Annotated in this window: 117 protein-coding genes and 1 tRNA gene (1 of these 118 only partly in view); 60 read left to right on the forward strand and 58 right to left on the reverse strand. The window is 63.1% G+C overall.

The genetic code is table 11. From position 1 onward, the window contains the following. The 3 genes in view from BLT42_RS02030 to BLT42_RS02040 are tightly spaced (at most 41 nt apart) and all read left to right on the forward strand, a layout consistent with a single transcriptional unit that may run on beyond the window. Positions 1-634, forward strand: the 3' end of a protein-coding gene (locus BLT42_RS02030; protein ID WP_091766050.1) for an L-aspartate oxidase. The gene continues 974 nt to the left of window position 1, outside the view; only the last 634 of its 1,608 coding nucleotides appear in the window; the start codon falls outside the window, past its left edge; the stop codon is at positions 632-634. An 8-nt stretch (positions 635-642) separates the two neighbouring features. Next, complete coding sequence (gene nadC, locus BLT42_RS02035) at positions 643-1,491, forward strand: carboxylating nicotinate-nucleotide diphosphorylase (protein ID WP_091766053.1); 849 nt, start codon at positions 643-645, stop codon at positions 1,489-1,491. 41 nt (positions 1,492-1,532) lie between these two features. Continuing rightward, positions 1,533-1,925 carry a VOC family protein gene (locus tag BLT42_RS02040; RefSeq protein WP_091766056.1) on the forward strand — a complete coding sequence of 131 codons (393 nt, stop codon included), beginning with the start codon at positions 1,533-1,535 and terminating at the stop codon, positions 1,923-1,925. A 10-nt stretch (positions 1,926-1,935) separates the two neighbouring features. Here the strand turns inward: BLT42_RS02040 and BLT42_RS02045 are convergent, their stop codons facing one another. Together BLT42_RS02045 and BLT42_RS02050 are read right to left on the reverse strand one after the other, a co-directional pair. Beyond that, entirely contained in the window at positions 1,936-2,541 is a 606-nt protein-coding gene (locus BLT42_RS02045) for a hypothetical protein (protein WP_091766059.1), read from the reverse strand. 53 nt (positions 2,542-2,594) lie between these two features. Next, positions 2,595-3,149 (reverse strand): phosphoribosyltransferase, encoded by a 555-nt coding sequence (locus BLT42_RS02050; protein WP_091766062.1) that lies wholly within the window; start codon positions 3,147-3,149, stop codon positions 2,595-2,597. 121 nt (positions 3,150-3,270) lie between these two features. On the opposite strand from BLT42_RS02050, the gene BLT42_RS02055 reads away from it, so the two are divergent. Beyond that, positions 3,271-4,281, forward strand: coding sequence for an alpha/beta hydrolase (locus tag BLT42_RS02055; RefSeq protein ID WP_091766065.1), 1,011 nt, complete (start codon positions 3,271-3,273; stop codon positions 4,279-4,281). Here BLT42_RS02055 and BLT42_RS02060 read toward each other — a convergent pair. The 5 genes from BLT42_RS02060 to BLT42_RS02080 all read right to left on the reverse strand — a co-directional run bounded on the left by BLT42_RS02060 (position 4,278) and on the right by BLT42_RS02080 (position 9,427). Continuing rightward, a complete protein-coding gene (locus BLT42_RS02060) occupies positions 4,278-4,922 on the reverse strand; it encodes a hypothetical protein (protein ID WP_143024011.1) in 645 nt (214 codons plus the stop codon). The two genes, BLT42_RS02055 and BLT42_RS02060, sit on opposite strands and share 4 nt — an antisense overlap. A gap of 192 nt (positions 4,923-5,114) precedes the next feature. Further along, the gene (locus BLT42_RS02065; protein WP_091766071.1) at positions 5,115-5,459 is read right to left on the reverse strand and encodes a hypothetical protein; all 345 of its coding nucleotides are present in this window, start codon (positions 5,457-5,459) and stop codon (positions 5,115-5,117) included. Between the two features lie 117 nt (positions 5,460-5,576). Continuing rightward, entirely contained in the window at positions 5,577-6,056 is a 480-nt protein-coding gene (locus tag BLT42_RS02070) for a response regulator (RefSeq protein ID WP_091766852.1), read from the reverse strand. A 467-nt stretch (positions 6,057-6,523) separates the two neighbouring features. Then, complete coding sequence (locus BLT42_RS02075; RefSeq protein WP_091766074.1) at positions 6,524-8,845, reverse strand: ATP-binding protein; 2,322 nt, start codon at positions 8,843-8,845, stop codon at positions 6,524-6,526. 111 nt (positions 8,846-8,956) lie between these two features. Beyond that, positions 8,957-9,427, reverse strand: a complete 471-nt coding sequence (locus tag BLT42_RS02080) for an NUDIX domain-containing protein (RefSeq protein ID WP_091766855.1) — start codon at positions 9,425-9,427, stop codon at positions 8,957-8,959. 187 nt (positions 9,428-9,614) lie between these two features. Between BLT42_RS02080 and BLT42_RS02085 the strand changes: the two genes are divergently transcribed. After that, a complete protein-coding gene (locus tag BLT42_RS02085) occupies positions 9,615-10,601 on the forward strand; it encodes a calcium/sodium antiporter (protein WP_091766076.1) in 987 nt (328 codons plus the stop codon). Between the two features lie 19 nt (positions 10,602-10,620). On the opposite strand, the gene BLT42_RS02090 is transcribed toward BLT42_RS02085, so the two are convergent. Beyond that, positions 10,621-11,670, reverse strand: a complete 1,050-nt coding sequence (locus BLT42_RS02090) for a serine hydrolase domain-containing protein (protein WP_176780210.1) — start codon at positions 11,668-11,670, stop codon at positions 10,621-10,623. 227 nt (positions 11,671-11,897) lie between these two features. On the opposite strand from BLT42_RS02090, the gene BLT42_RS02095 reads away from it, so the two are divergent. Next, complete coding sequence (locus BLT42_RS02095) at positions 11,898-12,242, forward strand: dihydroneopterin aldolase (RefSeq protein WP_091766082.1); 345 nt, start codon at positions 11,898-11,900, stop codon at positions 12,240-12,242. Between the two features lie 2 nt (positions 12,243-12,244). Here the strand turns inward: BLT42_RS02095 and BLT42_RS02100 are convergent, their stop codons facing one another. Next, the gene (locus BLT42_RS02100) at positions 12,245-12,988 is read right to left on the reverse strand and encodes an SDR family oxidoreductase (protein ID WP_091766085.1); all 744 of its coding nucleotides are present in this window, start codon (positions 12,986-12,988) and stop codon (positions 12,245-12,247) included. Between the two features lie 19 nt (positions 12,989-13,007). Between BLT42_RS02100 and uvrC the strand changes: the two genes are divergently transcribed. The 4 genes from uvrC (at position 13,008) to BLT42_RS02120 (ending at position 17,645) form a co-directional block, all read left to right on the forward strand. Beyond that, on the forward strand, positions 13,008-14,933 hold the full coding sequence (uvrC, locus tag BLT42_RS02105; RefSeq protein WP_091766087.1) for an excinuclease ABC subunit UvrC: 1,926 nt from the start codon (positions 13,008-13,010) through the stop codon (positions 14,931-14,933). Between the two features lie 3 nt (positions 14,934-14,936). Beyond that, positions 14,937-15,536, forward strand: coding sequence for a CDP-alcohol phosphatidyltransferase family protein (locus BLT42_RS02110; RefSeq protein ID WP_091766090.1), 600 nt, complete (start codon positions 14,937-14,939; stop codon positions 15,534-15,536). An 80-nt stretch (positions 15,537-15,616) separates the two neighbouring features. Beyond that, the gene (locus tag BLT42_RS02115) at positions 15,617-16,318 is read left to right on the forward strand and encodes a response regulator transcription factor (protein ID WP_091766093.1); all 702 of its coding nucleotides are present in this window, start codon (positions 15,617-15,619) and stop codon (positions 16,316-16,318) included. A gap of 7 nt (positions 16,319-16,325) precedes the next feature. Further along, complete coding sequence (locus tag BLT42_RS02120; RefSeq protein WP_091766096.1) at positions 16,326-17,645, forward strand: ATP-binding protein; 1,320 nt, start codon at positions 16,326-16,328, stop codon at positions 17,643-17,645. A 36-nt stretch (positions 17,646-17,681) separates the two neighbouring features. Here BLT42_RS02120 and BLT42_RS02125 read toward each other — a convergent pair whose 3' ends face one another. From BLT42_RS02125 to BLT42_RS02145, 4 genes are all read right to left on the reverse strand, one after another. Next, positions 17,682-18,215 carry a hypothetical protein gene (locus tag BLT42_RS02125; protein WP_143024013.1) on the reverse strand — a complete coding sequence of 178 codons (534 nt, stop codon included), beginning with the start codon at positions 18,213-18,215 and terminating at the stop codon, positions 17,682-17,684. Between the two features lie 890 nt (positions 18,216-19,105). Beyond that, positions 19,106-19,948 carry a pyrroline-5-carboxylate reductase gene (gene proC, locus BLT42_RS02135; protein ID WP_091766104.1) on the reverse strand — a complete coding sequence of 281 codons (843 nt, stop codon included), beginning with the start codon at positions 19,946-19,948 and terminating at the stop codon, positions 19,106-19,108. Positions 19,949-19,956: 8 nt separating this feature from the next. Further along, positions 19,957-20,460 carry a type III secretion system chaperone family protein gene (locus BLT42_RS02140; protein ID WP_091766106.1) on the reverse strand — a complete coding sequence of 168 codons (504 nt, stop codon included), beginning with the start codon at positions 20,458-20,460 and terminating at the stop codon, positions 19,957-19,959. Positions 20,461-20,554: 94 nt separating this feature from the next. Then, positions 20,555-20,863, reverse strand: a complete 309-nt coding sequence (locus tag BLT42_RS02145) for an accessory factor UbiK family protein (RefSeq protein WP_091766108.1) — start codon at positions 20,861-20,863, stop codon at positions 20,555-20,557. A gap of 105 nt (positions 20,864-20,968) precedes the next feature. On the opposite strand from BLT42_RS02145, the gene lgt reads away from it, so the two are divergent. From lgt to ychF, 6 genes are all read left to right on the forward strand, one after another. Continuing rightward, positions 20,969-21,898 carry a prolipoprotein diacylglyceryl transferase gene (gene lgt, locus BLT42_RS02150; protein WP_091766110.1) on the forward strand — a complete coding sequence of 310 codons (930 nt, stop codon included), beginning with the start codon at positions 20,969-20,971 and terminating at the stop codon, positions 21,896-21,898. Positions 21,899-21,900: 2 nt separating this feature from the next. Beyond that, entirely contained in the window at positions 21,901-22,989 is a 1,089-nt protein-coding gene (locus tag BLT42_RS02155; protein WP_091766114.1) for a class I SAM-dependent methyltransferase, read from the forward strand. Positions 22,990-23,057: 68 nt separating this feature from the next. Next, positions 23,058-23,990 carry a ribose-phosphate pyrophosphokinase gene (locus tag BLT42_RS02160; protein ID WP_091766116.1) on the forward strand — a complete coding sequence of 311 codons (933 nt, stop codon included), beginning with the start codon at positions 23,058-23,060 and terminating at the stop codon, positions 23,988-23,990. A 157-nt stretch (positions 23,991-24,147) separates the two neighbouring features. Next, positions 24,148-24,783 (forward strand): 50S ribosomal protein L25/general stress protein Ctc, encoded by a 636-nt coding sequence (locus BLT42_RS02165; protein WP_091766118.1) that lies wholly within the window; start codon positions 24,148-24,150, stop codon positions 24,781-24,783. A gap of 32 nt (positions 24,784-24,815) precedes the next feature. Further along, a complete protein-coding gene (gene pth / locus BLT42_RS02170; protein WP_091766120.1) occupies positions 24,816-25,400 on the forward strand; it encodes an aminoacyl-tRNA hydrolase in 585 nt (194 codons plus the stop codon). Positions 25,401-25,439: 39 nt separating this feature from the next. Further along, entirely contained in the window at positions 25,440-26,537 is a 1,098-nt protein-coding gene (ychF, locus tag BLT42_RS02175; protein WP_091766123.1) for a redox-regulated ATPase YchF, read from the forward strand. A 201-nt stretch (positions 26,538-26,738) separates the two neighbouring features. Here ychF and BLT42_RS15085 read toward each other — a convergent pair whose 3' ends face one another. After that, positions 26,739-26,921, reverse strand: coding sequence for a hypothetical protein (locus BLT42_RS15085; RefSeq protein WP_176780212.1), 183 nt, complete (start codon positions 26,919-26,921; stop codon positions 26,739-26,741). Positions 26,922-27,087: 166 nt separating this feature from the next. Between BLT42_RS15085 and BLT42_RS02180 the strand changes: the two genes are divergently transcribed. The 8 genes from BLT42_RS02180 to BLT42_RS02215 all read left to right on the forward strand — a co-directional run bounded on the left by BLT42_RS02180 (position 27,088) and on the right by BLT42_RS02215 (position 35,430). Beyond that, a complete protein-coding gene (locus tag BLT42_RS02180; RefSeq protein WP_176780213.1) occupies positions 27,088-28,428 on the forward strand; it encodes an MBOAT family O-acyltransferase in 1,341 nt (446 codons plus the stop codon). Continuing rightward, positions 28,403-29,947, forward strand: a complete 1,545-nt coding sequence (locus BLT42_RS02185) for an SGNH/GDSL hydrolase family protein (RefSeq protein ID WP_143024014.1) — start codon at positions 28,403-28,405, stop codon at positions 29,945-29,947. The genes BLT42_RS02180 and BLT42_RS02185 overlap by 26 nt, the downstream gene beginning before the upstream one ends. Before the next feature lie 90 nt (positions 29,948-30,037). Then, entirely contained in the window at positions 30,038-30,370 is a 333-nt protein-coding gene (locus tag BLT42_RS02190) for a zinc ribbon domain-containing protein YjdM (protein ID WP_091766131.1), read from the forward strand. A gap of 77 nt (positions 30,371-30,447) precedes the next feature. Continuing rightward, positions 30,448-31,158 (forward strand): DUF4197 domain-containing protein, encoded by a 711-nt coding sequence (locus BLT42_RS02195; RefSeq protein ID WP_091766134.1) that lies wholly within the window; start codon positions 30,448-30,450, stop codon positions 31,156-31,158. Positions 31,159-31,160: 2 nt separating this feature from the next. Further along, on the forward strand, positions 31,161-31,571 hold the full coding sequence (locus BLT42_RS02200; protein ID WP_091766137.1) for a group III truncated hemoglobin: 411 nt from the start codon (positions 31,161-31,163) through the stop codon (positions 31,569-31,571). An 85-nt stretch (positions 31,572-31,656) separates the two neighbouring features. Further along, positions 31,657-32,916, forward strand: coding sequence for a multidrug effflux MFS transporter (locus BLT42_RS02205; protein ID WP_233342260.1), 1,260 nt, complete (start codon positions 31,657-31,659; stop codon positions 32,914-32,916). Between the two features lie 73 nt (positions 32,917-32,989). Continuing rightward, entirely contained in the window at positions 32,990-33,868 is an 879-nt protein-coding gene (locus BLT42_RS02210) for an enoyl-CoA hydratase-related protein (RefSeq protein ID WP_091766143.1), read from the forward strand. Between the two features lie 77 nt (positions 33,869-33,945). Beyond that, complete coding sequence (locus tag BLT42_RS02215; protein ID WP_143024015.1) at positions 33,946-35,430, forward strand: esterase/lipase family protein; 1,485 nt, start codon at positions 33,946-33,948, stop codon at positions 35,428-35,430. Here BLT42_RS02215 and BLT42_RS02220 read toward each other — a convergent pair. Continuing rightward, entirely contained in the window at positions 35,427-36,347 is a 921-nt protein-coding gene (locus BLT42_RS02220; RefSeq protein WP_143024016.1) for a PhzF family phenazine biosynthesis protein, read from the reverse strand. The two genes, BLT42_RS02215 and BLT42_RS02220, sit on opposite strands and share 4 nt — an antisense overlap. 94 nt (positions 36,348-36,441) lie before the next feature. On the opposite strand from BLT42_RS02220, the gene BLT42_RS02225 reads away from it, so the two are divergent. Next, positions 36,442-36,969 (forward strand): GNAT family N-acetyltransferase, encoded by a 528-nt coding sequence (locus tag BLT42_RS02225; protein WP_091766153.1) that lies wholly within the window; start codon positions 36,442-36,444, stop codon positions 36,967-36,969. 86 nt (positions 36,970-37,055) lie between these two features. Here the strand turns inward: BLT42_RS02225 and BLT42_RS02230 are convergent, their stop codons facing one another. Next, a complete protein-coding gene (locus BLT42_RS02230) occupies positions 37,056-37,985 on the reverse strand; it encodes a 23S rRNA (adenine(2030)-N(6))-methyltransferase RlmJ (RefSeq protein WP_233342261.1) in 930 nt (309 codons plus the stop codon). 93 nt (positions 37,986-38,078) lie between these two features. On the opposite strand from BLT42_RS02230, the gene BLT42_RS02235 reads away from it, so the two are divergent. The 3 genes from BLT42_RS02235 to BLT42_RS02245 all read left to right on the forward strand — a co-directional run bounded on the left by BLT42_RS02235 (position 38,079) and on the right by BLT42_RS02245 (position 42,144). Continuing rightward, positions 38,079-38,855 (forward strand): hypothetical protein, encoded by a 777-nt coding sequence (locus BLT42_RS02235; RefSeq protein ID WP_091766156.1) that lies wholly within the window; start codon positions 38,079-38,081, stop codon positions 38,853-38,855. Positions 38,856-38,933: 78 nt separating this feature from the next. Continuing rightward, complete coding sequence (locus BLT42_RS02240; RefSeq protein ID WP_091766159.1) at positions 38,934-40,415, forward strand: S10 family peptidase; 1,482 nt, start codon at positions 38,934-38,936, stop codon at positions 40,413-40,415. Between the two features lie 247 nt (positions 40,416-40,662). Further along, on the forward strand, positions 40,663-42,144 hold the full coding sequence (locus tag BLT42_RS02245; protein WP_091766161.1) for a S10 family peptidase: 1,482 nt from the start codon (positions 40,663-40,665) through the stop codon (positions 42,142-42,144). A gap of 55 nt (positions 42,145-42,199) precedes the next feature. Here BLT42_RS02245 and BLT42_RS02250 read toward each other — a convergent pair whose 3' ends face one another. The 9 genes from BLT42_RS02250 to petA form a co-directional block, all read right to left on the reverse strand. Next, positions 42,200-42,859, reverse strand: coding sequence for a hypothetical protein (locus BLT42_RS02250; protein WP_091766164.1), 660 nt, complete (start codon positions 42,857-42,859; stop codon positions 42,200-42,202). Between the two features lie 97 nt (positions 42,860-42,956). Continuing rightward, entirely contained in the window at positions 42,957-43,313 is a 357-nt protein-coding gene (locus BLT42_RS02255; RefSeq protein ID WP_091766167.1) for an antibiotic biosynthesis monooxygenase family protein, read from the reverse strand. Positions 43,314-43,347: 34 nt separating this feature from the next. After that, positions 43,348-43,875, reverse strand: coding sequence for an adenine phosphoribosyltransferase (locus tag BLT42_RS02260; protein WP_091766861.1), 528 nt, complete (start codon positions 43,873-43,875; stop codon positions 43,348-43,350). Positions 43,876-43,896: 21 nt separating this feature from the next. Continuing rightward, on the reverse strand, positions 43,897-44,541 hold the full coding sequence (locus BLT42_RS02265; protein ID WP_091766170.1) for a glutathione S-transferase family protein: 645 nt from the start codon (positions 44,539-44,541) through the stop codon (positions 43,897-43,899). Between the two features lie 2 nt (positions 44,542-44,543). Beyond that, positions 44,544-44,942: a lysozyme inhibitor LprI family protein gene (locus BLT42_RS02270; RefSeq protein ID WP_091766173.1), complete on the reverse strand. Its 399-nt coding sequence runs from the start codon at positions 44,940-44,942 to the stop codon at positions 44,544-44,546. A gap of 124 nt (positions 44,943-45,066) precedes the next feature. After that, the gene (locus BLT42_RS02275) at positions 45,067-45,942 is read right to left on the reverse strand and encodes an S-methyl-5'-thioadenosine phosphorylase (protein WP_091766176.1); all 876 of its coding nucleotides are present in this window, start codon (positions 45,940-45,942) and stop codon (positions 45,067-45,069) included. 81 nt (positions 45,943-46,023) lie between these two features. Beyond that, a complete protein-coding gene (locus tag BLT42_RS02280) occupies positions 46,024-46,827 on the reverse strand; it encodes a cytochrome c1 (protein ID WP_091766179.1) in 804 nt (267 codons plus the stop codon). Positions 46,828-46,840: 13 nt separating this feature from the next. Continuing rightward, positions 46,841-48,139: a cytochrome b gene (locus BLT42_RS02285; RefSeq protein ID WP_091766182.1), complete on the reverse strand. Its 1,299-nt coding sequence runs from the start codon at positions 48,137-48,139 to the stop codon at positions 46,841-46,843. Beyond that, positions 48,136-48,762 carry a ubiquinol-cytochrome c reductase iron-sulfur subunit gene (gene petA / locus BLT42_RS02290; RefSeq protein ID WP_091766185.1) on the reverse strand — a complete coding sequence of 209 codons (627 nt, stop codon included), beginning with the start codon at positions 48,760-48,762 and terminating at the stop codon, positions 48,136-48,138. The genes BLT42_RS02285 and petA overlap by 4 nt, the downstream gene beginning before the upstream one ends. A 181-nt stretch (positions 48,763-48,943) precedes the next feature. Between petA and BLT42_RS02295 the strand changes: the two genes are divergently transcribed. The 5 genes from BLT42_RS02295 (at position 48,944) to BLT42_RS02315 (ending at position 53,644) form a co-directional block, all read left to right on the forward strand. Next, positions 48,944-49,390, forward strand: a complete 447-nt coding sequence (locus BLT42_RS02295; RefSeq protein ID WP_091766188.1) for a tRNA (cytidine(34)-2'-O)-methyltransferase — start codon at positions 48,944-48,946, stop codon at positions 49,388-49,390. 316 nt (positions 49,391-49,706) lie between these two features. Beyond that, on the forward strand, positions 49,707-50,996 hold the full coding sequence (locus BLT42_RS02300) for a DEAD/DEAH box helicase (protein WP_091766864.1): 1,290 nt from the start codon (positions 49,707-49,709) through the stop codon (positions 50,994-50,996). A 78-nt stretch (positions 50,997-51,074) separates the two neighbouring features. Beyond that, positions 51,075-51,971 carry an oxygen-dependent coproporphyrinogen oxidase gene (hemF, locus tag BLT42_RS02305; protein WP_091766867.1) on the forward strand — a complete coding sequence of 299 codons (897 nt, stop codon included), beginning with the start codon at positions 51,075-51,077 and terminating at the stop codon, positions 51,969-51,971. Between the two features lie 73 nt (positions 51,972-52,044). After that, positions 52,045-52,857 carry a helix-turn-helix domain-containing protein gene (locus BLT42_RS02310; protein WP_091766190.1) on the forward strand — a complete coding sequence of 271 codons (813 nt, stop codon included), beginning with the start codon at positions 52,045-52,047 and terminating at the stop codon, positions 52,855-52,857. A 76-nt stretch (positions 52,858-52,933) separates the two neighbouring features. Next, complete coding sequence (locus BLT42_RS02315; RefSeq protein WP_091766193.1) at positions 52,934-53,644, forward strand: CPBP family intramembrane glutamic endopeptidase; 711 nt, start codon at positions 52,934-52,936, stop codon at positions 53,642-53,644. 67 nt (positions 53,645-53,711) lie between these two features. Here the strand turns inward: BLT42_RS02315 and BLT42_RS02320 are convergent, their stop codons facing one another. From BLT42_RS02320 to BLT42_RS02335, 4 genes are read right to left on the reverse strand one after another with little or no spacing between them, the layout of a single operon-like run. Next, positions 53,712-54,965, reverse strand: a complete 1,254-nt coding sequence (locus BLT42_RS02320) for a CCA tRNA nucleotidyltransferase (RefSeq protein ID WP_233342263.1) — start codon at positions 54,963-54,965, stop codon at positions 53,712-53,714. After that, entirely contained in the window at positions 54,962-55,279 is a 318-nt protein-coding gene (locus tag BLT42_RS02325; RefSeq protein WP_091766196.1) for a DUF6111 family protein, read from the reverse strand. The genes BLT42_RS02320 and BLT42_RS02325 overlap by 4 nt, the downstream gene beginning before the upstream one ends. 3 nt (positions 55,280-55,282) lie before the next feature. Then, complete coding sequence (locus BLT42_RS02330) at positions 55,283-55,900, reverse strand: NUDIX hydrolase (RefSeq protein WP_091766199.1); 618 nt, start codon at positions 55,898-55,900, stop codon at positions 55,283-55,285. Then, positions 55,887-56,444 carry a DUF1285 domain-containing protein gene (locus BLT42_RS02335; RefSeq protein WP_233342264.1) on the reverse strand — a complete coding sequence of 186 codons (558 nt, stop codon included), beginning with the start codon at positions 56,442-56,444 and terminating at the stop codon, positions 55,887-55,889. The genes BLT42_RS02330 and BLT42_RS02335 overlap by 14 nt, the downstream gene beginning before the upstream one ends. Positions 56,445-56,544: 100 nt before the next feature. On the opposite strand from BLT42_RS02335, the gene BLT42_RS02340 reads away from it, so the two are divergent. The 8 genes from BLT42_RS02340 to BLT42_RS02375 all read left to right on the forward strand — a co-directional run bounded on the left by BLT42_RS02340 (position 56,545) and on the right by BLT42_RS02375 (position 65,471). Further along, a complete protein-coding gene (locus BLT42_RS02340; protein ID WP_091766204.1) occupies positions 56,545-57,543 on the forward strand; it encodes an AAA family ATPase in 999 nt (332 codons plus the stop codon). A gap of 4 nt (positions 57,544-57,547) precedes the next feature. After that, positions 57,548-58,444 (forward strand): DUF58 domain-containing protein, encoded by an 897-nt coding sequence (locus tag BLT42_RS02345; protein WP_091766207.1) that lies wholly within the window; start codon positions 57,548-57,550, stop codon positions 58,442-58,444. After that, the gene (locus BLT42_RS02350; protein ID WP_091766210.1) at positions 58,445-61,186 is read left to right on the forward strand and encodes a DUF4159 domain-containing protein; all 2,742 of its coding nucleotides are present in this window, start codon (positions 58,445-58,447) and stop codon (positions 61,184-61,186) included. Continuing rightward, entirely contained in the window at positions 61,183-63,237 is a 2,055-nt protein-coding gene (locus tag BLT42_RS02355) for a hypothetical protein (RefSeq protein ID WP_091766213.1), read from the forward strand. The genes BLT42_RS02350 and BLT42_RS02355 overlap by 4 nt, the downstream gene beginning before the upstream one ends. A gap of 122 nt (positions 63,238-63,359) precedes the next feature. Then, positions 63,360-64,061 (forward strand): pirin family protein, encoded by a 702-nt coding sequence (locus BLT42_RS02360; protein ID WP_091766216.1) that lies wholly within the window; start codon positions 63,360-63,362, stop codon positions 64,059-64,061. A gap of 67 nt (positions 64,062-64,128) precedes the next feature. Continuing rightward, positions 64,129-64,332, forward strand: coding sequence for a hypothetical protein (locus tag BLT42_RS02365; RefSeq protein ID WP_091766218.1), 204 nt, complete (start codon positions 64,129-64,131; stop codon positions 64,330-64,332). Between the two features lie 129 nt (positions 64,333-64,461). Next, on the forward strand, positions 64,462-64,971 hold the full coding sequence (locus BLT42_RS02370; protein ID WP_091766221.1) for a DUF3313 domain-containing protein: 510 nt from the start codon (positions 64,462-64,464) through the stop codon (positions 64,969-64,971). A gap of 125 nt (positions 64,972-65,096) precedes the next feature. Next, positions 65,097-65,471, forward strand: coding sequence for a hypothetical protein (locus tag BLT42_RS02375; RefSeq protein WP_091766224.1), 375 nt, complete (start codon positions 65,097-65,099; stop codon positions 65,469-65,471). A 5-nt stretch (positions 65,472-65,476) separates the two neighbouring features. Here the strand turns inward: BLT42_RS02375 and queE are convergent, their stop codons facing one another. Both queE and queC read right to left on the reverse strand, forming a co-directional pair. After that, positions 65,477-66,106: a 7-carboxy-7-deazaguanine synthase gene (gene queE, locus BLT42_RS02380; protein ID WP_091766227.1), complete on the reverse strand. Its 630-nt coding sequence runs from the start codon at positions 66,104-66,106 to the stop codon at positions 65,477-65,479. Continuing rightward, entirely contained in the window at positions 66,103-66,822 is a 720-nt protein-coding gene (gene queC / locus BLT42_RS02385; protein ID WP_091766230.1) for a 7-cyano-7-deazaguanine synthase QueC, read from the reverse strand. Before queC ends, queE begins: the two co-directional genes overlap by 4 nt. A gap of 34 nt (positions 66,823-66,856) precedes the next feature. Between queC and cutA the strand changes: the two genes are divergently transcribed. After that, the gene (cutA, locus tag BLT42_RS02390; RefSeq protein WP_176780214.1) at positions 66,857-67,189 is read left to right on the forward strand and encodes a divalent-cation tolerance protein CutA; all 333 of its coding nucleotides are present in this window, start codon (positions 66,857-66,859) and stop codon (positions 67,187-67,189) included. Positions 67,190-67,197: 8 nt separating this feature from the next. Here cutA and BLT42_RS02395 read toward each other — a convergent pair whose 3' ends face one another. The 4 genes from BLT42_RS02395 to BLT42_RS02410 all read right to left on the reverse strand — a co-directional run bounded on the left by BLT42_RS02395 (position 67,198) and on the right by BLT42_RS02410 (position 70,281). Then, positions 67,198-67,458: an Asp23/Gls24 family envelope stress response protein gene (locus BLT42_RS02395; protein WP_091766235.1), complete on the reverse strand. Its 261-nt coding sequence runs from the start codon at positions 67,456-67,458 to the stop codon at positions 67,198-67,200. Between the two features lie 176 nt (positions 67,459-67,634). Further along, positions 67,635-67,711: transfer RNA gene (locus BLT42_RS02400), tRNA-Met, on the reverse strand. A 91-nt stretch (positions 67,712-67,802) separates the two neighbouring features. Then, positions 67,803-69,860, reverse strand: a complete 2,058-nt coding sequence (locus tag BLT42_RS02405) for a methyl-accepting chemotaxis protein (RefSeq protein ID WP_091766238.1) — start codon at positions 69,858-69,860, stop codon at positions 67,803-67,805. A gap of 133 nt (positions 69,861-69,993) precedes the next feature. Then, positions 69,994-70,281: an energy transducer TonB gene (locus BLT42_RS02410; RefSeq protein ID WP_233342265.1), complete on the reverse strand. Its 288-nt coding sequence runs from the start codon at positions 70,279-70,281 to the stop codon at positions 69,994-69,996. Between the two features lie 400 nt (positions 70,282-70,681). On the opposite strand from BLT42_RS02410, the gene BLT42_RS02415 reads away from it, so the two are divergent. After that, positions 70,682-71,761 carry an Ldh family oxidoreductase gene (locus BLT42_RS02415; protein ID WP_091766244.1) on the forward strand — a complete coding sequence of 360 codons (1,080 nt, stop codon included), beginning with the start codon at positions 70,682-70,684 and terminating at the stop codon, positions 71,759-71,761. Here BLT42_RS02415 and BLT42_RS02420 read toward each other — a convergent pair. From BLT42_RS02420 to BLT42_RS02460, 9 genes are all read right to left on the reverse strand, one after another. Beyond that, positions 71,746-72,228 carry an acyl-CoA thioesterase gene (locus BLT42_RS02420; protein ID WP_176780215.1) on the reverse strand — a complete coding sequence of 161 codons (483 nt, stop codon included), beginning with the start codon at positions 72,226-72,228 and terminating at the stop codon, positions 71,746-71,748. The two genes, BLT42_RS02415 and BLT42_RS02420, sit on opposite strands and share 16 nt — an antisense overlap. A gap of 81 nt (positions 72,229-72,309) precedes the next feature. Next, positions 72,310-73,740 (reverse strand): dihydrolipoyl dehydrogenase, encoded by a 1,431-nt coding sequence (lpdA, locus tag BLT42_RS02425; protein ID WP_091766249.1) that lies wholly within the window; start codon positions 73,738-73,740, stop codon positions 72,310-72,312. Between the two features lie 84 nt (positions 73,741-73,824). Further along, positions 73,825-74,367, reverse strand: a complete 543-nt coding sequence (locus BLT42_RS02430) for a 2'-5' RNA ligase family protein (RefSeq protein WP_091766252.1) — start codon at positions 74,365-74,367, stop codon at positions 73,825-73,827. Positions 74,368-74,466: 99 nt separating this feature from the next. Beyond that, positions 74,467-75,066, reverse strand: a complete 600-nt coding sequence (locus BLT42_RS02435; protein WP_091766255.1) for a hypothetical protein — start codon at positions 75,064-75,066, stop codon at positions 74,467-74,469. A 787-nt stretch (positions 75,067-75,853) separates the two neighbouring features. Next, positions 75,854-76,069, reverse strand: coding sequence for a hypothetical protein (locus BLT42_RS02440; protein ID WP_091766258.1), 216 nt, complete (start codon positions 76,067-76,069; stop codon positions 75,854-75,856). A 94-nt stretch (positions 76,070-76,163) separates the two neighbouring features. Then, positions 76,164-76,415, reverse strand: a complete 252-nt coding sequence (locus tag BLT42_RS02445) for a hypothetical protein (protein WP_091766262.1) — start codon at positions 76,413-76,415, stop codon at positions 76,164-76,166. Positions 76,416-76,502: 87 nt separating this feature from the next. Further along, positions 76,503-77,744 (reverse strand): dihydrolipoamide acetyltransferase family protein, encoded by a 1,242-nt coding sequence (locus BLT42_RS02450; protein WP_091766264.1) that lies wholly within the window; start codon positions 77,742-77,744, stop codon positions 76,503-76,505. A 2-nt stretch (positions 77,745-77,746) separates the two neighbouring features. Continuing rightward, a complete protein-coding gene (locus BLT42_RS02455; protein WP_091766266.1) occupies positions 77,747-78,760 on the reverse strand; it encodes an alpha-ketoacid dehydrogenase subunit beta in 1,014 nt (337 codons plus the stop codon). Positions 78,761-78,763: 3 nt separating this feature from the next. Continuing rightward, entirely contained in the window at positions 78,764-79,993 is a 1,230-nt protein-coding gene (locus BLT42_RS02460; RefSeq protein WP_091766268.1) for a 3-methyl-2-oxobutanoate dehydrogenase (2-methylpropanoyl-transferring) subunit alpha, read from the reverse strand. 182 nt (positions 79,994-80,175) lie between these two features. Here BLT42_RS02460 and BLT42_RS02465 point away from each other — a divergent pair, with 182 nt between their 5' ends. Beyond that, entirely contained in the window at positions 80,176-80,655 is a 480-nt protein-coding gene (locus tag BLT42_RS02465) for an Lrp/AsnC family transcriptional regulator (protein WP_091766271.1), read from the forward strand. 14 nt (positions 80,656-80,669) lie between these two features. Here the strand turns inward: BLT42_RS02465 and BLT42_RS02470 are convergent, their stop codons facing one another. Together BLT42_RS02470 and BLT42_RS02475 are read right to left on the reverse strand one after the other, a co-directional pair. Further along, entirely contained in the window at positions 80,670-81,026 is a 357-nt protein-coding gene (locus BLT42_RS02470) for a GNAT family N-acetyltransferase (RefSeq protein WP_233342266.1), read from the reverse strand. 80 nt (positions 81,027-81,106) lie between these two features. Further along, positions 81,107-82,294 (reverse strand): thiolase family protein, encoded by a 1,188-nt coding sequence (locus BLT42_RS02475; RefSeq protein ID WP_091766276.1) that lies wholly within the window; start codon positions 82,292-82,294, stop codon positions 81,107-81,109. 212 nt (positions 82,295-82,506) lie between these two features. Between BLT42_RS02475 and BLT42_RS02480 the strand changes: the two genes are divergently transcribed. From BLT42_RS02480 to BLT42_RS02495, 3 genes are all read left to right on the forward strand, one after another. Then, entirely contained in the window at positions 82,507-82,842 is a 336-nt protein-coding gene (locus tag BLT42_RS02480) for a CPBP family glutamic-type intramembrane protease (RefSeq protein ID WP_176780216.1), read from the forward strand. A 139-nt stretch (positions 82,843-82,981) separates the two neighbouring features. Next, complete coding sequence (locus tag BLT42_RS14930) at positions 82,982-83,752, forward strand: hypothetical protein (protein WP_143024019.1); 771 nt, start codon at positions 82,982-82,984, stop codon at positions 83,750-83,752. Positions 83,753-83,777: 25 nt separating this feature from the next. Beyond that, positions 83,778-84,470 (forward strand): DUF2589 domain-containing protein, encoded by a 693-nt coding sequence (locus tag BLT42_RS02495; RefSeq protein ID WP_091766288.1) that lies wholly within the window; start codon positions 83,778-83,780, stop codon positions 84,468-84,470. A gap of 217 nt (positions 84,471-84,687) precedes the next feature. On the opposite strand, the gene BLT42_RS02500 is transcribed toward BLT42_RS02495, so the two are convergent. The 11 genes from BLT42_RS02500 to flgK all read right to left on the reverse strand — a co-directional run bounded on the left by BLT42_RS02500 (position 84,688) and on the right by flgK (position 95,153). Continuing rightward, positions 84,688-85,377, reverse strand: coding sequence for a DUF4386 domain-containing protein (locus tag BLT42_RS02500; protein ID WP_091766291.1), 690 nt, complete (start codon positions 85,375-85,377; stop codon positions 84,688-84,690). Positions 85,378-85,421: 44 nt separating this feature from the next. Next, the gene (locus BLT42_RS02505) at positions 85,422-86,309 is read right to left on the reverse strand and encodes an EamA family transporter (RefSeq protein WP_091766294.1); all 888 of its coding nucleotides are present in this window, start codon (positions 86,307-86,309) and stop codon (positions 85,422-85,424) included. 23 nt (positions 86,310-86,332) lie between these two features. Continuing rightward, positions 86,333-86,965, reverse strand: coding sequence for a DsbA family oxidoreductase (locus BLT42_RS02510; protein ID WP_233342267.1), 633 nt, complete (start codon positions 86,963-86,965; stop codon positions 86,333-86,335). Then, positions 86,962-87,585 carry an NAD(P)H:quinone oxidoreductase gene (wrbA, locus tag BLT42_RS02515; RefSeq protein ID WP_091766297.1) on the reverse strand — a complete coding sequence of 208 codons (624 nt, stop codon included), beginning with the start codon at positions 87,583-87,585 and terminating at the stop codon, positions 86,962-86,964. Before wrbA ends, BLT42_RS02510 begins: the two co-directional genes overlap by 4 nt. A gap of 26 nt (positions 87,586-87,611) precedes the next feature. Then, entirely contained in the window at positions 87,612-88,595 is a 984-nt protein-coding gene (locus BLT42_RS02520; RefSeq protein WP_091766300.1) for a cyclase family protein, read from the reverse strand. Positions 88,596-88,699: 104 nt separating this feature from the next. Beyond that, positions 88,700-89,653 carry a LysR family transcriptional regulator gene (locus BLT42_RS02525; RefSeq protein WP_233342268.1) on the reverse strand — a complete coding sequence of 318 codons (954 nt, stop codon included), beginning with the start codon at positions 89,651-89,653 and terminating at the stop codon, positions 88,700-88,702. Positions 89,654-89,738: 85 nt separating this feature from the next. After that, complete coding sequence (locus tag BLT42_RS02530; protein WP_091766306.1) at positions 89,739-90,053, reverse strand: type II toxin-antitoxin system RelE/ParE family toxin; 315 nt, start codon at positions 90,051-90,053, stop codon at positions 89,739-89,741. Position 90,054: 1 nt separating this feature from the next. Beyond that, entirely contained in the window at positions 90,055-90,300 is a 246-nt protein-coding gene (locus BLT42_RS02535; RefSeq protein WP_091766309.1) for a type II toxin-antitoxin system ParD family antitoxin, read from the reverse strand. A 501-nt stretch (positions 90,301-90,801) separates the two neighbouring features. Beyond that, positions 90,802-92,028: a tRNA 2-thiouridine(34) synthase MnmA gene (mnmA, locus tag BLT42_RS02540; protein WP_091766876.1), complete on the reverse strand. Its 1,227-nt coding sequence runs from the start codon at positions 92,026-92,028 to the stop codon at positions 90,802-90,804. A 54-nt stretch (positions 92,029-92,082) separates the two neighbouring features. Beyond that, positions 92,083-92,997, reverse strand: coding sequence for a flagellin (locus BLT42_RS02545; protein WP_091766312.1), 915 nt, complete (start codon positions 92,995-92,997; stop codon positions 92,083-92,085). Positions 92,998-93,011: 14 nt separating this feature from the next. After that, complete coding sequence (gene flgK / locus BLT42_RS02550) at positions 93,012-95,153, reverse strand: flagellar hook-associated protein FlgK (protein WP_091766315.1); 2,142 nt, start codon at positions 95,151-95,153, stop codon at positions 93,012-93,014. Between the two features lie 1,537 nt (positions 95,154-96,690). On the opposite strand from flgK, the gene BLT42_RS14935 reads away from it, so the two are divergent. From BLT42_RS14935 to BLT42_RS02615, 13 genes are all read left to right on the forward strand, one after another. Beyond that, on the forward strand, positions 96,691-97,692 hold the full coding sequence (locus tag BLT42_RS14935; RefSeq protein ID WP_143024020.1) for a flagellar hook-length control protein FliK: 1,002 nt from the start codon (positions 96,691-96,693) through the stop codon (positions 97,690-97,692). Between the two features lie 10 nt (positions 97,693-97,702). Next, entirely contained in the window at positions 97,703-98,362 is a 660-nt protein-coding gene (locus BLT42_RS02560) for a flagellar hook assembly protein FlgD (RefSeq protein WP_176780217.1), read from the forward strand. Between the two features lie 104 nt (positions 98,363-98,466). Then, a complete protein-coding gene (locus tag BLT42_RS02565; protein ID WP_091766323.1) occupies positions 98,467-99,855 on the forward strand; it encodes a flagellar hook protein FlgE in 1,389 nt (462 codons plus the stop codon). A 196-nt stretch (positions 99,856-100,051) separates the two neighbouring features. Then, the gene (gene sciP, locus BLT42_RS02570; protein ID WP_091766327.1) at positions 100,052-100,324 is read left to right on the forward strand and encodes a CtrA inhibitor SciP; all 273 of its coding nucleotides are present in this window, start codon (positions 100,052-100,054) and stop codon (positions 100,322-100,324) included. 219 nt (positions 100,325-100,543) lie between these two features. After that, positions 100,544-102,187: a flagellar basal-body MS-ring/collar protein FliF gene (gene fliF / locus BLT42_RS02575; RefSeq protein WP_091766330.1), complete on the forward strand. Its 1,644-nt coding sequence runs from the start codon at positions 100,544-100,546 to the stop codon at positions 102,185-102,187. Between the two features lie 44 nt (positions 102,188-102,231). Beyond that, on the forward strand, positions 102,232-103,218 hold the full coding sequence (gene fliG, locus BLT42_RS02580; protein ID WP_407657273.1) for a flagellar motor switch protein FliG: 987 nt from the start codon (positions 102,232-102,234) through the stop codon (positions 103,216-103,218). A 14-nt stretch (positions 103,219-103,232) separates the two neighbouring features. Beyond that, positions 103,233-103,883 carry a FliH/SctL family protein gene (locus tag BLT42_RS02585; protein WP_176780218.1) on the forward strand — a complete coding sequence of 217 codons (651 nt, stop codon included), beginning with the start codon at positions 103,233-103,235 and terminating at the stop codon, positions 103,881-103,883. Positions 103,884-103,894: 11 nt separating this feature from the next. After that, positions 103,895-104,254 carry a flagellar motor switch protein FliN gene (gene fliN, locus BLT42_RS02590; RefSeq protein ID WP_091766336.1) on the forward strand — a complete coding sequence of 120 codons (360 nt, stop codon included), beginning with the start codon at positions 103,895-103,897 and terminating at the stop codon, positions 104,252-104,254. 39 nt (positions 104,255-104,293) lie between these two features. Then, positions 104,294-105,664, forward strand: coding sequence for a sigma-54-dependent transcriptional regulator FlbD (gene flbD / locus BLT42_RS02595; protein ID WP_091766339.1), 1,371 nt, complete (start codon positions 104,294-104,296; stop codon positions 105,662-105,664). 11 nt (positions 105,665-105,675) lie between these two features. Beyond that, positions 105,676-107,802: a flagellar biosynthesis protein FlhA gene (flhA, locus tag BLT42_RS02600; RefSeq protein ID WP_091766342.1), complete on the forward strand. Its 2,127-nt coding sequence runs from the start codon at positions 105,676-105,678 to the stop codon at positions 107,800-107,802. A gap of 74 nt (positions 107,803-107,876) precedes the next feature. After that, a complete protein-coding gene (locus BLT42_RS02605) occupies positions 107,877-108,827 on the forward strand; it encodes a flagellar biosynthesis protein FlhF (RefSeq protein ID WP_233342270.1) in 951 nt (316 codons plus the stop codon). Positions 108,828-108,829: 2 nt separating this feature from the next. Then, positions 108,830-109,630, forward strand: coding sequence for an AAA family ATPase (locus BLT42_RS02610; protein ID WP_091766348.1), 801 nt, complete (start codon positions 108,830-108,832; stop codon positions 109,628-109,630). A gap of 38 nt (positions 109,631-109,668) precedes the next feature. Further along, positions 109,669-109,992: a hypothetical protein gene (locus BLT42_RS02615; RefSeq protein ID WP_091766351.1), complete on the forward strand. Its 324-nt coding sequence runs from the start codon at positions 109,669-109,671 to the stop codon at positions 109,990-109,992. A gap of 45 nt (positions 109,993-110,037) precedes the next feature. On the opposite strand, the gene BLT42_RS02620 is transcribed toward BLT42_RS02615, so the two are convergent. Next, complete coding sequence (locus BLT42_RS02620) at positions 110,038-111,021, reverse strand: DUF6607 family protein (protein ID WP_091766354.1); 984 nt, start codon at positions 111,019-111,021, stop codon at positions 110,038-110,040. Between the last annotated feature and the right edge of the window lie 22 nt (positions 111,022-111,043).

Consider the following 111,043-nt stretch of genomic DNA (forward strand, 5'->3'; position numbering starts at 1 on the left):
CCCGGTCGCGCCGACAGCGCATTACCATATGGGCGGGGTTGCGACCGATATTGACGGGCGAACATCCGTCGCCGGCCTGTGGGCCATTGGCGAATGTGCCTCGAGCGGACTGCATGGTGCCAATCGGCTCGCTTCCAATTCACTCGCTGAGGGGTTGGTGAGTGCCGCACGGGTGGCGCAGGTGCTTCTTCTTCCCCCGTTCACGGGGGAAGTGGCGCGGGCAAAGCCCGGGTCGATGGGGGCTGCCCCCGCCGGCAGTGCCCCCTCCGTCCGCTGCGCGGACACCTCCCCCGTGAACGGGGGAGGAAACTTGCCGCCCGCCCTTCCACTGCTCGCCCTGACCCGTCTGCGTCAGGCAATGAGCCGCCATTGCGGCGTCGAGCGTTCGGGTGCGGGATTGACCGAACTCGGCGGTTTGATCGAAGCCATGATCATCCGCCATGGCGAGGCCGATGCGCTGATCGCGGCGCGCTTCATCGTCGAAGGCGCGCTGGCGCGCACGGAAAGCCGCGGCGGCCATTTCCGCACCGACTTCCCGCAGACCGATGCCATCGCCCGCCACACCCGCCTGTCGCTCGCCGATCTGGCGCGCCCATCCCGCCCTGCCCTGGCCCATACCGCGCCTGCCGAATAGGACACGCCATGCCCGTCTCGCCCCTGCCCGATTTCATCGTCAAGGATGCCGTCACCCGCGCTTTGGCCGAAGACCAGGGCGGTCGCGGCGACCTGACCTCGCTGGCCTGTATCCCGGCCGGGCAAGAGGCGAAATTCTATTTCAAGGCCCGCGATGGCGGCGTGCTGTGCGGCCTGCAAGCGGGCATCGAGGCGATCTGGCAAATGGATCCCGACGCCATGATCAAATGCCATATGGCGGACGGCGATGGGCTCAGCCCCGGCGATATCATCGCCACCGTCAATGGCCAGGCCCGCGCCCTGCTGGCGGCGGAACGCATCGCGCTCAATTTCATGGGCCGGATGAGCGGCATCGCGACCTTCACCCGCCGCTATGTCGACGCCGTCTCGGGCACCAAGGCCCGCATCGCCCACACCCGCAAGACCACGCCGGGCCTGCGCGCCTTCGAACTCCAGGCCGTCCAGGCCGGCGGCGGCGCCATGCACCGTTTCGGGCTCGATGACGCCATTCTGATCAAGGATAATCACGTCGCCGTCTGCGGCGGCGTCGGCGCTGCCGTGCGCGCCGCGCGCCAGCATGCCGGCCACATGACCCGCATCGCCGTCGAGGTCGACCGGCTGGATCAACTCGCCGAAGCGATCGAGGCCGGCGCCGAAAGCGTGCTGCTCGACAATTTCTCGCTGGACGATCTCAAGGCTGCCGTCGCCCGGGCGGGCGGCCAGGTGACACTGGAAGCCTCGGGCGGGGTCAATCTCGACACGGTGGGCGCCATAGCGGCGACTGGGGTCGATGTGATCTCGGTCGGCGCGCTGACGCATTCGGCCCCGAATTTCGATATCGGGCTTGACTGGGACTGATCCCGGACCGACACGAGCTCTATCCAGGGAGGACTATCAGCATGTTCAATCACATCATGGTCGGTGCCAGCGACATCGAAAAATCAAAGACATTCTATGACGCTCTGCTCGCCACGCTGGGCGTCGGCGAAGCCATGCGCAATGTCGCCGCGACCGGTCATGTCCGCTATTTCTACCGCCATGACGGCAATACATTCGGCATCACCGAGCCGATCAATGACGAGCCGGCCAGCTTCGCCAATGGCGCCACGATCGGTTTCAAGTGTGACAGTCCCGAACAGGTGAAGACCTTCCACGATGTCGGAATCGCCCATGGCGGCACCTCGATCGAGGACGCACCGGGCCCGCGCACCGGCGCCATGGGCACGATGCACCTGTCCTATGTCCGTGATCCGGACGGCCACAAGCTGTGTGCGCTTTATCGCGAGAAATAGGGCGGAGGCGCTAGCGGGGGGAGATCTGCCCGGCGGGGCGCCCCTCATCCGGCTTCAGTAGATTGAAATTCAGAACATAGCCGGCCAGCACGATCAGATAACCGATGACGTTGAACCATTGCGTGCCGACGACGATGACCAGGGTCCCGAAAATGACGAGGATGGTCCCGGTCCGTGAGGCGCGGAAATAGGACAGGCTGGGCAGCAACAGGCCGAGATTGAAGATCGTGTTGGGGCCGAACACCATGAAGGGCTCCCAGATGACGGTCGTGGCGATCAGATGGCTGGCCAGGGCCTGTTTCAGCCCGGCATCGGTGATGCTCCAGAAGATGAAATCAATCACACACATGCCGATCACGAAGCCGATCCCGGCGAGCAATAGGGGAATGCCCATCAGGTGAATATTCTGCCTCGGCAGACGCCCGGCAAAAGGGATCAGAAACAATACGCCGACAATCAACAGCCAGTGCGCGTAATCGATCGGTGCCTGCTGCTCGGTGAAACCCGGGCCGAGATTGATCAGGACTTGCCCGGTCACGTAGATCACCAGTCCGGCGATAAACAGGATTCTGTCGATACGTTCGGGAAAGCGGGCTTCATCAGACTGCAGGATCATGCCTTCAGGACCTTTCCGGGCATCATTGGCAGGCAGCACACACGGCGCCCCCCCTATTTCGCCAGCGCCACCTTGCCCGCCTCGCCCTTCGCCGCGATCTCTTCCGGCGTCAGGCCGCAAAGCTCGTGCGGGAAGACGAGCCAGTCATCGGTCTCGTGCAGGAAGAAGTCCGGCTTCAGCTCGGTCTTGTTGCGGACGGGCTTGAAATACACGGTCGCGATCTTCGCCTCTGCGGGAAAATTCTTGCGGCATTTGGCGCGCAAGACCTTGAGCAGGGCCTCGATCGAACGGCCTGAATCGAACACATCATCGACGATCAGCAGCCGGTCATCGGCATTGAGCGTGTCGACCAGATAGCTCTCGCCAAACACCCGCACCTCGGCCTGCTGGCCAATGCCGGTATAGGAGGCCGTGCGGATGGCGATATGGTCGGTCGAGAGGCCGCGATATTCGAGATATTCCTGCACCGCAATGCCCACCGGCGCGCCGCCGCGCCAGACGCCGACAATATGGGTGGGCTTGAAACCGCTCTCATGGATCAGCCGCGCGAGGCGAAAACTGTCGGCGAGAAGATGGTTTGCGTTGAGATAGGTTTTGAAAGTGGCCATGCCGGATGCTGGCGTGATTTGGGGGTGAGGCTCAAGCGATGATGCGCCGCTGACAGCTGACACCTCGCCAAAACCGCGCGGGGCGGTAATGATACTCGCCACAGTTTCAGGAGCTTTCGCCATGCACAAATCCGCCGATTGTCCCCGGGGCCGCATCGTCCAGCACTGGATCGACAGCAAGGCCGTCGCCAACAACATGCTCGGCGATCCGACGCTGCGGCGGGTGGATGTCTATATCCCGGCCGGACATGACGGTTCCGGCCTGCCCTTGCTGGTCGATGTCGTCGGCTTTACCGGCGGCGGGCCCTACCACACGGCCTGGAAGAATTTCGGCGAGAATGTCCCTGAGCGCGCCGACCGGCTGATCGCCTCGGGCGAGATGGCGCCCTGCATCATCGCCTTCCCCGATTGCTTTACCCGGCTGGGCGGCAATCAATATGTCAACTCGATCGCGATGGGCAATTGGGATGATTTCCTGACGCAGGAAGTGCTCGGCTTTGTCGAGGGCGAATATGGCTGCGGCGGGGCTGGCAAGCGCGGCCTGTTCGGCAAGAGTTCGGGCGGTTATGGCGCCATGATGCATGCGCTGATGCATCCCGATATCTGGTCCGCGGCGGCGAGCCATTCCGGCGATGTCGGCTTTGACCTGATGTTCGCCACCGATTTTGCTCACACGCTGCGCCGGATCGCCAAGCATGGCGGCACGATCGAGAGCTTCATGGCCGCCTTCGAGTCCAGCCTCAAGCCGGCCGGCGATGATATCCACGCGCTGATGATCCTGGCGATGGCCGCGACCTATGACCCCGACCCGAACGCCTACCTCGGCATCCGCCTGCCCGTGACAATGGACACTTGCGAGCTGGACCCGGTGGCCTGGGAGCGCTGGAAGAAATGGGATCCGCTGGAGCTCGTCGAGACACGTGGGGAGGGCCTCAAATCAATGAAGGCGCTGTATATCGATTGCGGCGATATCGATCAGTATAACCTGGTCTATGGCGCCCGGCGAATGACCAAGCGGCTGACTGAAATGGGGATCAAACACGTCTATCAGGAATTCCCCGATGATCACTCATCGGTCGATTACCGCATGGATGTTTCCCTGCCGATCCTGTCGAAAGCCCTCTGCGACTAGGTGCGGACAAGTTTCTCGCGTCCGCCGCCCGTCATCGACCGCCAGGCCGACCCGAAACTGGTCGCGAAGACCACGATCAGGGCGCGGGCGATGATGGTGAAGAAGAGCAGCAGGATCTTGTCGTCGGAGACGACAAAGCGCACGCCTGACCGCCAGCGGCCGCCAATGGGCAGGTGCGCCAGCTGATCCTCGACCCAGTCGGCGGCGTTGAGCATCTGGTGCAGCCCGGCCTCCCAGAACAGGGCAATGGCGGAGAGCATCAGGATCGCGATCACGAAGGCGAGGAACAGGGTGGCGATGGTCGAGCCGATCTGGGCGATAATCCCGTCTTCTGCGATCTTGATCGTCGGTTGCGGCAGGACAGCGGTAAAGATACGGCCAACCAGCGCCAGCAGAACACGGGCGATAATGGTGAAGATCAGCAGGACAAGCTTGTCATCGCTGGCATAGATGCGGACCAGGTTATTGATCTTCTCCGGCAGCGGAATTGCGGCGACTCCGTCCTCGAGCAGGTCGGCACCATCCTGAACCCAGGAGAACCAGTCGGGCAGGTAGAACCAGAGCGCGGCCAGCATGATCATGGCCAGGATCATCGACACGAAAAGTGTCGCCGAGATTTTCCACAAACGCATTGCCAGCATGGTCATTTCCCCCGGACGCCGCCCGATCGCTCGTCTCAAGCCGTTCAGTCTAGGGTGCAATTGCGACAAGGTCTTGGCAAGACACGCCACAGGGGAAATCCATCCGGACCGGAATCCAGAAAGGGCGGCACCGAAGCGCCGCCCTTCTCGTCTGATCACATCGAATGCGTGTCAGAATTGATCCGGCCGGCTCTATTCGGCGGCCAGGATCTCGACGGTAATCACCGCGCCATCGGTCGCCCAGCCTTCGGTTGTCCAGCTATCGCCCACGGCAAGATCCGGATTCCAAGGGCCGCAGCTTTCCTGCACGCCGGTCTCGGTCGCCGCCGAAATGCACAATTGCTCACCCAGCGACCAGCTGCCGGTCACGCCGCGCGTGTCGGAATAGCTGCCGTCTTCGGAAAATGTCGCATCGAAACTGGCATCGCCGCCGGTCACGCGAACGGTATGGCCATAGGCATTGGACATATCACCGTCCGCGAAAGCGGCACCGGTCAGCGCCAGCAGCGCTGTTGCTGCCATCATCATCGTCTTCATAGAGATTTCCCCGTTTCATGATCCAGAATGGATCGGCGCCCCCGCGCGTGGACGCAGACTAGGGAATTCCCGTCTCAAGGGAAACAAGAATCGGCAAGGACGGGAAACCGGGGCCGGTCAGTCGATGTCGGAAAGCTCCACCGCTGCGCCCCCGTCGGGAACCTCAACGATCTGGACCCAGTATTCACCGATCGAATTGACAACACGCATCAGGCGGTCGAGCGAGACCGGTTTGACGATATAGGAGGAGGCTCCCAGGCCATAGCTCGAGAGAATATCATCCTCATTCTTGGAGGTGGTCAGCACGATGACCGGGATGTGGCGCAGTTCAGCGCTCGCCTTGATTTCCTCAAGCGCTTCACGGCCATCCTTCAGCGGCATATTCAGATCGAGCAGAATAATGCCCGGCAGCGGCTGGTCAGTCAGGGCCGCATAAGGCCCCTTGCGATTGAGGTAATCGACAAGCTGTTCGCCGTTCTCGAGGAACTCGACCGGATTGCGCAACCGGACCTCGTCGCAGGCCTCCTTGAACAACATGCGGTCATCGGGATCGTCATCCACCATAAGGAATGTGAATAGGCGGTCGGCATTGCTCATCTTGAAAAGCCTCATCGCGGCCACCGCGCGATCGCGGCTGTTCCATGCGGGCAGTTTCTCGCGTCACTGACGCAAGATCAAGGCGAATACCATGCGCGAACCTGTATCGGTCGCACACGCATGACCGGTATCACGGCGGCGCTTGCGGCCGGGCAGCCGTCGCCGGGCGGTCACGGCGCGCAGCATGATCAGAGCAGGGCGTGCCGGTCACGGCTCGCCCCGCCCGTCGCCAAACCTGAAAAACCACTCTAACCCATTGACGTAGGAACCTTTTTTCAAACCTCCCGCCGCACACCATCCGGCGCACCGCCCCCAGGATCGCGGCCCGCCGGCGCCGGGCGCCGCGATCAGTTGACGCCTTGACCCGGCAGACGCGCGCCGTAAACAACAACTGTAAATTGTTTGACGCAACGACAGTGCAGCATCGACCAGGCGCTGGATCGCCGGTCTGGGGCCGCCGCCGCTGGCTAGGCGTCGACCGTCTGGCGAATCGGCAGGGTGATGGTGAAAACCGCGCCGGCATCCGGCTCACCCCAGGCACTGAGCGTCCCGGAATGATGCTCGACGATCTTGCGACAGGTCGCCAGGCCAACACCGGTTCCGTCAAATTCCTCGCGCCCGTGCAGGCGTTCAAACATGCCGAATATCCGTTCGGCATGGCGGGCCTCGAAACCAATACCATTATCGGTCACGGCAATGCGTGCGACAGCCCCGGTCTCGCCGACCTCGACACTGCCCTCGATCAGGATTGAAGGCTGCACACCTTCGCGATGGAATTTCATCGAATTGGAGAGAAGGTTGAGGAATAGCTGGTGCATCTGGGTCTGATCGGCCTCGATCGCCGGCAGGGTGCCGATCCGCACATTGGCCCCTTCAGAAACGATTCGCGGCTCCAGATCCGAGATCACATCGGCCAGGACCTGGGACAGGTCGACCGGCTGGAACGTGCTCGTCTTCGAATTGACCCGCGAATAGCCAAGCAGGTCATCGATCAATTGCCGCATACGCGAAGCGGCATCGACCATGCGGTCCAGATAATGCTGACCGGTCTCGTCCAGCGAGGCATGATATTTCTTGTGCAGACGCTCACCAAAGGCCTGGATCTTGCGCAAGGGCTCCTGGAGATCATGGGAGGCGGCATAGGCAAATTCCTGCAATTCCGCATTCGAGCGCTTCAATTCCTGCGCATAGCGCAGCAGGACCAGCTCGTCGCGCTTGCGCCGGGTAATGTCCCGGAAGGTGACCACGCTGCCCGCTGCTGGATCATCCGCATCAATCGCGGATACCGAAAACTCGATCGGGATGCACTCCCCGTCCTTGGTCCAGAAGTATTCCTCGACACTCTCGTCCTGGGTGCCGGTGGCGATGGGACATTCATGTTCGGGATAGGGCGTGCCGTCGCGCCTGGAATGGTGGATGATCGGGTGCAGCGATTTCCCGATCAGCTCATCCTCGGTATAGCCCAGCATGTCGCAGGCACATGGATTGATGAAGGTCACGCGCCCGTCCCGGTCGATACCATACATGCCTTCAGCCACCGTCATCAGAATACGGCGAAATCTCTGTGTCGTTTCCTGCGTCTGCCGCGCACGATGCCGGCTGATCGTGCGATGGGTATTGAACAGAATGGCGATGAGGATGAAGCAGAGCGCCATCGCCACGGCGAAGACGCGCAGCACAGCGCGTGCCCGATTGACGCCGGCCAGGGCCTCGCCCAGCTCGATCTCGGTGATCGCACCAATTTCACGCGCCGGATCCCAGGCCCAGGCCCCCATGACCTGTATCCCCCGCGCATCGCGATACCCGATCAGGTCCGAGCCGCGATTGCCGGCCGTCACAGCCTGCGCCGCCGCTGTCAGGGGCCAGGTCGCATAGGGCGTGGCGGGAGCGTCGCCATTGGTCACATTCGTGCCGGGATCGCGAATTTCCAGATGCAGCATTGACGGATGCCCCTGCGCCAGCAGGCCAGCGGTCCGGAATTCCGGCGCGTAACGGGTTTCCGTCAGCAGGCGCCCACTGCGATCAACCGCATAGGTTTCGCCCGACAGGCCGGTCCGTCCGACCCGGAAGGTCGAGGAATATTCGGCCAGCGGATCAATGCGCAGGGCGAAATAGCCCCGCACGACCGTGCCCGACAGGATGGGCGCAATGGCATACATCGCCATTTCTTCATCCAGCCCCGTCCAGCCTGGATCACCATCCAGCGCCGGGACATCGACAATTTGCGGCCGGGTCAGGATGGAACGGCCCGCCCGCAGCCGATTGGTATCAACGAGGCTGAGTATCGGTGAGGGCTGGCCAAGGTCGGAATTGCGCACCGAGGCCAGGTTCACACCATTGGCACCGAGCACGTAGAAGCCCCGATAGCCATATTCGGTCAGCCATGGTCCCAGCGTCGTGCGCAATCTGGCCTGGGCCGGTGCCGCAGCGATCGATGACAATTCGGGGGTGTTGAGCAAGTCCTCAAGCGATTGCTGGACCAGATCACTGCCCGCCCAGACGGCTGCGTTACGCTCCTGGTGGACGGCCCATTCCTCAAAGCGCTGCATTGTGCTCGCCAGCACTGAATTCAGGGTCGCAGCATTGGTCTCGCGCGCAGAAGCCACGAGTGCACGGTCGCCCGCCATCACCGCCAGGAAAACAATCAGGATGAAGCTCAGCGCCAGGATCCCTGGCAGAATGAGACCGAACCAGCCATCGGCCTCGACCGCGCGCTGCCAAGGGGACACCGGCTCTTGCGGGCCGGTTGCCGGTTCGACTGGCGGGTTCGCCTCGGCATTGTCTTTCATTCGAATCGACCCCGGCCCTGCGAGCTTGGCTGCATCCTGCGAAAACAGTCCCCGGACCGCCACACAATTATCAAGACTAGCTGATTTTCACCATCAGCGCGCAAATTACACTCACCAATGCGGAATGCGCGCAGCGCCCTGATATATCTCCGCTATCCGCCGTTGCGTTCCGGCCGCAGTCCCGGCCGGCAAGTCCGCCGGGGAGAACCAGTCCACACATTCGATCTCGCCCTGGCTTTGCGATTCGCAATCCACCCAGCCGCGAGCCCTGTAGAGCAGGACGTGATCGCCGCGGAACGCCGTGTGATTCGCGAATATCCCGAGCAATTCCGGCGCGTCTGTCAGGCGGACACCGGCCTCCTCGGCCAGTTCGCGGCCCACGGCATCGATCGCGGTTTCGCCGACTTCAACGCCGCCGCCGGGCAGATGCCAGCCATTGATATAGGTATGACGGACCAGGGCGATGCGACCATCCGGCCGCTCCGCGACCGCGCGCACCCCCAGCGTTGCGCCGCGCGTCAGGCGCCAGCAGGCCTGCATGAAAGGGCGCGCAAAGGGCTCGATATGGGCTCGCCACCTCATACCGAAACCGGCGCTGGCCACTCAGGCAGCGGCGCGCTATGTACGGTCATTGCCCATGCTTTTCCGGAGACGTTTTCCATGTATGCCCTGATCGCTGTTGGCCTCGTTGTGGCCGTTTTCGCCCTCCTCAATCTTATCGAATATCGCCGCCTCGACTAAGTCCTGATCCGCAGCGCCCGGTAAATTCATGCACGCTATCCAATACGTCCCGCTGATCCTGGCCGGAATCGTCCTCCTGTTGTTCGGGGGCGACTTCCTCGTCCGCGGTGGCGCCGCGCTGGCACGCCTCTGGCGTCTGCCGAATTTGCTGGTCGGCCTGACCATTGTCGCCTTCGGTACGTCTGCACCGGAGCTGGTTGTCAGCGTGCAATCGGCCCTGACGGGCGCGCCCGGCCTGGCGGTCGGCAATATCGTTGGCTCCAATATCGCCAACTTCCTGCTGGTGCTGGGCCTGCCGGCCCTGTTCGGCACAATTCACACCACCACACCCGGCCTGCGCCGGAACGCGATTTTCGCGCTCCTGGCGGCAGCCGCCCTGATCGTCGTCGCCTGGGACCGTCAGATTACGCTGACGGAAGGCTGGATCCTGCTCGCGGCGATTGTCGGCTATGTCTCCCTGCTCGGACTTCAGGCCCGCAAGGCGACGGATGACCCGACTCTCGCCGAGCTGACCGATATCGAACATATGGACGGGCTGCCCAAAACCCTGCCCTCCATCCTTCTCGCCCTGGCCGGCGGTCTGATCGCCCTGCCGGTTGGCGCCCAGATGATTGTGACGGGCGGTATCGCTGCGGCACAGGATCTCCATGTCGAGCCGGCCCTGATCGGACTGACCGCTGTTGCCCTGGGCACATCATTGCCGGAGCTGGCCACAGTCGTCATGGCCTCGGTTCGCCGTCAGGCCGACCTGGCGATCGGCAATGTCCTCGGCTCGAATATCTTCAACGTATTCGCCGTCGGCGGCGCGACCGGCCTGGCCGCTGGCCTGACTGGCACGCCACTGCGAATTTCCGAGAGCTTCTTTGTGCTCGACTTCTGGGTCATGCTGGGCGCCAGCGTCCTGATCGCCGTCATCGTACTAGTGAAACGCCCGATCACGCGCGTCCTCGGCACCCTGCTCTTCGCCGGCTATATCGGCTATATCGCCGTTCTCGCCCGATCCGCCATGGGCTGATGCCCGGCGGATTGACCCGTCAGGGCGTGACCGCCTGCGGCACCAGCAAATGCTCGATGAAACGCCGGTCTGACCAGGCCCGGCTGCGCGTCGCCGGGTCCTGATCGACACCGCGCGTCATGCGCACGACCACCAGATCCAGCTCCGGAAACAGGTAGAGCCGCTGCCCGCCGGCACCCGCGGCGACATGGAGTTCGGGAAAGTCTTCGCCCGCCTCCAGCGTGTCGAGAAAACGCCCGACCCCGCGCGAGCCGCGATACCCGGCGTGCCGCGGATGCGGCAACCACCAGCCCAGACCATAGGCCGGATTGGCACCTGAAGGCTCGAACAGGGCGGCCAGCGTCGCCGGATCGACCCGCGCGCGGACGCCCGCATCGCTATCATGCAACACGAAATGGCCAAAGCGCGCCCAGTCGCGCGGGGAGATGGATGCCCCCTCGGACAAGACCGGCATGCCATCAAGACTGGCCCAGTTGCGCACATCGATCCCGAGCGGCGCCAGCACGCGGCGCCCGAGATAATGCGCCGGCGTTGCATCGAGCCCCGCGGCGGCCAGCTTGCGCCGCAAGAGCTCCCCGAACGCCTGGAAATGCCGCGGACCATAGGCGAAAGCCTCGCCCGGGCGGGTCCGGGCCCGCGTCCGGATCGCCGCCTGATAACCGGGCAAGCGACTGGATTCGCGTGGCAGCGCCAGCCCGCTGCTCTGGTTCAGCAATTGACGAATGGTAATCGCGGCGCGTGCCGGATCATCCTGCCATTCGGTCAGCGTGTCGGCCGCGCGCTCGTCCAGCGAGAGCAGACCGTCCTGCACCGCCGCTGCGGCCATGACGCCGGCGAAGCTCTTGACGCCGCTGGCGATCTCCCAGACCTCGTCGGGCTCGATCCCGTCGGCATAGCGTTCGCACACGATATCGCCGGCATGCACCACGATGACCGCAATGCCGCGCGCCTGGCGGCTGTAGGCGTCGGCGCCGTCGCAGGCGAGCGCATAGACCGGGGCAATGGCCTGCGCCCCGGCGCTCGCCGGACCGGCCATCGCCAACACCATCGTCATAGCAAGGCCCGACATCCACGCCTTCATCCCTGCCCTCATCACCCTCGCGCCGGGCCCGAGCGCCGCAGCCCGCACAGTGAAGCACTGCCCGGGCCAGGGCGGAAATCGCAAAACACTGCCCTCACACAGATGTGAGCGAAGCCCCGCATCGCGCCGGCCGTCTCGACGCCTGCGCGGGCCTGCTTGATCGCAGGCCTGTCATGACCTATCCAACCGCTCACCTTTTGTGAGCTAGGCACTGCATGTCCATGATCGAAATCGAAGTCGTCGGCCTGCAGATGGATGCTGCCCTGGGCATCCACAGCTTCGAACTCGACAGTCGCCAGACCATACTGATCGACGTCAAAATCCAGCTTTCCGGCATGCCGCAGCAGGATTCGATCCACGAGACCGCCAGCTATGACGACATCGCCGACACGGTCCGCCGGGTGATCGATGCCCGCCACTATAATCTGGCTGAAACGCTTTGCGTGACGATTGCCGAGGCGCTGAAGGCGCTGCAGCATGTGCACGAAGTCACCGTTGCGGTGACCAAATCACCGCGGACCGTGGCCTGCAAATCCGTGGTTGCCCGGGTCACGCTCTAGCCTCACGGCTCGATCGAGACGTCCCGGATGCGGCGCATCAAATGCTCGCCGCCATCAATCGTCAGCGTCTCGCCGGTCATTGACGGCGTCGCGACAATGAAGCGAACCGCGCGCACAATATCATCCGGCGTCGAACCGCCCTGCATCGGATTGGTCTGGTGAGCCCGCTGGAACTCCGCCTCGCTCTGCCCGCCCGACGGCAGGGTCAGCCCCGGTGCGATACCATTGACGCGGACCCGCGGCGCCAGCGCCATCGCCATGGTCGTGGTGGCGCTGAGCAGGGCGTGCTTGGCCAGCGTGTAGGAGAAGAAATCCGGATTGAGATTGAAAAGCTTCTGGTCAAGCAGATTGATGACACAGCCTGACGCGCGGCTTTCATGGGGCTGCGCCATCGCCGAGGCGAGCAGGACCGGCGCCATCAGATTGACCCGCAGGGCGTGTTCAAGCGCTGCGGCCTCGACAGTCTCGGGACGGTCCTGCTCAAATACCGATGCCGAATTGACCAGCAGGTCGAGCCGGCCCAGACCGTCAGCGAAGCGTTTGACACCGGCGCTGTCGGCGAGATCAAACTGCACCGTGCTCGCCGAACCACCGGCTTCACGGATCACCGCTTCAATCGCACGCGCCTGCGTGCCCGAACTGTTATAGTGGATGATGACGTGCCAGCCATCCTCGGCCAGGGCGCACGCTATTTTGGCACCCAGGCGCTTGCCGCCACCAGTAACGAGCGCGATCTTGTCAGACATGCCAGCCTCTAAAAAAACCATGGGCCCTGAAGAAACGTCCGGCCCGGAAACACCTACCGGGCCTCAAACGCCGACGGTGGCGATAGATGGCCCGTCTGCGCCGCCAGCGCAATCACGCAGCGGTCCCCAAATCATTGCCGACTATGTCAAACACCTGCCGTCAAAGCCCGGTGTTTATCGCATGTTCGCCGAGGATGGCACGGTCCTCTATGTCGGCAAGGCGCGCAATCTGAAGAATCGCGTCAGCAATTATGCCAATGGGCGCGGCCATTCCAACCGCATCGCCCTGATGATTTCGCTGACGCGGACGATGGAATTCGTCGTCACCGAGACCGAGACCGAAGCCCTGCTGCTCGAGGCCAATCTGATCAAGCGGCTGAAGCCGCGCTATAATGTGCTGCTGCGCGACGACAAGAGCTTTCCCTATATCCTGATCCGGCGCGATCATGCCGCACCGCAATTGCTCAAGCATCGCGGCGCCCACAAGGCGAAGGGTGATTATTTCGGCCCCTTTGCCTCGGTCGGAGCCGTCAACCAGACGCTCAACACCCTGCAAAAGGCCTTCCTGGTCCGCACCTGTTCCGACAGTGTCTATGAGGGGCGCACCCGGCCGTGCATGCTGCACCAGATCAAGCGCTGCGCCGCACCCTGCGTCGATCTGATCGCGCCGGACGCCTATGCCGAACTCGTGTCCCAGGCGACGGATTTTTTGCGTGGCAAGTCCAATGCCCTGCGCGAAAGCCTGCAGGGGCGCATGGCGGAAGCCTCCGATGCGATGGACTTTGAAAGCGCGGCGCGTCTGCGCGACCGGATCCGGGCGATTGCTGCCGTCACAACCGATCAGGGCATCAATCCTGAAGGCGTCGAGGAAGCCGATGTCATCGCCGTCGCCCAGGATGGTGGCCGCTCCTGCGTCCAGGTCTTCTTCTTCCGGGCCGGCCAGAACTGGGGCAATCAATCCTTCTTCCCGCGCCATGACAGCGAGGTCGAGACACCCGAAGTGCTCGCCGCCTTCATTGCGCAATTCTACGACAACAAGCCGCCGCCAGCCCTGATCCTGATGTCCCATGATGTCGAGGATGCCGACCTGCTCGGCGAGGCGCTGAGCCTGAAGGCCGACCGCAAGGTCACGCTTCACCGTCCCAGCCGCGGCGAGAAGCGCAAGCTGGTCGAGCGCACCGCCGCCAATGCGCGCGAGGCGCTGGCGCGCAAGCTCTCCGAGAGCGCCTCCCAAGCCCATTTGCTCAAAGGCGTGCAACGCGTCTTCAATCTCGAGACCCTGCCGCAGCGGATCGAGGTCTATGACAATTCCCACATCCAGGGCACGAATGCGCTCGGCGCGATGATTGTCGCGGGGCCGGAAGGCTTCGAGAAGAACCATTATCGCCGTTTCAACATGACCGGAGCGGACGCCGCCACCGATGATGATTTCGCGATGATGGCGGCAATGCTGCGGCGGCGTTTCTCGCGCCTGCTGAAAGAGCGCGAGGATGGCGCCCCCGTGCCCGATCTGATCCTGATTGATGGCGGCGCCGGGCAATTATCCAGGGTGATGGGCGTGGTCGAGGAGCTGGGCATTACCGGCATCTGTATCGCCGCGATCGCCAAGGGCCCCGAGCGCGATGCCGGCCGCGAAGCCTTCTACCTGCCCGGCAAACCGCCCTTCAAATTGCCACAGAAGGACCCGGTGCTGTATTACCTGCAAAGATTGCGCGATGAGGCGCACCGGTTTGCGATTGGCGGTCATCGGGCCAAGCGCAAGAAACAGATGGCGGATAATCCGCTCGATGACGTGCCGGGCATTGGTCCGTCGCGCAAGAAAGCCCTGCTGGCGCATTTCGGCTCGGCGAAATCAGTCCGCAATGCCGCTCTGGCCGATCTGGAAGCGGTGGACGGCGTCTCCAAAGCGATGGCCAAGACCATCCATGACTGGTTCCAGAGGTAGATCATGCACCGGCAAATCCCGAATATTCTGACCATCCTGCGCATTCTTCTGGCGCTGGGCGGCGCGGCGGCCCTGTGGACCTCCTATCAATGGTCCCAGACCGGCCTGGTGCCGCTCTGGCTCGGCGAGCCGGTCCTGGCCGCGCGCTCTCTGGCGATGTTCGCCGTGATTGCCTTTGTCGTCGCGGCGGCGACCGACTGGCTCGATGGCTGGCTCGCCCGCCGCTGGGATGCCGGATCGGTCCTCGGCGAAATCCTCGACCCGATCGCCGACAAACTCCTCGTGAATGCCTATCTCATTGTTTACATGCTGATCCTGGGCACACCGATTGATATCGCCGTACCGGTCTTCGCCCTGGTCGCCCGCGATGCTGCGATGACTGCCGCCCGCCTTCTGCCCGGCGCGCCCGGCAGCACAGCGCTGGCCGTCTCGCCCGCCGCCAAGCTGAAAACCGCCCTCGCCATGATCGTTGCCGGCTTCCCGCTGATCGCCCAGCCACTGGGCTGGACCAGCCATGACATCCTTTTGCTGGCCTGGATCGGCGCCCTCTGGGTCACCGCCGCGCTGAGCCTGCTGACGGCGTGGAATTATTTTCGCAAATAAGACGCGTCCCGGATGCGGGCCACACCTTGAGCAAGTGGCGCGCGCGGGTCATGTTGGCGTGATCGGTTTTTGGAGATGGCATGGTCGAGAGCGCGGGTGATGAAGCCCACATCCTGGTGGTCGATGATGACGACCGGATCCGGGCCCTGCTGAAACGTTTCCTGCAGGGGCGCGGCTTTCGCGTCTCGACGGCTCCCAATGCCGCCAAGGCCCTCTCGACGCTCAACTCGCTCAGCTTTGATCTGCTCATCCTTGATGTGATGATGCCGGGCATGAACGGGTTCGAGCTGACGACGGCCATCCGCAAACATGCCGAAACCCCGATCATCCTTTTGACCGCGCGCGGCGATGCGGAGGACCGCATCAAGGGCCTCAGCCTCGGCGCCGATGATTATCTGCCCAAACCCTTTGAGCCGGAAGAACTGGCCCTGCGCATCCATGCCATTCTGCGCCGGGCACGCCCGGCCGCGGCGGCGATCCAGCGCGTCAGTTTCGGCGATTGGGAATTTGATATCGAACGCGAAATGCTGCAGCGGGCCGGCGTGCCCGTGCGCCTGACCGGCGGCGAAGCAGCGCTGCTCGCCGCCCTCGCCTCCATGCCCGGCCAGGTCGTCTCGCGCCTGACCCTGTCGGACCATACCGGGGGCGGCGAACGCGCCGTCGATGTCCAGGTCACCCGCCTGCGCCGCAAGATCGAAACCGACCCCAGGGAACCCATGCATCTCCAGACGGTGCGCGGCGAGGGCTACAAGCTCGCGGCCGACCCGGTCTTCGGACCGTGAGCGGGCCATGAGCGCCTTCCGCCACTTCCTGCCGCGCGGCCTGTTCGCCCGCACCCTGCTGATCTTCGTTCTGCCGGTGGCGCTGATGCAGGTCGCCGTGGTGTGGTCCTTCTTCGAACAGCATTGGGAGACGGTCACGAGCCGGTTGTCGGACGGCGTCGCCGGCGATATCGCCATGATGACGACGCTGTATGAGGATGATCTCGCCGATCCGGAGGCCTTCCGGCGCCAGGCGGATATCGCCATGACGACGATGCGGCTCTCGGTCGATTTCCGCCCCGGCGAAACCCTGCCGACCGCGCGCCGCACCTCCTTTTTCCGCACGCTTGACCGCACGCTGCAACGCGCCCTCTCCGGCCAGCTGGAGCAGAATTTCTGGTTCGATACGACGCGCTATCCCAATTATGTCGATATCCGCGTCGAGGTGGATGGCGGTATTTTGCGCTATATCGCCCTGCGCGAACGGGTGTTTGCGACAACGGGGAATATCTTCCTCTTGTGGATCATCGGCGCGACAACCATCCTGACCGGCGTCTCGGTCATCTTTATCCGCAACCAGATCAAGCCGATCCGGCGGCTCGCCGATGCGGCGGAACAGTTCGGCCGTGGCCAGGATGTGGCGCATTTCCGCCCCGCCGGCGCCACCGAAGTGCGCCAGGCCGCCCATGCCTTCCTGAAAATGCGTGACCGCATACGGCGCCAGCTGGAACAGCGCACCGCCCTGCTCGCCGGCGTCAGCCATGATTTGCGCACACCGCTGACCCGGCTGCGGCTGCAGCTCGCCCTGATGCCCGACACGCCCGAGCGCGAGGATGCCAAGCGCGACATCACCGAAATGCAGGAAATGCTCGACGAATATCTCGATTTCGCCCGCGGCCAGGCCAATGAGGAGACCGCGCGCACCGATCTCAATGCGCTGGTCGAGGACGTGATCGAGGATGCGCGCCGCGCCGGCAGCCATATCGATCTGGTCGCCGGCGAACCGATCGAAGCCGATATCCGCCCCGGCTCGGTCAAGCGCTCACTGTCCAATCTGGTCAATAATGCCCGCGAACACGGCGAAAATGTTGCAGTCTCGATCCGCCGCGCCGATGCCGGCCGCATCGAAATCCTCGTCGATGATGACGGCCCCGGCATCCCGCCCGACCAATACGAAAACGCCCTCAAACCCTTCAACCGCCTGGATGAAAGCCGCAATCCCAACCGCAAGGGCGTCGGGCTCGGCCTGGCCATCGCGCGGGATGTGGCGCGGGGGCATGGCGGGGAGATCCGGCTGAGCGAAAGCCCGATGGGGGGGCTGAGGGCTTGCTTGAGCTTGCCGGGTTAGGGGTGGGGTAAGTGAGACGTAGCTTGTCCGCGCTTTCTAGAAAAATTTGGACAGTGCTGGGAGAAACGGTGCCACAATAGCGATGTGACCGCCTACCAGGCTGATGAATTTCTGATATTCTCCAACAAATTTTTCTGTGCCTTTAGCCCTTTCCATATTTCGAACGGCATCAATAAACTCCGCCTTCTGATCTGCGTCCACTTGAGCGTCAATTGTATGCATCAGATCAGCGAAGACGTTAGAATGGCTTACGAAATTGGTGGAGCTATCATTGGAACCGATATTCACACGTGCGTTGTCGCCCGATACTGCAATGCTCAGATGCCCTCCCTGACGATGGGGAAACGCCCCTTTGCGGCGAATATCAATTTGGAAATTTGCCGGTATCGATGACATCTCCGGGTAAAATTTTGGGTCTACGACTTCGAACACCTCATCAGAGCCGTTGGGAAGTCGGCGCCTGATTTCATCTCCCTGGAAAACAAGCAGTTTCTCGTTAAAAACAACGACCTGATTTCCCGTAAAAAATGCCGTTACCCTTGCCGCGCACTTCACCGTCCGGCGAAACAATCTCAAAATCGCTATGAGGCATGCCGCTAAATGGATTCATCTTCGTTTCCTTGATTTTCTCCACCAACAAGCTTCAACCTGAATCTACTGACCAAGAAATACGACCTTAAAAGGTCGACCGCGCGATTTCACTTGTTCCAAATCCTGACTCTCATTTACGGCATTTCAAGAAAAGTCTTCCCCGGGGCAGGCCCCAGAGCTCCCTGTCCCCCGCCGCGCTCGTCATCCTGACCAGCTCCGCCCCGGACTGCGTCCGGCGCACCTCTTCCATCAAGGAAGAGGTGGGTGTTTGATCTGACCGGCCTCGATTATCGCCCTCCTCTTCCTTGATGGAAGAGGTGGCCGCGAAGCGGTCGGAGCTGGTGAGGATGGCGGGCGGGGGGGCCAACTGGCGACTTATCCCACACGGCCCATAATTATCCCACGTCATCCTGACGCAAGTCAGGACCTAGACGTGACAAGTGCGGAGCCTGTGATATCGAGGTCCTGACTTGCCTCGGGATGACGAATTTTGAGCTATATTGTCCTCACCCCCTCGAGCCTGGCGCATAATCCGGTTGTTCCGGTCGCACGGGAGGCGTGAGCTCAGTCAATCGCGGCGATTGGAAGCGTGCAGCCTGTCCGGGTAGAGGGGTGACGGCCCGAACTCCGGCAGGGCGTCCAGAAGGTCTGACGGCACTAAACGACCGACCTGAGTACCTTATTGGATTGGAAACGGAGAGCCGAGAGGCCACGGGAAAACTGCACGTGTGGGACGGCTTCGACGGCCACACCAAACAAAACAATACTGGCGCCAGTTCGGCACTCGAAGGCGTCCCACACCCTCCCACCCTGGTGGGAAACACCCAAACCTCCAGCGGCAAGCCGCGTGGAGATTTTGGTGCGTGCCGCTACCGTCCCGGAGGTTCCGCGCCCATTTGCCGCGAACGGCGTTCGGCGGCCGAGACGGCCTGGCGGACGAGTTCGGGCAAGCCGCCGCCTCCGCCCATCAACACGTCGATTGCGGCCTGGGTGGTGCCGCCCGGTGAGGTGACGGAGCGGCGCAATTCCTGGGGTGTCTTGTCGGATCCGGCCAGCAGGGCGCCGGCGCCGATAATCGTCTGGCGCGCCAGCTTGTCGGCAAGTTCGCGCGGCAGGCCTTCAGCAAAGCCGGCCCCGGCGAGCGCTTCAGCCAGCAGGAAGACATAGGCCGGTCCGGAACCGGAAACGGCCGTAGCCGCACCGATCAGGCGTTCATCATTGACCCATTCCACCGGTCCGGCGACCTTGAGCAGGCGTGTCGCCAGCGTCTCGATCGCAGAGCCGGCATCATTGGCGACGCAGACACTGATCCCGGCGCCGAGGGCGGCCGCCGTATTCGACATGGCGCGCACAACCGGGCGATCCCCGAACAGGGTCGTCAGACGGGTCATGGTGATGCCGGCCATAAGGGACAGGATGGCGCACTGGGCGGGCAATTGCGGCGCCAGCTCAGCGGCCGTCTTCTCCAGCGCCTGCGGCTTGACCGCGAGCACGGCGAGATCGATCTCGGCCAGAAGTTTCGCCGTCGCGGTGGCGACATGGCGCAGCTGATACTGCTCGATCAGGGCCTGCACGACGTCAGACGGTGCCGGGTCGATAATGATCAAGTCCTGTGGCGTCACGCCACTACGTTTGGTGCGAAGCCAGCCCGCCACCAGCGCGCCGCCCATATTACCGGCGCCGATCAGTGCAATCTTGGTCGATTTGCTCATGGTTTGTGTCAGGCCTCACCGGCAGTTTCGAACATCGCTGCCGCGGTTGCTTCCTCGACATTCTTGCCGCCCCAGATGAGGAAGTGGAACGCCGGGTAAAAACGCTCGCCAGCTTCCTGGGCTGCGGAAATCATCGTCGCCGCCTGGGCCGGAGAGACATTTTCGCCAGCCGGCAGGGAAATCGCGTGACGATAGACCACGCTGCCATCCTCGACCCAGACATCAAAATGACCGAGCCAGAGTTTTTCGTTCAATCGCGCGACGAGTTCGCAGACATCGCGGAAACGATTACTGGTCACTTTCAGATCGAGGCTGGAGCAGATATGCAGCGCGTCCAGTTCCGGCCGCCAGGCAAACCACATCTGATGATCGCGCCAGGCGCCCGGCACGCTGAGGTGCAGTTCGCCATTCTCTTCGCGGTCATAGGGATATTGCTCGGCGATCACGGCCTGCTCGACGGCATCGAGCGGATCGGATGTCGCCGGGGCGTATTCGTCTGACAGCAGGTCCATGGCGTAGTCTCCTTCGTCTGCGCGGCGACTCACACCGTCAGGACGGTATGACCGCGCCGCTGCAGGCGCAATAAAAAGCGCTGATCGCGCGGTATCAGTCTGTGGATTTAGGCGTCGCGCTCTTTGCGGCGGGCTTGCGTTTGCGGGCTGCGGGCTTGGCAGCTCCGGCCGTTTCAAGCGCGGCCAGCCGGGCATTGAGCGTTTCGATCTCTTCGCGCGCGGTCGCCAGCGCAGCCTTCACCACATCGAATTCCTCGCGACTGACCAGATCCATATCCGCGATGAAGCGGTCCGCCTGGGCCCGCATGGCGGTGCGCGCTTCGTCTCCGACCGCTTGGGCGGCGCCGAAGGCATCCGTCATCAGTTCAGCGAAATCATTCAGAAGCGGGTTGCGCGTTTGCATCAAAGAAAGCCATTAGTGTGTCTGACATTCGCCTATATGCGGTGTGATGCGCAAAAGCGCAACGCGTGCCTGCCTCCTGTCTGCATCTATTTTCCGGATCCGCCCATGCAATATTGTCCCGCCAGCTTCGACCTCATCGACCCGATCCTGTTCACGATCGGCCCGTTCGACCTGTTCGGCCTCGACCTGCGGTTCGACCTGCGCTGGTACGCGCTGGCCTATATCGCCGGGCTTTTGCTGGGCTGGCGCTATATGACACTGCTCTCGCGGCGTCCGGCGATCTGGCATGCGCCGGGCACCAAAAAGCCCAAAGCGCCCTTCACCGAACTCCAGGTCGACGACCTTCTGGTGTGGGCGACCCTGGGTGTCATCGCCGGCGGCCGGCTGGGCTATGTCGTATTTTATGCGTGGGATTATATGGCGACCGGCCTGCGCGGCGGCATGATCACGCCGGACAGCGTGGTCGAACGCCTGTTATGGACCGTAACCGGTATTACCGAGGGCGGCATGGCCTTCCATGGCGGACTGATGGGTGTGGCGCTGGCGCTGTTCTTCTATGCCCGCCGGAACCAGCTCGACCTGCTGCGCATCGGTGATGCAGCCGCCGTGGTGACCCCGATCGGCCTGTTCTTCGGACGCGTCGCCAATTTCATCAATGGCGAGCTGTGGGGCCGCCCGACCGATCTGCCCTGGGCGATGACCTTCGCCAGCGACCGGCTGTGCCTGCCGCGCCATCCCAGCCAGCTCTATGAAGCGGCGCTGGAGGGCCTGGCCCTGTTTGCGATCATCAATCTGGCGACCTGGAAATTCCGCGCCCTCGAAAAGCCCGGCCTCAATTCCGGTCTCTTCCTGATGTGTTACGGCCTGTTCCGGGCCGTGCTCGAAACCGTGCGCGAACCGGATCTGCACATGCCCGAAGCCCTGCGCGGCTATGTCACGATGGGCATGCTGCTCTCCATCCCGATGATCATTGCCGGCGCCTGGCTGGTCCACAAGGCGTTGAGCCGGACCGCAATGCCCGCCAGCAAGGCCTGATCATGATTGCAGACCGGCTGCGCGAGCGTATCGCGGAGGGGGGACCGATTTCGATCGCCGCCTTCATGACCCAGGCCCTGTTCGACCCGGTCGAGGGGTTTTACGCCACCAAGGACCCGATCGGCGCCGGTGCCGATTTCATCACCGCGCCGGAGATCAGCCAGATGTTCGGCGAACTGGTCGGCCTGTGGGTCGCCCAGTCCTGGCTCGATATGGGCAAGCCCGATCCGGTACAGCTGGTCGAGCTCGGCCCGGGCCGCGGCACGATGATGGCCGATGCGCTGCGCGCCTGCCGTGCCGTGCCCGGCCTGCTCCCGGCGCTGCAGGTAACTCTGATCGAAGCCAGCGCCGCGCTCAAGGCCGTCCAGGCCGAGACCCTGGGGCCCAGCGGCGCCCAGATCCGCTGGATCGACCGGCTCGAAAATGTGCCGCCCGGCCCGGCGATCATCGTCGGCAATGAATTTCTCGACTGCCTGCCGCTGCGCCAGGCCGTACGCCGCGACGGGCGCTGGCATGAACGCATGGTCGGGCTGGGCAGCCCGGATTCGGACGAGTTCGTCTTCGTGCTGGGCCCACCGCTGGGCATAGATGAAGCCCTGATTCCCGAACGGCTGCGTGATGCGCCGGACAACAGCCTGGTCGAACTGCGGCCGGGCGACCGCCAGGTGGTCGAAAGCCTCGCCAGCCGGTTCGCGGATCATCCCGGACGCGCCCTGCTGATCGATTACGGCCCCGCACAGAGCGAGCCGGGCGACACACTGCAGGCCATTCGCGCCCACACGAAGGTCGCGGCGCTGGAACAGCCCGGCACGGCCGACCTGACAGCGCGGGTCGATTTCGAATCATTGACCCTCTGCGCCCGCGACGCCGGCCTCACAGCCTATGGCCCGGTGGAACAGGGTCCGTTTCTGCTCAATCTCGGCATTGAGGCGCGCGCCGCCGTCCTGTCCCAGGCGACGCCCGGTCAACGCAGCGTCATCGCCCGCCAGGTCTGGCGTCTCACCGACGACGACCAGATGGGGCAATTGTTCAAACTGGTCTGTTTCGACAGTGCCGGCCTCGCCACACCGCCCGGATTCTCCGCACACTGAGTCTTTCGGCTTCAATCCCGGCGCAGCCTCTGTTACTCAGCCTCACAATTCACAAGGGGCCATTCGCCATGAAGTTGCTGTCCGGCACATCCAACCGGCCACTCGCCCGCGCGATCGCCGATTATCTCGACGCGCCGCTGACGGCCAGCGAGATCGAGCGATTCGCAGATGGTGAGATTTTCGTCCGCATTGACGAGAATGTTCGCGGAGAAGATGTCTTCATCATCCAGTCGACCTCCTGCCCCGCCAATGACCATTTGATGGAATTGCTGATCTGCACCGACGCACTGGTCCGGGCCAGCGCGCGCCGGATCACCGCCGTCATCCCCTATTTCGGCTATGCCCGCCAGGACCGCAAAACCGGCGGCCGCACACCGATTTCCGCCAAGCTGGTGGCCAATCTGATCGCCAAGTCCGGTGCCGACCGGGTTTTGACGATTGATCTGCATGCCGGCCAGATCCAGGGCTTCTTCGATATCCCGACCGATAATCTCTTCGCGACCAAGGTCATCGAGGAGGATATCCGCCGTCGCTACAAGGTGGAGGATCTGATGATCGTCTCACCCGATGTCGGCGGCGTGGTCCGCGCCCGGGCACTGGCCAAACTCCTCGACGCCGAGATTGCCATTGTCGACAAGCGCCGCCCCAAGGCCGGCGTGTCGGAAGTGATGAATATCATCGGTGAGGTCGAAGGCCGCCGCTGCATTCTGTTCGACGATATCTGCGATTCGGGCGGAACGCTGTGCAATGCCGCCGATGCCCTCTTGAAATGCGGCGCTATCGAAGTCTCCGCCTATGTCACCCATGGCGTCATGTCGAATGACGCACAGGGCCGGATTGCCAAGTCCGCCCTGAAGGAAGTGGTGATCACCGACTCCATCACCGAACTGCCCGGCTCGACCCAGACGGGCAAGGTGCGGCGGCTTTCCATCGCGCCATTGCTCGGCGAAGCCATCCGCCGGATCGCCAATGACGAATCCGTATCGAAACTGTTCGACTGAAGAATTTGCCCGATTGCTGACTCTTCCCGTCCCGCACTGTTGCGCGGCGCGCGGGTATCCGCTATAGCCCGCCGCTCGAAATAACACCGTGGCGCGATGCCAAGAAAAATCGCCGCCCGCCTGGTCTGGCGGCGTTTGTATTTAAGGAAACAGGTCGATGAGCTCCAACATCGTTCTCACCGTTGACGTTCGTGAAGGCACTGGCAAGGGCGCGGCTCGCGCTGCCCGCCGTGAAGACCTGGTTCCAGGCGTCATTTATGGCGGCGAACTTGGCCCCGTCTCGATCAATCTGCGTGGCAATGAAATCCGCAAGGCTCTGCTGAGCGGCAATTTTCTCTCGCACATCCTCGAGCTGAACCATGACGGCAAGAACCAGAAAGTGATTGCCCGTGACATCCAGTTCCATCCGGTCTCTGACATGGCGATGCATGTCGACATGTACCGTGTTGAAGCCAACACCAAGATCCGGGTGAATGTCGCCGTTCGCTTCGAGAATGAAGAAACCTGCCCGGCGCTGAAGCGCGGCGGCGTCCTCAATATCGTCCGTCACGATCTTGAGCTGCTTTGCCCGGCCTCGGCCATTCCGGAATATATCGCGGTCGACCTGACCGGTCTGGAAATCGGCGATTCGATCCACATGTCGGCAGTGACCCTGCCAGCCGGTGTGAAGCCAACCATCACCCGTGACTTCACCATCGCGACCCTCCAGGGCTCGCGCGCCGTTCTCACCGAGCTCGATGAGACCGAAGGCGAAGACGCAGCTGAAGTCGAAGAAGAAGGCGGCGAGGAGTAATCCTCGCCGGCCGATCCTGAGGGCGGCCGACGATGATGATCCTGGCAGGGCTCGGCAATCCCGAGCCCAAATACCTGCGCAATCGGCACAATGTCGGCTTCATGGCGATGGATATCATCGCCGCGGCCTGGAGCGCCGGCCCGTGGCGCAAGCGCTTCAAGGGGCTGTGCGCCGAGCTGACAGTGTCCACCGCTTCCGGCCCGAAAAAACTGCTCCTGCTCAAGCCGCAGACCTTTTACAATAATTCCGGAAATTGCGTCGCCGAGGCCGCGAACTTCTTCAAGGTCGCGCCGGAGCATGTCGTGGTCTTCCATGACGAGCTTGATCTCGATCCGGGCAAGTTCCGGCTCAAGACCGGCGGCGGCGCGGCCGGCAATAATGGCATCAAATCCGTCACCCAGCAGCTCGGCCCCGATTTTCGCCGCGGCCGTATCGGCATCGGCCATCCGGGCGACCGCAACCGCGTCACCGATTATGTCCTGTCCGATTTCGACAAGCATGACGAGCCCTGGCTGATCGACCTGCTTGACGCCATCGCGGATTCCATCGACCTGCTCGCAAGCGGCGATTTTGACGCCTTCCAGACACGCGTGACACACAAGGCCCCGGCCCCGTAAGAACGGCGCCCGGCCCGGCACTTCAAGAGGACAAGCATCATGGGTTTCAAATGCGGTATCGTCGGTCTGCCCAATGTCGGCAAGTCGACCCTGTTCAACGCCCTGACGCAAACCGCTTCGGCCCAGGCTGCGAATTATCCCTTCTGCACGATCGAGCCCAATGTCGGCGATGTCGCCGTGCCCGAGCCGCGCCTGCTGAAACTGGCGGCGATCGCCGGCTCGAAGGAAATCCTGCCGGCCAAGATGAATTTCGTCGATATTGCCGGCCTGGTCGAAGGCGCCTCGAAGGGTGAAGGCCTGGGGAATAAATTCCTCGCCACGATCCGCGAAACCGATGCGATTGCCTATGTGCTGCGCTGTTTCGATGATGACGACATCACCCATGTGAGCGGCAAGGTCGACCCGCTGGCCGATCTTGAAACCGTCGAGACCGAGCTGATGCTCGCCGATCTGGAGAGCCTGGAAAAACGAAAAGCCGGTCTCGAGAAAAAGGCCAAATCGGGTGACAAGGAAGCCAAGGCCCTGATCCCGCTGATCGACCTGGCCCTTGCCGAACTGACCGAAGGCCGCCCGGCGCGTTTCGCCAAAGTCGCCAAGGATGACGAGAAAGCCTGGCGCGGCCTGCAATTGCTGACCACCAAGCCCGTCCTTTTCATCGCCAATGTCGGCGAAGACGATGCCGCCACCGGCAATGCCTATTCGGAAGTTGTCACCAAGCGCGCTGCCGAAGAAGGCGCCGAGGCGGTCGTGATCTCCGCCCGGATCGAAGCCGAACTCGCCATGCTCGCCAATGAAGAGCGCGAAGAATATCTCGAGGAGCTCGGCCTGCACGAGGCCGGTCTCGATCGCCTGATCCACACTGGTTACAAACTGCTCGACCTGGTGACCTATTTCACCGTCGGCCCGAAAGAGGCCCGCGCCTGGACCATCCATGAAGGCTGGACCGCACCGCAGGCCGCCGGCGTCATCCATGGCGATTTCGAAAAAGGCTTCATCCGCGCCGAAACTATCGCCTTCGACGATTTCGTCGCTCACAATGGCGAAGCCGGTGCCAAGGAAGCGGGCAAGATGCGCGCTGAAGGCAAGGAATACATCGTCCATGACGGCGATGTGATGCATTTCCGCTTCAACGTCTGACCCGCCATCCGCCAGGCCGCCGCAGGAGAATGCCTGCGGCGGGCCGGGCCCGATCATCGTTCATCCGCCCGTCCGGACCGAGCGGAATTTGCGGCAGTGATCGCGCTATGTGATGCAAATGAAACGGCAGACGACGGGGCGATTACCCCTCGCCAATCAATCCCGTTCGCCCTGCAGCAATCCCTGTCCCGGCACGCCGCTTCACCCTGATTGCGGGCAATCGCGGGTGTTGCATTTCCGCGATGAGCCTGTAGCTTCGCCGATGACTGGCACAGCATAAATCGCCGCGCCTTCTTGGCCATTGCGGCCTGTGTATTGAGTTTCACAAAAGACCTGGGCTCGCTCGATGGTATTTTCAGATCCGGTCTTTGTCTTCTTCTTCATACCCCTGTTTCTTGCATGCTTTTATCTGTCTGTTTCGTTCAAGAACGCGGTCACATCAAAGCTTGTCATCATCGCGTTCTCGCTGCTGTTTTACGGCTGGTGGAAAGTTGAATACCTGGCGATCATACTGATCTCCATAGGGTTCAACTATTTTATCCATAGCCGAATGGTGAAGTCCGCCGGCACGCCGCTGCACAAACGGCTATACGTGATTGCGGGAATATCGGTGAACCTGCTCGCGCTGGGCTATTACAAATACTGCAATTTCTTCATTGAATCCCTGGACTTCATGTTCGGATTCGACGTCCAGACATTCAGCATCATTCTACCCCTGGCGATCTCGTTTTTCACTTTTCAGCAGATCGCCTTCCTGTGCGACACCTATAGCGGCAAGATCGGGCAGGTCGCGGCTCTCGACTATGTGATCTTTGTCTGCTTCTTCCCGCAATTGATCGCGGGGCCAATTGTCCATCACCGGCATATGATGCCGCAATTCGCCAGCAATTTTGAAAACCGGGACCGCTATTCGCTCACGAATATCAAGAAATACCTGGTTGTCGGCATCGCCCTGTTTTGCGTCGGGCTGTTCAAGAAAGTCATCATCGCCGACAATATGTCCCAGATCGTCGGACCGGTCTTTGACGCCTATGCCGCGGGCGGCGTTCTGTCGACGACCGAAACCTGGCTGGGCGCGCTCGCCTATACGTCGCAGATCTATTTCGACTTCTCCGGCTATTCGGACATGGCGGCGGCCCTCGCCTTCATGATCGGTATCCGATTGCCGCGAAACTTCTTCAGCCCCTACAGGGCCAGGAGCATTGTTGAATTCTGGCGCCGCTGGCACATCACGCTGACCCATTTCCTGCGCGATTACCTGTACATCCCCCTGGGCGGCAATCGCCATGGCCAGGTGCGCCGTTACCTCAATCTGATGCTGACCATGCTGCTGGGCGGGCTGTGGCATGGTGCGTCAATTGTCTTCATCATCTGGGGCGCCCTGCATGGCGGCGCCCTGATGATCTGCCATATCTGGTCCCGTTACGCGCCGGACCGGGCCCGGACGCTGCTCGATGGCGGGGCTGGCTGGTTCCTGACCATGCTGGTTGTGGTGACAGGCTGGGTCCTGTTCCGCGCCCCGGATACTTTGGCGGCATCGGCCATGCTGCAATCCATGTTCCTTGGCGCCGACGCCTGGGGCCTGGCGACCGCGGGCGAATGGCCGCCGCTCTCCGTCCAGCTTCTGGCCGCCTCCGCCGTGATCGCGCTCTGGCTGCCCAATACCGTCGAGCTCTTCCGCGAGCAGGGCGTCTTCATCGACGACGACGGCACGGCGCCGCCACAGCAGGCCGCCGTGACGCGCCGCGCTGTGTTTGGCCTCTCGATCCACGTCCCGCCCTTCTCGCTGAGCACGCAGTGGGCCGCATTGATCGGGTGCCTGGCTTTCTTCTACCTCGTCGCCATCAGCCGTCACGGAGTGCATGATGAATTCATCTACTTCCAGTTCTGAGCTGAGCTACGGGCGTTTCATCCTGGTCGCACTACTCTGCCTGGCCGTGCTGACCATTGCCGCCCTTGGCGCGACGCGCTTCCTGTCCGGCCGCTTGATTGGCGGCGATGCCGCGTGGACGAGTTGGTCGCTGGCGCAGAAGCAGATGGCCGCCGCGCAGATCGAGGGCCCAAAGCTGATCTTCATTTCCGGGTCGAGCGGAAATTTCGGCTATAGCGCGCAACAGCTCGGTGAAGCGCTGGGCGTCAATGCCGTGAACCTGGCCTCCCATGCCGGCCTGGGCGTTCCCTATTTCGCCTATCTGGCATCACGCAATGCCGGGCCGGGCGATGTCGTCGTCCTGCCGCTGGAATACGAGATGTACGAAAGGAACAGTCTGCAGGATGAGGCCATCGATCCTGACGAACTGGTTTTTTCGCCGCTCGCCTACCAGGAATACGACCGCTTCATCCTGACGAAACACACCGTCAACGCCGACTTTCAGAGCGGGATGGGCTTGTTCGGCTTTCTCTCGCTGGGCGAGAAGGTCCAGTATCTGCGCGTCTTCCCCATTGCGAGCTTCCTGGCGGCGGCCACGCAATTCCTCTCGGGTGAGCAATTCGAGCGGCCGGATACGGGCTATTGGCTCTATGACATTGACCGCTTCGGCGATATCGACGTGCCAGAAACGAGACGGCGCGATGCCAGCCGCGCGCTGGGCAGCGCGCGCAAGGCCGATGACCGCCGCCTGCGCCTGTCGGAACAGAGCGTCCGCTATCTGACCGCCCTGCGCGACGAGCTGCACGCACGCGGCGCCCAACTCATCCTCACCCAGCCGCCGCTCCATGAATTCACCAGCCTGTCGCCTGAAGCCATCCGGGCCCTGGCGTCGCAGCTGGAGGCGCGCGGTCTGGATTATCACTTCCTCGCCGAGGACAACCGCATCCCGGCGGAAATGATGCTCGACACCCGCTATCATCCCGGCCGCTGGGGACGGCGCGTTGCCACGGCGCGGCTCGCCATCCTGCTCTGTGATATCGTCGATTTCTCGCCCCTGGCCGCGCCGGGCGAGGCCTGCACGCCAACCCGCATCGCCGAGCAGCGCGCCTGGTCGGAGGCAGGCCGGACCATGATGACATTTGTCCAGGAGAATTCGTTGAGCACGATCCGCTACAGCGCCGGGAACAGCTATCCATTGCGGCGTTCAGCGGGCCATCGCGGCGCCGCCTTCGACGTGATCGTCCCGACCGGCTGCCGCTCACAGCTGAATTTCCAGCTCCGCGCCGAGATCCCTGAGGCCCGGATCAGCGTCCAGCTCGATGGCGATGAAGTCCTGTCGCACGTCTTTGATCAATTGACCGGCTCGGGCGTGCCAGCGCTCTGGAGCGGTGCGGTGGAGCTGCCGGACCATGCCCGTGAACGTGTGAATGTCCGCTTCATCGCAGACCGCTGGAATTCGCAACCCAACGATACCAGCATGTCCTTCGTCAGCCTGTTCCGGCACAGCGACTGCGATGAGACACCCGCGCTCCAGGATTAGGCCCCGGCGCGGCCCGGCGTCATCGCATCGACAAATCGGACCGAACCGCCTAAAGCCTCGCGGGAATATCTGTGCCCGAGGACGTTGATCATGAGTGAGTTGCCACCCTGCCCGCAGTGCGAATGCCCCTATACCTATGAGGACGGCCCGCTGCTGATCTGCCCGGAGTGTGCGCATGAATGGCCGGCGGCTGCGGCGGCCGATGCGACACCGGTCTGGCGCGATGCCAATGGCACCGAACTGGTCGATGGCGATAGCGTGACGGTGATCAAGGACCTCAAGGTCAAGGGTTCCTCCTTCGTGGTAAAGGTCGGTACCAAGGTGAAGAATATCCGCCTGGTCGAGGGTGATCACGATATAGATTGCCGGATCGAGGGCGTCGGCGCGATGCAGCTCAAATCGGAATTCGTCAAGAAGGCCTGACGCGCCGCGCCGGGACTGCCGGACCGTTCAAGTCCGGTTCAAGCGAGCTCTGCCATGCAAGGCTCAGGAGGACTGTCATGCTGCGACGCCAGTTTATCATCTCGACCCTTGCCCTGAGCCTTGCCCCGGCAGCGTTCGCGCAGGGCTATGGCCGTCTGAGCCAGGGCGATGCCCGTTCCGGCATTCGCGCCGCGCTCGATACCGCTGCGCGCCTGGCGACCAACAGGCTGGGCCAGACGGACGGTTTCTTTGCCGATCCGGCGGTTCATATCCCCCTGCCGCGCAATATCGCCAGCCTGCAAAGCCAGCTACGGCGCGTCGGCATGTCGGGCCCGGTCGATGATCTGGAATTGCGCATCAATCGCTCGGCCGAAGCGGCGATGCCCGAGGCCGGACGGATCTTCAATGACGCGGTCCAGTCCATCACGGTCGGCGATGCCGTCTCGATCGTGCGCGGCGGCGACACGGCCGCAACCGATTATCTGCGCGGCCGCAGCGAGAGCCGCCTGACCGGTCTGCTGCGCCCCTCGATGGAAACCGCGCTGACCGGATCGGGCGCCTATCGCGCCGTCGATGCCGTGGAGCCGCAAATCTCCGGCGGCCAGAATCTGCTCGGCAGCCTGTTCGGCAATCGCAGCGCCACCGGCTCCCTGCGCGACTCGGTGACCGATCATGCCGTCAACCGGGCCATTGATGGTGTCTTCCATTATATCGGCCAGGAAGAGCGCGCCATCCGCCAGGACCCGGTGCGTCGCGGCACCGATATCCTGCGGCGGGTCTTCGGCTAGCCATGCCGGACGCCACCCCGATGATGACCGGGAATCGTCCCGTTGATGCGGCATTGATTTCCGATCTCGTGGACCGTTTCTATGGCCATATCCGCCTGGAGCCCATGCTGGGGCCGATCTTCGAAGCCGAGATCGGTGATGAAGCGCAGTGGGATGCCCACCTGGCGAAGCTGAAGAGCTTCTGGCGTTCGGTCATGTTGCAGGAGGGCAGTTATTCGGGACGCCCGATGCCCGCGCACATGAAGCTGAAAGGCCTCACCCCGGAACACTTCCAGCGCTGGCTCAACCTGTTCCGGCAAACGCTTGGCGAGATCGGTGCCAGCGATGCGGCGACCGAGGCCCTGATGGACCGCGCAATGCGCATCGCCCAGAGTTTCCAGCTCAATATTTTCTACAATCCCGCCCGGGGCTGAGCGGCCCGAGCACAGCTGGTGCCTTGCAACCGCCGCCATCCTTGCGCATGTCTGCCGCTTGGGCACATGCATGAGAGGGGCTCCAATGTCATCGATAGCCAATCCTGTGCCCGAACCTGCCAGCATGAAGCTGGGCGAACTGGTCGCCTTGCTGGTCGCTATGACCGCGGTGGTCGCGCTGGCGATCGACATGATGCTGCCGGCGCTCGGCAATATCGCCGCCGATCTGGGCACCGCCCACAGCAATGACCGCCAATACGTCATCACGGCCTATCTGCTCGGTTTTGGCGGCGCACAACTCGTCTACGGCCCGCTCTCCGATGCCTATGGCCGCAAGCCCGTCATCATGGGCGCGCTGGGCCTCTTCCTGGTCGCGACCCTGGTCTGCATGCTGTCCCAGAGCTTTGAGATGCTGCTGGCCGCGCGCGTGCTTCAGGGCGCTGCGGCGGCAGCCTGCCGTGTCATCGCGACGGCGATCGCCCGCGACCTGACCGCTGGCCGGCGGATGGCCGAAGTGATGTCGATGGTGATGACCGTCTTCATGGCCGTGCCGGTGCTGGCCCCCAGCCTGGGGCAGCTCATCCTCTTTGTCCTGCCATGGCAGGGCATATTCGGCTTCCTGCTGATCTTCGCCTTCGCCCTGATGGTCTGGCTGCATTTCCGCATGCCGGAGACCCTGCATCCGGAATTCCGCCAGAAGCTGGGCTTTGGCAATTCCTATCGCGCCTTTGCCGAGGCGATGACGACGCGCCTGACCCTGGGCTATACCCTGGCCGGCGCCGCCTTCTTCAGCGGGCTCTATGCCTTTCTGGGGTCATCGGAGCAGATCTTCGCCGAACATTTCGAACTGGGCGATAGATTTCCCCTCGCCTTTGCCGCTATCGCCCTGGGCATGGGTGTGACCAGCTATGCCAATTCCAAACTCGTGATGCGGCTGGGCCAGCGCCGCCTGTCGCACTGGGCCCTGATCGCCTTCACCATCATCAGCGCCGCCCATGCCGGCATGTTGATGGCGGGCGTCGACAACCTGCTGGTCTTCATCATCATGCTGGCAGCCGCCATGGCCCTGCTCGGTCTGATCGGCGCCAATTTCAGCGCCCTGGCGATGGAGCCGGTCGGCCATATCGCGGGCACGGCGTCGGCCGCCTACGGCTTCATGACCGGTGTCCTCGCGGCGCTCGCCGGCGCCTATATCGGCCAGCTCTATGACGGCACCCCCGTGCCGTTGGTGATGGGCCAGGCGGCGATGGGCGGGCTGACGATTCTCGTCGTGCTGGTGACCGAGCGCGGGCGCCTGTTCGCCAATAGCGATGAGGACGAAGCAGCGCCGGACACACCGGCCTGACCCCTACCCGGCGGGTGGCATCACGCAGCGGGTCTGCTAGCGTGGGCCCGGTTGTAAACGGGGATTCGTCAGCATGGCATTCAACACCATCACCTATGCGGTCGAGGACCATGTCGCGACCATCACACTGAACCGGCCGCACCGGCTCAACGCCTTTACCTATGAGATGGGTGATGAGCTGATCGCCGCCTTCGATGCCAGCGATGCAGATGATGATGTCCGCGCCGTCATCGTCACCGGCGAACCGCCCGCCTTTTGTGCCGGCGCGGACCTGTCGATGGGCGCCGAGACCTTTGACCTAATCGGGCAGTCGCAGCAGAGCGGCGCGTTCGACGACACCGATCCGAAATGGCGCGATGCCGGCGGCAAACTCAATCTGCGCATCTGGGACAGTCTCAAACCGGTGATCGGCGCCATTAATGGCGCCTCGGTCGGGATCGGGGCGACGATGATCCTGCCGATGGATATCCGGCTGGCCTCGATCGAAGCGAAATTCGCTTATCCTTTCGCCAGGCGCGGCATTGTCTGGGATGGCTGTGCCAGCTGGTTCCTGCCGCGCGTGGTGGGGATTTCAACCGCGATGGACTGGGGCCTGAGCGGCCGCACCTTCAGCGCCGCGGAAGCCTTTGAATCCGGGCTGGTGACGCGGGTCGTCCCGGCGGTCGACCTGATGCCGGAAGCCCGCAAGCGCGCCAGCGAGATCGTTGACCGGTGTGCCCCGGTCTCGGTGGCCCTGATGCGACGCATGGCCTGGCGCATGCTCGGCGCGAGTCACCCCATGGAGGCCCACCGGGTCGAAACACGCGGTATTCTGCAGGCTGGTATCGGCCCGGATGCGAAGGAGGGCGTCATGTCCTTCCTGGAAAAACGCACCCCGGATTTCCCGCTCAGGGTCTCGAGCGATCTGCCCGACTGGCACCCCTGGTGGGACAGCGCCGAAGACGACTACTAATCCACAGCTCGCCGCGACCTCGCACACAAGCTAAAGGTGTGTTATAGCGAAGCCCTCATTGGATGCGAGGTTTCGCCATGCCCGGACACGTCCTGTTGATCCATGGTTGGAGTGCGCCCGACAAATCCATGGCCGAGGTCGGGCATTTCCTGACCGGCCACGGCTATCAGACCGCCGACCTCTTCCTGGGCGGCTACCCCTCAATGTCCGATGATGTGCGGGTCGAGGATTCGGCGCGCCGCATGCAGGCCGTCATCACCGAAATGCAGGGTGACGGGCGCCTGCCGGCCCGCTTTCACCTCGTCGTGCACTCGACCGGGGCGCTGGTGGCCCGGCGATGGCTGGCCGACAACTATGCCTCGGGCGGCAGCCCCGTCGACAATCTCCTGATGCTGGCCCCGGCCAATTTCGGCTCACCCCTGGCGACGCTCGGACGCTCGCTCCTGACGCGTGTGATCAAGGGCTGGAAGCGTGGCTTTCAGACCGGGACGGAATTCCTGCATGCCCTCGAACTGGGTTCCTGCCTGCAGCAGGACATCGCCCTGGTCGACCGGCTCTCGCCCGACGGCGAAACCGCCAGCCCCTTCTCCACAGACGGGACCCGCCCCTTCGTGATCGTCGGCGCCTGCCGGATCCCCGGCACCCAGATCCTCGGCGAAGAGGCCTGGGACGGCACAGTGCGGATCGCCAGTGCCAATATTGACCCACAGGGGATGACCGTCGATTTCACCAATGGTTCTCTCACCGAGCCCCGGCTGACGCCCTGGACCCGGCGCGGCCCCGACGAGACCCCCTTTGCCGTCCTGCCCGACCGGCATCATCTGACCGTCCTGCGCCCGGACGGCAAATGGAGCGAGTCGAAGGACCCACAGATCGCCAGCCAGTTGTCGGAATTGATCCTCGCCGCGCTGGGCGTGGAAACAGGGGCAGACTATGCCCGGGTCGCCGGGGAATGGACGGTCGTGTCCAATGAAACGCGCAAGCTGGCCCAGGATGGTGATGAAGCCGATGCCTTGCGCGAACGCATTCTCGGGCGGGCCAATGCCAATAAAAGCCGGTTCAATGAATTCTACCAGATTGTGGTCGAAGCCGTCGACGAGACCGGCCTGCCCGTCGATGATTACCGGCTCTGGCTCACGGCACCGAAAATCTCCGGCGGCAACAAGGTCAGCGCCGCCAAGCCGATTACCCAGATCGAGATTGATGCCCAGAATAATCTGATCAAGGACGGGCACCGCAATCGCCGCAATAGCGAAAGGCGCGTCCTGCACATTGATCGCCGCGCCCTGATGCAGAGCGAGGGTTTCCTCAAGAAGACGCTCACCCGGGCCTATGAACCGGTTCTGGCCGCGGCCATCACGGCCGCATCGCCGGGCGAGAAGATCGCCTATTTCTCCAAGGATGCGCGCGCGGGCAGCGGGCTGATCCGGCTGCGCACGCATTCCTCGAACGAGCCGGACGGGGGAGATCGCTTCCTGCGCCGCTATGCCACGCATTTCATCCGCATCATCATCCCGCGCGTGCTCGATGACGACGTGTTCACGGTCAGGCCGCTCGACTAAAGCAGCACGCCCTCGGCCACCTTGACCGCATCGCCGCCGAGCATGAGCTCGGTCAGCTTGCCACCTTCAATACGCAGCAACATGCGGATATGGCTCGGCCGCCCCATTTCCAGCCCCTGATACAGGCTGATCGAATGATCGCCCTCGCCGAGCCCGCCCTGCTGGGCGATCAGACCGGCGAAGGCTGCCGCGGCACTGCCCGTTGCCGGATCTTCCACTATGCCGAGATGCGGCGCGAACATGCGCACGCGCCAATCGGTCGTGTGTTCGGTCGAGGAGGCCTTGGCGACGACGAAGGCCGCGATGGGCGTCTCACCGCCAAAGGCGTCCTCGAAGGCGGCCGTATTGATGGTGATATCGGCCAGGGTTTCAGCAAAGCGGACCGGCACGACGGCGTAGGGCACGCCGGCCGACCAGACACCGCCCTGCACCGCCGTTTGCAGGAAATCGCCAGGCTTGAGGCCGAGCGCTTCGACAATCGGGTCGAGCTCAGGCAGCTCGCCGACATATTCCGGCAGTTTGGGCGCAAAGAATCGGGCCGAACCCTGTACCGGGCTGGCATAGCGCGCGTCGGTGGTGACATCGCCGACCGTTTCCTCGAGCACATAACGCCGCCGCTTGCCGGGCTCACCGCCGGCCTTCAGCGCCAGGGCAATAGCCGCACCGACGGTCGGGTGACCGGCGAAGGGCAATTCGCTTTTCGGCGTAAAAATGCGCAGGCCGTAATCGGCCTCCTGGCCTTTCGGCTCGGTTATGAAGACCGTCTCTGACAGATTGAACTCGGCCGCGATCACCTGCATCGCGATATCGTCGAGGTCATCGGCCTCGAGCACAACCGCCAGCGGATTGCCGCAATAGGCCTGGTCGGTGAAGACATCGAGAATGAGATAGGGGTGCGGCATGATTGATTTTTCCAAGCTGGCCAGGTCCGGAACTCATAAATGGAATTGCGCCTTGTAGCGACCCTTGGTCAGTGAATACCCTGTCGCGGCAGTGTCAGGGGGAGAGCCTATGGACGTGCAGTTCGAGCCAGTCGATCTGGGGCGCCATCGAGACGTGCTCACACGCTTCAATGTCGCCTATCTCAACTGGGTTGCTGCGGGGGTGGAGGAACGCTTCGCGCTGTCGCTGGCAGGGCTGCTGGGCGCGACCATCCCGGCCTATGTCGACTCTGCGTTGGACAAGCTGTGCGAGGGTACGCCGCCAGAAGGTGCCTTCTACCTTGCTCTGGACGGCAATACCGCTATCGGCATGGGAGGGCTGCGCCAGGTGAGCGAGGGCGTGGCTGAGATCAAACGCATCTATGTCTCCGAAGCTGCCCGGGGCGGCGGCGTGGGGGCAAAGGTCCTGGATCGGCTGGTGCAGGACGCACGCGCCTTCGGCTATCGGGAGCTGGTGCTGGACACGGGCCCGTTCATGACCTCGGCTCATCGCCTGTATGAAGCGGCGGGCTTCTTCGATATCCCGCCTTATCCCGGGGCCGAGGTGCCGGAAGCGCTGCATCATGATTGGCGATTCATGCGCTGCCTGCTGCGCTAGCCGAATAGTCGCAATCGGCGAAGCTCCGCCGATTGGCGGGGCGTCCGGGCGAGATCCGTTTGAAACCCCGGTCGGGCGCCGGAGGACTAGTCCGCGTCGGCCTCTTCGACATCTTCCTCGGTCAGCCCGCCATCGAGGCGCCAGCCATAGCCATCGCCCTGGGCCAGGGTCTCGGCCAGCCAGGGCAGAAGCGCGAGGAGTTTTTCCTCCAGCTGCCAGGGCGGATTGATGATCATCACACCGGCACCGGCCAATTTGCCTTCGCTGGCCAGGTCACGGATCCACAGATCGGCGCGCAGGATTTTCTCCGGCTCGAAACCCTGTTCGGTGATCAGCCATTCGGTGAGACCATTATCGAACCGGTCAGCGGCCCAGAGATTTTTCAGCGAGCGCCAGAAAATATAGGTCCCGGTGGGCCATTTCTTCAGCGCCGGCATGACCGCCGCCGCCATATGCGCCAGCTCGTCGCGATCCTCGAAGGGCGGGTCGATCAGCACCAGGCCACGCTTCTCCTTGGGCGGCACAAGACCGGTCAGCGCCTTGTAGCCATCGCGATGCTCTACCTTGACGCGGCCGTCGCGGGCATAGCGCCGTTCCAGCGTGCGGGAATCGGCCTCGTGCAATTCACACAGCTGGATCCGGTCCATTGGCCGGGCGATGCGGGCCGAGATTTCCGGCGAGCCGGGATATTCGGTCAGGGCACCGGGATTCATCTCGGCCAGCAGGTCGAGATAGGGCTTGAGCGCTGCGGCGACATCATCGGGCATGTCGGCACCGAGGATGCGGCCAATACCGTCAACCCATTCCGGGCTGCGGGCCGCTTCGTCGGACGTCAGGTCATAGGCCCCGATCCCGGCATGGGTGTCGATCACCCGATAGGGTTTGTCCTTGGACCCGAGATGATCGAGGCAAAGCGCAAGGATGGCGTGCTTGACGACATCGGCGAAATTTCCGGCGTGGAAGGCGTGACGATAATTCATGGCCGGGCTATAGCGCGGACGCGGCGGTAATTCCATCTCGCGACGCGGCCCGGATGAGCTGAATCGGCGGTCGATTCGACGGCAGGCTTGCCCTAGGCTGACGGCCTGTTTCAGAAGGGGTGAAGCTGGATGTTCGTGAAACTCTACCGGCAAATGCAGCAAGATGCCGAGTTCAGCACCCGGCGCCGCTACAAGATCGGCTGGCTGTTCAAGGATGAGAAAGCGAGCCTGATCTGGGACGCGCCGCAGCCGGTCAGCTTCGATGTCCCCAGGCCGACGACCTCGAAATCGGCGACCGTCTGCCCGGCGGCCGTTGAGTTCGACCGCCGTCACTTCGTGATCAATTGTCCGATCGATCTGCATCTGCGCATGCAACAAAACGCCCAGGGCCAGCTTCAGATGACCAATGTCGACGGCCCGATGGCCTCGACCCGGCCTGCCGGTCTGCAATCCATCATGGCCCTGTCACCACAGAATGAATGGCGCCATCCAAGCCGGCCCATGCTGCAGATTGCAACGCCCTTCGTCTTCGTCTCCGACGATCCGGTCTATGTGAACCAGTTCCCGCCCTTCCTGCACTACCTGCCGGCGCAGCGCCCCGGTGTGATGCTGTGCGGCCGTTTCCCGATCGATGTCTGGCCACGCCAGCACATGTGGGCGTTTGAATGGCATGACCTGTCGAAGGACCTGATCCTGAAGCGCGGCGACCCGCTCTTCTACGTCCGCTTCGAGACACCCGATCCGTCGGCACCGGTGCGGCTGGTCGAGGCGGAACGCACGCCCGAACTGCTCAGCTTCATCGCCTCGCTCACGGATGTGACGAATTTCGTCAATCAGAGTTTCCAGCTGTTCAAGACGGCCCGCGAACGCCGGCCCAAGACCCTGCTGGTCGAGAAGCCGCGCTAGCTCACAGCCAACCAAACCGTAACTTTGTCTCCATGCCCGCGCGGCCTAGACTGCGCACAATTCACAAGGGGAAGTGCAATGATCAAAGTCCTGGCCGCCGCATTGAGTCTGGCCTGCCTGTCCGTTCCGGCCTTCGGCCAGGATACGGCAAACATCCCGGAGGCTCGCAGCTATGAAACGCGTGGCCAGGTGACGGTTAACGGTCAACGTGTGCGATATACCGCGACGGCCGGTGAAACCTACCTGCTCGACGATGACGGCAACCCGACCGCCTCGATCTTCTCGACCGCCTATATCGCTGACGGGACGACCGATCCGCGCACCCGGCCGGTGGCTTTCGTCTTCAATGGCGGGCCTGGCTCGGCCAGTCTCTGGCTGCATATGGGCGTGTTCGGACCGCAACGCCTGGTCCTCCCCGACGTCCAGGATGACGGCGCCGCACCCTATGATGTGGTCGAAAATGTCTATTCAATTCTGGATGTTGCCGATCTCGTTTTCGTCGATCCGGTTGGCACCGGCTGGAGCCGCCCGCTTGGCGATCATGAGGGCAGCGAGTTCTGGGGCGTCGACGAAGACGCCGAAAGTCTCGCCGCTTTCATGCGCATGTGGCTGAGCGAACACCAGCGCTGGAACTCACCGAAATTCCTGCTCGGCGAAAGCTATGGCACCCTGCGTATCGGCGCCCTGCTCAACCAGCTCGAAGGCGGCTTCACCGACGTCTCGATCAATGGCGTGGCACTGATTTCCACCGTGCTCGATTTTCGCTTTGACGACACATCTGACGGCAATGATGTCGGTTATGTCGGTCTGATGCCCGGCTTTGCCGCCACCGCCTGGTATCATGGCCGCGTCGACCGTTCGGCCTGGAATAATGATATCAACGACTTCCTGGACGCCGCTCGCACTTTTGCCATCGAAGAATACATGCCGGCCCTGATGCATGGCGTCACCCTGCCGGCCGAGCGCAAGGCCCGCATTGTGAGCGAACTTTCGCAATTCACCGGCCTGTCGGAGAGCTTCCTCGAACGCGCCAATCTGCGTGTCTCGCTGCGCCGCTTCCAACGCGAATTGCTGCGCGACCAGGGCCTCTCGGTCGGACGTCTCGACAGCCGCTATACCGGACAGGAAGTCGACGGCGTCGGCGACAGCCCGGAACAGGATCCGAGCTTTTACGGCATTGATGGCAGCTATACCGCATCCATGCTGGATTATTTCACCCGCACACTCGGCGTTGATATCACAGAGTATTATTCCTCGATCGGCGGTGTTCGCGGCTGGAACTGGGACGTCGGCCAGTCGGGCGGCAACAGCTATATCAATGTCGCGCCCTGGATCGCCCGCGCGATGCGTCAGAACTCCGACCTTCAGGTGCTCGTCGCCCAGGGACATTACGATCTGGCGACGCCATTCTTCGCCGCCGAGCTGATGTTCAACCAGCCCGGATTCGATCAGGACCGGGTCCACTTCAAATACTATGAAGCCGGTCACATGATGTATATCCACCAGCCTTCGCTGGTCGATTTCTCATCGGATATCCGCGAGTTGATCACCAACCGCTAGAGGCATCGCCGCTTGAGAAGAGCCGCTCCGATCCCGGGATCGGGGCGGCCTTTTGCTATTTTGCCGCGCGGGTCAGGTCGAATCCGGCTGCGATGGCGCAGATCACGAAATACATGACCACCGCGAAGCTCAGCGACACCCCCTGCCCCTCACGCGCGCCAAAGCGATTTTCCAGCCAACCAATCTGTAACTTTCCCTCCGGCCCGCGGAGCTTTAGACCGCCGTAGAATTATTGGAGGGAAACACGATGATCCGCACACTAGTCGCCACGCTCAGCCTCGCCATGATTTCCGTCGGCGCAATCGCCGAGGAGGCCGCGCCAATTCCCGGGCCGCGCAGCTATGAAACCCGCGGCCAAGTGACGGTCAACGGGCAGCGCGTGCGTTATACGGCAACGGCCGGTGAAACCTATCTGCGTGATAGTGACGGCAATCCGACGGCCTCGATTTTTGCCACAACCTACATCGCGGACGGCACCAGCGATCCTCGCACCCGCCCGGTGGCCTTCGTCTTCAATGGCGGCCCGGGCTCGGCCAGCCTCTGGCTCCATTTGGGCGTATTCGGGCCTCAGCACCTGGTTCTCCCGGATGCCGGCGACGACGGCGCCGCGCCCTATGACATCGTTGAGAACACCCGCTCCATTCTGGATGTGGCTGATCTAGTATTTATCGACCCGGTCGGCACAGGCTGGAGCCGCCCACTCGGCGAGCATGAAGGCTCTGAATTCTGGGGCGTGAACGAGGACGCCGCAAGCCTGGACCAGTTCATCCGCATCTGGCTGTCGGAGCATCAACGCTGGAACTCCCCGAAATACCTGCTCGGCGAGAGCTATGGCACAACGCGTGTTGGCGCCCTGCTGAACCAGCTGGAAGGCGGCTACACCGACGTCGCCATCAACGGCGTCGTGTTGATCTCGACCGTTCTGGACTTCCGCTATAACGACACGTCGGACGGCAATGATGTCGGTTATGTCGCCTTGATGCCCGGCTACGCGGCGGCCGCCTGGCATCACAACCGTATCGACCGCTCCGCCTGGAATAATGACATCGAAACATTCCTCGCCGATGCGCGCACATTTGCCATTGAAGACTACATGCCCGCGCTGATGTATGGCGTCTCGCTGTCAGCCGAAGCTCAGGCACAGATCGCCAGCGAATTGGCTCAGTTTATCGGCCTGCCCGCGATCTATCTCCAGCGTGCCAATCTGCGCGTCTCGCTCAGCCGGTTCCAGCGCGAACTGCTGCGCGACCAGGGCCTTTCAGTCGGTCGCTTCGATGCCCGCTATACCGGGGTCGAGATTGATGGTGTCGGCGAACGGCCCGATGCGGATCCGAGCTTCTATGGCATTGATGGCGGATATACCGCCGCGATGCAGGACTATTTCGGACGCACCCTTGGGGTCGATCTGACCCAGCCCTATGCCACCCTCGGCGATGTCGGGGACTGGAACTGGGATACCGGTCGGATGGGCAATAACAGCTACATCAATACCGGTCCGTGGATTGCTCGTGCCATGCGGCAAAACTCTGACCTGCAAGTGCTGGTCGCCCAAGGCTATTACGATTTGGCCACTCCGTTCATGGGTGCGGAGCTGATGTTCAACCAGCCCGGCTTTGTGCAGGACCGGGTGCATATGCGCTACTATGACGGTGGCCACATGGTCTATCTCAACGACGCCTCGTTGACGGCGTTGGCTGACGATGTGCGGGAACTGATCACCAGCCGCTAGAGGTATCGCCGCTTGAGAAGGGCCGCTCCGATCCCGGGATCGGGACGGCCCTTTGCTATTTTGCCGCGCGCGTCAGGTCGAAACCGGCTGCGATGGCGCAGATCAGCAGATACATCACCACTGCCGAGGATCCGGCCAGGGTCAGATCCTCTGGCGGCGGGGTGGTCATTCCCAGATAGAAGAGCCCCAGCATCAGGGCGGTAGCCACCAGTGGCCAGATGCGGCCGGCCATGCCCTTCGCGCGCGTGCCGGTCAGATAGACCGCCATCGCACCAAGAAACAGCGCCAGCTCCAGCCCCATCGCGACCGGGAAATTATTCCACAGGCCGAAACCGAATTTGATGTCGGAGCCGGGATAGAGCAGCAGGTCAGGCACGTGCACGATCAGATCGGTCAGCCAGTGTGAAAACACGGCCGCGCCGACGATAAGCCCGCCGAGCGTCTTCTCCCTGCGCGCGACCAGACTCCACAGCCAGCCGGCACCGAGAGACCAGACCAGCGCCATCACCAGGCTATGCGTCCAGGGCATGTCGTAGAGATCGAGACTGTTCGACGCCGTGAACCCCTCAATGATGCGGACATGCTCGATGCCGGTCGCGATGAAGACACCCCAGGCGATATCGACCAGCTGGACCGCAGCGAACAGAACCCAGAGCGGAACAGTTTTGGCGATGCGCTTGCCAAGAAAGGCCGGCGCGTAGTGACCGATGAACATGGTAGTGTTTCCCCGTTTGAATTGCGGGGATGCTAGCAGCGAGCGCAGGCGTGAAGAAAGTGAATTCTGGGCGGCGGTCGCTCAGACGCGCGCGGCTTCAATCAACAGAGCGCCCCTCGGGGCCCGAATAGGCGCGCTCGACTTTGGCCACCCGTAATTCGTAGTGCGTATACCAGCGCTCAATGCCCACTTTCTGGGCGACCAGATGCCGGGCGAGTCCCTTCCAGGCCGCGATGCTCTCCTCGTCGCGCCAGTAGGACACCGTAATCCCCACCCTGTCCGCATCGCGGGCACTTTCTGCGCTCAGACAGCCGGGCTGTTCCAGGGCGAGCGCGTACATCGCGTCGGCCATGGCGCCATAGCCCTCATCATTCTCGGCCAGCAGGCTGGTGAAGATAACCGCATAATAGGGCGGCTCTGGCGTTGTGGCGAAACGGCCGGATGGTGTTGTCATGGAAATAGCCCTGCCAGCGAAAGCTCTTTTGCCCTCAATGCCCTTCGTAGGATACCAGACTGGAAACCGGCACGCCCAGCGCCTCGATCCGCTTGGCACCGCCCAGTTCGGGCAAGTCGATGATGAAAGTGGCACCGACGACTGTCGCACCCGCCCGCTGCAGAAGCTTGATCGAAGCTTCCGCCGTGCCGCCGGTGGCGATCAGGTCATCCACCAGCAAGACACGATCGCCCTCGCGCACAGCATCGCTATGGATCTCGATCGTATCGGTCCCGTATTCCAGCTCATACTCCTCCGACAGCGTCCGCCAGGGCAATTTGCCCTTCTTTCGGACCGGCACGAAGCCGACCGATAGCTGGTGAGCCACGGCGCCGCCCAGGATAAACCCGCGGGCCTCGGTACCCGCGACCTGGTCAATCTTGGCCCCCGCCCAGGGCTGGACCATCTGGTCTATCGCGATGCGAAAAGCGCGCGGATCGCCGATCAAGGTCGTCACGTCGCGAAACATGACACCCGGCTTGGGATAATCCGGAATGGTGCGAATGGCGGCTTTGAGATCGATCAAGTCGGTTCCCCTCAAGGGTCAGGCGTGTGAGTGGCCAGGCGGCAGCAGGTCTTCACGCTGCGCCGCGTCGAACCAGTCGCGATAGTCTTCATCGGCCAGAAGCGTATCGCAATAGGCTTGCGACGCCGGATCCAGCTCGATGGCGAAATGGTGGAAGCGGGCCGCGACCGGGGTGTAGAAGGCGTCGGCAATGCTCCAGCGCCCGAACAGGAAAGGCCCGTCGCCGCTGCGGCGCACCGCGGCCCAGACCGCCTGGATTGCGACGACATCCCTGCGGACCGCATCATCGAGCGTGACCGGTGCTGCTGTCCGGCGCAGATCCATCGGGCAGGCATTGCGCAGGGCAGAGTAGCCACTATGCATCGCTGCGGTGACCGAGCGGGCCTGTCCGCGAATGTCCGGATCGGCCGGCCAGAGTATCGGGTTGCGTTCCGCTGCCCATTCGCAAATCGCCAGCGAATCCCAGATCGCCACGCCGCCGGTCTCGAGCACAGGCACGGTGCCGCCGGGCGAGGCCGCCTCGAGCGCCGCGCGCGATTCCGGCCGATCGAGCGGGATCATGTGCTCATCGAACGCAATCCCGGCCTTGCGCAGAGCCAGCCAGGGCCGGAGCGACCAGCTTGAAAGCTGCTTATTGCCGATATGCAGGACGGGGCGGTCCATCTTCAGTGCTCCAGCAATTCCGCGGCCCGCGCCCGATCAAGACTGATCTGACAATCGAGGATCATTTCCTCACGCGAGGAGTCACTGATGAACATCAGCGATCCGCGCCGGACACATTCGGCATCGCGATACCGGGTCCAGCTGGCCTGGGCCTGGTCGAGGCTGGCTTCCGCGTTGAACAGGTTGCCTGAATCGAGATCGGATTCGCGCGCCTCCTGGCGGGCCGCTTCATGGGCTGCCCGAAGGTCGTCCGCCGCTGCACTTGCCAGCGCGCTCAGGCAGGACCGGCGCGCACGCGCATCGGTGACATGCTCGGCGCATTCGAACGCCGGACGCGCATTGGGCGCACCGAGAACCGGCACATCACCCTGAACCAGCAGGGCCATCACAAAAATCAACATCGCACACTCCCGAACACAACAGCCATCTTTATGGACGAGGGCAGGATCAGGGAAAAGGCTTGTTGGCTTCTGGCCGGCGTTTCCCCGGGCCCAGCCACCCGCCAACGCGGCGCCAGAGGCCCCACTAGGCGAACACCCGCCCGGCGATAACCGCGAGCCGCGCGACCATCGCCGGATCGCGTGCCCCGGGCGGGGTAATGATGGCACTGTCAAGCACGGCTTCGATCCCGTCCGGACCGGGCACCCTCGTCTGCCCGGCGAGCGTCGCGGTCAGGCCGTCGAGCAATCGTTTCGCCTTGACGGTGTTGGCGCGCATCACTTCGAGCACGAGCGCGACGTCGACACTGTGCGTGTCGTCGCGCCAGCAATCATAATCGGTGACCATGGCAATCGAGGCATAGGGCAGCTCGGCTTCACGGGCGAGGCGGGCCTCGGGCATATTCGTCATGCCGATCACATCCATGCCCCATTGCCGGTAGAGTTCGCTCTCGGCGCGGGTGGAGAATTGCGGCCCTTCCATCGCCAGATAGGTGCCACGCGGTGTCAGCGCGATACCGGCTGCCATTCCAGCCTCCGCCGCGAGCCGTGAGAGGCGGCTACAGACCGGTTTGGCCATCGGCACGTGTGCGACACAACCCGGACCGAAAAAGCTCCTCTCGCGCCCCTCAGTGCGGTCGACATACTGATCGACCATCACGAAATGCCCCGGCGGCAAGTCTTCGCGCAGGGAGCCACAGGCAGAGATCGAGAGGATGTCGGTGCAACCCGCCTGTTTCAGCGCCGCGATATTGGCGCGGTAGGGAATGTTCGATGGGGGCAGGCGGTGACCTTGCCCATGGCGGGGCAGAAAGACCAGCGGCACGCCATGCAGCTCACCAAAGGTCAGCAGGTCAGACGGTTCGCCCCAGGGCGTCGTGGTGGCCTCGCGCCGGATATTGGCAAGGCCATCGAGCTCATACAGGCCGGAACCACCAATAATGCCGAGTGTCCATTGGGTCATCGATTGATCTCCCCTGCCAGAAAACGAAAAAGGGCTGCGAACTCACGTCCGCAGCCCCAATTCATACCGCGTATTGCGCGATCAATGCTTCACATTCGCCCAGATCTGGCGGTAGGCGATGTAGACGAGGATCGCGAAGATGAAGAGGTAGAGCAACACCATCACGCCCATCTGCTTGCGCGCTTCCATGTGAGGATCGGCGGCCCAGGTGAGGAAGGTGACGATGTCTTCCGACATCTGTTCCATCGTCGCTTCAGTGCCGTCAGAATAGGTAACAATACCCTCCGAGAGCGGCGACGCCATCGCCAGCAAGCCACCCGGGAAGTAGGGATTGTAATGCTGGCCAGCGGCCACATGCACATCCTCGGGCACTTCCTCGTCATAGCCGAGCAACAGGGAGCGCACATAATCGGCGCCATGGCTGCGGGCCTTGACGATCAGCGACAGGTCCGGCGGCAGGGCGCCACCATTGGAGCCGCGAGCCTGTTGCGGATTGGCGAAGGGTGACGGGAAAGCATCGCTCGGCAGGCCGGGACGCTCGAACATGTCACCGGCATCGTCCGGACCATCTTCAATCATATAGCCAGCCGCGATTTGCATCACGATCGGATTGTCATTCGCATTCGGGAATTCAGCGCTCTCGAACGGACCACCGGTCTCGCCGAGATTGCGGAATTTGATCAGATCGAGCGAGTGACAGCTGGCGCAGACTTCCTGGTAAATCTGCAGGCCGCGCTGGACCGCTTCGCGGTCAAATGTGCCGAACGGGCCGGCATTGTGCCAGTGATGATGCTCGGGCGCACGCTGGCCGGAACTCGCCGCCCAGGCAAGACCGGAAAGGCCAAGAGCTGCCAGGGCAGCGACGAAAATGCGGGTCATCTTCATGGTCATCGCTCCCCTATGCCTTGGCCGTGCCGAGGACAGCCGCTTCGATTGAAGCAGGACGGTCCAGCGGCTTCTCGATAAGTCCCATCACCGGCAGAACGATGAGGAAGTAGGCGAAATAATAGAATGTCAGCAGCTGCGCGAACCAGACAAACTTGAAGCCCGTCGCCACGCCTTCGGCATCATGGCCGATCGCGAAGACGAGATCGTCAGGGTTTTTCGCACCGCACCAGCCCAGGCCGAGACAGGCCAGGACGAAGAGGATGAAGAACACCCGCGTCACCGGACGGAAGCGCATGGACCGAACCTTCGACGTGTCGAGCCAGGGCAGGACAAAGAGGATCAGGATCGCACCGAACATCGCGATCACACCGCCAAGCTTGGCGTCGATCGGACCAATATCGAAGGTGATCGCCCGCAGGATCGCGTAGAAGGGCAGGTAATACCATTCCGGAACGATGTGAGCCGGGGTCGAAAGCGGATCAGCCGGGATGAAGTTGTCGGCATGGCCCAGAACGTTTGGCAGGAAGAAGACGAAAGCCGCGAAGACGATCAGATAGACGATGATCGCGAAGCCATCCTTCACCGTGTAGAACGGGTGGAAGGGCAGCGTGTCTTTCTTGCTCTTCGGCTCGATACCGACCGGATTGCCATTGCCGGGAACGTGCAGCGCCCAGATGTGCAGGGCGACGACGGCCGCGATCACGAAGGGCAGCAGATAGTGCAGCGAGAAGAAGCGGCTCAGCGTGGCCTGGCCGACGGAGAAACCACCCCACAGCCATTCGCGGATCGCATCACCGATGAAGGGCAGCGCGCCGATCAGATTGGTGATCACCATCGCACCCCAATAGGACATCTGGCCCCAAGGCAGCACGTAGCCCATAAAGCCGGTCGCCATCATCAGCAGATAAATGACGACGCCGAGAATCCAGAGGATTTCGCGCGGTGCCTTGTAGGAGCCGTAATACAGGCCCCGGAACATGTGGATATAGACCGCGACGAAGAAGAAGCTGGCGCCATTGGCGTGCATGGACTGGATCAGCCAGCCAAACTTCACGTCACGGCGGATCCGCTCGAGGCTTTCGAAAGCCATGCTCTCATGCGGCACATAATGCATGGCCAGCACGATGCCGGAAATGATCTGGATGACGAGGAAGATCGCGAGGATCCCGCCAAACGTCCACCAATAGTTCAGATTCCGCGGCGTCGGGAAATCGACAAAACTGTCATAGCCGAGGCGAATGATTGGAAGGCGCTGGTCCATCCAGCGCGTGAAACCGGTTTTCGGCTCATAGGTCGAAGGACCGCTCATGATGCAACCCACCCAGATTGTGCAGCTTCGTCAGGCGACAGACCGATCTTCACGGTCGTTTCCGATTCAAAGTAATAGTCGGGAACCGGCAGGTTCTCCGGGGCCGGCCCGCGGCGAATACGTGCCGAGGCGTCATAGTGCGAGCCATGGCACGGGCAGTACCAGCCATCATAATCACCGGTATCAGCGCCAATCCCGAGCGGGACGCAGCCGAGATGGGTGCAATTGCCTTTGACGATCAGATACTCCGGCCGCAGGACGCGATTCTCATCGGCCGCCGAGGCATTTTCCATGCCGGCATTGAGATTGCGCGAAGCTTCATCAGGCAGATCGCCAAGTGGCACAGCGCGGGCTTCGTCAATCATCGCCTGGGTGCGGTGGCGGATAAAGACCGGGCCGCCGCGCCACATCACCGTAATCTCTGTTCCATCGGTCACGGTCGACACATCAACCCGGATCGAACCAAGGGCGAGCGTGTCCGCTGCCGGGTTCATCTGATCGATGAATGGCCAGATTGCCAGGCCGCCGCCAATCGCGGCAGCGCCTGTCGCCGCGATGTAGATGAAGTCGCGGCGAGATGGTTCCTGACCATGTTCACCGAGCGCGCCGTTCTGTTCCGTCACGAGCCGACCTCTTCTCTTTTCTTAAACGGGGGTCACGCGAATGCGGCCCCCTGCCCCAGATAACTTGACGTCTTCGCCCAAGCGGGCTTTGACGCCGTATAACCTAATGCCGGATTGGCTGACCAGTGCGTGGCGCAATGCCACATGCTGAAATCGACCCCCGGCCAATGCGCGGCTTAAAATGCGGATCGTTTTTTTTCAACCTGATATTCCGCAAAATCTTGGGGCGGCCATGCGCGTGGCCGCCTGCTTCGGTGCGGGTATGGACATCGTCGAGCCCTGCGCATTCCCCTTAACAGACAAGAAAATTCGCGCCGCTGCGATGGATTATGGTGCGGCAATTTCACCCACCCGGCACGCCTCCTGGACTGCATATCAAAATAGTGCAGAAGCCGCCCGCGGGCGTCTCGTCCTGTTCACAACCGCCGGCGCGGGAGAAATCTGGGACTTCGATTTTTCTGCAGATGACCGCCTGCTTTTCGGTCGCGAGAGCGCCGGCGTGCCGGAAAACGTGCACGAATCAGCTGACGAGCGATTGCGCATTCCGATTCGCGAAGGAATGAGATCGCTCAATGTGACGGTCACGGCGGCGATCGCGCTGGCGGAAGCCAGCCGGCAATTGCGCTAGAGCGGAACCCGCAGTTCTGCAAGCATTGCCCGCGCTGCCGCATCAATTATGCCTTGCGCTGCAGTGCAACATGTGACCATCTCCCCCTGCCTGCGCTCCACGCGTAGACGCCAAGGTGAGTCAAGGCGCGCAGGGAATACCGGCAGACGGCTGCTTATTCGCTTCCGACCGCCATCAGCGCCCCCGGACATTTGCCAGTTGATGGTTGGTGTCGCAGGAGCATCGCCGAGCGGCTGACCTACGCAAGCTTCTTTTAAAATTTATTCGGTGCAGCGTGCGGACTTTTCCGTGCGCACGCCTCAATATGAGTGTCCATTTGACCCAATTTGCAGATCTCGGCCTGGCCGAACCCGTCCTGCGCGCCATTACGGCCGCTGGTTATGAAACCCCTACCCCCATTCAGGCGAAAGCCATCCCTACCCTGCTCGAAGGGCGCGACCTGATCGGTATCGCCCAGACCGGTACCGGCAAGACCGCCGCCTTTGTGCTGCCATTGCTGACGCGCCTGGCACAAGCCAATGAGCGCCCCAATCCACGTAATTGCCGCGCCCTCATCCTGGCGCCAACGCGTGAGCTGGCCGCCCAGATCGATGACTCGATCCGCGACTATGCCAAATTCATGAAGCTGACCCATTGTGTGGTTGTCGGCGGCGTGAAGCCTCGCCCGCAGATCAAGCGCCTTGAAGGCGGCGTCGACATTCTCGTCGCCACGCCCGGCCGCCTGCTCGACCATGTCTCGACCGGCGCGCTGCGCCTTGACGGCGTCAAGACGGTGATCCTCGACGAAGCCGACCAGATGATGGATCTCGGCTTCATGCCGGCAATCCGCCAGATCATGTCGAAGCTGCGCAAGACCCGCCAGACCATGCTGTTCTCCGCCACCATGCCGGCCCAGATCCGCAAGCTGGCCAGCGATTTCCTCGACAATCCGGCAGAAGTCAGCGTGGCGCCGCAATCCAAGCCGATCGAGCGTATCCAGCAGGAAGTGATGCTGATGGATGCCTCCGCCAAGCGCAATGCGCTGCGCGACATCCTGAAAGCTCCGGAAGTCAAACTCGCCATCGTCTTCACGCGCACCAAGCGCGGCGCCGACCGTGTCGTCCAGAACCTGGAGAAAGACGGCCTGCGCGCTGCCGCCATCCACGGCAACAAGAGCCAGAACCAGCGGGAAAAGACCCTCGCCAACTTCAAGAATGGTTCGGTCAATATCCTGGTCGCGACCGATATTGCCGCCCGCGGCATTGATGTCGACGGCATCACCCATGTCGTGAACTATGAAATGCCGACCGTGGCCGAGGTCTATGTCCACCGCATCGGCCGCACCGCACGCGCCGGCACCGATGGCATTGCCATTGCCCTTGTGGAACCGGACGAGCGCACCATGCTGCGCGAGATCGAAAACCTGATCGGCAAGTATCTCACGGCCGAGGGCGCCGCCCTGCACATTCCAAAGCCGATCAAGAAACCCGGTGGCGGCAATCGTGGCGGCGGCGGTGGCGGACAACGCCGCGGTGGTCGTCCACAAGGCCAGACCGTGACTGCAACCGGCTCACGCAAGCCGGGCGGTCGCCGTCCGGGCCAGAGTGGCCAACGCAAAGCGGGTTAAACCGCTACGAGTTGTCGCGGGCCGCGAATGGCCCGCGACCTTGCCCTTCGCGGCAAGCGCCGTATTGATGGCGTCATGATGACGACAAACACACCTACTCCTGAAGCGCTCGACTCCCGCCGCACCAAGGCGCGTACCTGGTTCGAGCAATTGCGCGATTTGATCTGCGCCGAATTTGAACGCCTCGAAGACGAAGCTACGGGCGAGCTCTATCCCGGCCAGCCTGGACGCTTTGTGCGCGAGGCCTGGTCGCGCGGCGACGGCTCCACCGATCAAGGCGGCGGCGTCACCTCGATCATGAAGGGCCGCCTGTTCGAGAAGGTCGGCGTCCACGTCTCGGCCGTACATGGCGAATTCTCCGAACAGTTTCGCGCCCAGATCCCCGGCGCCAGCGAAGATCCGCGCTTTTGGGCCTCGGGCATTTCCCTGATCGCCCACATGTGGAATCCGCATGTGCCAGCGGTTCACATGAATACGCGCTTCATCACGACGACAAAGGGCTGGTTTGGCGGCGGCATGGACCTGACCCCGGTGCTCGACCGCTACCGCCATCAGGATCATCAGGACGCCGTCGATTTTCACGCCGCCTGCCAGACGGCCTGCGACAAGCATGGGGCCGATTTCCACGCCCGTTTCAAGAAATGGTGTGAAGAATATTTCTTCCTGCCGCACCGCAATGAACCGCGCGGTATTGGCGGTATCTTCTACGACCGTCACGACACCGGTGACTGGGATGCCGATTTCGCCTTTACCAAGGATGTCGGCCTGGCCTTCCTCGAAATCTATCCGCAGCTGGTGCGCCGCCGTATGGCAACGCCCTGGAGTGCCGATGAGCGCGAGGAACAACTGATCCGCCGCGGGCGCTATGCCGAGTTCAACCTGCTCTATGACCGCGGCACAAAGTTCGGCCTCGAGACCGGCGGCAATGTGAAGTCGATCCTGTCCTCCATGCCGCCCGAGGCGAAGTGGCCGTAAACACCGGCATGCCTGCATCCAATCTGCCTGCCCGCGCATCATAGGGGGGTAACGGATTTGAGGCGGACCCGGCATGCCCGGCATACAGAACAAGACTGCGATCACGCGATTCAGGGCCTGCATCGGCCATACGGCCTTCTCGCCACATCGCCATGACGTCTACACGCTCGGTCTGACGACGCGCGGCGTGCAGTGCTTCAATTATCGCGGCGCAGCCCGCCAATCCCTGGCAGGCGAGCTGGTCGTGCTGCATCCGGACGAATTGCACGACGGCCATGCCGGCACGAGCGAAGGCTTCGCCTATCGCGCCCTGACCATCCGCCCCAGCGCGATCGGCGACATCCTGCCCGCACAGGCCCTGCCCTTCATCGAAGGCGGTCAATCGGACAACCCCGCCCTGAAACAGGCGGTCAGTACGGTGCTGGCCGATCTGGATGAACCACTCGATCCCCTGCGCGCAGCCGACGGCCTGTTCGACATCGCCATCGCACTGCATGGCGCCGCCGGACACACACCGTCGGGCAGCGAACTCGATGCCCGCGCCACCGAGCGCGCCCGCAGCTATATCCACGACCATCTCGATGAAGCCGTTTCCATGGATGATCTGGAACAGGTCGCCGGACAGGATCGCTGGCAGCTCTCGCGCGATTTTCGCCGTCTGCATGGCACCAGCCCCTATCGCTATCTGGTGATGCGTCGGCTCGATGCGGCCCGCGAGCGCATCCACCGCGGCGAATGCATCGCCCAGACAGCCCTGGCCTGCGGCTTCAATGATCAGAGCCATATGACGCGCCATTTCAAGGCGGCCCACGGGCTGAGCCCGTTTCGCTGGAAACGCAGCGTCACCCAGGGCGCCGCGATCGGCCGCACAATCGTTCAAGATTGAAATCACGCCTGATGGGACAAGCAAGCCGACCCGCAATTCAGCGGCCCCATCAACCCCTAGGTCCAACGGTCCCCAAATGCCTATCTACGCACCTCACAAACCCCGCTTTCTCGCCCTCGAGCTCGGCGCGGCCATTGCCTGCCTGATCCTGACGAAAATGCTGTTCGACCCGATCGCCTGGCGCTTTGCCGGACCGATGTCGATGGCCTGCACCATCGCCTTCATCGCCCTCATGGCCCGCCTGCGCTCCGAAACCTGGTCCGATTTCGGCCTTCGCGGATTGCCGGGGCTGAAGTCAAAGCTCTGGTTCCTGCCGCAGGTCTTGCTCGGCATGATCGCCATCATGGGTGCCGGCGCTGTCGTCGGGCTTGGTGGTGAGGCAATAGGGCTCTGGGACATGAATGCCACGCCCTCCGGCGTCGAAGACCGGTTTGCCGGCACCACCGGCAATCTGCCGCGCTATCTGATGTGGCTGGGGTTGGGCATCGTCAGCGGCGGCTTTGGCGAGGAAATCTTCTTCCGCGGCTATCTGATGCGCCGCGTCGAGGGCATCCTCCCGGCCTCCGCCTTGCGTCCACTGCTGATGGTCATCCTGCCAGCGCTGATGTTTGGCGCCGTGCACTTCTATTACCAGGGACTGCGGGGCCTGCTGACGATTGCCGCAATCGGCATTGCGATCGGCACCCTCTACCTTCTCTACAAGCGCAATCTCTGGCCGCTGATCATCGCCCACGCCCTGGTCGATTCGATCGGCTTCACCGCGCTTTACCTCGGACTGGAGGTCTAGCCCCAAAGCAAAAAGAGCCCCGGTCGAGGACCGGGGCTCTTTTTTTGTTTTCGCCAGAACGATGATGCTAGTGCTTCAGGCGCGCGATCAATTCTTCCTTGGTCGGCTCGAAGCGTTCAGCGATCCAGTGGGCCTTGAGCGCATCCATCGCATCACCGAGCATCGGGCCGGGTTCATAGCCCAGCAGGATGAGGTCACCGCCGGATACCGGGAAATCGGGCTGTTGCCATTCACGGGCGAACTTGGCCAGCAGGGTCCAGTCGCGCGGTGGCGGAGCCACATCACCGGCCGCAGACAGCCGCACCTGGTCTTCGAAAGCACGCGCGCCGAGCGACATGATCGCGCGTTCCGCTGCGGCCATGTCGGTGAAGGCTGCTTCGACCTCGCCGCACAGGGACGGATCGACTGCGCCCTGCAGGCGCCGGCTCTCGGCATTCGACATTTTGAGTTTGGCTGCCATGATTCTGATCCTTTCGGGCCCACCGCCAATGAGAGCCACAAACCGCAAAAGCGGGTCAGGTTCCAGACCGGCAGAGATATCTTGGTTTATAATACCTACAAGGATTCTTAAGGATCCGTTCACTCCCAGAATTTCTGACAGGATTTCATGTTCGGCCATCAGAGCCACGGCCGGTCCAGGGTCGGGCGCGGAGAGCAGTTTTTTCAGCTCCGACCAGACGCGTTCTGCTGACAGGCTGCGAAGCCCCGCCTTCAACCGCCGCGCGGCTGCAAGGCCCTCTGCATCAGGCGATCCGGAGCCATACCAGGCCTCGAAGCGGAACAGGCGCAAAGTGCGCAGATAGTCCTCCCGGATCCGGTCCTCAGCGGATCCGACAAACACAAAACGGCAGGGGTCTAGATCAGATAGCCCGCCGGTCGGGTCATGAATTATGCCATCGAAATCGGCATATAGCGCATTGAGCCGAAAATCGCGGCGCCTTGCGTCCTCACGCCAGTCCTGTGTGAAGGCGACCACAGCGCGCCGGCCATCGGTCTCGACATCACGGCGCAGCGTCGTCACCTCGAACGGACGGCCGGCAGAGATCACAGAAATCGTGCCGTGGCGGATACCGGTCGGCACGGGCTTGAGACCCGCCGCCCGAGCCGCAGCGATCACCTGCTCCGGCAGGAGACGGGTCGCGATGTCGACATCGGCGACAGCCTTGCCAAGCAAAGCATTGCGCACGCATCCGCCGACGAAGCGGGAGCCCCCTGGCTGTGCAGCCTCAAGCGCTGCCATCACGGCCTGTGTTGCCGGATCGCGCATCCAGGCATGCTCTGCCGGATCAAGCCGGGAGCCGGCCTGCCAGGCCAGCTTCATTGCGGGTCGGAGGCGTCACCCGGGTCGGGCTCTGTCGCCTCCGCTCCTTCGACAGGCACAAAATACCCCGGGACAACGCGGCCATCGACCATGCGTGACGGCACGTAGAGCTCGCCTTCATGCCCACCCTGGCTCGACTCCAGCAAGACCAGCGCAATCATGACAAGGATCGACAGCCCGGCCCCGATCGCAGCAAGCCGCAGTGTCGGCGTCGCCTCGATCGGGTGTTCGGAATTGGACTGCCAGCGCCAGATGAAGAAGATCAGGAAGGGCAGGAGGAATGAGGCAATTTCGATAATTGTGATGCGGATCATGACTTACCCATACAGCTTGTCGTGCAGCGACTTCAACAAGCCCGCCGTGACACCCCATATATAGCGATCTTCCCAGGGCATGGCATAGTAATGCCGTTCCTGCCCCTGCCAGACACCCGAGCGCTGTTGATGATTGAGCGGGTCCATCAGAAAATCGAAGGGGGCCTCGAATACGCTGGCGACTTCGCCCGGGTCGGGTTTGAGGTCATATCCTGGTCTGAGAACCCCGACAAAGGGCGTGATCTGAAATCCGGTGCCGGTCTCGTAGGATTCAAAACGGCCCACCAGCTCGACATGGTCAGCACTGACCCCGATCTCTTCCTCAACCTCGCGCAGGGCCGCCTGCGCCGGCCCCGCATCGCCAGGGTCCAGACTGCCACCGGGAAAGCTGATCTGGCCGGGATGTTTGAGCAAATGGCTGGCGCGCTCGGTGAAGAGCAGGCGCGGTGGGCCGTCATGCAGGATCAGCGGCGCCAATACGGCGGCCGGGCGCAATTTGCGACCGCTCGGCGACGGCAGCCCATTGAGATCCCCATCACCGCGAAACCCCGTACCGCCATCGCCATCGACCGGGTCGAGCCGCTGGCGCATCAGATCGAGCAGGCCCTTAACCGCTGGCATTGGCCTGCTCCAGCGCAAAGAAAGCACCACCGCTCCACACTCCGGTCACGCCGTCATGTTCAACCGCCAGTTCGGCCAGTTCGTAAAAGACCGGCCGCGTCATCAGGGCATCCAGGCCACCGCGGATACGCACCAGCGGTGTCGGCTCGCCAGTAACGGGATCAATGCGCACATTGATCGGGTGCTCCGGTCCGGCCTCCGCCAGATCATCGAAATTCGTCGTGAATATCAGCGACTGCGCCTCGCCCTCCCCCGTCGCATCGACTCGCACGGCCACAAAGGGCGCGACCTCGACCTTGATGGCGATTTTCTCGACCGGGGTCACAAGATAATGAACGCCGTCGTCATCTTTTCGCAAGATTGTGGAAAACAGCCGTGACAGAGGCTGGCGGGTAATGCGTTTTCCCTCATGCCACCACGAGCCATCCCGTTTGATGACCATGTCCATCTCACCGCAATATTCCGGGTGCCAGCGCTCGACCGGCGGCAGGCCGTCGCCGGCACTGCGCGCCGCTTGCAGCAGGGACTGCATTGCATCTGGCATTTCAGGCGTTGAGGCCATGGACAGCTTTCATGCGTGACGCCATGCTCATGATGAGCAAATTGGCATATGAACCATCTGTATCGCGAAGGATTTTAGGACGATGACCGAGATGAATGAAGCCGGTACAGACTTAATTGCCCAGGCAGACGCAGCTACGGCCCGTTTGCAGCAGGTTCGCGACTCGATTGGCCAGGTTATTTTCGGCCTCGAGGACGAGGTCGAACTTTGCCTTGCGGCCATCCTGTCAGGCGGTCACGCCCTGCTGGTCGGCGCTCCCGGCCTCGCCAAGACGCGACTGGTTCAGGCGATTGCGGTTGCGACCGGGCTCGAGACCAAGCGCATCCAGTTCACCCCCGATCTGATGCCCGCCGACATTCTCGGCTCGGAAATCCTCGAAGAATCCGATGATGGCAAACGCCATTTCCGCTTCCTGCCCGGCCCGATCTTCTGTCGCCTGCTGATGGCCGACGAAATCAACCGCGCCAGTCCCCGTACCCAGGCCGCCTTGTTGCAGGCGATGCAGGAAGGCCATGTCACCATTGCCGGCGAACGCCATGACCTGCCCCAGCCCTTCCATGTCCTGGCGACCCAGAACCCGATCGAGCAGGAAGGCACCTATCCGCTGCCCGAAGCCCAGCTCGACCGTTTCCTGCTGCGCGTCGACATTCCCTACCCGACCCGTGAGGCCGAACGTCAGGTCCTGCTCGCCACTACCGGTGCTGCCAGCACCGATGCGGTCAAAGTGCTCGACGCCGCCGAGATTCTCAAACTCCAGGCCCTGGTCCGCGCCTTGCCGGTCGGCGAGAAAGTCCTCGACGCCATTCTCGACCTGCTGCGCCTGGCGCGTCCGGAAGAGACCGATGTCGATGCCGTGCGCACCGGCGTCTCCTGGGGCCCTGGCCCGCGCGCCGGTCAGGCGCTGATGCTGGCCTGCCGCGCCCGCGCCCTGTTGCAGGGCCGTCTGGCGCCCTCGACCGAGGACGTTGCGGCGCTGGCCGAACCGGTTCTGAAACACCGCATGGCGCTGTCTTTTGCGGCGCGTGCCGACGGACACACGCTGGAAGGCCTGATCAAATCCCTCGCCGAGCGGGCGGCCTGATCCCATGAGCGACGGCGTCGATCGCCATTCGGAATCGCGCGTTGTGCAGCTGCGCCATCAGGGCGAAGCGGCCGCCGCAACCCTGCCGGCCCTGATGGCCGAAGCGACGCGCATTGCCGCGACGGTCGCCCAGGGTGTGCACGGACGGCGCCGCGCCGGCGTCGGCGAGAGCTTCTGGCAATATCGGCACCATCGCCCCGAGGACGGTCGCGCTGCGGTCGACTGGCGCCAGTCGGCGCGCAGCGACCAGCTCTTCGTACGCCAGAATGAGTGGGAGGCCGCCAACACTGTTTGGCTGTGGCGCGATGGCTCGCCGTCAATGCGCTTCTCCTCCTCGAAAGACCATGCCAGCAAGATCGACCGCGCCGCCGTGTGCCAGATTGCCATGGCGGCATTGCTCACCCAGGGCGGTGAGCGTGTCGCCGTGCTCGGCGAATCGGCGATTGCCCGTACCGGCGCTCTAGGTCTGGAGCGCACCTCGCGCCGCCTGGCACTTGGCCCTGGCGATATGACCGCGGTCGAAGCGCCCAATATCGGCCGGTTCGGGCGCGTCGTGCTGGCCAGTGATTTCCTCGATCCGCCCGAAACCTGGGCCGCGCGCCTGTCGCGTTTCTCGACCATGGAAGCGGAAGGCGTGCTGATGCGCATCGTCGATCCGGCCGAGGAAGACTTCCCCTATTCCGGCCGCACCCGGTTTGAGAATCCAGGCGGCGGCGAAGGCTTGTTGTTTGGACGCGCCGAAGAAGCGCGCAGCACCTATCGCCAGCGCTGGGCCGAGCATGGCGAGGCCCTGGCTGCGCTCGCGCGCCAGTTCGGCTGGTCGGTTGTCACCCATCGCACCGACCTGCCCGCAACCAGTGCCGTGCTGGCGCTGTACCGGGCTCTGGCGAGGGACGCCTAGATGTTTGCACTCGGCCCCCTCTCCTTTGGCGCACCGCTGGCCCTGATCGGCCTGCTGAGCCTGCCCATATTGTGGCTGTTGCTGCGCGCCACCCCGCCGGCGCCGCGGCGTGCGGTCTTCCCGCCCTTGCGCCTCTTGTTCGGCGCGCCGGACGATGCCGAAACCCCGCAACACGCGCCCTGGTGGCTGATCCTGTTCCGTCTACTGATCGCGGCTCTGGTGATCCTCGGCCTGTCGCGTCCGGTCTGGACACCGCCTGCGGTGATCGACGAGACCCGGCCCGAATTGATCGTCGTCGATAATGGCTGGGCCGGCGCAGCGAACTGGGACGCCACAAGCCGCGAGGCTATCCGCCTGCTCGACGAGGCAGAGCGCGACGGACGGCTCGCCGCCATCATGTTCACGGCCAATAGCGGCGAAGCCCCCGCACCGCTCCGCCTTGATCGGCCCGACGCCGCTCGCCGCCTGCTCGCCACGGCCAGTCCGATGGCCTGGGGCACCGACCGTGACAGCGCCGCCAGCCGCGTCGCCGCAGCCCGCAGCGATGGCGCTCTGGCCGATGCGATGGCCGTGACCTGGCTCAGCGACGGGATGGACAGTGATGGCAGCCGCGCGCTGGCCCGCGTGCTCTCAGGTCTGGGTGATGTGCGCATCATTGAACCCGATAATGGCCGCGCCGCGCTGGCGATGGCACCGCCCGAGCCCACCGCCTCGGGACTGGCGATCGAATTGCGCCGTGTCGCGACCAGTCTGCCGCGCACTGCCGCGATCACAGCACTGGGCAATGATGGACGCGCCATCGCCCGCACCGATCTGAGCTTCGATGCCGATAGCGGCATTGCCCGGTCGGAACTGAGCCTGCCGCTCGATCTGCGCAACCGGATCGCCAGCCTGCGCGTTGAAGGCCCGGGAACAGCCGGCTCGGTCCGTCTGATGGGCGATCAATGGCGCCGCCCCCGCGTCGGCCTGATCGACGCGACACGGGAAGACGGCCAGCCCCTGCTCTCGGACCTGCACTATGTTGAAAGCGCCATAGCGCCCTTCTCGCAGCCAGCTCGCGGCACGTTAGACGAATTGCTTGAAACTGAATCTGCCGCCCTGGTGATGGTCGATGACGCCCGTACTGATGATGCGCGGATCGGCGAATTCGTCGCCAATGGCGGTGTGCTGATCCGCTTCGCCGGGCCGCGTCTGGCCGCACGCAGCGACAATCTTCTCCCGGTCGATTTGCGGATCGGTGGCCGCCTGCTCGGCGGTGCGCTCAACTGGGAAGAACCCCAGCGCATCGCGCGTTTCGGTGATGATTCCCCATTTGCCGGCCTGCCGCCCGATGCCACCGCCACCGTCGACCGCCAGGTTCTCGCCCAGCCGGGCAGCGCCACTCCGGATCGGGTCTGGGCCCGGCTCGAGGACGGCACCCCGCTGGTCACCGCCGTCCGGCGCGGCCGCGGCTGGATCGTGCTCTTCCATGTCACTGCCGGACCCGACTGGTCGGATCTGCCGCTGTCAGGCCTCTATCCCCGCATGCTGCAACGCGTCCTCGGCCTCGCCCAGGGCGGGCCAGCGACCGGTCCGGCGAATGGTGCCTGGCTGCTCGACCGCGCGCTTGATGCCGGCGGTGAGATGACCACTGCGCCCAATAGCGCCCGTCCGATTGTCGCCGCAAACTGGGAGAGTGCCAGCGCCAGTCCGATCTCGCCGCCGGGCCTCTACCGGCTCGGTTCGGCGACCGCGGCGCTGAACGTGATCAAGGCGGACACGGCGATCACGGCCCTGCCGCGCGACTTGCCGGGCGCCCGGTTTGCCGGGTTGGACGGGCCTCGCCCGCTCCGTTTCATCGCCGCCCTGCTCTCGACCGCCCTGATCATGCTGGCGCTGGATGTCGTGCTCGCGCTGGCACTGGCGGGCCGCTTGCCGCTACGCCTGTTCGGGACGGCAGCGACGGCCTGGCTGATCGCCCTCGCCCTGCCGCTCGCACCATCAGCCGAGGCTCAGCCGACGACCACACCGCCACCGCCTGTCAGCGATGACAGTTTCGCGCTTGAAGCGGCGCTGGATCTGCACTTCGCCTATGTCGTCACCGGCAATGCGGCGATCGATGCCCGCAGTCAGGCCGGGCTGACCGGTCTCAGTCAGGAAGTCACCCGGCGCAGCGCCATCGAGCCGGCGCCGCCCATGGCGATCAATGTCGAGACGGACCCGCTGATCTTCTTCCCGATGATCTACTGGCCGGTCGCCCGCGATGCCCGCGCCCTGTCACCGGAAGCTGCGGCACGCGTCAGCTCCTATCTGCAATCGGGCGGATTGATCGTGTTTGACACCCAGGATGCCGATGTCGCCATGCTGCGTGCCGGCGCGCCGCACCCCGGATTGCTGACCATCCTCGACAGTATCGATCTACCGCCACTCGGACCTGTGCCCAGCGACCATGTGCTGACCCGTTCCTTCTACCTGCTGCAGGATTTCCCCGGCCGCTTCTCGGGCAGCCCGGTCTGGGTCGAGGCCAATCCTGACGGGGCTTCACGCGACGGCACATCCGGCGTCATCATCGGTGCCAATGACTGGGCGTCGGCCTGGGCTGTCGATGCGACCGGGCGGCCCTCCGCACCGGTCGAGGGCGGGGATCGCCAGCGCGAAATGGCATTCCGCTTCGGCGTCAATATCGCGATGTATGCCCTGACCGGAAATTACAAGGCCGACCAGGTCCATGTTCCTGACATTCTCGAGAGGCTGGGCCAATGAACGCGACCGCCCTCGATTTTGCACCGCTCATCCCCTGGCCGCTACTGGCGGGACTGACTGGTTTCGCCCTGCTGGCCATCCTTCTCGGCGCCTGGCAGAAACTGGCCGGCTGGCTGTGGCGCAGCCTCGCCGTTCTGGTCCTGGCGCTCGCTCTGGCCAACTCCTCGCTGGTCGAGGAAGAGCGCGATCCGCTGGCCGACATCGCGGTCCTGGTGACGGACCGAAGCGCCAGCATGGAGGTCGGCGAACGCACACTTGCAGCCGATGCGATGGCCGATGCCCTGCGCCAGCAGGCCGAGACCGATCCCATGCTTGAGCTGGTTGAAGTGGACGCCGGCACCAGCGCCGATGGCACCATGCTGTTCGAAGCCCTCAATGGCGCGCTGGCCAGCGTGCCGCCTGACCGCTTGGCCGGGGTCATTCTGACAACGGACGGCCAGATCCACGACGCGCCGCCCGATCCGACTGTGCTCAATCTCAACGCCCCGGTGCATCAGGCGATGGCCGGTGACCGCAATGCCGGCGACCGACGCCTCGTGATCGAGGAAGCGCCGCGCTATGGCATTGTGGGTCAGACTGTCGCCTTCGTGCTCCGCGTCGAGGACGATGCCATGCAGGGCACGGCGATGGTCTCCTTCCGCTTCGAGGGCGGTGATCCGCAGACCCATCGCATCCCGATCGGCCGTTCCACCCGGGTTGAAGTGCCGGTGGAACGCCGCGGCCAGAATGTGATCGAGGCCGAGGTCGAACCGGGCCCGCAGGAATTGTCCCTGATCAATAATCGCGCCGCCGTCTCGGTAAACGGCGTGCGTGACCGTTTGCGCGTTCTGCTGGTGACCGGCGAACCGCACAATGGTGCCCGCGCCTGGCGCAATCTTCTCAAATCCGACCCGTCGGTCGATCTGGTTCACTTCACCATTCTGCGGCCGCCAGACCGGCAAGACAGCACGCCGGTCGAAGAACTGGCCCTGATCGGCTTCCCGGTCCAGGAATTGTTCGTGGAGCGCCTGAGCGAATTCGATCTGGTGATTTTCGACCGCTATCGCCGGCGCAATATCATGCCGCCGATCTATTTCGACTATATCGCGCGGTATGTTGAAGATGGCGGCGCGCTTCTGGTCACAGCCGGCCCGCCTTTCGCGGGCGGCCCGAGCCTCTACCGGACGCCGCTGGCCGCCGTCCTGCCGGTTCGGCCGACGGGCTACATCACCGATGGCGGCTTCACGCCACAGCCGACAGCGGCCGGCCTGCGCCACCCGGTCACGGCCGGGCTTGAAGGCGGCGGCGAAAATCCGACCTGGGGACGCTGGTTGCGCGAAATTCACGGCGTGTCGCTCGGTGGAGAGACCCTGCTGGAGGCGCCGGACGGCAATCCACTCCTGGTGGTCCAGCGCTCCGGCGAAGGCCGTGCGGCGATTGTCATGAGCGACCAGACCTGGCTGTGGGCACGCGGCTTTGAGGGCGGCGGCCCGTATGCGGAAATGTTCCGGCGAGTCTCCCACTGGCTGATGCGCGAGCCTGAACTCGAGGAAGAAAGACTGACCGCCTACGCCAATGATGGCGAGCTGCACGCCAATCGCGTCACCCTGGCTGATACCGCGCCGCCGCTGCAGATCACCTGGCCCAATGGCGAGCAGCAAATCGCCAGCATGAGTCTGGATGCCGATGGCCGCTACTCCGCGGCCATCCCGGCGGAAGGCTCCGGCCTCGTCCGCTTGCGCTCGGGCGATCTGACGACGGTTGCGGCGCTCGGACCGCTCAATCCGCTGGAATATGCCGATCTGCGGCCAACCGGTGACACGCTTGCAGCTGTGCTCGATGCCAGTGGAGGCGGCTTGTTCGCGATTGGTGAAGGCGCCGACGCCCGTCTGCCCGATCTGCGCCGCACGCGGCTGGGGGCCGACCAGTCCGGTCGCGGCTGGCTCGGACTGCAACGCAATGAACGCTACATCGTACGCGCCTCGCAGGCTCGCCCGGTCCTGCCCGCACTGATGATCGCATTGCTGATCGCGGCCTTCATGGGGCTGGGCTGGTGGCGCGAAGGTAAATAGGCCGAGCTTCGACGCCGCTCGATTAGTGCCGCTACGGAATAATTCAACATCTGACTCCCCCGTTTCTGCCGTCGTCCGTGGGTCCTATCTGTCGTTTCAACACAGACAGATGGAGATCAATCATGATCGAGAAACGCGCATTCGACACTCTCGGCCGGTTCAGGAATGACTGGCTCAATGCCCGGCATCATTTCAGCTTTGGCGGTTATCACGACCCGGAGCGAATGGGCTGGGGCGCCTTGCGGGTCTGGAATGATGACGAGATCGCCGCCGATGGCGGCTTCGCGCCACACCCCCATGCCGACATGGAAATTATCACCTATGTCCGCGAAGGCGCGATCAGTCATCGCGACAATCTGGGCAATGCCGGCCGCACCATGGCGGGAGATGTCCAGGTGATGTCGGCCGGTTCCGGCATCCGCCACTCCGAGTTCAACCAGGAAGCCGAAACGACTTCGCTGTTCCAGATCTGGATCCTGCCGCGTGAAACCGGCGGCGAGCCCCGCTGGGAAACCGCGCGCTTTCCGGCCGGGGAGCGCACTGGCCAGCTGGTCGTGCTGGCTTCAGGTGATCCGGACCGCGATGGCGGCTTGTTGATCCGCCAGGACGCCAAGGTGCTCGGCGCCACGCTGGAGGCTGGCCAGTCAGTCAGCCATCCGCTGAAGCCTGGCTACCGGGCCTATCTGACGCTGGCGATCGGCAATGGGACCGTCAACGGAATCGCGCTCGACGCCCGCGATGGGGCGGCGATCCGCGATGAGGATATCATCAAGATCGAGGCGACCAGCGCGCTGGAACTGGTGATGGTGGAAGTGCCGGAATAAGCCGGCGCATTCACCCTAATGCAAGGCTTGTGGGCGAAGGGTGGCGGGCTGTTAGCTGGAGACTGCCATGAAATACCTTCGCCCCATCCTGCTCCTCGCCCTGATTGCGCCAAGCCTGTCAGGATGCCTGGTGATTGGCGCGACGGCCCTGGTCGCCGATGTCGCGATCGGCACGGCGGGCACAGCCGTCAAGACTGTCGGCGCTGTTGGCGGCGCAGCCGTCGACCTGGTCCTGCCCGACTCCGACAAGGATGACGACGACAATCGCTAGGCGCGGGAGTCTCTGGCCGGAATTCAGGCCACCTCGCGGCCGCGCCCCCTAACAATCGGGCCCGGCAACTGTTATATTGACAGTGAGGGGCACTGACCTGGTTTCATGGAGGCGTACATGTTGCGGCTAATGACGAAGACATTTTCCCTGGCGGCAGCGGCGGCCCTGTCGCTGAGTGCCGGAGCGGCGCTCGCTGCCGAACCCGTGTCGATTGCACCGATCCAGATCGGCGACGCACTGGCGGCCAGGGCCGACGAGATCGGCGAACGGGAATTTGATCGCCTGAAGGAAATCCTGCGCAGCGATCTGGAGCGCGAGCTGGCCGGTCATCTCGGCGAGAACGGGTCGGTTCTGCACGTCACAATTATCGACGCCGACCCCAACCGGCCAACCATGGCCGCTCTGGCGGCGCGGCCGGGATTGAGCATGGAGAGTTTCGGAATAGGCGGCGCCAGTCTCGCGGCAGAACTGGTCTCATCATCCGGGGCCACGCTGCAGACCTATAGCTATGCCTGGCGTTCACACACCATCTCCAATGCGGCCTATGCCAGCACCTGGAGTGATGCGCGCCGAACCTTCAATCGGTTCGCCGCCGAGATCGGTGACAGTATCGATACCGGGATTGCCGACGGATCCTGACCGGCCCGACAGGTCCGGAAATTGCATCGTGAGAGGCGCGCCAGCAATGGCGCGCCTTTTCTTTGGTGGACTCAAGCGCTTCAGGGCGCGATGATCGAGCCAAAGCCGGTCTGGGGGGAAGCGGCATGTTCGTGACGAATATTATTTCTTTGATGGCATTGGCCCTGGTGTCAGACGCCGCCGACGCGCCATCACGCCAGACGATGACGCGCGAAATCGTGCGGTCCTGCGTCGCCCAGGTCGGCACGCAATTACAGGATCCGGTGCCATCGTGCGCCTGTACCGCCGGCTGGTTGTCGGCCCAGCTCGATTATCGTGATTTCTATGTTGTTGGCCGCATCTACCGCTTCGCCAGCGACCCGGCCGGGATGGAAACCGAAGTGGCCCGCCTGGTCCGCGATGGCGGCTATGCTGCGGCCGACATATTGCGGGTCGCACGCTTCCTGCAGGATTCAGAGGCCGAAATGAGCGCCGCCTGCGGCTTCCTCGAACGCCAATAGGCCGCTCAGGGCGCGCCAATCCATTTATGTGTCTGCAGGCTGAGCGTCCATTGCGGATGTGTGATGCAGTATTCGAATGCTGCCTGGGCATTCTCCATCATGCTGGGACCATCCATCGGCTGTAGCGAAAACCGCTTGAAGTCCCACCCCAGATAATCGGCCGGATCGAGACCGGGCTGCGGGAAGACGAGTTTCAACTCATGCCCGCTGCGTTGCACAACCGGCGCCTTGCCCTTGGGACTGACCGTGATCCAGTCAATGCCGTCGGGCGCGGCCAGCGTGCCATTGGTCTCCACGGCGATATCAAAGCCGGCTGCATGGAGCGCATCGATCAGACGCGCGTCCAGCTGCAGCAGGGGTTCACCACCCGTACAGACGACCAGGGGCCTGCCACCGCCCGGCCACATCGCCGCCACAGCCGCCACCAGATCATCCGGCGTTTCGAACCGCCCGCCGCCCGGACCGTCCATGCCGATGAAGTCCGTGTCGCAAAAGTTGCAGACGGCGCTCGCGCGATCCTGCTCGCGGCCGCTCCAGAGATTACAGCCGGCGAAGCGCAGGAAGACCGCAGGCCGGCCCGTCTGACCGCCCTCGCCCTGCACTGTCATGAATATCTCTTTGACCGAATACTTCATGCCCCGTCCCCGCTACGCCAGTGTTGCCAACCGGCGGCTCGTAATTCGCACGCCGGGCATGTGCCGCAACCATAGCCCCAATCATGCAGCTCGCTGCGATCACCCCGATAACAGCTATGGCTGCGCTTGCGGATGATCTCGACCAATATGTCGCCGCCAAGCTCGTGGGTCAGGGCCCAGCTTTGCGCCTTGTCGAGCCACATCAGCGGCGTCTCGATGGTGATATCAGTCGCCAGACCAAGGCTCAGCGTTTGCTGCATGGCATCAATCGTGGCACGGCGGCAATCGGGATAGCCGGAGAAGTCGGTCTCGCACATGCCACCGACCATTGCGCCATGGCCGCGCCGGTAAGCCAGCGCCGAGGCAATGGTGAGGAAGACCAGATTGCGGCCCGGCACGAAAGTGGTCGGCAGGCCGTCAGCCGCCATCTCGATCGCCCGGTCGGCGGTCAGGGCGCTCTCGGCGATGGCGCCATAGCCGGCGATGTCGACGACATGATCCTCGCCGAGCCGCGTGGCCCAGTCCGGGAAAGCCGCGGCCATCGCCGCACGGACATCGAGACGCGCCTGCATCTCGACATGGTGGCGCTGGCCATAGTCAAAACCGACCGTCTCGACGCGATCATAGCGCGACAGCGCCCAGGCCAGACAGGTTGCGGAATCCTGGCCACCGGAGAAGAGTAGCAGGGCAGAGGTCGATGTCGGTCGGGTATCCATGGCCGTTCTATAATCGCGTGAGCAAGGGATGGCCATGAGCAAGTATCGCTGGATCTACACCACCTGGCCCGATGCGGCCCTCGCCAGGGCGGCCGGGCAAACCCTCGTGGAAGAGGGCTTGTGTGCCTGCGCCAATATCCTGCCGGGGATGACCAGCGTCTATCGCTGGCAGGGCGCGGTCGAGACGGCGAGCGAGGCCGTCATGATCCTCAAGACCAATGCCGCAGAAGCGCCGCACGCCATCAAGCGTCTCGTCACGCTCCACCCCTATGAGGAGCCTTGCGCAGTGGGGCTGGACATTGATGAAGCGGCGTCCGCGCCCGCCTTCCTCGCCTGGATAGACGCGGCCGTCAGCAAGAACACCTGAGCCGGATCTCAGAGTTCGGGATCGTGGTCGATCACGGCCTCATGGGCCGATTCGTCAAAGCCGCGACGGCGCCCGATGATCAGAACAGCCGAGAGAACCGCGCCAAGGATGATCGAGAAGACAACACCCAAACCCAGCGCGAACCAGCCATGGCTGCTCATGTGGATGGCTGGCAAGTCACCATAGCCCAGCACGAGAAAGGCGGTCAGGGCGATAAGAACGATGGCGACGAGGCCGAGCAGAAGCTTGTTGGACAGGATAGTGGACATGACAATGACCCTCAAATTCAGTGTCAGTCTACGCCCTTCGCCGCCGAAGTCATCCCGATCTGGCCAACCGCGCTTAAATGTCACGGGTCCACCAGGGCTCCGGTGCCCGGCTCAGTGCTCGTCTGAACATGTTGGATTTGCCGGTCCGTGCTGCTGTACGCCCGGACGAAAAAATATGGTAGCGGGAGGGAGACTTGAACTCCCGACCTCAAGATTATGAGTCCTGCGCTCTAACCAGCTGAGCTACCCCGCCACACCCTCTGCAAGCAGAGAGGCACGCCGTATACGCGGACCGCCCGCAGCTGACAAGCCACGGGCGGTCCCTGATTTCAGTTGTCTGCAGATCAGGCCGAACGCACCTCGGTGAGGAATTGCTCGACGGAGGTTTTCAGGCTGCCCGACTGGCGTGAAACAGCCAGTGATGCCTCGAGAACCTCACCGGCGCTTTCACCGGTTTCCGAGGTCGCACGATCGACTTCCTGGATATTGGCAAACACATCACGCGTGCCATCGGCAGCTTCCTGCGCCGAACGGGTAATTTCGCCGGCTGCAGCGCGCTGCTCTTCCATCGCCGCAGCGATGGCCGTCGCGATTTCGCTCATCTCGTGAATCGTCCCGCCGATTGAGGACATCGCCTCGACCGCCTTGGAGGTGGCGCTCTGAATGCCGGAAATGTGCTCGGAAATATTCTGCGTCGCGGCCCCGGTCTGACTGGCCAGCGCCTTCACTTCGGAGGCCACCACCGCAAAGCCCTTGCCGGCCTCACCGGCGCGAGCCGCTTCGATGGTGGCGTTCAGCGCGAGGAGATTGGTCTGCTCGGCGATGTCATTGATCAGGCCGACAATGTCATCAATGCTCTTGGCGGCATCATCGAGACGCTGGACGTCGCCATTGGTGCGTTCGACCTGGTCGACGGCGCTGCCGGCGATCTGGGTTGAGCGGGCGATCTGCTGGCTGATCTCGCCAATGGACGACACCATTTCCTCGGCTGCGGCGGCCACGGTCTGCACGTTTTGCGACGCGCCTTCCGAAGCATGCGCCACGGCAGCGGACTTGCCGGTCGTGGCGGCGGCTGTGGAACTCATGGTGCGGGCGGCGGATTCCATCTGGTTGGCTGCCGCGCTGACCTGACCGATGGCGTCGGCGGAGGCTTCCTCGAAGGCCTGGATCAGGCTCTCCACCGCCGCAGCACGCTTCTCCTTCATCCGGCGTTCTTCCAGGGTCTCAGCTTCCAGCCGGGTGCGTTCGATGGCATTCTGGCGGAAAACATCAACCGAGCGCGCCATGTCACCGATCTCGTCATTGCCCGGCGTGAAGCCCAGATTGACGTCACTATTGCCCTCGGCGAGGGCGCGCATGGTGCGGGCCATGGCGCTGATGCGCTTGAGCAGGGTCATGTGGACGTAGAACCAGCCGATACCGGCTGCGATACCCAGACCGATCGCGGCAATTGCGATCAGCACGACGCGACCGGTAACCACGGCGGAATTGGCGGCATAGGTCGCGGTATCGACCCGCTGGGCGACTTGTTGCTTGAAGGCGCTGACATGCGTGACAAGCGCTGACGCGGCAATGCGGGCCTCGGCTGCGAAAACCTCGGCTTGCGCGATCGCGGCCAGCTCGGCCTTGCGCAATTCAAAGACGCCGGTCGCACCGTCACCATAGCCAATCAGGATGTCGGCCTGGTCGCGGACCAGCGGTGAGGCCGGGCGTTCGAGCAGTGCCAGATTGATATCGAGCTCACCGGCCGCTTCGTCATACCGGTCATAGATGGCGTCGATCTCGGCGTCGGAGGCAGCGATATCAAGTTCATTATACTGGATGAGGAGCTGGTTGGCAGCGAGCAGGGCGCGAAGCAGGCTTTCGACATCGCCCTCTTCGCTATTGTCGAGCGCGGTCTCGATACTGCTGGCCAGGCTGACCCGGCCCTGACGCGCCAGATTTGTCGTATCTCGGCGTTGATTGCGGACCGTGAGGCGGCGATCGACGGACGTATTCATCCCCTCGACCATGCCGGACAATTCAGCGACTGCCTCGTTCAGGATCGTCAGATCACCACCATCGGAGAGGACGCGAAGCGCTTCCAGTTGTGGCGACAAATCATTGCGAAGCTCGACGGCGCGTTCGAAGTTTTCTACGCGGGCGTCGGAAGTCGACGACAAGGCGAGCTCCTGCAGCACGGCACTGAGGCCCTGACTGGCTTCGCTGAGCGCATCGACGGCGAGCGTCTCGGGGATGGCGCGACTGGTGATCTGGCTGACCGCCAAATTGGTCGAGTTGAAGCCCGTGACACCCACCACAGCAGCCACGAGCGTCATCACGGATGACAGAGCGAAGGCGGCCAAGAGACGAAACTTGACGCTGGAGGTTTTCTCTCCAAGTCCGGCGAGTAGGGAGTTCATTGGCTTGGCACCTTATGGTTAATGGCCTCGGGCATAAAATTACAGGCGACGCTAACGCGCCGCCCGTAAATGAAACCTTATTTTCTGGCCGATCGCAGGAATCTTTTGTCCGCTAACCGGGCCTCCCGGGTCATTACCCGCCCAGGCTGAAATCGAAACGCTGGACCAGGCCCTCGGTCGAGGCCTCGGCTGGCGCATAGCTCCAGCCTTCAATCGCGTTCAGGACGGCGCGATCAAACACACCTTCCGGCTGTGCCTCGACGACCGTCGGATTTTCGACAGTGCCGTCAGGCGACACGGTATATTCGACAACGGCATAACCCTCGACGCCGCGACGCTCGGCGCCACGCGGATAGTCCGGAGCCTCAACGCTCGTACGTTCGCGATCTTGAGCGAGCGCTGGAGCGGCTGAAAAAGCCATGGCGGACATTGCGACCGCCAGGATCATTGTTCCCGTTTTATACATTGACTTACCCTTCATCCATTTTTGGCGTGCGCCGCCCGGAATTTTTCCCGTGTTCGACGCGGTGTTTTAACGTCCGGCTCAGCAATTGCCCGGCATGAGGGACAATGACGCATACCAGTTGCCAAACGCTTAAGTAGCGGGGGAAAATTTGAGGCAGTGCTGGTTTTTTTCTTGTTTCAATCGAAAACAAAATTTACTTCACGCGGGGCCTGAACGGCATACGTGTGTCCGGCTTTGCGGATGACACGCCCCGTTCAAGGCCGGAATATTCACAGCACACGTGACCGGCTATGGTCCCGGTCGGACCGGCCCTATGATAGCCGTCGCGAATCCCTGACCGCTGAAGTGAGACCGTATGAAGACCAGCGATATCCGCCTGCCCGCCCAGGATGCGACCGAGTACTGTACCGCCCTCCTGCGCGCCGCCGGAACCCGGTCCGATGATGCCCGGACCGTCGCAAGCCATCTGGTGGCCGCCAGTCTGGCCGGGCATGACAGCAACGGGATCGGTCTCCTGCCCGCCTGGCTTGACCAGCTCGACCGGGGCTTCATCAATCTCGGCAGCTGCGAGCGCGACCTGACCGAGACCGCGATCATTCTGCGCACCGATGCCGATGGCGGCTGGGGCGCGCCTGCCGCGACACGCCTGATCGAGCGGGCCGGCGCCAAGGCGCTAGAGCACGGGCTGGCCGCGGCTACGCTGGGCCATGTCCATGATCTCGGCCGCATCGGGGCTTATGGCGAGCAGGCGGCAGCGGCGGGGCTGGCGGCGCTCATCTTCGTCAACATCACCGGCCAGGCGCCCGTCATGGCGCCCTTTCATGGCTCTGATGCCCGGCTGGGCACGGACCCGATCTGCATCGCCTTCCCCGCCACAGCACATCGCTCCAGCTTCGTGCTCGACATGGCCACCAGCCGCATCTCGCTCGGCCGGCTCAAGATTGCCGCCGCGCGCGGCCAGGACATCCCGCCCGGTTCGCTGATCAATGAGCATGGCATGCCGACGACCGATCCATCGGGCATGAGCGAACCGGTCCGCCGCGGCGCCCTCACCCCGATGGGCCGCCACAAGGGCTATGGCCTCGCCCTGGCCTGCGAACTGCTTGGCGGTGTGTTGTCCGGTGGCGGCACGATCCAGCCGGAGCATCCGCGCGAGGGGGCTGTGCGCAACGGGATGTTCGCCATGCTGATCAATCCGGCGATGTTCGGCGAAGCCGGCTGGATGGAGCATGAAATCGAGGCGCTGGCGAAATACGCGCTCGCCTCACCGCCGATGGATTGGGACAGTCCGGTGCTCTATCCGGGCGACCCGGAGCGGGCCCTGCGCGGCAAGCGCCTGCGGGACGGGATTCCGGTCACGGCCGAGCTGGTTGAGCAGCTCAATGAGGCCGCGGCAGAAAAGGGCATCGATCTCAGGCTTCAGCCCGGCACCTGAAACAGATCCAGCACATCGCGGCCAATCCGCATCGGACGGCGCGTCGCACGGTTGATGCGGCACCATTCCGTCACCGCGCGGGCGGAGAAGCGTTTGGCACCGGGTTTGCGGATATCGACATGGCGGTCGAAGCGCGGCCCGCGGACTTCGCCGAGCCAGGTGCGGATCTCGGCGCTCTCGCCCGGCAGGATCGGATCGCGATACTCGATCGTGTGCTTGAGCGCGATCCAGACCTCGGCCTCGATCATCTCCGGCGTTGCGACCGCGTGCCAGTGGGTGACGGCCATATCCTGCACCCAGCGCAGATAGACGACATTATTGACATGGCCGAGCTCGTCGAAATCGCCAGCCTGCGGCGTGATCTGGCGCACCAGCGCTGTCTCGAAGGAGACACAGCCTAGCCCCTCGCCCTCGGGCGCATTTTCCAGCGGCGCGATCACGCCAAAACCTGCTGACCCGTTCGTCATTCCACCCACACCTTCTCGCAAGGCCCTATCCATACGCGCCTGACATCCCGGATGTGAAGTGTATGGTCGGTATGCGCCAGCCTATTTCTTCGGTGCCGAGATATGGATCGGATGGCCCAGCGCCGTCAGCACACTTTCGGCGAAGCCTTCGGTCAGGGTCGGGTGGACGTGGATGGTGCCGGCAATGTCTTCCAGGCGTGCGCCCATCTCGATCGCCAGGGCGAACTCGCCCGAGAGCTCGGAGACATGGGTGCCGACGGCATGGATGCCGAGGATGACGTGATCACTCTCGCGCGCCGTGACGCGGACGAAACCGCCATCAGCCCCGGCTTCCATCGAGAGATAGCGCCCGGAGGCGGCGAGCGGGAATTTGCCGGTGATGATGTCTTCACCCTTGGCCTTGGCTTCGTCCGGCGTCATGCCAACGCCGACGATTTCCGGCTCGGTGAAGCAGACGGCGGCAATCGAGACCGGATCGAATACCCGGCGGTGACCGGCGACCAGTTCGGCCACCATCTCGCCCTGGGCCGTCGCCTTGTGGGCCAGCAGCGGTTCGCCGATCACATCGCCGATCGCCCAGACGCCGCGCATGCCGGTGCGGCATTGATCATCGACCTTGATGAAACGGCCATCGACCAGTTCGATCCCCATCGTCTCGACACCCCAGCCATCCAGGCAGGCCTTGCGGCCAACGGCGACCAGGATCTTGTCGGCTTCGATGCGCTGGGCCGCGCCCTTGGCATCTTCGTATTCGAGGAAGGTCTTGGAGCCCTCGGCGACGACGCCCTTGGCCTTGCAGGACAGGTTCACATCGACCTTGTGCTTCTTCAGCCACATGGTGATCGGGCGGGTGATTTCCTTGTCATAGATCGGCAGGATGGCCGGCGCCGCCTCGATGAAGGTGACCTTCGAGCCGAGCTTGCGCATCGCAATGCCGAGCTCCAGACCGATATAGCCGGCGCCGACAACGACGAGTTTTTCCGGCAGCTCGGTCAGATCGAGCGCCTGGGTCGAACCGATCACGGTGTCGCCAAACGGCAGGAAGGGCAGTTCAACCTCGACCGAGCCGGTGGCGATGACGACATTCTCGGCATTGATCTCGATCTGGCTGCCATCTTCGAGATCGACAATACAGGTCTTGGCGCCGGTGAATTTGGCCCAGCCGGAGATGTGTTCGGCACCCGCCGCCTTGAGCAACTGGGCGACGCCGCCGGTCAGCTTGGTGACGATACCGTCCTTCCAGCCTTTCAGCTTGCCCATGTCGAGTGTGGGGGCGGAGGCGAGGGAAATTCCCAGCGCATCGCCGCCGGCATGTTCGCCCATATCCTCGAATTTGCTCGCCGCGTGGATGATTGCCTTGGAGGGGATACAGCCGCGATTGAGGCAGGTGCCGCCGAGACCGTCCTTGTCGACGATCACGACATCGAGCCCGAGCTGGCCGGCGCGGATCGCTGCGGGATACCCGCCAGGGCCACCACCGACAATGAGAAGCTGGCAATTGCGTTGTTTCATCGGGAAGGCTCCATCACGGCGGCACAAATCATCAGCCGGGATTTAGCTGCTCGGCGGACAAAGGGAAAGGGCCGCACTGTCGCCTCAGCGCTCGCGCCCCAGGGGCACGCGCTCGAGCAGCTTCACCCGATCGCCCTTATAGCGGATGATCTGTACCGCACTGGCCCGGCAGTGGATCGACAGGCCGGCTTCATTGATCTCCGCCACGCGCGCCTTCGAGACCGCCGGCTCTGCGCCGCGTCCGATGGTAAGATGAGGTATTCCGGACGGGCCGGCCGGCCGCTCGGCTGACAGGGCGCCGGCATGGAGCTGATCCTGCAAGGCGCTCAATGCTTCACGGCCAATCGTCGGAACCAGCCATTCCATCGCCGCCTCAGCCTCGGTATCGAGGTGCGAAACCGCCTTGTCCAGCACGATATCGAAGGGTTGCTGCCCGGCCAGACGCGCGTGGATTTCGCGGGTGAAATCGCCCGGCTTCCAGCCGCTGACGGGAGAGACGAGCGTGATATGCGGCAGGACCCGGTCGGCCAGCACGCCATCATGCTCGCGCCGCCAGATCTGGATCTGCTGATAATCCGCCAGCGCAAATTCCGGGCAGACAAGGGCGAGCAGCGTTTCGGCGGGCATGTGGGCGTTCCAATCCTGATGGCGAAGACGCGAAAAATATACCTGTCCCTGTTTTCCCTGTCCCTGTTATCCCTGTCCCTGTTATCCCTGTCCCTGTTTTCACTCCGCCGCCGGACACTCGGCCCGCACCGCATCGAGCAGGCGTGAATTCACCCATTCGCCGGTTTCAGGATCGCGGACGCGCCCGATCCGGCCCCAGTGATCGGCGCTGAATTGCTCGAAATGAATGTCCCGCTCCGCGACTTCCGGATAGACCTGCCACAGCCAGAGATGACCGTCGTCGCGCACTTCCTGATGCAGCTCACGCACTTCATTATTGGTCGTGTAGTGCCAGGCCGTCTTCCACAGACCGGCAGCCTCGTCATAGATCCGCACATTGATGCCGACGCCGGATTCCGGCCGATAGCCGTAGCCGGGATCGAACCATTCATCGATGATGGCGCGTCCATCCATTCCGTAATAGCCGTTCCAGCGCGCCGAATAGAGCGGCTCGCCCCAGGCGCCCGCCTCGGCATCCCAATTGCGCACCGCGACATCGAAATCGCCGATCATGAAGGCAAACTGGCTGAATGCCTCAGGCATGTCGGCGTGCGGCGCGCCATAATCACCGCAACGGACCGTACCCTCGCCGGTGACCTGCGCCTGGGCCGGCGCGGCGACCGCTGCCGCGATCAGGAGTGTAGCTGCCAAATATTTCATCGATCATTCCCCTCTGCTGCAAAGAGTATAACCGCTGCACCGCGCTGTGCCTGCCCAACGATTGCGTGATCGCGCCCGCACCAAAATCTCCACGCGGTTTGCCGCTGGAGGGATGAGGCGTTCCCATCGAGATGGGAGGGTGCGGGACGCCGGCGAATGCCGGTAACCGGTATTTGAGTATTCGCGTGACATTCGTGACGTCCCGCACGTGCAGTTTTCCCGTGGCGTCTCCACCGCCGTTTCCAATCCAATCAGGTATTCGGGTCGGTCGTTTAGTGCCGTCAGACCTGAAAGGACGCCCTGCCAGTGCTCAGGTTGTCACCCCTTCGCCCGGACAGGCTGCACGCTCCCGTTCGCCGCGAATGACTGAGCTCACGCCTCCCGTGCGACCGGAACAGCTGGATTATGGGCGCAGATTTGGGGGGCGGGGATAAACTGACCCAATAATCGTCCTTCCAGCGCAGGCTGGAACCCAGCTCGTAGAGCGGAAACGGACGAAAAAATGGCGCTCACTCAAATAGATATCGGCGCGTGAATCTGTGCCCCAACCTGCAATGGGGTGACGATAAATTGTGGCCTTGATGGGGGATAAGCCGCAATCCCTGGTCCCGTCGCGCCCGTCATCCTCACCAGCTCCGCCCCGGACTGCGTCCGGCGCACCTCTTCCATCAAGGAAGAGGAAGGAGACTATCAAGGCGGGAGGACATGACGCCCTCCTCTTCCTTGATGGAAGAGGTGGCCACGAAGCGGTCGGAGCTGGTGACGGCCTCGCGAATCCGTTGCCGAGCTACCCCGCGTCAGCCTTCACCGCCGCCGCCGGCAAGAAGGCCCGCACCGTCTGCACCAGCACCACAATGCCAAATCCGCCAAAAATAATCATCGGCAAATCATGCGCGGCAATGCCGAGAGAATTGCGAAAGAACATCAGTGCGAACACGACAACGCCCCAGGCGGCAACGCCGTCACGCAACATCGAGGCAAGGCGGGCGAGACGTTTGGGCATGGGCGCTCCTTCGTATTCGTGCGGCCAATCAAGCCTCACCGGACGAGCCGGGTCAAGCGCCACTGTCTTGCTGCGATGCCCGCCATCGCGCCGGTCAGGATGCCTTGCGAGACAGATGGATCAGTGGCGCGACCGTGACGGCCACGAAAATGAGGAAGCAGGCTCCGAGCGACCATGGGAGCCAGGCCTTCCCGGCCAAAAAGACAAGAACGGACAGCGATGTGAGCAGCAGCAAACCCAGGCCATAGGCCAGAATGACCTGCAGTGCTGCGCGCTCCGCCCGCACCAGATCCGGCGGGATCGGCCGGCGTGGCTCCGGCGGGATGCTGATTGGTTTTCGTCTCATGATGCGACGCTAGCGCGATCAAGGCCTGGCGGCATCAGGGATTGCCCCGGCCCGAATCCCGTTCGGGATCCCGGCCGGGCACAAAGCCTACATAAACAACGTCGCCGGGTTCTCCAGCAGGCCCTTGACGCGCTGGATCAACATGGCGGCGTCATAGCCATCGACGATGCGGTGATCGAAGCAGGAGGAGAGATTCATCAGCTTGCGGGCAACGACCTGGCCCTTGGCGTCGAAGCGCGGCAGCTCCTGCATCTTGTTGACGCCGATGATGGCGACTTCCGGGGCATTGAGGATGGGCGTCGTGACCAGACCGCCAATGGCGCCGAGCGAAGTGATGGTGATGGTTGAACCGGTCAGCTCGTCCTTGGACGCCTTGCCGGCCTTGGCAGCGGCGCCGAGACGGGCCAGCTCGGCGGCGATCTGCCAGATATCGAGCGCTTCGGCATGCTTGATCACCGGCACCATGAGACCATTGGGCGTCGCCGCGGCAATCCCGCAATGCACGCCCTGATATTTGGTCAGCAACATCGCCTCGCCGTCGAAATGGGCATTGGCCTGCGGCGTGTCCGGCAGGGCCTTGGTCAGGGCCATGACGAGGAAGGGAATGAAGGTCAGCTTGGTCTGGTCGTCAGACTTTTTGCTATTGAGATGGGCGCGAAGCTCTTCCAGCGCCGTGACGTCGATTTCCTCGACATAGGCGATGGAAGGGATGGTGCGCTGGGCATGCGACATGTTTTCGGAAATGCGCCGGCGCAGGCCGATCAGCTTTTCCTCGGTAATGCCCGTGCGCGGGGCCCGCAGGGCCGAACCGCCGCCGGAATGGGCAACGAGACGCCCGCCCGAGGCGATGAAGTCATCAAGATCATCATGGGTGATGCGGCCGGCCGGACCGGTGCCGGGCACGGCAGCCAGTTCGATTTCCGCGTCCAGCGCGCGCTTGCGCACAGCCGGACTGGCCAGGGCACGCTCGCCAACCGGGCGCGAGGCGACAGCGGGCGCCGGCGTCGGCTTGGCGGTCTCGACCACAGGGGCTGGCGCCGTCTCGTCGATCTCGACCTTGGGCGCGGCCTCCTCGGCCGGCACGGCACCATCAACGGCAATGAACATGATCTCGGTGCCGACCGCGATGATGTCGCCCGGCGCGCCGACCAGTTTGGAGACCGTGCCATTCACGGCACAGGGGATCTCGACGGTGGCCTTGTCCGTCATCACGTCGAGGACATGCTGGTCCTCGGTGACGGTGTCGCCAACCTTCACATGCCATTCAACGATTTCGGCCTCGACAATACCCTCGCCGACATCGGGCATCTTGTAGCGGTATTCGCTCATGATCAGGCCTCCAGAACTTCACGCATCGCGTTGATGAAACGCTTCGGACCGGGGAAATAGGACCATTCATGCGCATGCGGATAGGGCGTATCCCAGCCGGTGACGCGCTTGATCGGGGCCTCGAGGGCAAAGAAACAGTCTTCCTGGATCTGAGCCGCCAGCTCGGCGCCGAAGCCCGAAGTGCGCGGCGCTTCCTGGGCAACGATACAGCGCCCGGTCTTGTTGACCGAAGCGGCGATGGTTTCGATGTCGTAGGGGATCAGGGTGCGCAGATCGATGATCTCGGCATCAATGCCCGACTGCTCCGCCGCCGCCAGGGCGACATGGACCAGCGTGCCATAGGTGACGATCGTCATCGCCGAACCTTCACGCACAACATCCGCCTTGCCGATTGGCAGGGTGTAATGATCCTCGGGAACCTCGCCCTTGGGATGCTTGCCCCAGGCTTCCAGCGCCTTGCCGGCACCGCCGTCGAAGGGGCCGTTATACAGGCGTTTCGGCTCGAAGAAGATGACCGGGTCCGGGCTCTCGATCGCGGCGATCAGCAGCCCCTTGGCGTCATAGGGGTTGGACGGCATCACGACCTGGATGCCGGGAATATGGGTGAAGAAGGCTTCCGGACTCATCGAATGGGTCTGGCCGCCGCGGATGCCGCCGCCGCTTGGCGTGCGGATCACGACCGGTGCGGTGAAGGTGCCGGCGGTGCGATAGCGCAGGCGCGACAATTCGGAGACGATCTGGTCGAAGCCCGGGAAAATATAGTCGGAGAACTGGATCTCGGCGACGGGCTTGAGGCCATTGGCGGCCATGCCGATCGCCATCGCGACGATCGCGGCCTCATTGATCGGCGCGTCGAAACACCGGTCGAGACCGTATTTCTCCTGCAGGCCTGCGGTCACGCGGAAGACGCCGCCGAAATAACCGGCGTCCTCACCGAAGGCGAGCACATTGGCGTCGCGCTCCATCATGTTGTCCATGGCCGAATTGAGGGCCTGGATCATGTTCATCTTGCTCATGACCTATACCCCCAGATCGCGGCGTTGACGGCGCAGGCGCCAATCGGGTTCGGCATAGACATCCTCGAACATGGTCTGTACCGGCGATAGCGGGCCGTCATGCAGTGTGCCGAAGGTCTCGGCTTCCTTGTAGGAGGCGATCACCAGCTGATCGAGTTCCTTCTCAAGCGCCGCATGACGTTCCTCATCCCATTCACCCAGACCGATGAGATGATTCTTCAGGCGCTCGACCGGATCGCCAAGCGGCCAGGCATCGGCCTCGCCCTTGGGCCGGTAGCCGGACGGGTCGTCGGAGGTGGAGTGTGCGTCGGCGCGATAGGTATAGCTTTCGATCACCGTGGCACCATGACCGGCACGGGCGCGCTCGGCGGCCCATTTCGTGGCGGCGTAGACAGCGAGGAAGTCATTGCCGTCAATGCGAAGCGAGGCGAGGCCATAGCCAATACCCTTGAGCGCAAAGGTTTCGCTGGCACCGGCGGCCATGCCCTGGAAGGTCGAGATTGCCCACTGGTTATTGACGATATTGAGGATGACCGGCGCGCGATAGGTCGAGGCCAGGACGAGCGCGCCATGGAAATCGCCCTCGGCGGAGGAGCCGTCGCCGATCCAGCTCGCCGTGATCCGGCTTTCGCCCTTGAACTGGCACGCCATCGCATAACCCACCGCTTGCGGGAATTGCGTCGTCAGATTGCCCGAGATCGAGAAGAAGTCACCCTCGGCCCAGGTGTAATGGACCGGCAATTGGCGGCCCTTGAGATTGTCACGGCTATTGGAAATGCAATGACACATCATGTCCACGATATCGCGGCCGCGCGCGAACAGAATGCCCTGCTGGCGATAGGAGGGGAAAACCATGTCGGTCTTCTCGAGCGCCATCGCGGCAGCGACGGCAACGGCCTCCTCGCCCATGGATTTCATGTAGAAACTCATCTTGCCCTGGCGCTGCAGCTTCTGCATGCGCTCGTCATAGACGCGGGTCAGCACCATATGGCGCAAGCCCTCGCGCATGATCTCGGGCTCGAGCTTGGGGTCCCACTCGCCGACCGCCTGGTGGTTATGGTCAAGCACCCGTACCAGGCCGAGGGCCAGGTCGAGGGTTTCACTTCCGGCGATCGAGACATCGGGACGCCGGGCCGTACCAGCCGGCGGAATCTCGATATGGGAGAAATCAGGCGTGTCGCCAGGGCGCACATGCGGCGCCGGGACGTGAAATCGGGGATCAGTGTGTGCCATGAGCTCTCGCTGAAAACATCGGCAAAACCTGCCAGGAAATACATGCGCACGACCAAGCGTGTGCGAGGGCGTCTAACGCGGAAACGTCCACCTTGTCTACTACTGGAACAAGGTGCCATTTCCGAGTTGGTTTTCGCGGAAATGTAGACTAATTTCCTCCAAATACTGAATTTGAGGGAAAAATGCTCGCAAACCTTGATCTGATTGACGTCCGCATTCTCGAAGCCCTGCAGGAAGACGCAGGCCGCTCGGTTGCCGACATCGCCGAAATCGTGGGGCTGACCCCCTCCCCTTGCTGGCGCCGGATCCGGCGACTGGAAACCGATGGCATCATCAAGCGGCGCTCGGTCGAGCTCGACCGCCGCGCCCTCGGCCTCATGTTTACCGCCTATCTCGAGGTAAAGATATCACCGGCGCGCAAGGCCAATTACGTCAAGTTCGAGAAGGCCGTCCAGAGCTTCCCCGAAGTGACCGAGGCCTGCATGATGACCGGCCCCTATGACTATCTGGTCAAGGTCGTGATGGCCGATATCGACGCCTATAACGAGTTCATTTCCGAACGCATGATTCCGCTCGATATCGTCGGCGATTTCCGCACCTCGGTTCAGGTGCGCAATATCAAGGACAGCAAGGGCCTGCCCCTGGGCCATATCCAGGGGTGACAACGAACCGGCGCCTAGCGCAGCCGCTGCATGCCGGGGCCGAAATCCCGGCTGGGACGGGCTTCAAAGCCAAGCTCTGAATAGAAGCGCTCGCGCCCCTTCGCGCACATCAACATGACATGGGCAGCCGGGAAATCCGCGTCGATTCGCGCCAGCAGGCGCTGCATCATCCGCGTGCCCAGGCCGCTGCCGCGAAGCTCCGGTGCGATGATGGCATCCTGGACATAGAGATAGAGCGGATCGCCAATCGCGCGCAGGAAGCCGGCGATACGGCCCTGCGCATCATGGGCGGTGATCGCCAGCAGGCAGCCGTCGAGCGCTGCTGCGGCCAGTTCCGGAGACAACTCGCCCCAGCCACAGGCCGCCCGCATTGCAATAAAATCAGCAACCGGCGGCGGACGGTCCTCAAACCGGATTGCGTCCACCGCCTGGTCGCTGTCATGGGGCAAGGCTAGAGCCGCTCGATCGCAACAGCGGTCGCTTCGCCGCCGCCAATGCAGAGCGAGGCAACGCCCTTGGTCTTGCCGTGCTTTTCGAGCGCGGCGATCAGGGTGACGATGACGCGCGCGCCGGAAGCACCGATCGGGTGGCCCAGCGCACAGGCACCGCCATTGACGTTGACCTTGTCATGGCTGAGGCCGAGCTCTTTCATCGCAATCATTGGCACGACAGCGAAAGCCTCGTTGATTTCCCACAGATCGACATCCTCGATGGCCCAGCCGGCACGCTCGACAACCTTGCGCATGGCGGGCACCGGAGCGGTGGTGAAATAGGCCGGCTCATGGGCATGGGCTGCCGTGGCAACGATGCGCGCGAGCGGTTTGAGTCCACGGCGTTCGGCTTCCGATTTGCGCATCAGCACCAGGGCGGCCGCGCCGTCGGAAATGCCCGAAGCATTGGCGGCCGTGACGGTGCCGTCCTTGCTGAAGGCCGGACGCAGGGAGGGAATCTTGTCCGGCATGGCGCGGCGCGGCAGCTCATCGGTATCAACCACGACATCCCCCTTGCGGGTGGTCAGCGTGACCGGTGTGATTTCGCGCTTGAAATCGCCATCCTTGGTCGCGCGCTGGGCGCGGGCCAGGGTTTCCAGCGCATAGGCATCCTGCTGCTCGCGCGTGAATTGGTGTTCCTGGGCAATCATGTCGGCATAGACGCCCATCGGCTTTTTCTCATAGGCATCTTCAAGCCCGTCCTGGGCCATGTGATCCTTGAGCACGTCATGGCCATATTTATAGCCGGCGCGGTGCGTCGGCAGCATGTGCGGCGCATTGCTCATCGATTCCATGCCGCCGGCGACGATGATGTCGGCATCGCCGGACATGATCGCCGAACGGCCCATGATCGCGGCCTGCATGCCCGAGCCACACATCTTGTTCAGCGTGGTCGCCTCGACGGATTTGGGCAGACCGCCCTTGATCCCCGCCTGGCGCGCCGGGGCCTGGCCCTGACCGGCCTGGAGCACATTGCCCATCAGGATCTGATCGACATCTTCGCCGGCCACGCCGGCCTCTTCCATCGCGGCCTTGACTGCAATGGCGCCGAGTTCATTGGCCGACAGCGTCGTCAGCTCGCCGAGCAGGCCACCCATCGGGGTACGCGCCATGCCGACAATGACGATTGGATCATCAACTGCACTCATCTGAAGTCTCCTCAGGGGCGGGATCATGTGTAATTCTGGCGCGCATGATGAAAACATGCGGCACCGCGTCAAGTCTTTTCGCAGATGCAACATTGGCATTGCGGACTCGGCCCGGCCGCCCAGCCTGTCTGGAAGCCCTGTCCCTGCTCACTGTTTTGACGGTTTTCGCGCTCACCGCCGGCTCCGGAGCGCATCTATTCACATTTGCATCGATGACTGACTGGCCCGGACTGATCGGCCTCGCCCTGATCGCCATCATCATTCCCGCGCTGGGCGAGGAGATGGTGTTCCGTGTCCTGCTCGCAGGCCGGCGCGGCCGATGGCGGGCGGGGGCCGCTCTGGCGCTCTTCGTCCTCTGGCACCCGGCCCAGCTCTGGCTCGGCCTGCCCATGGCCCAGCCCGTCTTCGCCAACCCCGCCTTCCTCGCCATCACCGCAGCGCTTGGCCTCGCCTGCACGATCAGCTGGCGCCGCTCGGGTTCGGTCTGGCCAGCCGCGGCGATGCACTGGGCCCTTGTGGTGATGTGGAAGGGGCTGGCGGGCGGTTAGGCGCAGGACGGGCGACCTTCATCATGCCGCGCCTTGCGCCACCCTGCAGCCTTCAGAACCGGCCGGACCGGCTGTCTCACAAAGCCTCGTCGCGGCTTATGTCTTTGGCCGACCTCCAGAATCCCTTGATAGTATTTGATTGGATTATGGGCTAAGGTTGTATGGAAAGGTGGGTGGTAAGATGCTTGACATCAGCGACCTCATCGCCGCCGTCCAGGAAGCGGTCAGCGAAGCCGCAGAGCAGGTTCACCAGAAGAACCTTGCCCTGCTCGACTATTATTTTGAGCCCGCCGAAAGCGACCCCGGACCCGACGGCCTTGGCCGGGACCATGACCGTGACCATGACGGGGATCGTGATCGGGACCGGGAAAAACACGCCCACCATCTCGCGCGCGATCCTGGCGAACCGGGGCGGAGCCAACCCCGATTGCCGCCTGCATCATTCGCGAGATCCCTTCACGCGGCCCCGGCACGAATGGAGGCGTCAGTCGCAGGCGCGGCCGCGGCGGCAGCCCGCGGCATTCCGCCGGGTCGTGAGCCTCCCGGTGGCGGCGAAAAAGATGACGGGGACGGCCCACGCGGACCGATCAAGCCGAAGATGACGATCGTGCGTTACCCGGTCATGACTGAGAACGGGCCAACGACCCATGATGTCTGGGTGCCGCTGATTTCACTTCTGCCGCAATCCCAGCTCGCACTGAAAGAGTTGAGGCTCAAACTCAAGGTCGAACCCACCGAAGGTGGCAAGGGTCTGCGTCTGGCGTTTCCCGGACGACGCAGCTGGTTCACGCCCGCCCGGGAAGAATACGGCGAGGTCGAAATCGTCATCGAAGGCACCCAGACGCCTGCGGGACGCTCAGAACTCATCGAAGGTTACACCAAAGGACTGAGATCACAGATACCCGGATAAAATCAAACCCTAGGGGAGAAATCTCATGGCATCCGAAGACCTTATTTCAATGGCCCAGGCCTTTTCCGGCCTGCCGATGGATCAGCTCATCGGCGTCCCATTGATCGAAGCGTGCCGCGCCAATAACCGCATGGCCCTCGCACAGACCAAATACATCCTCGATACCGGTTTCCAGCAAACGACAAATAGCGATGGCGATACCGTCTACACGCCGATCGAGATCACGCTCGATCTGAAACGGCCAATCATCACCGACATCCCGCTACTGGACAGCAATGACGAAGCGGAATTGGACGGTGACGGCAACCCGATCATGACCAAGGGGATCAGCACTGCGGAGACCACGGTAGTCTTGCCGCTGATTTCCGCCATCCCGGTAGCCCTGATCGGGGTCGATTTCGTCCGGATCAGTTTCGACATGGAGGTCAAATCCTCCTATGCGCGCGACACCACCCAGTCCGAGAAGACGGACTACTCCGCCGCCGCCTCCCTGGAGGCGAAATTCGGCTTTGGTGGTTTTTCCGCGAAAATCACCGGCAGCGTCTCCTATCACTCGGAAAAATCCTCTGAGCAGAAGGAGCAGTATTCCAAGAGTAATAGCGCGCGCTATAATGTCGAAGTCACCGCGAAACAGCAGGCCCTTCCCCAGGGCCTCGCCGTGCTGCTCGAAGCCTTCGCCAGGAATGTCGGCCCCTATGAGGCCGCCGCGCCGGCCTGAGGCATCTGAACACGGTTGACCGGACCCGGCCCGACAAGTGCCGGGTCCGGTTTGCACGGAAGACACCGCGCTGGCGCGATCCGCCTTCCTCGCCATCCGCACATCTCATGCTCTCGCCCGCACCATCAGCTGACGCCGATCGGGGTCGCTCTGGCCGGCGGTCGGAATGCACTGGGCGGGGTGTCGTCATGCTGAAGGGGTTGGCGTGCGGTTAGGCTCACACCGCCTCCTGAGCCGGCTGGCGCTGCAGAAGAAGCCGCAGGCAGAACGCGGTCTCTGCCAGGATCGTCACCCCATATGCGGGCGTGAATGCGGCCGACCATTCCGGCGCGAAGAAGCGCAGACCGCTGCCAGTCAGATAGACCAGACCGGCAATCACCAGGCCTGCGCCGAACACCTTCGAAATCAGGCCGGAACGCCAGACAAGCAAGCCCATCATCACGCTGTTGACGCCGAAGAAAACCAGTCCGAGATCATAGCCATGACCGTGCAGATCGAGGGAGACCAAGGCGAGCGCGTGGGCATCGGCCAGCCCGTCAGCGCCCGACAGGATCAGCCACGCGGCCTGCAGGGCCATGAGATTGGCGGCGATCAGCACGGTCTGGATCAGCCGGAACACCATGGCCGAGAGCGCCAGACCCGGCGCTGCCGCGCGGAAGACCAGATAGAGCAAGATCGCCAGCCCGGCATCACAGAGCGCCATGACAAGATCGGCCGCGATCGCCAGCCGGAACTGGCCGGGAGCCGCAAGGATCGCCGCAGCGGTGGCGTCGGCATCGGCGAGATCGATCAGCGGACCGCGCAGGCCAAGCTCGGCGCCGAGGCCGGCGATGATGATGACGAGGTAGAACAAGCCCGCCAGGCGCGCCCTGCGCGCGAGATCGGGGGTCAGGGTGAGATTGGTCACGCGGGATATCCTTTCTTGAGCGCCGGTCAGGTCTTGAGCGCTGGTCAGGCGGGCTTTGCCGGGGTTGAAACTGTGCACACCGGGCCGGGGTTATTGGCACGCTGGCCGGCCCAGACCGAGCCGAGGACGATGGCTGCGCCAAGCCCCTGCAACAGTGACAGCGACTGGCCCAGCACCGCCCAGCCGAGGATGACCGCCATCACAGGGCTCATCATTGCGAGCATGGATACCGCGCCAGGGTCAAGTCGGGCGAGACCGCGAAACCAGATCGCATAGGTCGCCGCGGCGCCAACCAGGCAAAGCCAGGCCAGACCGCCGAGATTGGCGAGGGTGAGCGGTGGCAGCGGCGGCTCCAGGATGAGGGCCAGCGGCAGCAGCACCAGCCCCCCGGCAGTGAGCTGCCAGGCGGTGAAACTGAGCGCCGGGACAGGCGGCTGCCATTTCCGGCTCAGCACGGTGCCGGCTGCCATGGATGCCGCACCGCCCACCCCCGCCGCGATCCCGACCGGATCGAGCGTCGCGTCCGGGCCGATGAGCAGGAAGGCAACCCCGAGAATGCCGCTCGCCGCCGCAGCAACGGCCCCCGCCCGCACCGGTGTACCGAGCCAGCCGCGCGCCATGAGGATGACCATCATCGCCTGCAGCGATCCCAGCGTCGCGGCGACCCCGCCGGGCAGGCGGTAGGCGGCGACAAAGAGCAGCACCCAGAAGAGCGCGAAGTTGAAACTGCCCAGCAGGAAGACCCGCCCGAGCCAGGCGCGCGGCGGCAGGCTGCGTGTGACGGCCAACAGCAAAAGACCCGCCGGCAGGGCGCGCAATGCCGCGATGGTCACGGGGTAGCTGGCCGGCATGAGCTCGGTCGTGACGAGATAGCTGCTGCCCCAGACTGCAGGGGCCAGCGCTGTCAGTAGAATATCTCTGGTGCGTGACATGGGCCACATCTCCGGGTCAGGGTTCAGCGCAGCGCGTGACGCAGCTGCACCGCCAGTACATCGCGCGATCCGTTGGCGAGGCGGCTGCCAGTCTCGCGGATGATAAGGGCCGGGACGGAGCGGACCTGCTGTGCGCGGGCGAGCTGGCGGTCGGCCTCGACAGCGCAGGCGGTAGCCGGGTCGCTGAGGAAGCGGGCGAAGCCCCCCGACTCCAGGCCGCTCTCGCGGGCAAGCTGGAGCACGGTGGCAGGGTCGGCGATATTGCGGGCCTCGGCGAGATGCGCGCGCTGGAGGCGGTCAAACAGGTCCCAATGGGCGCCCGGCCCGCCGAGCCGTTCGGCTGCCTTGCATCCCAGCGCCGCCGTCATCCCGTGGGGATAGTCGAACGGGGCCTTTCGCATCGCCTCGATGTCAACGAGCTCCGGCCGGTCACTCGCCTGGCGGCAGGCCGACCAGTGCCCGAGAATGATCTCGCGGGCCTGACCCGGCGCCCCCCAGCGCGCGGCCATCTCGCCACGGCTCGCCTGCAGGACGAAGGTGCGATGCCGGATATCGAGCCCAAACTCGGCCGCCAGGCAGCGCATTCGCGACGAGATGTTGAAACACCAGCAACACACCACGTCGTGGAAGAAATCGATGGTGAGGGCGGCCGTCACGCCGCGGCCTCCTTCAGATTGGCACCGGCCAGGCGTGCGGCAATCCGGGCGACATGAGCGCCCTGGAAGCGGGCACCGGCGAGGTCGATCCGTGATGGCGCGCGCGAACCATCGGCTCCGGCGATCGTCCCCGCGCCATAGGGCGCGCCCCCTATAATCCCGTCCGCCGTGGTCTGTCCGGCGAAGGTGTAGGGCATGCCGGCAATCAGCATGCCGAAATGCTGGAGCGGGATCTGGGTGGAGAGCAGGGTTGCTTCGTGACCGCCGTGCTGCGAGCCGGTGGAGGCGAAAACCGCCGCGACCTTGCCGACCAGCGCGTTGCGCGCCCACAGCCCGCCGGCCTGGTCGAGAAAGGACTTCATCTGCCCGGCCATCATGCCAAACATGGTCGGCGTGCCGAGAATAATGCCGTCATAGGTTTCGAGGTCAGCGGGCGTCGCAAGCAGTGTGTCGTCAGCGATGAAGCCCGCCTTGCGCCGGATTTCCTCGGGGACGGTTTCGGGGACGCGGCGCAGATCGACATGAGTGCCAGGCACGCTGTGAGCGCCATCGGCTTCGGCCTGAGCCAGGGTGCGCACATGGCCATAGCTGGAATAATAGAGGACAAGAATCCGGGTCATCAGAACGAGCCTTTTTGTTTCGGGGATCAGTGGATCGGCAGCGCGATCGGACGCAGGGGCGCGGCATCGGCGCCGCGCAGCTTCAGGGAGGCGCCGATGAAGGCGAACTCGTAGCGGCGCGCCTCGGCGAGGCCTTCGAGATTGACCAGCTCCATGATCGGAACGCCCATCTGCGCCAGTAGATAGGTGTGGACGGGAACGTAATTGCCGTCGATCTCGGACGGGAAGGCCTCGAAGCTCAGATTGTCGGCCCCGACGATCATGGCGCGTGACTCTTCGGCGAGAAAGCGGGCGGCCTCGAGCCCGAGGCCCGGCGGGTTGTCCATATATCGGTTGGCGTGGGCATAGAGCGCCATGCGCCCGGTGCGGATCAGCACGACATCACCGGTGTGAAGCGCGACGCCCTGGCGCGCCAGTGCGCCCTCGAGATCCGCGCGGGTCACACGATAGCCCGCGGGCAGCATGTCGACGCCCTTGAAGGCGGCGACATCGATCATCACGCCCCGCGCCACGATCGGCGGGATGGTTTCGGCACCCGTCACCTGCCAGCCCGTATCGCCGAGATGTTCGTCGGCGCTGAAATGATTGTAGATCTCTCCATCGAGGCCGAAATGATTCAGCGCGTCGATATGGGTCCCGGTGTGGGTGTACATCGAGACCGCCGAGCCGGTGTAGCTGACATGGTCATTGGCCGCCTCGCCCACCTGCAAGGGGTCGTCATTCACCGTCCCGCGCGGCGTGTGAGTCATCCATATCTGATATCGGGGATCGCCGGCGGCGTGCCATCCTGGCATGCCGATGAAATACTCAACGGACAGGTCGTAAACGGTGCCTCCGGTAATCCGGGACAGGATGGAGGCGCGCGAGCGCTCCGTCATCAGATTGAGCGCGCCGAGCTGATCGTCCGGGCCCCAGGGGCTGGTGCCGACCGTGGCCGGCATTTCGGCGATGGCGGCCGGAAGGGACAGGGCCAGGCCCAGGGCGAGGGGCAATAGGATCGGGGTCTGCATCGGGATCTCCCTGGCAGGTTTGACATGCCCGGGAAGATGCAGCGGGGGCCGGAGGGGAATAACCGGCCCGCTTTCACTTCATTGTTTACGCTGGTTGAATAATCTCAGGACCGCAGGGCTGCCCGCAGCTGGTCGAGAAACGCCGTCACTTTCGCGTCCATGCCGAGTCGCGAGGACGTCACGGCGAAGATGTCCGGGGCGGGAAGTTCCCAATCCGGCAAAACCCGAACAAGCTCGCCGCGCGCTTCGGGGGCGTTCGAGACAAAGTCCGGCAGGGTGCCGATGCCCTGCCCCGCGATCAGCAGGTCGCGCAGCACGAGACTGTTGCCAACCCGGAGCTTGGGGTCGAGTTCGACTGTGTCCGTGCCCGAAGGCCCGTGCAGTGTCCAGGAGGTGAGATGGTCCGCAAGCAGGAAGCCGATCACCGCGTGTTGCGCGATGTCTTGCGGCACCTTCGGATGGCCGGCCCGTTCGAGATAGGCGGGGGCCGCGAAAATCCTCTGCCGCACCGTGCCGAGCTTGCGTGCCACCAGCGCCGAGTCCGGCAGGGCGGCGCGGATGCGGATCGACACATCAAACCCGCCCTCGACCATGTCGACCACACGGTCATCGAGCGATAGGGTGAGCGAGAGATCCGGATAGCTGTCGCGAAAGTCCGGAAGCATGGGGGCAATGACCGTCTGGCCGAAGGAGGCCGGGGCGTTGACCTTGAGATGGCCGCGCACGGCACCGGCGCCCTCGCGAATGCGCGTCTCGACCTTGGTCACGGCGTCGAGAATGCTGATCGCCTCGTCATAATAGAGCCGGCCGGCATCGGTCAGCGACATGGAGCGGGTCGTGCGCGTGAGCAGGACACTGCCAAGGCTTTCCTCGAGCAGCTTGATCTCGCGGCTCAGGAGCGCCGGCGAAACGCCGAGATCCTCCGCCGCGCGGGCGAAATTGCCGCGCTCGACGATGCGGCGGTAGGCGTGCATGACGGAAAGCTTGTCCATCGCGGGCAGATACTCGGTCAGATTGATAGCCAGTCCCGCCAGGGCAGGAATTCGACCGGGTAGCACAAATCCCGATGCTCCGCGAATGGGTTGGCCCCAGCGGGCGTGACACCTACCCGATCAACCGGTGACCATTACCGGGCTGGCGGGGTCAGGGATCGGGGGGCTCGTCGAGCAGGTGCGCCAGAGCGCGATGACCTTCGACATAGCGCAGCACGAGAAGTACATCGCCCTGATACCGCGTCATGATGAGATAATTGCCCACAACACTGCTGCGGATGCCCGGCCCGAGCTCTTCGCGAGGACGTCCGAGTTCAAAGGGCGAAGCCGCCATCGAACGTGACCGAGCCAAGAGCTTTTCGAGAAAGCCCTGGGCGGCGGCGATGCTTCCCGTCTCGGTGTAAATGTACCGTGCAATATGATCGAGATCGTCCAGCGCCGGGCGGGTCAGCACCAGCTGGAACACCTCACTGCGCTCCGGACTTCAGCTCATCGAAGGTCGCGGCGAGATGAGCCTCCGCCTCCTCGATCGTGTAACGGCGCTCATCATTGATCGCGGCCAGCAAGGAGGCCCGCAACTCCGCCAGCTTGGCCTCACGCTCCTCGACCAGGCGCAGGCCCTCGCGCACGACCTCGCTCTGGGATGTGTAGCGGCCCTGCTTGACCTGTTCTTCGACGAACAGCTCCCAGCGCTTTCCGATTGAGACATTCATGAGCACCTCCGATCAGTGACCTTACAGCGAAGGATAACACAAATTGCGCCGTTTTCGCTATTATCCGATCCGCCGATACCCGCGCCTGCCGCCAATAACGGGGCTGGCGACCGCGCCATCGCCAAAGGCCGTCAGGATCGTAACCTCGACCGGTCAGCCGCTTCCGAGCCCAGCGGGCGAATCGCGGCCAAAGGAAAAAACAGACGACAACATTCAATACCGCGACCAGCCTTCCTGGCGTTTTCTGCTCCAATCTTATTCCGTCCAGAGAAATATTCGGGTCAGGAAATGTCCAAGTTTCCGGCCAGACGCCCGCAAATACCAGCATCGTCCCGGCACCAATCATGACCGCCCATCCGAGCACTCCCGCATATATCAAGCCAAGCCGGAACCAATGAGGCCCCACCGACCGTCTGAGTCCCAGATCAATGAGCGCAAGCCAGATGGCACTACCACCGAGAAGGATCGCCAAGAGCGTCAGGTAAATCGGTCCCCACCACGTCATATCAGCCGATACCCGCTCGCGGCCGCCGTTGTCGCCGCCCCACTCGCACTCGTCTTCGCGATCCAGCCGCCGCCGAGAACCCGGCCATCATCCTCGGCCGAATAGAAAACACAGGCCTGGCCGGGTGCCACACCCTCTTCGCCGCCCGGCAGGACGACAGCGATCTCATCACCATCGACGGAAAAGGCCGCATCCACCGGCGGGCGCGTCGAGCGCACTTTCACCCGCACGGGAACGCCGTCTGCCAGGGCTTCATCGCCGAGCCAGTTGATGTCTTTCAGCGTAATGCGATCAACCGCCAAAGCCTCGCGCGGCCCGACCACGACCCGGGCCGTGGCGGCATCGAGCTTGACGACATAGAGCGGATCACCGATCGCGATCTTGAGACCGCGGCGCTGGCCGACCGTGTAATGGATCACACCTTCATGTCGGCCCAGAACAGTGCCATCGACATGGACGATCTCGCCGGGGCGCGAGACGCCGGGGCGCACCTTTTCGACGATATCGACATAGCGGCCCTGGGGCACGAAGCAGATGTCCTGGCTGTCCGGTTTGTCGGCGACGATCAGGCCGAAGGCCTCGGCGAGCCGGCGCGTCTGGTCCTTGTCGAGATGGCCGAGCGGGAAGCGCAGGAAATCGAGCTGTTCATGCGTCGTCGCGAACAGGAAATAGGACTGATCCTTGCCGGCGTCGTGGGCCCGGCGCAATTGCGCCCCCTTCGGCCCTTCGACGCGCTGGATATAATGGCCCGTCGCCATGCAGACAGCCCCGAGCTCGCGCGCGGTGGTCAGCAGGTCGGCGAATTTGACGGTCTGATTGCAGCGCACACAGGGAATCGGCGTGAAGCCGGCCAGATAGGTGTCGGCAAACTCCTCGATCACCGCCTCGCGGAAACGGCTCTCATAATTGAGGACGTAATGGGGAAAGCCGCATTCCTCGGCGACGCGCTTGGCGTCATAGATATCCTGGCCGGCGCAGCAGGCGCCCTTCTTCTGGATCGCGGCGCCATGATCATAGAGCTGCAGCGTCACGCCGACGACATCATAGCCGGCCCGGTGGAGCACAGCCGCAGTGACGGAAGAATCCACCCCGCCGGACATCGCCACGACGACGCGGTGATCGGCGGGATTGCCGCCCAGGCCGAGCGGATCGCCGGCGAGGCCAAATTCGTTGAGAAGGTCATCGGCACGCGCCATCGCGCGACCGGAATCGGTGTTCGTCATATTCGCCTCCAGCGGGGTCAAGGCCCGCAGCAAACGGTTGAAGTTGGGCTTGGCTTACCGCAAAAAGTTGAGAAGTGAAACCTGTGTCAGCGAGGCAAAAGTCTTCGCCGAGACGTCGAGCACGTTTTGCGCCGTCTGGAATTTGGTCGCGGCCTCGGCCATGTCGACATCCTCGATATCGCTGATCATACCGGTGAGGAAGTCCTGCCGGTCCTTCTGGCTTTGCTGCGAGCTTTCGATCTGCGCCTGCATCACGCCATTCATCCCGACCACGGAGATAATTCCGTCCTGGGCTGCCACGATATTCTGCAATTCGCCGACGATGAAGGCTTGTTGGACCTCGGTCATCGGATCGACGAAGGGTCCATTCGGCCCCGCCTCGAACTCGGCGATGCGCTTGAAGGAGGCCATGATATCGGTCGCGACATCACTGGCCAGGCGCCCGACGGTCACCTCGGTATTCTGGTCAATCCGCACGGTCGGTTCGAGATCATTGTTCTGAAAGGCATCGTCGACCGTCGGCAAGGCTGCGAGCTCTGCCAGTGTGCTGATTGCCATCGGCTTGGTATCATCACGCGTGCCGCCAAACATATAGGCGCCCAGATGTTGGGTATTCAAGGCATTCACGGCGCCGTAGAAGGCGTCGGAGATCTCCTGCATGATGAAGGCGCCATTCTGCGACGTCATCGCCGAACGCAATTCACCGGCCGAGGAGGACAGACGCTCCAGCGCGACATTCTGCGCATCGAGACGGATGCCCGAACGGACAGCCGCCTCTTCAAAGGCCTCGGAACGGGCCAGGGCCCCGCGGCTCGCGGCAATGGTCTCGGCCTGATAGCCAACACCTTTGAGATCAGCACCCTTTTTGCCGGTACTGAGCTCCTGCTGGGCCTGGAACAGGGATTGCTGCGCGCGCATCAGGTCCAGGAGGGCCGATTGCGAAGCGCCAAAAGTCGATATCCGCGTCATGGGTCAATCACTTCCTAGACAATACTCATAAGGGTGTCGGTCATTTCCTTCGCCGCCTGCAGCATTCTCGCCGAGGCGTTATAGGACTGCTGATAGAGCGTCATTGCGGCCAATTCCTCATCGAGGCTGACGCCTTCCACATTCGAGCGCTTGGTTTGCGCCGTGGTCCGCAGAACATCGGCGGAGGCGGCTTCGCTCTCGGCGCGAGCCGCACGGGATCCCACACTGCCGGCCAGCCGGGCAGCATAATCCTGCAGGCTGGAATTGGCGGCATTGATCGACCCGGCCGCATCAAAACTGCGCGTCGACGTCATCGCTGATTGCAGCAACTGCCCGCCGCGCGCATCACCGGAGGTCAGCACCAGGTCGCCGGCCACTGTGGCTGCATCGAGATTCAGCTGTCCAAGGGCCAGTTTCGATGAATCGGACCGGATCGCATTATTGACCGAGAAGACCTCGGAGCGTCCCGCCGTTGCAGCCAGGCCGATGCCGAAGAGCTGCGAGAAGGACACGCCGGTGCCGGACCGGCTGGTGTCATCGCCGGTCAGGTTGAGGTCGAAGCCGTCATACCCGGTTTTTGGAACCGAGCTCAGCTTGCCGTCACTGTCCAGTGTGAATGTGGCGTAGCGGCCAAGCCCGGTGGTGGTATTGTTCAGCGCCGTCACCGCATCGCCAACCGTCTGCCCGGTCACCATCGGTATATCGATCGTGCCGGAGGGCCGTCCATCCGGCGTCGTGATCTGGAAACTCAGGGACGTACCGGTGGTAAACTGATGCGCATCCGCCGCCGAAAGGCCGGTTTCGAAAAAGCCCGGTCGGCTCGAGGAAACCAGGTCATTGAGACCGAAGAAGTGTGAAAATCCGCGGCCGGCGCGATCGCTTGGCGTGGTCGCGTCTTCCAGCGTCGCGACACCGTTTCCGGCCGTGCTTGCCGCCAGGGTCAGGACGCCATTGGCAAAGGTTGCCGAGCCATCGCCGCCCAGGGCTGTATTGATCGCTGTCGTCAGGCTGCCAACCGTCGTGCCAATCGCGACAGCAGCGCCGCCATCGACACTGAGCGTGCCGGCGTCAAAATCAATATCGACACGCTTTACCAGAGTACCGGAAGCTGCGGTCACAGCCAGCGTTGTCGCCCCGGTAAAGCTGTGCAGATCCGCGGCAACCAGCCCGGTATTGCGACCGGTCAGACTCTGCGGTGCCGGATAGGAAGCGGAGTTATTGTGCGCCAGGTTGAGCGCGTCGGCAGCGCCGGCCGTCAATTCAGCCAGTTCATCGGCGATCTCCGGCAAGATCCGGTCGCGCAAGTCGAGCAAGCCAAACAATTTGCCGCTCTGTATATGGCCACTCAACTCCCTCGCCTCGGCACCATTGGGCGGCTGCACTAAAATCTGGCCGTAGGAAACGCCGTAGGCACCGCTTCCCGTCGGGGTATATTCGAGCTGCGTCACCCCGGTTTCGACCAGGGCGACACCGTCACCGGTACGAATGACGAGCCGTCCGCCCGCCTTGGTCTCGGTGCGGATGTCGACATAGCCCGAGAGTTCATCGAGCAATTCCGATTGCCGGTTGGCGATGCCTGACGTGTCACCGCCGGCCACGCTCACACTCTGAGCACTGGCATTGAGCCCGCTGAGTTCACTGAGGATCTCGTTCGTGCGTTGAACGGCGGCCTGGATCTGGGCGTCGGCATCCTTGCGCTGATCGCCAATCATCAGGGAAAGCCGGTTGGTTTCATCGAAAAAGGCCTGCAAATCAGCCGCTGCGGACAGACGGGCAACCGATTGAGACGGATCAACACTGGCCTGGGACAGGCTGGAGAAAGCGCGGCTCAGCCGCGCAAACATCGAACCTTCATCGTCGAGTTTTCCGAATTGGGATTGCACCTTGTCCAGTCCGTCGGCCTGGACCCTCGCCGCCTCACCGGCGCTGATGGCGCGGATCGAGGCTGCCTGGAGATAGACATCGGCAATCCGCGAAATGCCCGCGACCTGCACGCCCATGGCGACACCGCCAACATTGAGGGCCTGCAGCACAGCTTCGGTGCGCGCATAGCCCGGCGTGTTGACATTGGCGACGTTGTTGGCGGCCGAATTGAGACCGGCCTGGCTCGCAGACAAGCCCGACAGGGCGCTACCGATAATACCGTTCAGCGACATGATGCCATCCTCGAAACATCGCAGAAAATGAAGCCCGGATGGTCAAAACTGCCGACACTCCGGCAAGGCTTGCCGAGCCCGAACGGGATCTGCATGCCCTGACCGGCAGCCGAATTCGGCCTACAACAACCTGTTTTTGCTTCGATATTCATACGAATTCGCGTCTTTCCGACATCCGAGCCTGATGGATGTCCTACAGGGTTAATCGCAAGGCTCGGGCCAAGTCGGCGCGCGCCCTCAGAAGGCGTCCAAAAGCCCGGCCTGATCGCGGCGAAACCCCTCCGTCGTCCTGCGGCATGGTCATGCGGCCCTGCCCGGCAGCTTCAACCCACCACCGGGCATAATCAGCCGGGCCGACGTCGTCATTTACCTGTCTTACCCAGAAATTAATACGTTAAATCAACGGGGTAACACTCACCCCCTCTGGCATGATGCTTGCGACCCACTTCTCCGACACGGCACGCATTGTGTGCCAAACGAGTGGATTAGTTTGACCATGCCGATGATTGTTCCAGGCGCAGAATTCACCGCGACGACTGCGGCAACGGCCGCATCCCGGGGTGCGTCCGCGCGTAGTGATGGCGGACGGGCAAACACGGACGGGATTGATGGCGCCGCGGCGCCGTCAGCCTTCGACGCTATGGTCGGCCAGTCGACACCGCCCGCAGCACCGGTCCGGCCACAAACCCAGGGGCAGGGCCAGACTGTGGCCGATGACAGCGCCGGCGGTGACACCCCATCCGGCGGTCAGTCCCCCGGTGTGGCAAGTGCATCCGCGGGTAAAACTGCGGGCACCGAAGCGGGCAGTGGCAAGACGGCTCCCATCGCCGAGCCAGCTGCGCCCTCGACGAATCCAGCTGCCCCCTCAACGGATAGCGCGGCGGTCCAGGGCGCAACGCCGGGCAGCCAGCCGAACCCGGCGAGGCAGGAGACCGCAAACCCCGGCCATTCAGCGGCCCCCGATATCCTTCACCTCGCCTCGACCGGCGGGTCGCCAAATCAGGGCGGGCCGGAATTTGTCGGCGATATCCGGTCCGGCGCGCGCCCCGCGGCGGCGGCCACAGGGACGCCGGCAACGCAGAGCCACACTGCCCCCGTTGCGGCCACGACCAACGCTGCGGCCACGATCAACGCCGCCGGTGCGGCCAACGCCCAGACACAAACGACCGCAAACCCGCCCGTGACCAGCGAAACGGGTCCAGGCCAAAATTCTCCTGCGTCCGGAACACCGGCCCCCGCCCCTGCGGCGGCGGCGACGGCCGGCAACGCCACACAACAGGCGGCCGCAAATACGGCCACCACGAACAGCAACAGCACAGCCAGTGCCCCCGTTATTCCAGGCGCGGCCGCGGCCGAAACAAGCTTGCCGGCTGTGGCGAGCCAGGCCGGGGACAAGCCGGCGACCGCCAAAAGCCTTGATGCGGGCGCCACAGGCAAATCAGCCGAAACTTCTGACTCATCGGCCGGCACCGCGAATTCTGTATCGGGTGCCACTGTCGCCAGCGCGCCTGCAGGCAAGACTGCGAAGCCGCCGGTCATGGCCGTGCTATCCCCGTCCAGCCCGGCACCGGCAGCCCCTGCTGCGGCGGCCCCCACAACCCCGCCAGCGAACCCGACAGCTTCGGCCCCGGCAGCAAGTCCTGCAGCGCCCGGCCCGACCCCGTCGCAGGCAGGAGAGACTGCCCAGGCGGCCGTCGCGGCCAGCACGCCTGCGGGACGTTTCGCGCAAGCGCGCCAGGGCGTGGATGAGCGCGACGGCAATATGGCCGCCGGCCGCAGCAAGGGAAAATCAGCCGCCAATGGCGCGAGCCCGGCAGGTGGCAAGAGCCAGGCCAATGGCGCAGCGGTGCAGCCACAGCCCGGCGCCGCCAGCACGACCGCCTCACGACCCGACATCGCAGCCACAAGCCGCGAGCTGCCGCCATCTGCACCTCCACCGACCACGGTCCCGGCCCCGGCCCTCGCCACCGATGCCGTCCGCGTTTCGGGCGTCAGCTCGGATCCGGCGATGACGACAATGACGGACCCTGCATCAGTCGCGGCGCGTACCGCATCTCGCGGAGCCGCAGAGGCCGGCACCGGTCAGCCGTCGCGATTCACACCACACGCGGCAAACCATCTGGCTGGCCAGATATCGCAGCGCTTTGCCAATGGTTCGCGCGTATTCGGGATCCGGCTGGATCCGGCCGAGCTGGGCCGCGTCGACATCCGTCTGGAGCTCAGCGCGAACAACCGCGTGCACGCCACCTTGACGGTCGAACGCGGCGACACACTGGCCGAAATGCAACGTTCGACGCGCGATCTGGAACGCGCACTCAATGATGCGGGGCTTGAGCTCGAAGAAGACGGGCTGACGTTCGAGCTCAGCGAGGGCGGCGGCGAACAGGAATCCGCCGAGTCCGAGCAGGGCAGCCATTTCAATGTCTATGGACTGGATGAGGACAGCGCGCAGGCGCTCGCCGCCGAAATCATCCCGGGGCCGGCCGACGCATACGGATTCAGTCTGTCGCGGCGCGACGGCGTCGACCTCAGAGTTTAGGAGAAACAAAATGCCAAGCGCAATCAATTCGGTAACCGACTCAAGTCCGCAGCTTGAGAACAGCCGGACCAGCCTTGCCGATAATTACGAGATGTTTCTCAACCTGCTCACCGCGCAGATGAAGAATCAGGATCCGCTCGATCCGCTCGATGCGACACAATTCGTCGATCAGCTCGTCTCCTTCTCCGGCGTCGAGCAGCAGATCGCCCAGAACCAGAATCTGGAAAGCCTCCTGATCGTCCAGTCGGCCGCGGCCCAGACCTCATCGGTCGGCTATATTGGACGTGTCGCCACCGCATTGACCCCGGAGAGCCGCCTGCAAGACGGTGCCGCGACCTGGCAGTATCAATTGCCGGAAAACGCCAATGCTGCCGATCTGACGATCCGGGATTCCAGCGACCGGATCGTGTACCGCACGACCGGGGAAACCACGACCGGCCAGCATGACTTCAGCTGGGACGGCCAGACCTTGTCCGGCAGCACCGCTCCAGACGGAGTCTACACGCTTGAAATCAATGCCGCCGCACAGAATGGTGCCGAAATCACAGCCGAAATCCGGGCCTCCGCCCGGGTCACAGGCATCGACCTTTCGGGATCCGAAGTGATTGTGGAAATGGGCGGGGTGAATGTTCCCCTCTCCTCGGTCCTCGCACTTCAGGAAGAACAATAGCAGCCATAAGCAGGCCACAGGTCTGATCCGGACCGCCAGAAAGGCGAACCGGCCTCACAAGACGGCAGAACGCTCCAAAAACAAACACCAACAAGGAGCTTATCGTGAGCATCAATTCCGCAATGATCGCCGGCGCGTCCGGCCTGATCGCCAATTCAAGCGCTCTCGCAGCAATTTCCGACAATATCGCCAATGTGAATACGGTCGGCTACAAACGCGCATCTGCCGTTTTCACCCCGCTCTACCGTTCCCAGGGCACGTCGCAACATTTTGCGGCTGGCGGGATCATGAGTTCCACCAAGCTGCAGATTAGCCAGAGTGGCTTGCTGTCGCCAGGCAGCTCGCCGACCGACCTTGCGGTCTCCGGCGACGGCTTTTTCGTGGTCAGCGAAAACACGCGGGGCTTCACCACGACCGACCCGGTCGCCTTTACCCGCGCCGGCAGCTTCCATCCGGACGCCAACGGCTATCTGCAGAATTCCGCCGGCCTCTACCTCGCCGGCTGGCCGGTCCAGGCTGACGGAACCATTAATGCTGACCCGTCGGACCTGAGTTCGCTGGAAATCATCAACCCGGTTTCCGTCGGCGGCGCCGCCGAGGCCACCACAGAGGTTGGCCTGAGCGCAAATCTGCAGGCGAGCCAGGCAGTTGCCGCGGCCGAGGCCACCTATGCCGCGGGCGTGTCCGGGACGAATATGTCCTCCGGGGCGGTCACAGCAGATGTTGAATTCGGCATCCCGATCTATGATTCCCAGGGCGGTGTGCACACCATCACCCTGTCGATGCTGAAATCCTCGACACCAAACCAGTGGCATGCCGAGCTGCATGTCAGCCCGGCCACGGAAGTCACCACAGGGGCCGGCCTGGTCGATGGCCAGATCGCCACCGGGATCATCGCCTTTGACTCGAATGGCAATTTCGACGCCGCGAACAGCACCGTCCCCAGCACGCTCAGCTTCCTGTCCTCGAACAATGCCGCACCGCTCGGTGCGACCAGCGTTCAGTGGGCTGCAGCCGAGGGCATTAGCGCCCAGACCATTGATATGGCTCTTGGCGGCCCCAGCAGCGCGGGTGGCCTGACCCAGTTTGACAGCCAGAGCGCCCTGGCTGCGACTTCGGTCAACGGGACACCGTTCGGGGATTTCTCCGGGGTGGATATCGATGCCAGCGGCATGGTCTACGCCAAGTTCACCAATGGTATCGTCAAGAAGATCTACCAGGTCCCGGTCGCGACCTTTGCCAATGCCGACGGTCTGGAAGCGCTGGGCGGCGGCGCCTATGGCGTTACGCGCGACAGCGGCAATTACACACTCAATACCGCCGGTGTCGGTTCTGCCGGCAATCTCGCCGCCGCGACCCTGGAGAGTTCCAATGTGGATCTGGCGACAGAATTCACCAATCTGATCATCACGCAGCGCGCCTATTCGGCCTCGTCCAAGATCATCACGACGGCAGACGAGATGCTCGATGAAGCAATCAGAATGAAGCGTTAAACCGCCAGACAGCGGTGAATAAATGACGGGCTCCGCCATTCCAGCGGGGCCCGTCTTTTTATGCGCAAAGCGGTCAATTTATATGAGCGTATTTTACTGGAGACGTTAAAGGCAAATTTACCCAGTGGCTTAGGCCGATGTTAAAACCCCTCCCCTATGTTGATCCTACAAACAAACAAACGAACGGGGACCGGACATGCAGCCGCGCCTTCAAAAAAAAGAAAACTACGTAATTGGGCCGGATGGTAGCCCGCTCACTCTCGCAGACCTCCCCAATCCGGGAGCTCAGCGCTGGGTCGTTCGACGCAAGGCCGAAGTGGTCGCCGCAGTTCGCGGTGGTTTGCTGTCGCTGGACGAGGCTTGTGAGCGATATACGCTCACCGTCGAGGAGTTTCTCGGCTGGCAACGGTCGATCGACAAGCACGGCCTCGCCGGCCTGCGAACGACTCGTTTGCAGCACTACCGATAGCGCGAAATCGCGACAATCCTTGAAAGAATGGCGACCCCATCCCCCCGGGGTCGCCCTTTTCATGTCTGCGACATAAAAAAACTCACCTGTCTCACCTGCCCTCCCGGACCGGATGCATCTCCTATGTTCCGGCATTAAGGCCTCGTTTACGAGGTAGGTAGGAAAATTCTGCCCAGTGGTTCGCACAAGATGCGTGCAATCGAACAGGCAGGATAACTCGTGAACGCGCTTCTCGATCAATTCAGAGCTTTCGGCATCGGCCGTCTGGCAGCCATTTTCGGCCTCGCGGCCGGCGTGGCCGCTGCGCTCGTCTATTTCTCCGGCAATGTCGGTGCCGGCTCGCAATCGCTGCTCTATTCCGGCCTCGACCCGGCTGCGGCAGCCTCGGCCGCCCAATTGCTCGACCAGGCCAATGTCGAATACGAAATCAAGGAAGGCGGCACCGCTATCTATGTGCCGCGCGACCAGGTTGATGAGGCCCGCGTCCGGGTCGCATCCGGCGGCCCGCTGAGTGGTGCCTCGGTCGGTTACGAGATCTTCGACCGCGAAGACTCTTTCGGCCAGACCAGCTTCGTGCAGAATCTCAACGCCAAGCGCGCCCTCGAAGGCGAGCTGGCCCGCACGATCCAGTCGATGGCCTTCGTCTCCGCAGCCCGCGTCCACCTCAACCTGCCCGAACGCCGGCTGTTTGCCCGTGATCAACAGGCACCGACCGCCGCAGTGACCATCAGCACCAATGGTCAACTCAACAGCGAACAGGTTCGCGTCATCCGCAATATCGTCGCCAGCGGTGCCGGCATCGAATCCAACCACGTGTCCCTCGCCGATGATCGCGGCCGCCAGCTGGCCGGCACCGGCGGCGAAGGCTCGGCCGTCAGCATCATGATGGACGAGCGCCAGAGCGGCATTGAAGGCCAGCTGCGCCAGAATATTCTCGACCTCGTCGAGGGCGTTGTCGGGGTCGGCGCTGCCCGCGTCCAGGTGACCGCAGAACTCAACCGGCAGAGCGTCACGGAAAGCTCGGAAACCTACGATCCGGACGGCGCCGTTGTTCAGTCTCGCGACCGCCGCAGCGAGACCAGCATCGACCAGGACGGCGCCAACAGTAACCGCGTCTCCGCCTCGGAAAACCTTCCCGACGCGGAATCCGGTGCCGGCGCCGCAGCCGGTGCGACCTCCAATCGCGAAATCTCGAACGACGTCGTCAGTTATGCGATGTCGAGCACAACCCGCACCCAGATTACCGAAGCGGGCGGCATTGAGCGCCTCTCGGTCGCCGTCGCGGTTGACGGCATCGTCGAGACCCAGCCAGACGGCACCGTGCAGTGGCGCGAACGGTCACAGGACGAGATCGACCGCATCGAGGCACTCGTCCGCTCGGCGATGGGCTATGTCAACGAAGTCGGCGGCCGCCAGGACTCGGTGACGGTTTCACAGATGGAATTCGCCCGGGCTGATCCATTGCTGGGCACGCCTGCAGCATCCGGCTTGAGCTTCAGCAAGAGTGATATCATGCGCGTTGCGGAAATCGCCGTGATGTTCATTACCGCCCTGCTCGTCATTTTCCTCGTGGCCCGTCCGCTCATCAAGGGCGCCGGCGGCAGCGCCATGCCGGCCGGTCTGGCGCTCGCGGGCGCGACCGGCGGTGGCGGCGCCCCTCGCATCGACAACGCCGCTGCCCCCATGGCACTGGCCGGCACGAATCCGTCCGGCGGGGCTGCCGCGGTGGCCGATGACGGCATCGATATTTCCAAGATTGACGGCCAGGTCAAAGCCTCCTCGGTGAAGAAGGTCGCCAGCATTGTTGAGTCTCACCCCGAAGAATCGATCTCGATCCTTCGCACCTGGCTCCATGAGGGTTGATGATGGCCATTGACCGCAGCAGAGCGATAGAAGACCCCGGCAAGATGACCGGCCCGGAAAAGGCCGCCGTAATCCTGCTCGCCCTGGGCGAGGATGATCACGGCCTGTGGAACCATCTCGACGAAGAGGAAATCCGCGAAGTCTCGTCGGCGATGTCCAATCTCGGCACCGTAACAGCCGCCGCCGTCGAGAAACTGATCGTCGACTTCGTCGGCCAGATGTCCTCGACCGGATCGCTGATGGGCTCGTTCGAAGCGACACAGCGCCTGCTGGGCTCATTCCTGCCCGGCGAAAAAGTCGACACGATCATGGAAGAGCTGCGTGGTCCCGCCGGCCGGACCATGTGGGACAAGCTTGGCAATGTGAATGAAGTCGTTCTCGCCAACTATCTCAAGAATGAGTACCCGCAGACGGTCTCCGTCGTGCTCTCCAAGGTCAAGGCCGAACACGCCGCGCGCGTGCTGGGCTCACTGCCCGAAGATTTCGCCCTGGAAGTCGTCACGCGCATGCTGCGCATGGAGCCGGTCCAGCGCGAAATTCTCGACAAGATCGAGGAGACACTGCGCAATGAATTCATGTCCAATCTGGCGCGGACTTCCAAGCATGACAGCCATGAGATGATGGCCAGCATCTTCAATAATTTCGACCGCCAGACCGAGAACCGTTTCCTGGCGGCGCTGGAAGAACGCAATCGTGACAGCGCCGAGAAGATCCGGTCGCTGATGTTCGTGTTCGAGGATCTCTCCAAGCTCGATCCGGGCGGAATCCAGACCCTGATGCGTGCTATCGACAAGGACCAGATGGGCCTTGCCATGAAGGGCGCTTCCGACAGTCTGCGCGATCTCTTCTTCTCCAACATGTCGGAGCGGGCCGCCAAAATCATGCGCGAAGACATGGCGGCGCTTGGCCCGGTCCGCCTGAAGGATGTCGACACCGCCCAGCAGGGCATTGTCGCGCTCGCCAAAGACCTGGCTGCCAAGGGCGAGATCCTTCTCGCCGATGGCGGCGCCGATGACGAACTGATTTATTGAGGATGGCCGAGACCATGAGCCCGACGAAATTTGATTTCGACACCGAGTTCGATCACGACGGCCAGATCCTGCGTGATGGTGAGAGCTATAAGCGTTTCTTCACCCAGGACGACATCGACTCTGCGCGCATGTGGGGCGTCGAGGAAGGCCGTGAGATGGAAGAAGGCCGCTGCGCGGAGTCCCTGCAGACAATCGGCGCGCAAATGCAGATCATCCTGTCACGCCTGGCCGATGAGTCGGCCGCCCTTCGGGCCGGCGCCACGCAGCTGGCACTCGCCGCAGCCCGCAAGATCGCCGGCGAAGCGCTGAACGCCTATCCGATCGACACGATCGAACAGCTCACAGCGGAAGCCGTGCAGGATTTGCGCGACGAGCCAAGACTTTCAGTGCGCTGCGCGCCGGAACTGGTCGAGGATCTGGCTGAACGGCTGGAGCGCACGGCGCGCGATCTGGGCTTTGAAGGTGCGATCCGGGTGCGCGGCAATGCCGAAATGAGCGGCGCCGATGTTCGCCTCGAATGGGCGACGGGTGCGATCGAACGCTCGGCCGAAGAAATCGACGCCCGGTTGGGCGAAGTCGTGGCGCGTTGGCTCGCTGCCGCATCCCAGGAAGAATCCGCGACAGACGCGGCGGCCGACCCGGCCGTCAACGCGTCTGCGGCATAAGGAGGCTGACCATGCCTGATAATACGAATTTCGACCTGCCAGAGCTCGAGAAGGACGCAACACCCGTCCCGGTCGAAGACCAGCAGCCGCGCGAAGGCATGATCGATGAAGCCGCCAAGAGCGCCGCCGATCTCGCCCCGGTTTTCGATGTTCCGGTGAATATCTCGGCGGTGTTGGGCAAGGCGCAGATCGACGTCAATTCCCTGCTCAAGCTGACCGCCGGATCCGTGGTCGAACTCGACCGCAAGATCGGCGAAGCCATCGACATCTACGTCAATAATCGCCTCGTCGCGCGCGGCGAAGTCGTCGTCGTCGACGACCGGCTTGGCGTCACCATGACTGAAATCATCAAGGACGGGGATGCTGCGTAAGCGGCAGCTTGAGACAATGAACACAATGGAGCGGACATTATGCGAGTCCTGATCGTCGGAAGCCTCGGTGGGCAATTACACACCGCCACCAAAATCGCGATTGATCGCGGCGCCTCCGTGTCGCAGGTCGACACGATCCAGCAAGCCACGTCGCATTTGCGCGCCGGCCGCGGGGCCGACCTCATCATGGTCGATCTCTCGCTCGACGTGCAGGCGTTGATCGCGGCGAATGAGGCCGAGCGCATCATCGTTCCGGTCGTCGTGTGCGGCGTCAATGTCCGTCCAGAGGCAGCTGCGGCCGCGATCCGCGCCGGCGCCAAGGAATTCATTCCCCTGCCACCCGACGCCGAGCTGATCGCTGCCATCCTCGAGGCGATCTCCGATGACGAACGCCCGATGATCGCCCGCGATCCGTCGATGCAGACCGTCATCACCCTGGCCGACCGGATTGCCGGTTCCGATGCCTCGGTGCTGATCACGGGCGAAAGCGGCTCGGGCAAGGAGGTCATGGCACGCCATGTCCATGCCAAGTCCAAGCGTGCCGGTGCCCCCTTCATCTCGGTCAATTGCGCCGCGATTCCGGAAAATCTGCTCGAATCCGAACTGTTCGGCCATGAAAAGGGTGCCTTCACCGGCGCCGTCGCCCGCCGGATCGGTAAATTCGAGGAAGCCGATGGCGGCACGCTGCTGCTCGACGAGATCTCGGAAATGGATACCCGGCTGCAGGCCAAGCTCCTGCGCGCGATCCAGGAACGTGAAATCGACCGGGTTGGCGGCACCAAGCCGGTCAAGGTCAATATCCGCATACTGGCAACCTCGAACCGCGATCTGCGCAAGGCCGTCGCTGACGGTTCGTTCCGCGAGGATTTGCTGTTCCGCCTGAATGTCGTCAATCTGGCGTTGCCGCCCCTGCGCGAACGCCCGGCCGATATTCTCGCCCTGTCCGAACACTTCATCCGCAAATATGCTGCGGCGAACCAGGTTGAGCCGCTGCCGCTTTCCGAAGCGTCCAAGGCTCACCTCGTCGCCCGCGAATGGACGGGCAATGTGCGTGAGCTGGAGAACGCCATGCACCGGGCTGTCCTGCTTGCGACCGGCCGGGAAATCAGCCCCGATGCCATCCGCATGCCGGACGGTTCGGTCTTCTCCGGCTCGGGCAATACCGCCGTGCGCCAGGCCTCCGATGCGGCCAATGCCGCCCAGCGCGTCATGGTCGGCATGACCGTGGCCGAGGTCGAGCAGGATCTGATCCTCGACACGCTGGACCATTGCCTGGGCAATCGCACTCATGCCGCCAATATTCTTGGCATCTCGATCCGCACCCTGCGCAACAAGCTCAAACTCTATACCGAGCAAGGCGTCACGGTTCCCCAGCCCAACCAGCCCGCAATGGGCGCTTCTGTCGCGTGATTGGATAAGTCTTGGTCGATACTTCAGCCTCCGGCTCGTTAGGCCCCAAGAGCGGCGCCTTCGATCCACAGGCCTTCCTGAACCGGATTCTGAAGGGCGATGTCGCCCTGGCCGTCGGCATTCTCGGCATCCTTGTGATGCTGATCCTGCCGATGCCGAGCATGCTGCTCGACCTGGCCCTGGCGATCTCGATCTCGATCGCAGTCCTGGTGCTGATGACGGCGCTGTTTATCAAACGACCGCTTGAATTTTCGGCCTTCCCGGCCGTGCTACTGATCACCACCCTCCTGCGCCTGGGTCTCAACATCGCCTCGACCCGGCTGATCCTCTCGAAGGGGGCCGAGGGCACAGATGCCGCCGGCGAGGTCATCCAGGCCTTTGGCGCCTTCGTGATGCAGGGCAATGTCGTGATCGGCGTGATCGTGTTCGCCATCCTCGTGATCGTGAATTTCGTCGTCATCACCAAGGGTTCGGGCCGGATCGCGGAAGTCGCGGCCCGCTTCACCCTTGATTCCATGCCGGGCAAGCAGATGGCGATCGATGCCGACTTGTCGTCCGGACTGATTACCGAGAATGAAGCGCGCCAGCGCCGCAAGGATCTTGAAGGCGAGAGCAATTTCTTCGGCGCCATGGACGGTGCCTCGAAATTCGTCCGCGGCGATGCCATGGCCGGCCTGATGATCACCGGCATCAATCTGGTCGGCGGAATCATCATCGGCGTGGCCCAGTCGGGCATGCCGTTCGCCGAGGCCGCCGGCACCTATTCCAGCCTGACAATCGGCGATGGCCTGGTGTCCCAGATCCCGGCCCTGATCATCTCGGTCGCTGCGGGCCTCCTGGTCTCCAAGGCCGGCGTCGACGGCCAGGCCGACAAGGCCCTGTTCGGCCAGATGGTCGCCAACCCCGCCGGGCTTGGCCTGGTTTCGGCGGCGACCTTCATCATCGGCGTTCTGCCGGGCATGCCCTTTATCCCCTTCGCCCTGATGGCCGCAGGTACCGGCGCGCTCGCCTGGTTCAACCGCGACATTGTCGAACGCAAGGCGGCAGAGAAGGAGGCCGAGAACGCGGCCGAAGTCGAGGCGCATACGCCGAAGAGCAGCGAAGCGCCAATCGAGGACAGCCTGGCAATGGACGAGCTCAAGATCGAGTTGGGCTATGGCCTGTTGCCGCTGATCAATGATGTCGATGGCCGCAAACTCACCGACCAGATCAAGGCCCTGCGCCGCTCGCTCGCCGAGGAAATGGGTTTCATCACGCCGGCGGTTCGCATTGTCGACAACATGCAATTGGGCAATCTGGAATACGCCATCCGAATCAAGGAGCTCGAAGCGGGCCGTGGCATGCTGCAACTCCAGAAGCTTCTGGTGATGGATCCGGCCGGCCTGCAGATCGAGCTGCCCGGCGAACATGTCAAGGAACCGGCCTTCGGCCTTCCCGCGACCTGGATCGACGAAAACCTGCGCGAGGAAGCCTCCTTCCGCGGCTACACGATTGTCGAACCCGCCGCCGTTCTGGTCACCCATCTGACCGAGTTGCTGCGCGACAACATGTCGGATCTGCTGTCCTATGCCGAAGTCGAGAAGTTGATCGAAAAGCTCTCCAAGGAGCACCGCAAACTGGTCGACGATATCGCCCCGTCGCAAATCAGCCGCGCCGGTATCCAGCGCGTGCTGCAGTCGCTGATTCGCGAACGCGTTTCGATTCGCGACCTGGCGACGATTATCGAGGGCATTGCCGAATCAAGTGGCACCACCAACCGCATCGAGCCGATCGTCGAACATGTCCGCAGCCGGCTGGCGCGCCAGATTTGTCACAGCAACAAGGCGCCCAATGGCAATCTGCCGGTGCTCGCCCTTGCCCCACAATGGGAACAGGCCTTCCTGGAAGCTCTGATCGGCGAAGGCGAGCGCAAACAGCTGGCCCTCGCACCGTCGAAACTTCATGAGTTTGTCGCTGCAGTTAGAAACTCTTTTGAAACCGCATCAGCACAGGGTCATGTACCTGTACTGCTGACGAGCCCCGTGATTCGTCCGTATGTGCGTTCGCTGGTGGAACGTTTCCGCCCGCAAACGGTGGTGATGTCGCAGAACGAGATCCACCCGAGCGCACGTCTGAAAACCTTGGGGCATGTCGGCTGACCGACCAACAATTGACCCGGTAGTGACCCTCGATGCGTTTGAAAACCTTTGCAGCCCAGACTCTGACTCAAGCCATGGCGGACGTCCGCCGGGAGATGGGCGCAGAAGCTGTCATCATCGCCACATCGGACGGACCCAATGGCGGCGTCCAGGTGCGGGCCGCGAGCGAAATGGCCTACCGGCCCGACCCCGTCGAGCCGGTGCTGGAGCGCACCCAGCGCCTTGCGGACGCCGCCGAGATCGCTCGCGGTGACCTCGAGGACGAGCATCTCGACCAGGTCATCCGGGCTCTCGGCTTTCACCGCACGCCCGGCGTCGCAGCCCAGTCCCTGATCAAGGCGGCACAGGATTTTGCCGATGGCCACGCGGTTGGTCGCCTGGCTCACGCGATTGAAGCCCGTTACGCCTTCCAGCCCCTGCCCGCGATTCCTGAACATGCTGTCCTGTTTGCCGGCACGCCTGGCGTTGGCAAGACATCGGCCCTGGCCAAGACCGCAGCGCGATCGATTGCCGCCGGCTCGGTCCCGACCCTGATTTCCTGCGATGGCGAGCGCGCCGGTGCCGATGCGCGCCTGCAAGCCCTGGCGCAAAAGATGGGCGCCAGCTTCATCGCTGTCGACGACCCGCGCGAACTGGCTGATGCGATGCGCGAATTCGATGGACCGGCGCTGATCGACAGCCCGGCCGTCAACCCGTTCGAGCTCGACGATCTGGACATGACGCTCGCCTTTGCCGATTCCAGCGAGGCCGAGATCGTCTATGTTTTCGATGCCGGCCTGACGCCGGAAGATGCCGAGGATGCGGCCTCGCTCTTCGCGTCGATCGGCGCAAGCCGCTGTATTCCGGTCAAGCTGGACTGCGCGCGCCGGCTGGGCGCTGTGCTGGGCGTTGGCGAGACCGGCCTGGCCTTCGCACAGATATCATCGACACCCTTTATCGGCGGCGGGCTGGCCCCGGCAACGCCCTTGCGGCTGGCTCGCGCCCTGATCGAAACCCGCGCTCACCCTTATGAGGAATCCGATTGATCATGAAACTTGCCTCGGCTCCCCATCATCGCGCCGCCGGGCGTGTTCTCGCAATCGCGTCCGGCAAGGGCGGCGTCGGCAAGACCACGCTCGCCGTCGGTATGGCACGCGCCCTCTCCCTGATGGATGAGCGCGTCCTGCTGATGGATGGCGATCTTGGCATGGCCAATATCGACGTTCAGCTCGGGCTGCAGCCACGCGCCGATATCGTCAATGTTCTCAGCGGCAAGACCTCACTTGAGGACGCCGTCTGCCCGGCCATTGGCGGGGCAGCCGAGCGCGGCGGGTTTGATGTCATCTCCGGCCGTTCCGGCTCAGGTGCCCTGGCCAATCTGTCCGGACCCGGCCTGACCAAGCTGGCCACCGGTGTCGCCGCGCTGGCCCTGTCTTATGACCGGGCCATTCTGGACCTGGCCGCCGGCGCCGACCGCGCCACCGTTCGCCTGGCCCTGACTGCCGATGATGTCATCATCGTGATCAATGACGAGCCGACCTCGCTGACCGACGCCTATGCCTTTGTGAAGACGTTGCGTTTGCATGATGAAGGCGCATCGCCGCTGGTCGTGGTCAATAATGCACCGAATGCCAATGCCGCGCGCGACGCTTTCGGCGCGTTTCGCAAGACCTGCGAATCCTTTCTCAGCTTCACGCCGACCCTGGCGGGCATTGTCCGGCGCGACGCCACTGTGCCCGCTGCGATCCGGACCCAGACCTGTGTCTCCGTGCGGGCGCCCGATTGCGATGCGGCCAAGGATTACCACGCGCTAGCGGGAATACTCGCGCGGGGTCGCGAAGCCGCGTAGACTGGCGCGGCTGGCAATCAGGGGGGAACTGAAACGCCATGTATGATTCATTTTTCGACCGGCTGAGCCATGGTTTTAGCGGCTATGACTGGTGGCTGATTATCGTGCTGTCACTGGTGGCGGCGCTGATCATGCGCAAATGGCCGCAATGGCCGGCAGCTGCGGGCGTCATGTTCGTCGTTGATGCCGTCGCACCGTTTTTCTATCGCTGGGCAGTCGGGGTTCCACCGAACTTCGCCTTTGACTTCGCCTTTTCGCGGCTCGATGAGCGCGGCGGCGTGGTGGTCCTGTTGCGGCTGGCGATCTATTTCGTCCTGATCGGCGCCATCTTCTTTTCCAAACGCCGGATCGGCGAGCGCTGACCTGCTGCAAGGCTTGCGCTCGCTGACCGCAGCGTTGCCATACAGCTAGTCCAGCACAGTGATCTGGCTGTCGAGATAGGTCTGGGCGTCAGCCCAGGCCGCATCGACATCATCCATTCCGAACAGGACGCGCTGGCCGGCATCAAGAACCGGCCCGTACAAGAGTGTGCCTTCGGCATCGTCCTCGATGTGAAAGCGACGTGCGGAACGCTCCAGCTCGAGGAAGCGATCACGCACATGGACCCAGTAATCTTCGGTCGCATCCCAATAGGCGTGCGCCGCGGCCGCGCCCTCCAGCTCGGTGCGGCGATAGGTATTCACACCGATCTCACGGACCAGTTCCTCGGTCACACCCTCCCGGACGACGAGTTTTGAATTGTCCTGCTCATGGGTCCAGCCCCAGGGCGTGACGGTATGGCGATTGACGGCAGCGATGACATCATAATCCTCGCGGGTTGTGTCGTCCCGGCGCGGCAGGGGCCGCCAGGAAACCGGGGGTTCCCAGGTGGAGGCTTCGGACGTGTGGACCCACTGCCCGACAGCCGCATATCTTGGACTGTCATCGACCTGATAGACGGTCTGTGACCAGGCACCGCTGCGATCAGCGGCGGCGACATCATCCATGCGCCAGTCATCATGGCCCTCAAAGGCGAGCACCCGCGCCGGCTCATAACGCCAGTCCTGGCGCCAATGCTTGACGATGAAGGGCTCCGGGCCATCACCGGCGAGCAGGAGATGCTGCAACATGATGAAATCGCCGCTGTCCTCGATGACGATTACAAGCTCGCGGGCGGGCGTCAGCTTGGGCTCTGCCAGCTGATAGCCGGGCGCGATCGCCACAGTCTCGCGGAAGTCGAAGGTCACGGCATATTCGCCCTGCATGGCGAGGATGGCCTGCCGGTCGCGTTCAAACGCGGCCACATCAGCCACCTCGCTCGCCGGCGCCGTGTAGGCCGCCGCAGGGTGATGGGTCGTGGACGCGCAGCCCGTCAAGGCAAGTGCGGCGGCGGCAAGGATCAAGGTTTTCATGGGCGTCTCATCATGTCTGGAG

This window comes from Maricaulis salignorans (assembly GCF_900103475.1).
GTDB lineage: Bacteria > Pseudomonadota > Alphaproteobacteria > Caulobacterales > Maricaulaceae > Maricaulis > Maricaulis salignorans.

Excerpts from the sequence above, each read along its gene's own strand:
- nadC (WP_091766053.1), top strand. The coding sequence starts at position 643 with ATGCCCGTCTCGCCCCTGCCCGATTTCATCGTCAAGGATGCCGTCACC.
- BLT42_RS02040 (WP_091766056.1), top strand. The coding sequence starts at position 1,533 with ATGTTCAATCACATCATGGTCGGTGCCAGCGACATCGAAAAATCAAAG.
- BLT42_RS02045 (WP_091766059.1), bottom strand. The coding sequence starts at position 2,541 with ATGATCCTGCAGTCTGATGAAGCCCGCTTTCCCGAACGTATCGACAGA.
- BLT42_RS02050 (WP_091766062.1), bottom strand. The coding sequence starts at position 3,149 with ATGGCCACTTTCAAAACCTATCTCAACGCAAACCATCTTCTCGCCGAC.
- BLT42_RS02055 (WP_091766065.1), top strand. The coding sequence starts at position 3,271 with ATGCACAAATCCGCCGATTGTCCCCGGGGCCGCATCGTCCAGCACTGG.
- BLT42_RS02060 (WP_143024011.1), bottom strand. The coding sequence starts at position 4,922 with ATGCTGGCAATGCGTTTGTGGAAAATCTCGGCGACACTTTTCGTGTCG.
- BLT42_RS02065 (WP_091766071.1), bottom strand. The coding sequence starts at position 5,459 with ATGAAGACGATGATGATGGCAGCAACAGCGCTGCTGGCGCTGACCGGT.
- BLT42_RS02070 (WP_091766852.1), bottom strand. The coding sequence starts at position 6,056 with ATGAGCAATGCCGACCGCCTATTCACATTCCTTATGGTGGATGACGAT.
- BLT42_RS02075 (WP_091766074.1), bottom strand. The coding sequence starts at position 8,845 with ATGAAAGACAATGCCGAGGCGAACCCGCCAGTCGAACCGGCAACCGGC.
- BLT42_RS02080 (WP_091766855.1), bottom strand. The coding sequence starts at position 9,427 with ATGAGGTGGCGAGCCCATATCGAGCCCTTTGCGCGCCCTTTCATGCAG.
- BLT42_RS02085 (WP_091766076.1), top strand. The coding sequence starts at position 9,615 with ATGCACGCTATCCAATACGTCCCGCTGATCCTGGCCGGAATCGTCCTC.
- BLT42_RS02090 (WP_176780210.1), bottom strand. The coding sequence starts at position 11,670 with ATGTCGGGCCTTGCTATGACGATGGTGTTGGCGATGGCCGGTCCGGCG.
- BLT42_RS02095 (WP_091766082.1), top strand. The coding sequence starts at position 11,898 with ATGTCCATGATCGAAATCGAAGTCGTCGGCCTGCAGATGGATGCTGCC.
- BLT42_RS02100 (WP_091766085.1), bottom strand. The coding sequence starts at position 12,988 with ATGTCTGACAAGATCGCGCTCGTTACTGGTGGCGGCAAGCGCCTGGGT.
- uvrC (WP_091766087.1), top strand. The coding sequence starts at position 13,008 with ATGGGCCCTGAAGAAACGTCCGGCCCGGAAACACCTACCGGGCCTCAA.
- BLT42_RS02110 (WP_091766090.1), top strand. The coding sequence starts at position 14,937 with ATGCACCGGCAAATCCCGAATATTCTGACCATCCTGCGCATTCTTCTG.
- BLT42_RS02115 (WP_091766093.1), top strand. The coding sequence starts at position 15,617 with ATGGTCGAGAGCGCGGGTGATGAAGCCCACATCCTGGTGGTCGATGAT.
- BLT42_RS02120 (WP_091766096.1), top strand. The coding sequence starts at position 16,326 with ATGAGCGCCTTCCGCCACTTCCTGCCGCGCGGCCTGTTCGCCCGCACC.
- proC (WP_091766104.1), bottom strand. The coding sequence starts at position 19,948 with ATGAGCAAATCGACCAAGATTGCACTGATCGGCGCCGGTAATATGGGC.
- BLT42_RS02140 (WP_091766106.1), bottom strand. The coding sequence starts at position 20,460 with ATGGACCTGCTGTCAGACGAATACGCCCCGGCGACATCCGATCCGCTC.
- BLT42_RS02145 (WP_091766108.1), bottom strand. The coding sequence starts at position 20,863 with ATGCAAACGCGCAACCCGCTTCTGAATGATTTCGCTGAACTGATGACG.
- lgt (WP_091766110.1), top strand. The coding sequence starts at position 20,969 with ATGCAATATTGTCCCGCCAGCTTCGACCTCATCGACCCGATCCTGTTC.
- BLT42_RS02155 (WP_091766114.1), top strand. The coding sequence starts at position 21,901 with ATGATTGCAGACCGGCTGCGCGAGCGTATCGCGGAGGGGGGACCGATT.
- BLT42_RS02160 (WP_091766116.1), top strand. The coding sequence starts at position 23,058 with ATGAAGTTGCTGTCCGGCACATCCAACCGGCCACTCGCCCGCGCGATC.
- BLT42_RS02165 (WP_091766118.1), top strand. The coding sequence starts at position 24,148 with ATGAGCTCCAACATCGTTCTCACCGTTGACGTTCGTGAAGGCACTGGC.
- pth (WP_091766120.1), top strand. The coding sequence starts at position 24,816 with ATGATGATCCTGGCAGGGCTCGGCAATCCCGAGCCCAAATACCTGCGC.
- ychF (WP_091766123.1), top strand. The coding sequence starts at position 25,440 with ATGGGTTTCAAATGCGGTATCGTCGGTCTGCCCAATGTCGGCAAGTCG.
- BLT42_RS15085 (WP_176780212.1), bottom strand. The coding sequence starts at position 26,921 with ATGAAGAAGAAGACAAAGACCGGATCTGAAAATACCATCGAGCGAGCC.
- BLT42_RS02180 (WP_176780213.1), top strand. The coding sequence starts at position 27,088 with ATGGTGAAGTCCGCCGGCACGCCGCTGCACAAACGGCTATACGTGATT.
- BLT42_RS02185 (WP_143024014.1), top strand. The coding sequence starts at position 28,403 with ATGAATTCATCTACTTCCAGTTCTGAGCTGAGCTACGGGCGTTTCATC.
- BLT42_RS02190 (WP_091766131.1), top strand. The coding sequence starts at position 30,038 with ATGAGTGAGTTGCCACCCTGCCCGCAGTGCGAATGCCCCTATACCTAT.
- BLT42_RS02195 (WP_091766134.1), top strand. The coding sequence starts at position 30,448 with ATGCTGCGACGCCAGTTTATCATCTCGACCCTTGCCCTGAGCCTTGCC.
- BLT42_RS02200 (WP_091766137.1), top strand. The coding sequence starts at position 31,161 with ATGCCGGACGCCACCCCGATGATGACCGGGAATCGTCCCGTTGATGCG.
- BLT42_RS02205 (WP_233342260.1), top strand. The coding sequence starts at position 31,657 with ATGTCATCGATAGCCAATCCTGTGCCCGAACCTGCCAGCATGAAGCTG.
- BLT42_RS02210 (WP_091766143.1), top strand. The coding sequence starts at position 32,990 with ATGGCATTCAACACCATCACCTATGCGGTCGAGGACCATGTCGCGACC.
- BLT42_RS02215 (WP_143024015.1), top strand. The coding sequence starts at position 33,946 with ATGCCCGGACACGTCCTGTTGATCCATGGTTGGAGTGCGCCCGACAAA.
- BLT42_RS02225 (WP_091766153.1), top strand. The coding sequence starts at position 36,442 with ATGGACGTGCAGTTCGAGCCAGTCGATCTGGGGCGCCATCGAGACGTG.
- BLT42_RS02230 (WP_233342261.1), bottom strand. The coding sequence starts at position 37,985 with ATGGAATTACCGCCGCGTCCGCGCTATAGCCCGGCCATGAATTATCGT.
- BLT42_RS02235 (WP_091766156.1), top strand. The coding sequence starts at position 38,079 with ATGTTCGTGAAACTCTACCGGCAAATGCAGCAAGATGCCGAGTTCAGC.
- BLT42_RS02240 (WP_091766159.1), top strand. The coding sequence starts at position 38,934 with ATGATCAAAGTCCTGGCCGCCGCATTGAGTCTGGCCTGCCTGTCCGTT.
- BLT42_RS02245 (WP_091766161.1), top strand. The coding sequence starts at position 40,663 with ATGATCCGCACACTAGTCGCCACGCTCAGCCTCGCCATGATTTCCGTC.
- BLT42_RS02250 (WP_091766164.1), bottom strand. The coding sequence starts at position 42,859 with ATGTTCATCGGTCACTACGCGCCGGCCTTTCTTGGCAAGCGCATCGCC.
- BLT42_RS02255 (WP_091766167.1), bottom strand. The coding sequence starts at position 43,313 with ATGACAACACCATCCGGCCGTTTCGCCACAACGCCAGAGCCGCCCTAT.
- BLT42_RS02265 (WP_091766170.1), bottom strand. The coding sequence starts at position 44,541 with ATGGACCGCCCCGTCCTGCATATCGGCAATAAGCAGCTTTCAAGCTGG.
- BLT42_RS02270 (WP_091766173.1), bottom strand. The coding sequence starts at position 44,942 with ATGTTGATTTTTGTGATGGCCCTGCTGGTTCAGGGTGATGTGCCGGTT.
- BLT42_RS02275 (WP_091766176.1), bottom strand. The coding sequence starts at position 45,942 with ATGACCCAATGGACACTCGGCATTATTGGTGGTTCCGGCCTGTATGAG.
- BLT42_RS02280 (WP_091766179.1), bottom strand. The coding sequence starts at position 46,827 with ATGAAGATGACCCGCATTTTCGTCGCTGCCCTGGCAGCTCTTGGCCTT.
- BLT42_RS02285 (WP_091766182.1), bottom strand. The coding sequence starts at position 48,139 with ATGAGCGGTCCTTCGACCTATGAGCCGAAAACCGGTTTCACGCGCTGG.
- BLT42_RS02295 (WP_091766188.1), top strand. The coding sequence starts at position 48,944 with ATGCGGATCGTTTTTTTTCAACCTGATATTCCGCAAAATCTTGGGGCG.
- hemF (WP_091766867.1), top strand. The coding sequence starts at position 51,075 with ATGACGACAAACACACCTACTCCTGAAGCGCTCGACTCCCGCCGCACC.
- BLT42_RS02310 (WP_091766190.1), top strand. The coding sequence starts at position 52,045 with ATGCCCGGCATACAGAACAAGACTGCGATCACGCGATTCAGGGCCTGC.
- BLT42_RS02315 (WP_091766193.1), top strand. The coding sequence starts at position 52,934 with ATGCCTATCTACGCACCTCACAAACCCCGCTTTCTCGCCCTCGAGCTC.
- BLT42_RS02320 (WP_233342263.1), bottom strand. The coding sequence starts at position 54,965 with ATGAAGCTGGCCTGGCAGGCCGGCTCCCGGCTTGATCCGGCAGAGCAT.
- BLT42_RS02325 (WP_091766196.1), bottom strand. The coding sequence starts at position 55,279 with ATGATCCGCATCACAATTATCGAAATTGCCTCATTCCTCCTGCCCTTC.
- BLT42_RS02330 (WP_091766199.1), bottom strand. The coding sequence starts at position 55,900 with ATGCCAGCGGTTAAGGGCCTGCTCGATCTGATGCGCCAGCGGCTCGAC.
- BLT42_RS02335 (WP_233342264.1), bottom strand. The coding sequence starts at position 56,444 with ATGCCAGATGCAATGCAGTCCCTGCTGCAAGCGGCGCGCAGTGCCGGC.
- BLT42_RS02340 (WP_091766204.1), top strand. The coding sequence starts at position 56,545 with ATGACCGAGATGAATGAAGCCGGTACAGACTTAATTGCCCAGGCAGAC.
- BLT42_RS02345 (WP_091766207.1), top strand. The coding sequence starts at position 57,548 with ATGAGCGACGGCGTCGATCGCCATTCGGAATCGCGCGTTGTGCAGCTG.
- BLT42_RS02350 (WP_091766210.1), top strand. The coding sequence starts at position 58,445 with ATGTTTGCACTCGGCCCCCTCTCCTTTGGCGCACCGCTGGCCCTGATC.
- BLT42_RS02355 (WP_091766213.1), top strand. The coding sequence starts at position 61,183 with ATGAACGCGACCGCCCTCGATTTTGCACCGCTCATCCCCTGGCCGCTA.
- BLT42_RS02360 (WP_091766216.1), top strand. The coding sequence starts at position 63,360 with ATGATCGAGAAACGCGCATTCGACACTCTCGGCCGGTTCAGGAATGAC.
- BLT42_RS02365 (WP_091766218.1), top strand. The coding sequence starts at position 64,129 with ATGAAATACCTTCGCCCCATCCTGCTCCTCGCCCTGATTGCGCCAAGC.
- BLT42_RS02370 (WP_091766221.1), top strand. The coding sequence starts at position 64,462 with ATGACGAAGACATTTTCCCTGGCGGCAGCGGCGGCCCTGTCGCTGAGT.
- BLT42_RS02375 (WP_091766224.1), top strand. The coding sequence starts at position 65,097 with ATGTTCGTGACGAATATTATTTCTTTGATGGCATTGGCCCTGGTGTCA.
- queE (WP_091766227.1), bottom strand. The coding sequence starts at position 66,106 with ATGAAGTATTCGGTCAAAGAGATATTCATGACAGTGCAGGGCGAGGGC.
- queC (WP_091766230.1), bottom strand. The coding sequence starts at position 66,822 with ATGGATACCCGACCGACATCGACCTCTGCCCTGCTACTCTTCTCCGGT.
- cutA (WP_176780214.1), top strand. The coding sequence starts at position 66,857 with ATGAGCAAGTATCGCTGGATCTACACCACCTGGCCCGATGCGGCCCTC.
- BLT42_RS02395 (WP_091766235.1), bottom strand. The coding sequence starts at position 67,458 with ATGTCCACTATCCTGTCCAACAAGCTTCTGCTCGGCCTCGTCGCCATC.
- BLT42_RS02405 (WP_091766238.1), bottom strand. The coding sequence starts at position 69,860 with ATGAACTCCCTACTCGCCGGACTTGGAGAGAAAACCTCCAGCGTCAAG.
- BLT42_RS02410 (WP_233342265.1), bottom strand. The coding sequence starts at position 70,281 with ATGGCTTTTTCAGCCGCTCCAGCGCTCGCTCAAGATCGCGAACGTACG.
- BLT42_RS02415 (WP_091766244.1), top strand. The coding sequence starts at position 70,682 with ATGAAGACCAGCGATATCCGCCTGCCCGCCCAGGATGCGACCGAGTAC.
- BLT42_RS02420 (WP_176780215.1), bottom strand. The coding sequence starts at position 72,228 with ATGACGAACGGGTCAGCAGGTTTTGGCGTGATCGCGCCGCTGGAAAAT.
- lpdA (WP_091766249.1), bottom strand. The coding sequence starts at position 73,740 with ATGAAACAACGCAATTGCCAGCTTCTCATTGTCGGTGGTGGCCCTGGC.
- BLT42_RS02430 (WP_091766252.1), bottom strand. The coding sequence starts at position 74,367 with ATGCCCGCCGAAACGCTGCTCGCCCTTGTCTGCCCGGAATTTGCGCTG.
- BLT42_RS02435 (WP_091766255.1), bottom strand. The coding sequence starts at position 75,066 with ATGAAATATTTGGCAGCTACACTCCTGATCGCGGCAGCGGTCGCCGCG.
- BLT42_RS02440 (WP_091766258.1), bottom strand. The coding sequence starts at position 76,069 with ATGCCCAAACGTCTCGCCCGCCTTGCCTCGATGTTGCGTGACGGCGTT.
- BLT42_RS02445 (WP_091766262.1), bottom strand. The coding sequence starts at position 76,415 with ATGAGACGAAAACCAATCAGCATCCCGCCGGAGCCACGCCGGCCGATC.
- BLT42_RS02450 (WP_091766264.1), bottom strand. The coding sequence starts at position 77,744 with ATGAGCGAATACCGCTACAAGATGCCCGATGTCGGCGAGGGTATTGTC.
- BLT42_RS02455 (WP_091766266.1), bottom strand. The coding sequence starts at position 78,760 with ATGAGCAAGATGAACATGATCCAGGCCCTCAATTCGGCCATGGACAAC.
- BLT42_RS02460 (WP_091766268.1), bottom strand. The coding sequence starts at position 79,993 with ATGGCACACACTGATCCCCGATTTCACGTCCCGGCGCCGCATGTGCGC.
- BLT42_RS02465 (WP_091766271.1), top strand. The coding sequence starts at position 80,176 with ATGCTCGCAAACCTTGATCTGATTGACGTCCGCATTCTCGAAGCCCTG.
- BLT42_RS02470 (WP_233342266.1), bottom strand. The coding sequence starts at position 81,026 with ATGCGGGCGGCCTGTGGCTGGGGCGAGTTGTCTCCGGAACTGGCCGCA.
- BLT42_RS02475 (WP_091766276.1), bottom strand. The coding sequence starts at position 82,294 with ATGAGTGCAGTTGATGATCCAATCGTCATTGTCGGCATGGCGCGTACC.
- BLT42_RS02480 (WP_176780216.1), top strand. The coding sequence starts at position 82,507 with ATGACTGACTGGCCCGGACTGATCGGCCTCGCCCTGATCGCCATCATC.
- BLT42_RS02495 (WP_091766288.1), top strand. The coding sequence starts at position 83,778 with ATGGCATCCGAAGACCTTATTTCAATGGCCCAGGCCTTTTCCGGCCTG.
- BLT42_RS02505 (WP_091766294.1), bottom strand. The coding sequence starts at position 86,309 with ATGTCACGCACCAGAGATATTCTACTGACAGCGCTGGCCCCTGCAGTC.
- wrbA (WP_091766297.1), bottom strand. The coding sequence starts at position 87,585 with ATGACCCGGATTCTTGTCCTCTATTATTCCAGCTATGGCCATGTGCGC.
- BLT42_RS02520 (WP_091766300.1), bottom strand. The coding sequence starts at position 88,595 with ATGCAGACCCCGATCCTATTGCCCCTCGCCCTGGGCCTGGCCCTGTCC.
- BLT42_RS02535 (WP_091766309.1), bottom strand. The coding sequence starts at position 90,300 with ATGAATGTCTCAATCGGAAAGCGCTGGGAGCTGTTCGTCGAAGAACAG.
- mnmA (WP_091766876.1), bottom strand. The coding sequence starts at position 92,028 with ATGACGAACACCGATTCCGGTCGCGCGATGGCGCGTGCCGATGACCTT.
- BLT42_RS02545 (WP_091766312.1), bottom strand. The coding sequence starts at position 92,997 with ATGACGCGGATATCGACTTTTGGCGCTTCGCAATCGGCCCTCCTGGAC.
- flgK (WP_091766315.1), bottom strand. The coding sequence starts at position 95,153 with ATGTCGCTGAACGGTATTATCGGTAGCGCCCTGTCGGGCTTGTCTGCG.
- BLT42_RS14935 (WP_143024020.1), top strand. The coding sequence starts at position 96,691 with ATGGCCGTGCTATCCCCGTCCAGCCCGGCACCGGCAGCCCCTGCTGCG.
- BLT42_RS02560 (WP_176780217.1), top strand. The coding sequence starts at position 97,703 with ATGCCAAGCGCAATCAATTCGGTAACCGACTCAAGTCCGCAGCTTGAG.
- sciP (WP_091766327.1), top strand. The coding sequence starts at position 100,052 with ATGCAGCCGCGCCTTCAAAAAAAAGAAAACTACGTAATTGGGCCGGAT.
- fliG (WP_407657273.1), top strand. The coding sequence starts at position 102,232 with ATGACCGGCCCGGAAAAGGCCGCCGTAATCCTGCTCGCCCTGGGCGAG.
- BLT42_RS02585 (WP_176780218.1), top strand. The coding sequence starts at position 103,233 with ATGAGCCCGACGAAATTTGATTTCGACACCGAGTTCGATCACGACGGC.
- fliN (WP_091766336.1), top strand. The coding sequence starts at position 103,895 with ATGCCTGATAATACGAATTTCGACCTGCCAGAGCTCGAGAAGGACGCA.
- flbD (WP_091766339.1), top strand. The coding sequence starts at position 104,294 with ATGCGAGTCCTGATCGTCGGAAGCCTCGGTGGGCAATTACACACCGCC.
- BLT42_RS02605 (WP_233342270.1), top strand. The coding sequence starts at position 107,877 with ATGGCGGACGTCCGCCGGGAGATGGGCGCAGAAGCTGTCATCATCGCC.
- BLT42_RS02610 (WP_091766348.1), top strand. The coding sequence starts at position 108,830 with ATGAAACTTGCCTCGGCTCCCCATCATCGCGCCGCCGGGCGTGTTCTC.
- BLT42_RS02615 (WP_091766351.1), top strand. The coding sequence starts at position 109,669 with ATGTATGATTCATTTTTCGACCGGCTGAGCCATGGTTTTAGCGGCTAT.
- BLT42_RS02620 (WP_091766354.1), bottom strand. The coding sequence starts at position 111,021 with ATGAAAACCTTGATCCTTGCCGCCGCCGCACTTGCCTTGACGGGCTGC.